Source organism: Klebsiella ornithinolytica NBRC 105727 = ATCC 31898 (assembly GCF_001598295.1).
GTDB classification, from domain to species: Bacteria; Pseudomonadota; Gammaproteobacteria; order Enterobacterales; family Enterobacteriaceae; genus Klebsiella; species Klebsiella ornithinolytica.
In genome coordinates this window covers 1-84,746 of record NZ_BCYR01000017.1, presented here as the reverse complement: position 1 = coordinate 84,746, position 84,746 = coordinate 1, and the positions used below count along the sequence as shown (strand labels likewise).

The window sequence follows — 84,746 nt, the reverse complement described above, 5'->3', positions numbered from 1 at the left end:
TTACGCAGTAAACTGATGTAAAAATCAGTAGTTGTAGAAAAATTCGGTGGAGCGGTAGTTCAGTCGGTTAGAATACCTGCCTGTCACGCAGGGGGTCGCGGGTTCGAGTCCCGTCCGTTCCGCCACTTATTAAAAGTTAAGCCTGCTAAGTTAATTAGCGGGCTTAATAGTAAGAGATTTAGGGGCGTAGCTCAGTTGGTAGAGCACCGGTCTCCAAAACCGGGTGTCGCGAGTTCGAGTCTCTCCGCCCCTGCCATATATAATCCTTTGCTCAGGCAAAGGATTTTTTTTGTCTGTTATTTTCCATCCCCAGAATCTGCCAACATCCTCCGTCCCTGGAGGCGTGCATTATTCCAGTATGTTTGTCTTCAGTATTTCGCGGATCTGTACCTGTTTATCGCTGTTTTGTAGCCAGATAGCGTACAGGGGGCGAGATAGCGTTGTACTGTCCGTCACCGTATGCAGGCCGCTTTTATCCTTCGCCCAGCGTGTCGGCAGCCATGTACAACCATTTAGCGCGGCGAGTTGCTGATAGGCCAGTTCAGCAGAGCTGGTTGTCAGCAGAGGAACATCATCGCTGCCAATCAGTCCGACCTCATTTTGTTGGAAGTCCGGGCCCCATTCAAGGCGCAGATAATTCAATTCATTCTTAGTTTTAAATGGCGAGGTACAGTAGAGTGCCAGCGTAAAATTACCAAGCAACTGGCTGCTTAATTCGTCCATTTTCGGCGATTCTGTCGTGATCAGTAGATCAAGCTGTCGCTCATGTAACTGTTTAACAAGCGATTGTCGCTGCGCAATCCGCGCTTCAAACTGCAGGTTACAGGGCTCTTTGTAGAGCTTCCCCAGCCATCCGTTAAGCATGCATTCCCACAAAGATGCGCTGCCGCCAATTGAGAATTCATTATGTCGGGAAGCATTCGCAACCTCTTTTCGTGCCGCCTGCCAGGTGTTCATCAGGGTTTCGGCATAAGGAAGGAGCTTATCGCCGGCTGACGTCAGGCGGATATTATTGCGATGGCGGGTAAAAAGGTTCACGCCAAGCTGGTTTTCCAGCTGACGAATACGAAAGCTGACGGCCGACTGCGTCAGATAAAGCGCCTCTGCTGCTCGTCCAAAGTGGCGAGTTCTGCTCACCTCAAGGAAAGTTTTGAGCAATTCCGTATCCACACTCTTCTCCGCAAAATTATTTGTCGTAATGATTTAAATCTTTTGTTTTACACTCTGTCAAGCGTAACTAATACTCCGCGCCATAAATAGCTCGGCCAAAGAATCAGGAGCGTGTAGGATGGCGGAAAGCTTTATGACGACTAATCGTTTTTTCGATAATAAACATTATCCGCGCGGGTTCTCCCGTCATGGTGATTTCACCATCAAAGAGGCACAACTGCTGGAACAGCATGGTTATGCTCTTAACGAACTGGAACTGGGTAAACGCGAACCTGTCACCGAAGATGAAAAACAGTTTGTTTCGGTATGTCGTGGTGAACGTGAGCCAGCCACGGAAATGGAACGCGTCTGGATTAAGTATATGGCGCGTATTAAGCGGCCTAAGCGTTTTCATACGCTGTCCGGCGGTAAACCGCAGGTTGAAGGCGCTGAAGATTACACCGAAAGCGATGATTAACAAAAAAGGGCGTAAGCCCTTTTTTTATGCCATGAGTTTTTGCAAATGGTTCAGCATCCTGTCTATCGCTCGATAGCCAAGAGCCTCCTGCAGGTGGTGGCGCTCAATACAGGGCTCCCCTCCTATATCGGCGATGGTCCGGGCGACTTTCAGCAGACGCTGCCAGGCGCGGATAGAAAGCCCCAGCTGCGATAATACCTGTTCCAGCCAGATAGCATCCTCTTTACTGAGCGGACACCAGATTTTCATTTCGTTACTCTCCAGCTGGGCATTGAGTTTCTCCTGCCGGGCCAGCTGTTTGTCTCGGGCGACGAGAACCCGCTTCCTCACGCTGGCGCTATTTTCCACGCCAGAGGCTGCCTGGCTAAGCGCTCCCGGGGGCGGTAGAGGAATTTCCAGCGAGAGATCGAACCGGTCGAGGAACGGTCCGGACAGGCGGCTCAGATAGCGTAGGGTTTGTTCCGGTGATGCGCGATTATGATGGCCCCGGTAATGCCCGGTGGGGCTGGGATTCATGGCCGCAATAAGCTGAAAATGTGCCGGATAGTCAATTTTCGCACGGGTTCGTGAAATATGTATTTTTCCTGACTCTATCGGCTCCCGCAAAGCATCCAATACCCGACGTTCAAACTCCGGTAGTTCATCCAGAAACAGCACCCCATTGTGTGCCAGCGAGATCTCTCCGGGTATCGGGATTGAACCGCCCCCCACCATTGCCGCGAGAGAAGCACTGTGATGTGGACTGCGAAACGGTCGCCGACGCCACTGTTTTGTTGCGCGATAGCGGCTCAACAGACTAAGGATAGCGGCGCTTTCGAGCGCCTCCTGATTGCTTAACGGTGGCAGAAGACCTGGCAGCCGGCTGGCAAGCATGGTTTTTCCTGTTCCGGGAGGGCCAATCAACAGCAGGTTGTGGCCCCCTGCGGCAACGATTTCCAATGCACGTTTTCCTTGCTGCTGGCCAATCACATCACTCAGATCAGGTAGAGAGTCATCAGGATGCTCTTCCTCCGGTATGGAAGGATTGAGCGCATGGCGTCCCTCGAGAAACGCACACACCTCCTGCAGATGCCCGGCGACAAGACACTCGTGGCCCTCAATGAGCCCCACTTCCGCCGCGTTATCCTCAGCGACGATAATTTGTCGCCCGGCTTTTATCGCTTCCATTGCACTGGAGATAGCGCCAGGAACGCCACGTAGCGCCCCTGTGAGCGCGAGCTCGCCGATAAACTCATATTGCTTCAACCTGGACGCATCTAACTGCTCCGACGCGACCAGAAGCGCGAGAGCGATGGGGAGATCGTATCGCCCGCCTTCTTTTGGCAAATCGGCAGGGGCCAGATTGATGGTGATCTTTTTGGCCGGAAACGTATAGCCGCTGTTAATTATCGCGCTGCGTACCCGGTCGCGAGCCTCTCTGACCGTGGTTTCAGGAAGCCCTACCATGGTTAATCCCGGAAGCCCGTTGCTGATATGAATTTCGATCGTAATAAGCGGGGCGCTGATACCAAAAGCAGCCCGTGTGTAGATAATCGCGAGTGACATAATGCCTCCTGAGTACGAGCATTATGTCGGCAGAAAAAGGGGCAGTAATGAGTAAGAAATGCATTATACGCGGCATGTTCCAGCGAATATCGCCGGATATTGTGACATTTCACACATGATGGAAGCGGCATCGCAAACGCTCACCATGGTGAAAGAGCGTATTGGCGGAAACCGCCGCAGCATCATAGAAAAGGGTGATAAATTGAATTTTTTTCATTTTATATTTTTTCTATTAAAAACAATTGTTTTACAAAAAACTGTTAGCGCGATCAGTAAGTGATGTATAAAAAAATCTTGTGTTTATTGTGATGTCTGTGGTAACTCTTTAGGTATTCCTTCGAACAAGAAGCCAGAAAGTACAGAAAATGACAGCCCTTCTACGAGTGATTAGCCTGGTCGTGATTAGCGTGGTGGTGATTATTATCCCACCGTGCGGGGCTGCACTTGGACGAGGAAAGGCTTAGAAATCAAGCCTTAACGAACTAAGACCCCCGCACCGAAAGGTCCGGGGGTTTTTTTATAACTTAAAAACGATAAGCGAGGAGCAGACAATGACGAATAGCATAAAATTCTGTTTCTCCCGATCTATGACGGGGAACTAACTATGAATGGGGCGCAGTGGGTAGTACATGCTTTGCGGGCACAGGGGGTCGACACGGTTTTTGGCTATCCTGGTGGCGCGATTATGCCGGTTTACGATGCATTGTATGACGGCGGCGTGGAACACCTGTTGTGCCGCCACGAGCAAGGAGCGGCCATGGCAGCTATCGGCTATGCTCGCGCCACCGGCAAAACCGGCGTATGCATCGCCACATCAGGTCCAGGTGCGACGAACCTGATCACCGGCCTGGCTGATGCGTTACTGGACTCTATTCCTGTTGTCGCCATCACCGGTCAGGTCGCGGCGCCGTTTATCGGCACCGATGCTTTCCAGGAAGTGGACGTCCTTGGTTTGTCGCTGGCCTGTACGAAACACAGTTTTCTCGTGCAGTCGCTGGAAGAGCTGCCGCGAGTGATCGCTGAAGCTTTCCAGGTCGCAAACTCTGGCCGCCCAGGTCCGGTTCTGGTTGATATCCCTAAAGATATCCAGCTGGCGAAGGGCGAGCTTGAACCGTATTTCTCGACGGTTGATAACGACATTGCCTTCCCCCATGCAGAAGTTGAGCAGGCGCTGCAGATGTTAGCCGCCGCGCAAAAACCGATGCTGTACGTCGGCGGTGGCGTGGGTATGGCGCAGGCGGTTCCTGCGTTACGCGAGTTTATCGCCATTACGCAAATGCCGGTCACCTGCACGCTGAAAGGTCTGGGCGCCGTTGATGCGGCCTATCCGTACTATCTGGGAATGCTGGGGATGCACGGCACCAAAGCGGCCAATCTGGCGGTACAGGAATGTGACCTGTTGATCGCCGTTGGCGCCCGCTTCGATGACCGTGTTACCGGGAAGCTGAACACCTTTGCTCCGCACGCCAAAGTTATCCATCTGGATATCGATCCGGCGGAGCTGAACAAGCTGCGTCAGGCACATGTTGCCCTGACGGGCGATCTGAATACATTGCTGCCAGCGTTGCAGAAGCCGCTGACCATCGACGCCTGGCGCCAGCATAATCAGGCGCTGCGTGATGAGCACGCATGGCGCTACGACCACCCGGGTGAGGGTATTTACGCACCGCTGCTGCTCAAACAGCTCTCCGACCGTAAGCCGGCCGATAGCGTTGTCACAACCGACGTGGGTCAACATCAAATGTGGTCAGCGCAGCATATGACCTATACACGTCCTGAGAGTTTTATTACCTCCAGCGGTTTGGGCACGATGGGTTTTGGCCTGCCGGCGGCGGTTGGCGCTCAAGTTGCACGTCCGAACGATACCGTTATCTGCGTCTCCGGCGATGGCTCGTTCATGATGAACGTGCAGGAGCTGGGTACCGTGAAGCGTAAACAGCTGCCGTTGAAGATCCTGTTACTGGATAACCAGCGTTTAGGCATGGTGCGTCAGTGGCAGCAGCTGTTTTTTGAGGAGCGCTATAGCGAAACTACCCTCACCGATAATCCCGATTTTGTCACGCTGGCCAGCGCCTTCGGCATTCCTGGACAGCACATCACCCGTAAAGACCAGGTTGAAGCGGCTCTCGACACCATGCTTTCGAGCCAGGGGCCATACCTGCTTCATGTCTCAATCGATGAGCTTGAGAACGTCTGGCCGTTGGTACCGCCCGGTGCCAGTAATGCAGAAATGCTGGAGAAATTATCATGATGCAACATCAGGTCGCTTTACAGGCTCGCTTCAACCCGGAAACCTTAGAACGCGTGCTGCGCGTGGTTCGTCACCGCGGCTTTCAGGTTTGTTCCATGAATATGGAAACCGCGGCAGATGCCGGCAACATAAATATCGAATTGACCGTTGCCAGCCAGCGGCCCGTCGAATTACTGTTTAGTCAATTAAGTAAGCTGGTCGACGTCGCCTGCGTCGAGATCCAGCAACCAACATCACAACAAATCCGCGCATAAGCGCAAGGGAAGAAAAATGACGACGAAAAAAGCTGATTACATTTGGTTCAACGGCGAGATGGTTCCGTGGGGAGAGGCGAAGGTTCACGTGATGTCTCACGCGCTTCACTACGGTACTTCCGTGTTTGAAGGCATCCGTTGCTACGACTCGCATAAAGGACCGGTGGTGTTCCGTCATCGCGAACATATGCAGCGTCTGCATGACTCAGCCAAAATCTATCGTTTTCCGGTCTCTCAAAGCATTGATGAGCTGATGGAAGCCTGCCGCGAAGTTATCCGCAAAAATAACCTGACCAGCGCGTACATTCGTCCACTGGTCTTTGTTGGCGACGTCGGCATGGGTGTTAACCCGCCTGCGGGATACAGCACTGACGTGATCATCGCGGCGTTCCCGTGGGGAGCTTATCTTGGCGCTGAAGCGCTGGATCAGGGGATCGATGCGATGGTTTCTTCCTGGAACCGTGTCGCGCCCAACACCATCCCGACCGCTGCAAAAGCCGGTGGTAACTACCTCTCTTCCCTGCTGGTTGGCAGCGAAGCGCGCCGCCATGGTTATCAGGAAGGGATCGCGCTGGACGTTAACGGCTATATCTCCGAGGGCGCGGGTGAGAACCTGTTTGAAGTGAAAGATGGCGTGTTGTTCACGCCGCCATTTACCTCTTCTGCGCTGCCGGGCATTACCCGCGACGCGATCATTAAACTGGCAAAAGATCTGGATATTGAAGTCCGCGAGCAGGTGCTGTCCCGTGAATCTCTGTATCTGGCTGATGAAGTCTTTATGTCTGGTACTGCTGCGGAAATCACCCCGGTGCGCAGCGTGGACGGTATTCAGGTTGGCGAAGGTCGCTGTGGCCCGGTCACCAAGCGTATTCAGCAGGCCTTCTTTGGTCTCTTCACCGGTGAAACCGAGGACAAATGGGGCTGGTTGGATCAGGTTAACCAATAAATATACCCGTCATATTTCAAGCATAAGCATAAAAAAATGGGGTGGCACGCAGCGCCCCATGTCACAGAGACTGGGAGTAACTAAAGCATGCCTAAGTACCGTTCCGCCACCACCACTCACGGCCGTAATATGGCGGGTGCCCGCGCGCTGTGGCGCGCAACCGGGATGACCGATGCTGATTTCGGTAAGCCGATTATCGCCGTTGTTAACTCCTTCACCCAATTCGTACCGGGTCACGTACATCTGCGCGATCTGGGTAAGCTGGTTGCTGAGCAGATTGAAGCCTCAGGCGGCGTTGCCAAAGAATTTAACACCATCGCGGTGGATGATGGGATCGCCATGGGGCATGGGGGTATGCTTTATTCACTGCCATCCCGTGAACTGATCGCCGACTCGGTTGAGTACATGGTTAACGCGCACTGCGCCGATGCCATGGTCTGCATTTCCAACTGCGACAAAATCACCCCGGGGATGCTGATGGCCTCCTTGCGCCTGAATATTCCGGTGATTTTTGTTTCCGGTGGCCCAATGGAAGCCGGGAAAACCAAGCTTTCTGACAAAATCATCAAACTCGACCTTGTCGATGCGATGATTCAGGGGGCGGATCCAAAAGTCTCCGACGAACAGAGTGAGCAGGTCGAGCGTTCCGCCTGTCCGACCTGTGGTTCCTGTTCGGGGATGTTTACCGCCAACTCGATGAACTGCCTGACCGAAGCGCTGGGTCTGTCCCAGCCGGGTAATGGTTCTCTGCTGGCGACTCACGCCGACCGTAAAGAGCTGTTCCTCAACGCAGGTAAACGTATCGTTGAACTGACGAAGCGCTATTACGAGCAGGATGACGAATCTGCGCTGCCACGTTATATCGCCAGCAAAGCGGCGTTCGAAAACGCCATGACGCTGGATATCGCCATGGGGGGGTCGACGAACACCGTTCTGCACCTGCTGGCCGCCGCGCAGGAAGCGGAAATCGACTTCACGATGAGCGATATCGATAAGCTGTCCCGCAAGGTTCCGCAGCTGTGTAAGGTGGCGCCGAGCACGCAGAAGTACCATATGGAAGATGTGCACCGCGCGGGCGGCGTACTGGGTATTCTCGGTGAGCTCGATCGTGCCGGGCTGCTGAACCGCGATGTGAAAAACGTTCTCGGTCTGACTCTGCCACAAACGCTCGATCAATATGATGTCATGCTGACCAAAGATGACGCGGTGAAAAAAATGTTCCGCGCCGGCCCGGCGGGTATTCGGACGACTCAGGCGTTCTCGCAGGACTGCCGCTGGGATACGCTGGATGACGATCGTGCCGAAGGGTGTATCCGTTCGCTGGAGCATGCTTACAGCAAAGACGGCGGTCTGGCGGTGCTGTACGGCAACTTTGCGGAAAACGGCTGTATCGTTAAAACCGCAGGGGTGGATGACAGTATTCTGAAATTCACCGGCCCGGCGAAAGTCTACGAAAGCCAGGACGAAGCCGTTGACGCGATCCTTGGCGGTAAAGTGGTGGCGGGCGACGTCGTGGTTATTCGCTATGAAGGGCCGAAGGGTGGTCCGGGAATGCAGGAAATGCTCTATCCGACGACCTTCCTGAAGTCCATGGGCCTGGGTAAAGCCTGTGCGCTGATCACCGACGGACGTTTCTCTGGCGGTACCTCGGGCCTGTCGATTGGCCATGTCTCGCCGGAAGCAGCCAGCGGCGGCAATATTGCGATCATTGAAGATGGCGATATGATTGCCATTGATATTCCAAACCGGGGTATTCAGCTGCAGCTGAGCGATGCCGAAATTGCCGCGCGTCGTGAAGCACAAGAGGCCCGCGGCGATCGTGCCTGGACGCCGAAAGCGCGTGAACGTCAGGTCTCCTTCGCACTCCGCGCGTATGCCAGCCTGGCAACCAGCGCCGATAAGGGCGCGGTTCGCGATAAATCAAAACTGGGGGGTTAATGATGGCTGAATCACAACCCCTGTCTGCCGCCCCCGAGGGGGCGGAATATCTCAGGGCGGTGCTGCGCGCACCGGTCTATGAAGCGGCGCAAATTACGCCGTTGCAAAAAATGGAAAAAATCTCGTCGCGTCTTGATAACGTGATTCTGGTGAAGCGCGAAGATCGCCAGCCGGTTCATAGCTTCAAGCTGCGTGGGGCCTACGCAATGATGGCAGGCCTGACGGAAGAGCAAAAAGCGCAGGGCGTGATCACCGCTTCTGCGGGCAACCACGCCCAGGGGGTTGCGTTCTCGGCATCGCGTCTTGGCGTGAAGGCGCTGATCGTCATGCCGGTTGCCACGGCGGATATCAAAGTGGATGCCGTGCGTAACTTTGGCGGTGAGGTCCTGCTCCACGGCGCTAATTTCGATGAAGCAAAAGCGAAAGCTATCGAACTGGCGCAACAGCAGAACTTCACCTGGGTCCCGCCGTTTGACCACCCGATGGTGATTGCCGGGCAGGGAACGCTGGCGCTGGAGCTGCTACAGCAGGACGCACATCTGGACCGCGTGTTTGTCCCGGTAGGCGGCGGTGGCCTGGCCGCAGGCGTAGCGGTGCTGATCAAGCAGCTGATGCCGCAGATCAAAGTGATCGCGGTGGAAGCAGAGGACTCCGCCTGTCTGAAAGCCGCGCTGGACGCCGGGCATCCGGTCGATCTGCCGCGCGTCGGGCTGTTTGCCGAAGGCGTGGCGGTGAAACGTATCGGTGACGAGACCTTCCGCCTCTGCCAGGAGTATCTTGACGATATCGTCACCGTCGACAGCGATGCGATTTGCGCGGCGATGAAAGACCTGTTCGAAGATGTCCGCGCCGTGGCTGAACCGTCTGGTGCGCTGGCGCTGGCAGGAATGAAAAAGTATATCGCGCAGCATGACATCCGCGGCGAGCGGTTGGCACATGTGCTTTCCGGGGCCAACGTTAACTTCCACGGCCTGCGCTACGTTTCCGAACGCTGCGAGCTGGGAGAGCAACGTGAAGCGCTGCTGGCGGTGACCATTCCGGAAGAGAAGGGCAGCTTCCTGAAGTTCTGTCAGCTGCTGGGCGGTCGTTCAGTGACCGAGTTCAACTACCGTTTTGCTGATGCCAAAGATGCCTGCATTTTTGTCGGGGTTCGTCTGAGCCGCGGTCTGGAGGAACGCAAAGAGATTTTGAGTCTGCTGCACGAAGGCGGCTATAGCGTTGTCGATCTTTCTGATGACGAAATGGCGAAACTTCATGTGCGCTATATGGTCGGTGGGCGGCCGTCAAAACCGCTGCAGGAGCGACTGTTCAGCTTCGAATTCCCCGAATCACCGGGGGCGCTGCTCAAGTTCCTGCATACGTTAGGGACCCACTGGAACATCTCGTTGTTCCATTACCGCAGCCACGGAACCGATTATGGCCGCGTGCTGGCGGCGTTCGAGCTTGGCGATCATGAGCCGGATTTCGAAACCCGACTCCATGAGCTGGGCTACGACTGCCACGACGAAACCAATAACCCGGCGTTCAGGTTCTTTCTCGCGGGCTAATGCCTGATGGCGCTGCGCTTAGCGGGCCGACAATCAGATCCCCGTCCGGGTAAGGCGTTTCGCCGCCACCCGGCAAAAACGTCAGTGGTTAGGCAGAATCGACCAGAAAGCATCAATAAGCGGCTCATACAGCCGCTTTTTTTGTGCGCATACGCCCAGTTCAAACGGCGTTTTCTCATCGCTGCGCTCTAAAATCATCACGCGATTGCGTACCGGTTCCGGGCTGTTCTCCAGTACTACTTCCGGAATTAAAGCCACGCCGCAGCCGAGCGCGACCATCGACACCATCGCTTCATGGCCGCCCACGGTGGCGTAAATCGAGGGATTGCTGATTTTATGGCGGCGAAACCACAGTTCGATGCGGCGACGCACCGGCCCTTGATCGGCCATGATAAACGGTACGGTTGACCAGTCGGGCTTCTCCTGGCTCACCTGGGTGCGCACCGGACAGGCTAATGCCGGGGCGATCAGCACGACCGCCAGGTTTTCCAGCATCGAAAACGCCACGGAGCCCGGTAGCGTTTCCGGCTTGCCGGCAATCGCGAGATCGGCCTCGCCGGTGACGACCTTCTCCATCGCATCGGCGGCATCGCCGGTGGAAAGCTTGATCTCCACCGAAGGGTGGGCAGCGCGGAAGCGATCGAGAATCGGCGGCAGATGGCTGTAGGCTGCCGTTACCGAGCAGAAGATATGCAGCTCGCCGGAAAGCGAAGGACCTTGCTGATCGATGGCATGACGAAGCTGCTGGTACTGTAGCAGCGTCTGCTGTGCGAACAGGCGCAGCTCTTCGCCCGCTTCGGTCAAGGTGACGGTACGGTTATCGCGAACAAACAGCGGCTGCCCGAGATCTTCTTCCAGGCGCTGGATCTGGCGTGAAAGGGTGGAAGGACTGACGTGCATCGCCCGCGCGCTGCGGCCAAAATGGCGGCTTTCGGCCAGATGCAGGAAGGTTTTCAGATCGCGTAAATCCACACTCCGTACTCCACGGTTTTGCATTGCAGAAATTGCAACGTGACGTTGTGAATATATCAATTTCCGCAATAAATTTCCTGTCATATAGTAAGTTCATTCTCTCTTGCACAGACACGGCAAGCGAACCGAACAATAAGACAGTACAACATCACGAGGTATCACCATGGCTAACTACTTTAATACACTGAATCTGCGCCAGCAGCTGGCGCAGCTGGGTAAATGTCGCTTTATGGGCCGCGACGAATTCGCCGATGGCGCGAGCTACCTTCAGGGTAAAAAAGTGGTCATTGTCGGCTGTGGCGCGCAGGGTCTGAACCAGGGCCTGAACATGCGTGATTCCGGCCTGGATATCTCCTATGCGCTGCGTAAAGAAGCGATTGCTGAAAAGCGCGCATCCTGGCGTAAAGCGACCGAAAACGGCTTCAAAGTGGGTACCTACGAAGAGCTGATCCCGCAGGCTGACCTGGTGGTTAACCTGACGCCGGACAAACAGCACTCCGACGTTGTGCGTTCCGTTCAGCCGCTGATGAAAGATGGCGCGGCGCTGGGCTACTCCCACGGCTTCAACATCGTCGAAGTGGGTGAGCAGATTCGTAAAGACATCACCGTCGTGATGGTGGCGCCGAAGTGCCCGGGTACCGAAGTGCGTGAAGAGTACAAACGTGGTTTCGGCGTACCGACTCTGATCGCGGTTCACCCGGAAAACGACCCGAAAGGCGAAGGCATGGCGATTGCTAAAGCCTGGGCCGCGGCAACCGGTGGTCACCGTGCGGGCGTTCTGGAATCATCCTTTGTTGCGGAAGTGAAATCTGACCTGATGGGCGAGCAGACTATCCTGTGCGGTATGCTGCAGGCCGGTTCTCTGCTGTGCTTCGACAAGCTGGTGCAAGAAGGTACCGATCCGGCATACGCCGAAAAACTGATTCAGTTCGGCTGGGAAACCATCACCGAAGCGCTGAAGCAGGGCGGTATCACCCTGATGATGGATCGCCTGTCTAACCCGGCGAAACTGCGTGCTTATGCGCTGTCCGAACAGCTGAAAGAGATCATGGCGCCACTGTTCCAGAAACATATGGATGACATCATCTCCGGCGAATTCTCCTCCGGCATGATGGCTGACTGGGCCAACGACGATAAGAAACTGCTGACCTGGCGTGAAGAGACCGGTAAAACCGCGTTCGAAACCGCACCGCAGTTTGAAGGCAAAATCGGCGAGCAGGAGTACTTCGATAAAGGCGTTCTGATGATCGCGATGGTGAAAGCGGGCGTTGAGCTGGCGTTCGAAACCATGGTTGATTCCGGTATCATCGAAGAGTCTGCTTACTACGAATCACTGCATGAGCTGCCGCTGATCGCGAACACCATCGCGCGTAAGCGTCTGTACGAAATGAACGTGGTTATCTCCGATACCGCAGAATACGGTAACTACCTGTTCTCTTATGCCTGCGTACCGCTGCTGAAAGAGTTCATGACTACCCTGCAGACCGGCGACCTGGGCAAAGCGATTGCCGAAGGCGCGGTAGACAACGCTCAGCTGCGCGACGTGAATGAAGCCATCCGCAGCCACGCTATTGAGCAGGTGGGTAAGAAACTGCGCGGCTATATGACTGATATGAAGCGTATTGCAGTAGCGGGTTAACCCGATAGTCGGGTGGCGCTCCGCTTACCCGACCTACACAACCGCAAGATGTAGGCCGGGTAAGGCGTAGCCGCCACCCGGCTTTTTATTTGCGGTACAGGACTTTGATAATGTGGTAGCCAAACTGAGTGTGCAGCGGGCCGGTCGGCTCCAGCTCAGGGCAGGAGAAGACGACTTTATCAAATGCCGGAACCATCTGGCCCTGTTTGAACTCGCCTAAATGACCGCCCTTTTTGCCTGACGGGCAAGTGGAGTGCTTTTTCGCCAGCTTCTCGAAATCGGCGCCGTTTTTAATCTGCTCCAGCAGGTCGAGTGCCAGTTTCTCTTCTTTCACCAGGATGTGCATTGCTGCCGCTGTTTTTGCCATGATCGTACCTTGATAATTGACGATGAATCAGAGGGCAATATTAGCATGCGCTAGCGGCGGTAGAGCACCTTAATGATGTGGTAGCCGAACTTCGTTTTTACCGGTCCGTAGGGCTTTAGCAGCGGGCAGGTGAAGACGGCTTTATCAAACGGCCCGACCATCGCCCCCTGCGTAAACTCACCGAGATCGCCGCCGTTGCGTCCGGACGGGCATTTCGAATAGCGTTTTGCCAGGTGATCGAAGCTGACGCCTCGCGCCAGTTTAGCGAGGATCTCCAGGGCCAGTTTCTCTTCTTTTACCAGGATATGCAGGGCTGCTGCGGACTTTGCCATTGTTTTGTTCTCTGGATTATCGGTGTTGCCAACACTTTACCATTAGCCGGTAAATCTCCACCCGGCTTTCTGCTACAATCCCCACCCCGTTCGAAGATTGAGCAAGACTCCCATGCGTTTAAACCCTGGCCAACAACAAGCCGTCGAATTTGTTACCGGACCGTGCCTGGTGCTGGCGGGCGCCGGTTCCGGTAAGACCCGCGTTATCACCAATAAAATCGCTCACCTGATCCGCGGATGCGGCTATCAGGCGCGCCATATTGCGGCGGTAACCTTTACCAACAAAGCGGCACGTGAAATGAAAGAACGTGTCGGGCAAACGCTGGGGCGCAAAGAAGCGCGGGGCCTGATGATTTCCACCTTCCATACCCTGGGGCTGGATATTATTAAGCGCGAATATGCTGCGCTGGGGATGAAATCTAACTTTTCTCTGTTCGATGATACCGACCAGGTTGCGCTGCTTAAAGAGCTGACCGAAGGGCTCATCGACGACGATAAAGTCGTGTTACAGCAGCTGATCTCGACGATCTCCAACTGGAAAAACGATCTGCAAACCCCGGCACAGGCCGCGGCAGGCGCAAAGGGTGAACGGGATCGGATCTTTGCCCACTGCTACGGGCTCTATGATGCCCATATGAAGGCCTGCAATGTGCTGGATTTTGACGATCTGATCCTGTTGCCGACCCTGCTGTTACAGCGCAATGAAGAGGTGCGTGAACGCTGGCAGAACAAGATTCGCTATCTGCTGGTGGATGAATATCAGGATACCAACACCAGTCAGTATGAGATGGTGAAGCTGCTGGTGGGGCAGCGTGCGCGCTTTACCGTCGTCGGCGATGATGACCAGTCGATCTACTCCTGGCGCGGAGCACGGCCGCAGAACCTGGTCCTGCTGAGCCAGGATTTCCCGGCGCTGCAGGTGATTAAGCTGGAACAGAACTACCGTTCTTCCGGGCGCATACTAAAAGCCGCTAACATCCTGATTGCCAACAACCCGCACGTCTTCGAAAAACGCCTGTTTTCCGAGCTGGGATATGGCGCAGAGCTTAAAGTGCTTTCAGCGAACCATGAAGAACATGAAGCGGAGCGGGTGACCGGGGAACTGATCGCCCACCACTTTATCAATAAGACGCAATATAAAGATTACGCCATTCTCTACCGCGGCAACCATCAGTCGCGGGTCTTTGAAAAGATGCTGATGCAAAACCGCATCCCGTACAAAATTTCGGGCGGTACGTCGTTCTTTTCACGGCCCGAGATTAAAGACCTGTTGGCCTATCTGCGCGTGCTGACCAACCCGGATGATGACAGCGCTTTCCTGCGTATCGTTAATACGCCAAAGCGCGAAATCGGCCCGGCCACCTTGCAAAAGCTGGGCGAGTGGGCGATGACCCGTAACAAAAGCTTGTTTACCGCCAGTTTTGATATGGGCCTCAACCAGACGCTAACCGGTCGCGGCTATGATGCGCTCACCGGGTTTACGCAGTGGCTGGCTGACATCCAGCGCCTGGCGGAGCGCGAACCGGTCGCCGCGGTGCGCGATCTGATTCGCGGGGTGGATTATGAATCCTGGCTGTATGAGACCTCTCCGAGCCCGAAGGCCGCAGAAATGCGGATGAAAAACGTCAATCAGCTGTTCAGCTGGATGATGGAGATGCTCGAGGGCAGCGACATAGACGAGCCAATGACCCTGACCCAGGTGGTCACCCGTTTTACTCTGCGCGATATGATGGAGCGCGGCGAGTCCGATGAAGAGTCGGATCAGGTGCAGTTGATGACCCTGCACGCCTCAAAGGGGCTGGAGTTTCCCTACGTCTATCTGGTGGGTATGGAAGAGGGGCTGCTGCCGCATCAGAGTAGCATCGATGAAGACAACGTGGATGAAGAGCGCCGCCTGGCGTATGTCGGGATTACCCGCGCGCAAAAAGAACTGACCTTCACGCTGTGTAAAGAGCGTCGTCAGTACGGAGAGCTGGTGCGCCCTGAGCCCAGCCGTTTTCTGCTGGAGCTACCGCAGGATGACCTGATCTGGGAGCAGGAGCGCAAGGTTATCTCGCCGGAGGAGCGGATGCATAAAGGGCAGGCCAACGTCGCCAATATTCGCGCGATGCTGGCAAAAGCGAAAGGGAAGTAGTACGACCGCGTATCTCCCGGTGGCACGCAGCGGGAGATTTTACTGAGCCCGCTGCTTATCAGGCGAAATTAAGCCACTTCGAGAGCCCAGTGGACATAGCTTTGCCACTGGCACTCCTGCTCCACCATCTCCCGACCCAGCGGATGACTTTCCAGCCACCCCTCCGGCAGCGTCAGCACCAGTTTCTCGCCGTCGACGGCGAGTGAAATGGCCGGCAGCAGATCGTCGCGACGGCGGCTGGCAAACAGGATCGCCAGACGCAGCAGCCGACACAGGTGCTCAGCAACCCGCGGTTTCACCGCATTTTGCTGATGGAGCGAGGAGAGGTCGATGGTATTGGTCTGGTTGAGCAGCAGCGTGGCGAGCAGTTTTTTCTGCGCCGGCGTGAAACCGGGGAGATCGAGGTTGCTCACCAGATAGGCGGCGTGCTGCGGGGCGCGTTTAAAATCGACGCTCAGGCCAATTTCATGCAGCTCGCAGGCGCTGGCGAGCAGCTCGCGGCTGAGCGATTCCAGCTCCCAGGCATCGTCCAGCTGATTCACCAGATGCGCGGCGAGTTGGGTTACACGCTGGGCCTGCTCGGTGTCGATCATGAAGCGGCGTTGAATATTGCGCAGCGTACGGCTACGGATATCCTGATCGACGGACAGATGCAGCATGCCGTAAACCAGGCCTTCACGGAGCGCACCGCCCGCGAGGGTCATACACTGAATATTCAGTTCGCTGAAGATGGCGATAAGTATGGCCAGCCCGCTGGGGAAAACCAGCGCTCGTTCTAAGGTTAAACCTTCGATTTCAAGCTCTTCCAGGCGCCCGCACTGGATCGCACGCTGCTTGAGCTGCTGCAATTTAGCCAGGGTGATACGCTCGTCCATTCCCTGCGCCATCATGATTTCCTGCAGAGCCTGAACGGTACCGGATGCGCCGACGCAAACTTTCCAGCCGTGGTAATTCAGGATGTCAGTAATCGGACGCAGAACTTCCCGAGCCGCATTTTCTGCGAGATCGAAGTTTTCTTTTGTCAGGTTGCGATCGGCGAAGTAGCGTTCCAGCCAGGTGACGCACCCCATCGACAGGCTAAAAAGAGAGGTGGTCTGTGCCCCCGTACCAGTCACCAGTTCGGTACTGGCACCGCCAATATCGACAACCAGGCGCCGGTCTTCGCCGCCGGTCGTATGGGCAACGCCTTGATAAATCAGACGGGCTTCTTCTTCACCGCTGATTACCTGCACCGGACAGCCGAGAATTTCCCGGGCCTTGGCTAAAAACTCGTCGGCATTGACGGCCAGGCGCAGCGTGGCGGTGGCCACAACGCGAATCTGAATGGGGGGGATATCCTGCAGGCGTTCGGCAAACAGACGCAAACACTGCCATCCACGCTCCATCGCTTCCGCGGAGAGCGTGTTATCGCTGTTCAGGCCAGCGGCCAGACGCACTTTGCGCTTGATGCGGCTGAGCGTCTGGATGCTCCCGGCCACCTCGCGTACAACCAACATATGAAAGCTATTAGAACCAAGATCGATAGCTGCATAAAGCGAGGTGGAACTGAGCATAAATGTATTTAACCTGAACGACGACGGTTACGAGGCGGACCGCTGCGACGCGGGCCATTGCCAGTACGCGGGCGCGTCAGGCGCAGCGGCTTAGGCAAATCTGTCATAAGTGCATCTGGGTTGTATTTGCTGACCGGAATAGAGTGACCGGTGTAGGTCTCAATCGCCGGAAGATTCAGCGCGTACTCTTCGCAGGCCAGGCTGATGGAGTGACCGCTGGCGCCCGCACGACCGGTACGGCCGATACGGTGGACGTAATCTTCACAGTCGTCCGGCAGGTCATAGTTAAAGACGTGCGTTACGGCCGGGATATGCAGACCACGTGCAGCAACGTCGGTCGCCACCAGAATGTCGATATCGCCACGGGTGAACTCTTCAAGAATCCGCAGACGTTTTTTCTGTGCGACGTCGCCGGTTAACAAGCCGACGCGATGACCGTCTGCTGCCAGGTGGCCCCAGATATCTTCGCAACGATGTTTAGTGTTCGCGAAAATAATAGCGCGATCCGGCCACTCTTCTTCCAGAAGCGTCTGCAGCAGGCGCATTTTTTCTTCGTTGGAAGGATAGAACAGCTCTTCTTTAATCCGGTGACCCGTTTTCTGTTCCGGCTCGACTTCAACATATTCGGCGTTGTTCATTTGTTCAAACGCCAGTTCGCGGACACGGTAAGAAAGGGTTGCGGAGAACAGCATGTTCAGACGCTGATTGGTCGGCGGCATGCGACGGAACAGCCAGCGGATATCTTTAATAAAGCCGAGATCGTACATGCGATCGGCTTCATCCAGTACGACGACCTGAATCGCACCAAGGTTAATGTGATTCTGTTTAGCGTAATCAATAAGACGACCGGTGGTCCCGATCAGAATATCGACGCCGCTTTCCAGCACTTTCAGCTGCTTATCGTAGCCATCGCCGCCGTACGCCAGACCCAGCTTCAGGCCAGTGGCCGCAGCCAGCGGTTCTGCGTCAGCGTGAATTTGTACCGCCAGCTCACGGGTAGGAGCCATGATCAGCGCACGCGGTTGGTTTACCTGGCGGTCAGCGCTGGCCGGGTGAGAGAGAAGGTAATGAAACGTTGACGTCAGGAACGCCATCGTTTTTCCGGTACCGGTTTGCGCCTGCCCGGCGACATCACGACCTTCCAGCGTTAGCGGAAGAGCGAGTGCCTGAATGGGCGTACAATTATGAAACCCTTTCTTTTCAAGGGCTTCAATCACTGCCGGGTGCAGGGCGAAGTCGGAAAACTTCTGTTCTGTTAAATGTGTTTTGCTCATAGTGTGGTAGAATATCAGCTAACTATTGCATTAAGAAAGCGTATCCGTTGAAATAACGTCAACCTTTCGTTGGCTATACGCGAAATGACTTAAGGTGCATCTACGGCAACCTGATGAATCCTCGAAAGCTTAGACTACTCAGCGAGTCGAGGAGAATTAATCTACCGGGAACGGTTTGAAGGCGGTTTGCTTTGGCTCCTGCAAGACGACATCCATGAGGGATCGGATCGCGCAGTGGCCAGTAATAGAGGCATCCTGAAAAATAACGTGTATAACGTAGCATCGGCACGTCGTTGATGTCTGCGACACCAACACACCAGGCTTATTCCTGTGGAGTTAAATATGAGCGATAAAATTATTCACCTGACTGACGACAGTTTTGACACGGACGTACTCAAGGCTGACGGGCTAACCCTCGTCGATTTCTGGGCAGAGTGGTGCGGTCCGTGCAAAATGATCGCCCCGATTCTGGATGAGATCGCTGAAGAGTATCAGGGCAAACTGACCGTAGCTAAACTGAACATCGATCAGAACCCGGGTACTGCGCCGAAATACGGCATTCGCGGCATCCCGACTCTGCTGCTGTTTAAGAACGGCGAAGTGGCGGCAACTAAGGTTGGCGCACTGTCTAAAGGCCAGCTGAAAGATTTCCTCGACGCCAACCTGGCGTAAGCAGTTTGCCATTCCGGCGTCCGGGTTCCTATTTTTAGCGGAACTCTGGACGCCCGGCCAGAGTCGTGCTAAGTTAACTTCAGACTTCGTTTTAAACATACCTTATTGTTTGAATCTTGTTTTACCCGAAGCGTCCCGCAGAAAATGCGCGAGAGGCTACAAATTCCGGGCTTTTCACTCATTCCGTTTTGTCGTTCCAGCTCTGCGTTCTTTCCTGTGACCAGGCAACGTACAGGCACGAGATGAAGGCCGTTAACAGGCATGGATGTTCCTGCCATACCATTCACAACATTAAGTTCGAGTTCTACCCCGAGTTTAAGAACCCACACCATTATGAATCTTACCGAATTAAAGAATACGCCGGTTTCTGAGCTGATTACTCTCGGCGAAAATATGGGGCTGGAAAACCTGGCCCGTATGCGTAAGCAGGATATTATTTTTGCCATCCTCAAGCAGCATTCGAAGAGTGGCGAAGATATCTTTGGCGATGGCGTACTGGAGATACTGCAGGATGGATTTGGTTTCCTCCGCTCCGCAGACAGCTCCTACCTCGCCGGTCCCGATGACATCTACGTATCCCCAAGCCAAATCCGCCGTTTCAACCTCCGCACTGGTGACACCATTTCCGGTAAGATTCGTCCTCCTAAAGAGGGTGAGCGTTACTTTGCGCTGTTGAAAGTTAACGAAGTTAACTACGACAAGCCGGAAAACGCGCGTAATAAGATCCTGTTCGAGAACTTGACGCCGCTGCATGCGAACTCACGTCTGCGCATGGAACGTGGTAACGGTTCAACCGAAGACTTAACCGCACGTGTGCTGGATCTGGCTTCGCCAATTGGTCGCGGTCAGCGTGGTCTGATTGTTGCACCGCCGAAAGCCGGTAAAACCATGCTGCTGCAGAATATCGCGCAGAGCATCGCGTACAACCATCCTGACTGCGTGCTGATGGTGCTGCTGATCGACGAACGTCCGGAAGAAGTGACCGAGATGCAGCGTCTGGTTAAAGGTGAAGTGGTTGCTTCTACCTTTGACGAACCGGCTTCTCGCCACGTTCAGGTTGCCGAGATGGTTATCGAGAAGGCGAAACGTCTGGTTGAGCACAAGAAAGACGTTATCATTCTGCTCGACTCCATTACTCGTCTGGCACGTGCCTACAACACCGTTGTTCCGGCTTCCGGTAAAGTATTGACCGGTGGTGTGGATGCCAACGCCCTGCATCGTCCGAAGCGTTTCTTCGGTGCAGCGCGTAACGTGGAAGAGGGCGGTAGCCTGACAATCATCGCCACCGCGCTGATTGATACCGGCTCCAAAATGGATGAGGTTATCTACGAAGAGTTTAAAGGCACCGGTAACATGGAGCTGCATCTCTCGCGTAAAATCGCTGAAAAACGCGTCTTCCCGGCTATCGACTACAACCGTTCCGGTACCCGTAAAGAAGAGCTGCTCACCACCCAGGAAGAGCTGCAGAAGATGTGGATCCTGCGTAAAATTATCCATCCGATGGGTGAGATTGACGCGATGGAGTTCCTCATCAACAAACTGGCGATGACCAAAACGAACGATGACTTCTTCGATATGATGAAGCGCTCGTAAGTTAAAAAAAAGCCCAAAAACGCCACGCAATCGCGTGGCGTTTTGTTTTTTGGGTTTGTATGATCCAGGAAGGGAAAAGGAAGCAGGGATTATCGTATGATTAGCGCACCACTCCAGGCAGAGATGATTTTAACAGACTAAAATCTATACAATAAATTTGTAATGTTCTGCTTTACCCCTTCAGGAGTTGAGACATCGTCGTTATACTTCCCGGATTAACCATGCTGAGAGCACATGTGTTGTGAATTTACTCACTGCTATTACTGAATTAATCAGTATTTTCTTATTCACTACCCTTTTTATATTTGTTGCCCGAAAAGCAGCAAAAAAAGTCGGGTTAGTGGATAAACCTAACTATCGAAAACGGCACCAGGGTTTGGTTCCGTTAGTGGGTGGCATCTCAGTTTATGCTGGCATTTGTTTTACTTTTGCCATCGCTGATTATTACATTCCCCATTCATCCTTATATCTGGCCTGTGCCGGCATCCTTGTGCTGGTCGGTGCGCTGGATGACCGGTTTGATATCAGTGTAAAAATTCGCGCGGTGATTCAGGCCGCCATTGCCGTTGTCATGATGACGGCAGGAAATCTGCACCTGAGTAGTCTGGGCTATATTTTTGGTTCGTGGGAGCTGGTCCTCGGCCCCTTTGGTTTCTTCCTCACCCTTTTTGCCGTCTGGGCCGCGATTAACGCCTTTAATATGGTCGATGGTATCGACGGCCTGCTCGGCGGTCTGTCATCGGTCTCCTTTGCGGCAACCGGCATTATTCTGTGGTTTGACGGCCAATACAGCCTGGCAATGTGGTGTTTTGCGATGATAGCCGCCATTCTGCCCTATATTTTACTTAACCTCGGCGCGCTTGGCCGTCGTTATAAAGTTTTTATGGGGGATGCCGGCAGTACCATGATTGGCTTCACCATCATCTGGATTCTGCTGGAAACGACCCAGGGCAAAACGCATCCCATTAGCCCGGTGACCGCCCTGTGGATTATTGCGATTCCGTTGATGGATATGGTGGCGATTATGTATCGTCGCCTGCGTAAAGGCATGAGTCCGTTCTCTCCGGATCGCCAGCATATTCATCATTTGATCATGCGTGCCGGGTTTACTTCCCGACAGGCGTTTGTCCTGATCACGCTGGCGGCCGCGCTGCTGGCGCTGGTGGGCGTGGTGGCGGAATATACCCGTATCGTTCCTGAATGGGTGATGTTAATTCTCTTTTTGTTGGCCTTTTTCCTTTATGGCTACTGCATTAAACGCGCATGGAAAGTGGCGCGACTGGTTAAGCGCATCAGACGCAGAATACGGCGACATAGCGGCAATAATCCAAAATTAACCAAGTAGAACTGGGGACGTGATGACTCAACCATTACCGGGAGCACAAGCAGTGAACGTTGAGAATGAGCTGGATATTCGCGGGCTGTTTCGCGCCTTATGGGCAGGAAAAATCTGGATAGCCGGTATGGCCGTGCTATTTGCGCTGATCGTTCTGGTTTACGCCTTCTTTGCTCGCCAGGAGTGGAGCGCAACGGCGATAACCGATCGGCCAACCGTGAATATGCTGGGCGGTTACTATTCTCAACAGCAGTTCTTACGCAATCTGGATATTAAAGCCAATCTGGTTCCGGTCGACCAGCCGTCGGCGATGGATCAAGCCTACAAAGAGTTCATCATGCAGCAGGGATCCTGGGATACCCGCCGCGATTTTTGGTTGCAAACCGACTATTACAAACAGCGCCAGTCGGGCAATGCCCGCGCGGACGCTGCGCTGCTGGACGATCTGATTAACAATATTCAGTTCATGCCCGGCGACCCGCTAAAAAATGTTAACGACAGCGTGAAGCTGACGGCCGAGACCGCGGCGGATGCCAATAATCTGCTGCGCCAGTACGTGGCCTTCGCCAGCCAGCGTGCGGCAGGGCATCTGAATGACGAGCTGAAAGGTGCCTGGGCGGCCCGCACTGTGCAGATGAAAGCACAGGTGAAGCGCCAGGAAGAGGTGGCGCGCGAAATTTTCAACCGTCGTACTCACAGCGTGGAAGAGGCGTTGAAAGTGGCGCAGCAGCACAACATCTCCCGCAGTGAAACGGATATCCCGGCCGATCAGCTGCCGGATTCCGAGCTGTTCTTGCTCGGCAGGCCAATGCTGCAGGCGCGGCTGGAAAACTTGCAAGCGGTGGGGCCGGAATACGATCTCGACTATGACCAAAGCCGGGCCATGCTGAATACGCTCAACGTCGGACCGACATTAGATCCACGTTTTCAGACTTACCGGTATTTGCGTACGCCGGAAGAACCGGTAAAACGCGATAGCCCGCGGCGCGTATTTCTGATGGTGATGTGGGGTATCGTGGGCGCGCTCATCGGCGCAGGCGTTGCATTATCGCGACGCAGAGTCCAGTGAATGCGGCCTGTGATGAAGCATTAATCAACTTCATCACCTAATCGAAGAGAATCGATGTGAAAGTACTAACGGTATTTGGCACCAGACCCGAAGCCATCAAAATGGCACCTCTGGTTCATGCGCTGGCAAAAGATCCTCACTTTGAGGCGAAAGTTTGCGTCACGGCGCAGCATCGGGAGATGCTCGACCAGGTGTTGAAACTTTTTTCTATTGTGCCGGATTACGACCTCAATATTATGCAGCCAGGTCAGGGCCTGACGGAAATCACCTGCCGTATCCTCGAAGGGTTAAAACCGGTGCTGGAATCGTTCAAACCGGACGTTGTGCTGGTTCACGGCGATACCACGACGACGATGGCTGCAAGTCTGGCCGCGTTCTATCAGCGTATCCCGGTCGGACACGTCGAAGCGGGGTTGCGAACCGGCGATCTGAGCTCGCCGTGGCCGGAAGAGGGGAACCGTACGCTGACCGGACATCTGGCAACCTACCACTTTGCCCCGACAGAAACCTCGCGGCAGAATCTGCTCCGCGAAAATATCACCGATGGCCATATCACGGTCACCGGCAATACGGTCATTGATGCGTTGTTCTGGGTTCGCGACCGGGTGCTGGGCGATGAGGCGCTGCGTAACGTACTGATGCAGCGCTACCCTTTCCTGGCGAACGGCAAGAAGATGATTCTGGTCACCGGCCACCGCCGGGAAAGCTTTGGCCGCGGGTTTGAGCAAATTTGCCACGCGCTGGCAGAAATCGCCGCCAGCAATCCCGATGTCCAGATTGTGTACCCGGTGCACCTGAACCCGAACGTCAGCGAGCCGGTGAACCGTATTCTCGGTCATGTCGATAACGTGATGTTGATTGAACCGCAGGATTATCTGCCGTTTGTCTGGTTGATGGATCGCGCATGGCTGATCCTCACCGACTCCGGCGGTATTCAGGAGGAGGCGCCATCGTTAGGGAAACCGGTACTGGTGATGCGTGAGATGACGGAGCGCCCGGAGGCGATTGCCGCAGGTACCGTGCGTCTGGTCGGGACCGACAGCCAGCGTATCGTCGCTGAAGTCACGCATTTGCTGCAGGATGATGCCGCGTATCAGGCAATGAGCCGGGCGCATAATCCTTACGGCGATGGTCAGGCATGTCGCCGTATTTTGTCCGCACTTAAAAATAATCAGGTAACGCTATGAGTTTTTCTACCATTTCAGTGATTGGCCTTGGATATATTGGCCTGCCAACCGCTGCCGCGTTCGCCTCCCGGCAAAAGCGGGTGGTCGGCGTTGATATCAATCAACATGCCGTGGAGACCATTAACCGTGGCGAGATTCATATTGTAGAGCCGGATCTGGCGAGCGTGGTCAAAACGGCGGTTGAGCAGGGCTATTTATGTGCGACGACCGAGCCGGTTGCGGCAGATGCATACCTGATTGCCGTACCCACCCCGTTCAAAGATCTGCATGAACCGGATATGGTCTTCGTCGAGTCGGCGGCAAAATCCATTGCGCCAGTGCTGAAGAAGGGGGCGCTGGTGATTCTGGAGTCCACTTCTCCGGTTGGTTCGACGGAGCAAATGGCCGCGTGGCTCGCTGAAATGCGCCCGGACCTGAGCTTCCCGCAGCAGGCTGGTGAAGCGGCGGATGTCAATATTGCCTACTGCCCGGAGCGCGTGTTGCCAGGCCAGGTCATGGTCGAGCTGATTAAAAACGACCGCGTTATCGGCGGTATGTCGCCGGTTTGCTCCGCCCGCGCCAGCGAGCTGTATAAAATTTTTCTCGAAGGCGAATGCGTGGTCACCAACTCCCGCACCGCCGAGATGTGTAAGCTGACCGAAAACAGCTTCCGCGACGTTAACATTGCGTTTGCGAACGAGCTGTCGCTGATCTGCGCTGAGCAGGACATTAACGTCTGGGAGCTGATTCGCCTGGCGAACCGTCATCCGCGCGTGAATATTCTGCAGCCGGGACCTGGGGTAGGAGGACACTGCATCGCCGTCGACCCGTGGTTCATCGTGGCGCAAAATCCGCAGCAGGCGCGGCTGATTCGCACCGCCCGTGAAGTTAACGACCATAAACCTGACTGGGTTATCGAGCAGGTCAAAGCCCGGGTCGCCGATTGTCTGGCCGCCAGTAATAAACGCGCCAGCGAGCTGAAGATCGCCTGTTTTGGCCTGGCTTTTAAGCCGAATATCGACGATTTACGCGAAAGCCCGGCGATGTCGATCGCTATGCAAATCGCCCGCTGGCACAGCGGTGAAACGCTGGTCGTGGAACCCAATATTCACCAGCTTCCGGCGAAACTTGACGGTCTGTGTACGCTGGCCTTGCTGGATGACGCATTGGCGAACGCCGATGTGCTGGTGATGCTGGTTGACCATCACGAGTTTAAAGCCATCAGCGGCGATAGTGTGACGCAGGATTATATTGTCGATACCAAAGGGGTGTGGCGGTGAGTACGGTTCTGGTCACCGGTGGGGCCGGGTTTATTGGCTCAGCGGTTGTTCGCGAAATCATTCACGCAACTTCTGACACGGTCGTCGTCGTTGATAAGTTGACCTATGCCGGTAATTTACAATCACTGTCTCCTGTTGCCCAGGATGCCCGATTTGCTTTTGAACAAGTGGATATTTGTGATCGAACTGAACTCGATCGCATTTTTTGCCGCTACCAGCCCGACATCGTGATGCACCTTGCGGCTGAAAGTCATGTCGATCGCTCCATTGACGGTCCGGCGGCGTTTATTGAAACCAATATCGTCGGGACCTATACGCTGCTGGAGGCCGCACGTGCTTACTGGAATGGGGCTGACGATGAGAAAAAATCGGCGTTTCGCTTCCACCATATTTCGACAGACGAGGTATATGGCGATCTTCACGATAGCGGCGCGTTTTTTACCGAAATGACGCCTTATGCGCCTAGTAGTCCTTATTCCGCTTCTAAAGCCAGCAGTGATCATCTGGTGCGCGCATGGCAGCGCACCTATGGCCTGCCAGCGCTGATCACGAATTGTTCAAATAACTATGGACCGTATCATTTCCCAGAGAAGCTGATTCCGCTTACCATCCTCAATGCGCTGGCAGGCAAGCCGCTGTCGGTTTATGGCAATGGCCAGCAAATTCGCGACTGGCTGTACGTTGAAGATCACGCCAGAGCACTGTACCTGGTGGCGACACGCGGTAAGTCGGGCGAAACTTACAATATCGGTGGGCACAACGAGCGTAAGAATATTGAGGTAGTGGAAACCATTTGCGATCTGCTGGAAGAGCTGGCACCGCACAAGCCGAATGGCGTGGCGCACTATCGCGATCTCATCACCTTTGTCGCCGATCGCCCTGGCCACGATCTTCGCTATGCCATCGATGCGTCGAAAATTGAAACTGAACTAGGCTGGACACCGGATGAGACTTTTGCCAGCGGTATGCGCAAAACGGTTCAGTGGTACCTGACAAATGAAACCTGGTGGCAGCAGGTTCTGGACGGTAGCTATCAAGGTGAGCGTCTGGGACTGCAGGCCTGAACGCCCGGGAGAGAACAATGAAAGGTATTATTCTGGCAGGTGGTTCGGGCACCCGTTTGCATCCAATTACCCGCGGAGTGTCAAAGCAGCTGTTGCCTGTCTACGATAAGCCGATGATTTACTATCCGCTTTCGGTGCTGATGCTGGCCGGTATTCGTGAGATTCTGGTGATCACCACGCCTGAGGATCAACGTGATTTTCAGCGCCTGCTCGGCGATGGGGAAGAATTCGGTATTCAGCTGCATTATGCCGTGCAACCAAGCCCGGATGGCCTGGCGCAGGCCTTTATCCTCGGAGAAGAGTTCCTTAATGGTGAACCCTCTTGTCTGGTGCTGGGTGATAATATCTTCTTTGGCCAAAGCTTCAGTCCTAAGCTACGCAGCGTCGCGTCGCGTACTCAAGGTGCGACGGTATTTGGGTATCAGGTCATGGATCCAGAGCGTTTTGGCGTAGTGGAGTTCGACGATAATTTTCGCGCGCTTTCTCTGGAAGAAAAACCGCAGAATCCCAAATCTAACTGGGCGGTAACGGGTCTCTACTTCTATGATGGCAAAGTTGCTGAATATGCGAAGCAGGTGAAACCGTCATCGCGTGGCGAGCTGGAAATTACCAGTATCAACCAGATGTATCTGGAGGATGGTGCGCTGACCGTTGAGCTTCTTGGGCGTGGTTTTGCATGGCTGGACACCGGTACGCACGATAGCCTGATCGAGGCCAGTATGTTCGTTCAAACGGTGGAAAAGCGTCAGGGCTTCAAAATTGCCTGTCTTGAAGAAATTGGCTGGCGCAACGGTTGGTTGGATGATGACGGCGTGAAGCGGGCAGCCAAACGTCTGGAAAAAACCGGCTATGGCCAATACTTACTGGATCTTGTCCGTGTTCGCCCGCGCCAGTATTGAACCCCTGGAGTGGGAAAATCGCTTCTTCGGCATCCAGAGCGCGATTGTGCGCTTTGGCGATGATGCCCCGCCGCTGACGGCTCAGGCGCTGGCCGGCTGGACGCGTTTGCAGGCGAAGATTGCGGCGGATGATGGCGTGCGGCTGGATGCGCTACAGCAGCTGGGTTTCCAGCTCGTAGAAGGCGAAGTCGATCTGGCACTGCCGGTCGGTCGGTCTGCCGATGCGGGCTGTGAAGTGGCTACGGCGGCAGAGATTCCACGACTGCGCGAGCTGGCGGCGCAGGCCTTTGCGCAAAGCCGCTTCCGCGCGCCCTGGTATGCTGCCGATGCCAGCGGCCGTTTCTACGCCCAATGGATTGAAAACGCGGTGCGGGGAACCTTCGATAACCAGTGTCTGATTTTTCGCGCCGCCGATGGCGACATTCGCGCTTTTGTTTCACTGCGTCAGCTCAATGAGACGGATGCCCGAATCGGCCTGCTGGCCGGTCGCGGCGCGGGTGCTGAACTGATACAGGCCGCACGGCATTGGGCCGAACTCCGCGGGCTGTCTACACTGCGGGTGGCAACCCAGATGGGGAACACCGCCGCGCTTAAACGTTATATTCTCAGCGGTGCGAATGTGGAAAACACCGCGTACTGGTTATACAGGTGACATGATGATTCCATTTAACGCACCGCCGGTGGTGGGAACCGAGCTTGATTATATGCAATCCGCGATGGACAGCGGAAAACTGTGCGGCGACGGCGGATTTACCCGCCGCTGCCAGCAGTGGATGGAGCAGCGGTTCGGGACTGCCAAAGCACTGTTGACGCCTTCCTGCACCGCTTCGCTGGAAATGGCCGCGCTGCTGCTGGATATCCAGCCGGGCGATGAAGTGATTATGCCGAGCTATACCTTCGTCTCCACCGCCAACGCCTTTGTATTGCGCGGGGCGAAAATCGTCTTTGTCGATATTCGTCGTGATACGATGAATATCGATGAAACCAAAATTGAAGCGGCAATCACTGAGAAAACCCGCGCTATTGTGCCGGTACACTATGCCGGCGTGGCCTGCGAGATGGACACCATCATGGCCCTTGCCAGCAAGTACAATCTGTTCGTGGTGGAAGATGCCGCGCAGGGCGTCATGTCGACTTACAAAGGGCGAGCGCTGGGCACGATCGGCCATATCGGCTGTTTCAGTTTCCATGAAACCAAAAATTATACTGCCGGTGGTGAAGGTGGCGCGACGCTGGTTAACGATCGTAAGCTGATCGATCGTGCGGAAATTATCCGCGAAAAAGGGACCAACCGTAGCCAGTTCTTCCGCGGGCTGGTGGATAAATACACCTGGCGCGATATCGGCTCCAGCTATCTGATGTCTGACCTGCAGGCGGCATATCTGTGGGCGCAGCTGGAAGCGGCGGAACAGATTAACCAGCAACGTTTAACGCTCTGGCAGCGCTATTATGATGCGCTGCTGCCACTGGCACGGGCCGGTCGCATCGATCTGCCGGTCATTCCGGCCGACTGCGGGCACAACGCGCACATGTTTTATATTAAGCTGCGCGATATTGACGATCGCAGTAACCTGATCGCCTGGCTAAAAGAGGCCGAAATTCTGGCCGTGTTCCACTACATTCCGCTGCATAGCTGCCCGGCGGGGGAGCACTTTGGCGAATTCCGCGGTGACGATCGTCATACCACCCAGGAGAGCGAACGTCTGCTGCGCCTGCCGCTGTTCTATAACCTGTCGTCAGCCAATCAGCGTACGGTGATTAATTCGCTGCTGAGCTATTTCTCCTGATATGTCGCTGGCTAAAGCTTCACTGTGGACCGCCGCGTCCACGCTGGTCAAAATTGGGGCCGGACTGCTGGTGGTTAAACTACTGGCTGTCTCCTTTGGCCCGGCAGGGGTGGGTCAGGCCGGTAACTTTCGCCAGCTGGTGACCGTGCTTGGCGTACTGGCGGGCGCCGGTATTTTCAACGGCGTCACCAAACTGGTCGCGCAGCATCATGACGATCGCCAGCAGCTGAATAAGGTCGTCGGCACCTCCTCAGCGATGGTGCTTGGCTTCTCAACGCTGCTGGCGCTGGTCTTTCTGCTGGCGGCCGCGCCGGTCAGCCAGGGGCTGTTCGGCCACACGCACTATCAGGGGCTGGTGCGGCTGGTGGCGCTGGTGCAGATGGGCATTGCCTGGGCAAACCTGCTGCTGGCCTTGATGAAAGGTTTTCGCGATGCGGCGGGTAATGCCCTGTCGCTGATCGCCGGTAGCCTGATTGGTGTCGTGGCCTATTACGCCTGCTATCGCTTCGCGGGCTATCAGGGGGCGCTGCTCGGGCTGGCGCTGGTGCCGGCGCTGGTGGTGATCCCGGCGGCAATCGTGCTATGGCGGCGCGGGACAATCCCGCTCAGCGCACTGCGTCCGCGTTGGGATAACGGCCTTGCGGGACAGCTTTCCAAATTTACCCTGATGGCGCTGATTACCTCGGTGACGCTGCCGGTGGCTTACGTGATGATGCGTAACCTGCTGGCGGAGCATTATGACTGGGAGGCGGTTGGGATCTGGCAAGGGGTCAGCAGCATTTCCGATGCCTACCTGCAGTTTATCACCGCATCGTTTAGCGTCTACCTGCTGCCTACGCTCTCCCGATTGACGGCCAAATCAGAGATTACCCGTGAGATCGGCAAATCATTAAAATTTGTCCTGCCGGCGGTGGCAGTGGCGAGCTTAACCGTCTGGCTACTGCGCGACTTTGCCATCTGGCTGCTGTTTTCTGACCGCTTTACGGCGATGCGCGACCTGTTTGCCTGGCAACTGGTCGGCGATGTGCTGAAGGTCGGCGCCTATGTTTATGGCTATCTGGTGATTGCGAAAGCGTCGCTGCGTTTTTATATACTCACGGAAATCAGCCAGTTCACGCTGTTGACCGCATTCTCGCACTGGCTGATCCCGGCGCACGGCGCGATTGGCGCAGCGCAGGCGTATATGGCTACGTATATTGTTTATTTCGCCCTCTGTAGTGGCGTATTTTTACTCTGGCGTAAACGGGCATGACAGCACTGATACATGTACTGGGATCGGATATCCCACACCACAACCAGACCGTGTTGCGGTTCTTTAACGACGAGCTGGCCGTCCATGACGAGCAGGCGCGTAGGTTTATGGTCGTCGGTGATGCAACGGGAGTGCGCGAGGCCTGTCCGGCCTTGTCTGTCACCTGTTATCCCGGAAAAAAATCCCTGGCACAGGCGGTGATAGCTCTGGCAAAAGCCGATCGCCAACAGCGCTTTTTCTTCCACGGCCAGTTTAATACCGGGCTGTGGCTGGCGCTGTTGAGCGGGGGGATTCGTCCTGCCCAGTTTAACTGGCATATCTGGGGTGCCGATCTGTATGAAAATTCGTCCAGCCTGAAGTTTCGCCTGTTCTATCCGCTGCGGCGTCTTGCCCAGGGCCGGGTCGGGCGCGTTTTTGCCACCCGGGGCGATCTCAGCTGGTTTGCTCGCCGTCATCCGCGCGTGCCCGGCGAACTGCTCTATTTTCCGACGCGCATGGATCCGGCGCTCAATTCGCTGGCCGATAGCGCACCGCACGCCGAGACGCTGACGATTCTGGTCGGGAACTCGGGTGACCGCAGTAATGAGCATATTGCGGCGCTGCGCGCTATCCATCAGCAATTTGGCGATACGGTAAACGTGATCGTGCCGATGGGGTATCCGGAAAACAATACGGACTATATTAACGAGGTCCGTGAAGCGGGCGCTGCGCTATTTAGCGCCACGCACCTGCAGATTCTCAGTGAGAAGCTGGCGTTTCCTGATTATCTGAATCTGCTGCGCCGCTGCGATCTGGGCTATTTCCTGTTTGCTCGCCAGCAGGGCATCGGCACACTATGTTTATTAATTCAGGCAGGGATACCCTGCGTGCTGAACCGGGAAAACCCGTTCTGGCAGGATATGACGGAGCAGAATATTCCGGTGCTGTTTACCGGCGATGCGCTGGATGTTGCCGTGGTGCGTGAAGCCCAGCGTCAGCTGGCAAGCGTTGATAAGAACCAGATTGCTTTCTTCCGGCCGAACTACCTGGCGGGCTGGCAGCAGGCATTGCAGATTGCCGCGGGGGTCAACGCATGACATTAATGCAATTTTGCGGGCTGCTGGTGGTCTGGCTGCTGTCAACGCTGTTTATCGCCACCGCGACGTATTTTGAGTTTCGCCGCGTGCGCTTTAACTTCAATGTGTTCTTCTCGTTGCTGTTTCTGCTGACTTTCTTCTTTGGTTTCCCGCTGACCAGTATCCTGGTGTTCCGCTTTGATGTCAGCGTTGCTCCGCCGGATGTGCTGTTGCAAACCTTACTGGTGTCGGTCTGTTTCTATGCGGTCTATTACGTGACCTATAAAACGCGTCTGCGTTCGGCCACGCACGACAGCCAGCGGCGGCCGCTCTTTACGATGAACCGCGTGGAAACGCATCTGGCATGGATCATTCTGCTGGGCCTGGCGCTGCTGTGCGTCGGGATTTTCTTTGCCCACAATGGCTTCCTGCTGTTTAAGCTCAACTCCTACAGTCAGATCTTCTCTGCCGAAGTCTCCGGCGTGGCGCTGAAGCGCTTTTTCTATTTCTTTATCCCGGCGATGCTGGTGGTCTATTTCCTGCGCCAGGATTATAAGGCGTGGATATTCTTCCTGCTCAGCACCGTGGCGTTTGGGCTGCTGACCTATGCCATCGTCGGCGGGACCCGCGCGAATATCATTATCGCTTTCGCCATTTTCCTGTTTATCGGCATTATTCGCGGCTGGATCAGCCTGTGGATGCTGGCGGCGGCTGGCGTCCTGGGCATCGTGGGAATGTTCTGGCTGGCGCTTAAGCGCTATGGCATGAACGTCAGCGGCGATGAAGCGTTTTATACCTTCCTCTATTTGACCCGCGATACGTTTTCGCCGTGGGAAAATCTGGCGCTGCTGCTGCAAAACTACGACAAGATTGCCTTCCAGGGGCTGGCGCCGATGATCAGGGATTTCTACGTCTTTATCCCCAGCTGGATGTGGCATAGCCGACCATCGATGGTGCTCAATACCGCTAACTACTTTACCTGGGAAGTGCTGAATAACCACTCCGGCCTGGCAATCTCGCCGACGCTGATCGGCTCGCTGGTGGTGATGGGGGGGATCTGGTTTGTTCCGCTGGGTGCGGTGGCGGTCGGACTGATTATTAAGTGGTTTGACTGGCTGTATGAGCTGGGTAACCGCGAGAGTAACCGTTATAAAGCGGCTATTCTGCACAGTTTCTGTTTTGGCGCTATCTTCAACATGATAGTGCTGGCGCGCGAAGGGCTGGACTCATTTGGCTCCCGCGTGGTGTTTTTCCTCGTGATCTTTGGTATCTGCTTACTGGCGGCGAAATTGCTGTACTGGTTCCTGGATAGCGCGGGACTGATTCACCGGCGGGTTAAACCGCTTTCGCAACCTCAGGTCAGATAAGGATGGACATGACTGAGACTATTTCTGCGCCGTTGTATCTGCTGAGAGGGTTACAACTCATTGGTTGGCGCAATATGCAGCACGCTCTGGACTATCTGTATGCGGACGGCACTATCCGCCAGGGAACGCTGGTGGCAATCAACGCCGAAAAGATGTTGGCAGTCGAGGACGATCCCGAAGTTCGGGCGCTGATTGAAGCGGCTGAGTTTAAATATGCCGACGGCATTAGCGTGGTGCGTTCATTACGTAAAAAATATCCTCAGGCGCAGGTATCGCGCGTGGCGGGCGCTGACCTCTGGGAAGCGCTGATGGAACGGGCGGGCGCACAGGGGACCCCGGTTTTTCTGGTTGGCGGCAAGCCGGAGGTGTTGGCACAGACGGAGGCGCAGCTGCGTGCCCGCTGGAAGGTCAATATTGTCGGCAGTCAGGATGGGTATTTCGCTGCCGATCGGCGCCAGGCGTTGTTCGAGCGTATTCGCGATAGCGGTGCGAAAATCGTGACCGTGGCGATGGGCTCACCGCGTCAGGAGATCCTGATGCGCGACTGCCGGGAGGTCTATCCGCAGGCGCTGTATATGGGGGTTGGCGGCACCTACGATGTGTTCACCGGCCATGTCCACCGGGCGCCAAAATTCTGGCAGAACCTGGGGCTGGAGTGGTTCTATCGTTTGGTCTCTCAGCCGAGCCGGATTAAAAGACAGATTCGCCTGCTGCGATATTTACGTTGGTATTATACCGGTCAGCTCTGATATTCCACTGCAAACTGGCGAGTTTACGTACGTATTGTGTTTACTACAGTAACTCGCCTGATACTTTATTTGCCATTTCCTGAAAATTCATTAACCATTCGCATGCTTAATGCGCGGCGCGCAGCGTGTGCCGTCGTGCAGGCAAGAACATTTCCTTTCATTCATTAATAAAAATAACCGGTATATGGGCAAGACCATTCGCAGGTCGCGCCATGGCAAACCTGTCACTCCCCGGCGGCATGAATCGCTGTGCTACGGGAAGGTGTGAGGCTGGCCATCAGGCGTGCCGTTCGAGGGGCGAGGAACAAAAACCGGAAGCAGGGCAAACACAAGAGGTTATATGACAGAGAAAAAAGCGGAACTCCAGCGCGGACTGGAGGCCAGACACATTGAGCTTATCGCCCTTGGCGGGACGATTGGCGTGGGTTTGTTTATGGGGGCGGCAAGCACGCTGAAGTGGGCCGGTCCTTCGGTCCTGCTGGCGTATATTATCGCCGGTTTATTTGTCTTCTTTATCATGCGCTCAATGGGCGAAATGCTGTTCCTTGAGCCGGTGACCGGTTCATTCGCCGTTTACGCACACCGCTATATGAGCCCGTTTTTCGGCTATCTTACCGCCTGGTCATACTGGTTTATGTGGATGGCGGTCGGGATCTCGGAGATTACGGCTATCGGGGTGTATGTACAGTTCTGGTTCCCGGATATGGCGCAATGGATACCGGCGCTTATTGCCGTCGGGCTGGTGGCGCTGGCAAACCTGGCCGCAGTACGCCTGTACGGTGAGATCGAATTCTGGTTCGCGATGATAAAGGTCACCACCATCATTGTGATGATTGTCGTCGGGCTGGGGGTTATTTTCTTTGGCTTTGGTAATGGTGGGCACTCTATCGGCTTTGGCAACCTGACCGAGCACGGCGGCTTCTTTGCCGGCGGCTGGAAAGGGTTCCTGACGGCGCTGTGTATCGTGGTGGCCTCCTATCAGGGCGTTGAACTTATCGGCATCACCGCCGGTGAGGCGAAGAATCCGCAGGTCACGCTGCGCAGCGCGGTGGGTAAGGTTCTGTGGCGTATCCTGATTTTTTATGTGGGCGCGATTTTCGTGATTGTCACGATTTTCCCGTGGAATCAAATTGGTTCCGGCGGCAGTCCGTTCGTCCTGACCTTTGCGAAAATCGGTATTACTGCGGCGGCGGGTATTATCAACTTTGTGGTGCTGACGGCGGCGCTTTCCGGCTGTAATAGCGGGATGTATAGCTGCGGTCGTATGCTCTACGCGCTGGCGCGCAACCGGCAGCTGCCTGCGGCGATGGCGAAAGTTTCGCGCAATGGCGTACCGGCCGTGGGCGTCGCGCTGTCGATTCTGATTCTGCTGATTGGCTCCTGCCTGAACTATATTATTCCCAATCCGCAGCGGGTCTTCGTCTATGTCTATAGCGCAAGCGTACTGCCGGGCATGGTGCCGTGGTTTGTGATTCTGATTAGTCAGCTGCGTTTTCGCCGTGCGCATCAGAAGGAGATGGCCAGCCACCCGTTCCGTTCGCTGCTGTTCCCGTGGGCGAACTATTTCACGATGGCGTTTCTGGTTTGTGTGCTGATCGGCATGGGCTTTAATGACGACACCCGTATGTCGCTGTTCGTCGGAATACTTTTCCTGGCCCTCGTGACGCTTATTTATAAGGTGTTTGGTCTCGGTCGACATGGAAATGTCGATAAAACGACGGAATAAACGCCAAAGTGCACAAAGCGTGAGCAAACAGAAATTTTATTTAAAAAGGCACTAGACAGCGGGGGGGGAAGTCCGTATTATCCGACCCCGCAACGGCGCTAAGCGCCCGTAGCTCAGCTGGATAGAGCGCTGCCCTCCGGAGGCAGAGGTCTCAGGTTCGAATCCTGTCGGGCGCACCATTTAACCCGGTGCTTGAGCTGCGGTGGACTGTTAATTTAACAGTGCCGCGTGAAAAGATTTGCAGTGGTGGCTATAGCTCAGTTGGTAGAGCCCTGGATTGTGATTCCAGTTGTCGTGGGTTCGAATCCCATTAGCCACCCCATTATTTGATAGAGTTGTGAAATGCGAAGGTGGCGGAATTGGTAGACGCGCTAGCTTCAGGTGTTAGTGTTCTTACGGACGTGGGGGTTCAAGTCCCCCCCCTCGCACCACGACTTTAACGAATTGAACTAAAAATTCAAAAAGCAGTACATCGGCGAGTAGCGCAGCTTGGTAGCGCAACTGGTTTGGGACCAGTGGGTCGGAGGTTCGAATCCTCTCTCGCCGACCAATTTTGAACCCCGCTTCGGCGGGGTTTTTTGTTTTCTGTCGTACCGCAACAATCTTATATCTCCCTGATCTCCCGAATAAAAAACGGCTATCCGTGCGCTATGTGAACGCGTAATTTCTTGGCCGGAATCCTCCCAATTTACCGTTGTGGCTAATGCAATTTCCACGGAACCTGTGCGATAATAAACGGGTAGATGCTCATTCCATCTCTTATGTTCGCCCTCGGGCCTCATAAACTCAGGAATGATGCAGAGCCGTTTACGGTGCTTATCGTCCACTGACAGATGTCGCGTTTATACGCACGTTCTTCACGCTGCTTCGACGCAGCCTGAGAGATACAGCGTATCGTCTCATCAAACACCATGGACATAACGTTGAGTGAAGCACCCAATTTGTTGTCAAACAGACCTGTTTTAACGCCTGCCCTGATTTCAGTGCAGGCGTTTTTTTATGCCCGCGACGGGATGAGCAGAAGAGAGCGAAGAGAAGCGCGCTATCGCCTCTGGAAGAGACGATAGCGAAAGGGCAGGTTAAGGCTGAGGATTGTTCTGTAGCGTTAACAGCAGGCCATCACGGCGCATTAATGCCGCTTCTTCTGGCTGATGCATACGGTCGAGCGTATCGGCCAGCCATGCATAATCAAAGGCATCCGGACGCTGCTTCAGCGCAGCACGGAACGCGATGCTGGCTTCCTGCCACTCGCCGTGGCGCATCAGGGATTGCCCCAGCGTGCTCCACAGTAAAGGCCGATCGCCGACCGATTTAATCTGCTGACGCAGCACTTTTTCCAGCTGCTCCGGATTATTCGTCTTCAGACGCGGAATAAGCATCACCAGGCGGTCATCATACTGCTTCTTCAGTCCGTCGATAATAATCTGCTGCGCGGTATCGTGATCGTCGCTCTCGATGAGCAGACTGGCCATCGCCACCTGCAGGGACACCTGGCCGCGAGTTTTGCGGTTCTGGTTTTTCCACCACTCACGTAACCCATCGCTTCCGCGATCGGCCAGGGTCTGGTCCATCAAGCCAATCCAGGCCTGCTGCTCCAGCGCGGCGCGGTGCTCTTCATCGCTGACGTTGGCTTTTGCCATTGACGGCAGGATATCCAGCAGTGAATTCCACGCGCCGGTGCGGGTATAGGCCTGCTCGGCCAGGCGCAAGACTTCCGGATGCCGTGGGGTAATCTCCAGCAGCTTATCAATGCCGTGGCGGGCCGCATGGTTTTCATTGCGGGCCAGCTGCAGGCGCACGCGCGCAATCTCGACTGGAATCAGATCGTCTCCGGCCAGCTCCGTGGCGCGCTCCAGATGCTGATTCGCCCGGGCTTCATCACCACGCTGCTGGGCCGCTTCCGCCGCCAGCAGATAGTTCACCACCGGTTGTTCGGCATGATCGGCATTCTTCGCCATCAGCTTCTCAACCTGCTGATAGTCGCCTTCCGCCAGCTTCAGCAATGCCTGTTCGGTTTGCTTACGTGCGCGACGGCGTTTGCGACCTACGAACCAGCCGCGGGTATGGGCGCCGGTACGGAAAATACGGCGGAACAGCCACTCAATCGCAAACAGTACCACCATGGTGAGGATCATGATGATCGCCAGTCCGGTTACGCTGGTTTCGATATTGTAGTTATCGGTCTGGATCAGAACGTAGCCCTGGTGCCCGGAGATAATCGGGCCGACAACGATCCCGGCGATCAGCAGTGCGAAGAGTAAGAGAATTTTCAGCATGCGTTACTCTCCTTGTGGCGCAGGTGCAGGTGCAGGTGCAGGTACAGGGGGCGTCGGCGCCGGGGCACTGCTCTGAGTCACGGCAGGCTGCGCCATCAGGTTGCGTACCCGCGTTTGCATCAGCTTCTCGAGAATGGCCTGGCTTTGCAGATTTTCCGGCACATTCATCGTGATGCTTTGCTGACTCAGCTTATCGACATCTTCCAGGAATGCCCTGGTCGTGGCATCTTCCGTGTCGTAATACGCGCGAACCCAGGTGGAAACATTATCCAGCGCTTGTTTGTATGTCTCTTCCTGATGGCGCGGTACCGCTTGTGCCGCAACCAGCAGACGGGAGCGAATATTTTCGCGCAGGTAGATATCCTGGTTTGGCGCCAGCAGCGGGACTGCCGTTTCGTCGCGGCGTCGAATGGTAATAAAGCTGTCCATAAAGCTCTGCCAGCTCTTTTGCAGATTCACGCGCCATTCGCCAATGGAGCTGGAGAGCTCTTCGCTGTCGGAGTCCATCGGGGAGTCGTCATCGTTATTGTCGGCAAGGCGCAGGTTATCAATCTGGTTAGCAAGCTGGTTGACCTTGAGAATGATACCGTCGTAGTCAACCTGGCTGACGGCCGACAGCGACGCGATATCGTCGGTAATGGCGCGGCGGGCGCTAATCAGACTGGGATCGTTCATATCGGCGAGGCTGGCATCGGCGCTTTTTAACAGCGCAGCGGCGGTGGTGACGTCCCGATCGCTCCACAGCTTACGCCCGGCCGATTTGACCAGAAAATCAGCCTGCGCCAGCAGCCAGGTTTTGGCATCGCTGCCGGAAATGACGGCCACTTTTTGCTGCACGTCTTCCAGCTGCTTCGCCAGCGTCTCCTGCTGATGCTTCGCATCGGCTAGCTGGTCCGCCTGCTGCTTGATAATCCCTTCGAGTTCATTTTTTTGGCTTTCTTGCGCTTTTTGCAGTTCCGCCACCCGATCGGCGAGCGCCGTGCTGGTCTCGTTCTGTCGTGATACTTGCTGTTTATTTAAACCAAACAGGCCGACGCCAGCGGCGAGGGCAATGGCGATAGCAACCGCGCTCAGAACGAGGCTGGTTTTATTGCCGCCGTTTTTCTTTCCGGTATTCTCTGGCTGTGGCGCCTTGTCCACGGCCTCCCTGGTCTCTTCAACCACGGCGGATTGGTTTTGTTGTTCCGTCATTATGGCTTCCAATGTTGAGAGTTATTGTAATGCGCGTAGCAGCGCATCGTTGTCGGCGCTATCGGCAACCTGGATATCCTGCCAGCCCAATTCACGGGCCTGCCGGGCCAGGCGTTCACTGACAACTAAAATGCGACAGCGAAGGAGCCACCGTTCGCGATACCATTGGGGTATCAGCGCCCAAAGCTGTTGCAGCATCTCGCCGCTGGTGACGACCAGCGTAGTGACGCCGCGGGACTGCCAGCGCATTGCTTCTTCTGCGCCATCGTAATGCTTTGCACTACGTTGATAGCATTCACAAAAAGTGACGTCGGCGCCGCGCTCGCGGAGCGTTTCGCCTAATAATTCCCGCCCGCCGTTACCGCGAAGAAGAAGGGCTTTCTTCCCGGCAATGTTTTGTAATTCAGGTAATTGTAGCAAGACTTCGCTAATTTCCCGATCTAATGGGTAGCGAATATTCTGCCCACTGACCGTATGCAGGGCCAGCGCCGTAGTGCGGCCAATCGCAAAATAGCCGGGTGCTTTCGGCCAGCGTTGGCCCAGTTGATGCAAGCGAGCATGGGCAAACTCTACCGCATGCTGCGAGAGCGCAAACAAAAGATCGCCTGTGGATAAGGCGGCCAGCTGGCCGCTTAGCGCAGGCAGTTCGCGCCCGGGCGTAAACTCAATGAGTGGAAAACTCCAGGCCACATGTCCCAGCGCGCGCAGGCGGCTGACCAGCTCTTCACTTTGGGGCAACGGACGGGTGACCAGAATACTCATCGAGGCGCTTCTCCTGCATACACGGCGGCGAGAATGTCGCGGGCGCCACTATCCAGCAGCTCTTCCGCCAGCGAGACGCCGAGGCGCTCGGCATCTTCCGGCTGGCCGCGTCGTTCACCGCGCACCACCTGCGAACCGTCCGGCGCACCGACCAGGGCGCGCAGCCACAGCTCACCGTTAATCAGCTCAGCGTAGCTGCCGATCGGAACCTGACAGCCGCCTTCCAGCCGGGTATTCATCGCGCGTTCCGCGCGGACGCGAATGGCGGTTTCCGCATGATTCAGCGGTGCTAACAGCGTTTGCGTCCATTGATCGTCAAGACGACATTCAATACCGACTGCGCCCTGGCCGACCGCGGGCAGCGACTGCTCAGGCGTTAACGGTTGACGAATGCGCGACTCCAGCCCCAGGCGTTTCAGCCCGGCCGCCGCAAGGATAATCGCATCATATTCGCCGCTATCGAGCTTGCCGAGGCGGGTCCCGACGTTACCGCGCAGAGAGCGGATCTCCAGATCGGGACGTTGAGCTGCCAGCTGGCACTGGCGACGTAAACTTGAAGTGCCAACGATGCTGCCGTGCGGCAGTGCATCGATTGACGCATAGTGATTAGAGACGAAGGCGTCGCGCGGATCTTCGCGCTCGCAAATCGTGACCAGCCCCAGTCCCTCGGGAAACTCGACGGGAACATCTTTCATGGAATGCACGGCGATATCCGCGCGCCCTTCCATAATGGCCAGTTCTAATTCTTTGACAAACAAGCCCTTGCCGCCCACTTTTGCCAGCGGAGTATCAAGGAGCACGTCGCCGCGAGTGACCATCGGCACCAGTTCCACCGCCAGCCCAGGATGGCAGGACTCAAGGCGCTCTTTCACATAATGCGCCTGCCATAGCGCAAGTGGGCTTTGCCGTGTGGCAATTCTCAAAACTTTGTCTAACATGCTTGTTACCGTCATTGTCGACCACAAACTATCCTAACATTGTTGCCTTATGGATGTTAGTTTTGTGGGATTAGGGGGGCGGCTCTTTCTTTTTTTGCGTTATTTGCGTTTGGTGCCATTGCGGTTGCCACAACCGTAGTGAGGAATTTACACGCAGTAAACGGTGCTACACTTGTATGTAGCGCATCTTTCTTTACGGTCAATGAGCAAGGTGTTAGATTGATCACGTTTTAAACCATTTGTCCGTCAGCAGCTCATCACAACCACACCGACGACAAATGGTGACGGTTTTTGTTGAAATACTGAAATCCTCCGTACTATTGTACGACGGGTTTTTGAACATCAGGCGATATGTCTTGTACCTCTATATTGAGACACTGAAACAGAGACTGGATGCCATCAACCAACTGCGCGTGGATCGCGCGCTTGCTGCCATGGGACCCGCTTTCCAGCAGGTTTACAGTCTACTGCCGACATTACTACATTATCATCACCCGTTGATGCCGGGTTACCTTGACGGTAACGTTCCCCGCGGCATTTGCCTCTACACGCCTGATGAAACCCAACGCCACTACCTTGACGAGTTAGAACTGCACCGCGGCATGCTGGCGCAGGAGCCGCCGAAAGGCGAACTGCCGATTACCGGCGTCTACTCGATGGGCAGTACCTCCTCCGTAGGCCAAAGCTGCTCTTCCGACCTGGATATCTGGGTTTGTCATCAGGCATGGCTTGATACCGAAGAGCGTCAGCTGCTGCAGCGCAAATGTAGCCTGCTGGAAAGCTGGGCGGCATCACTGGGGGTTGAAGTCAGCTTCTTCCTGATTGACGAAAACCGCTTCCGCCATAACGAAAGCGGCAGCCTTGGCGGCGAAGACTGCGGGTCGACGCAGCATATCCTGCTGCTGGATGAGTTCTACCGCACCGCCGTGCGCCTCGCCGGGAAACGTATTCTGTGGAATATGGTGCCGTGCGACGAAGAGGATCATTACGACGATTACGTGATGGGACTCTACGCGCAAGGCGTACTGACGCCCAATGAGTGGCTCGATCTGGGCGGCCTGAGCTCGCTGTCGGCGGAAGAATATTTCGGCGCCAGCCTGTGGCAGCTCTATAAAAGTATCGATTCACCGTATAAAGCGGTGCTGAAAACGCTGCTGCTGGAAGCCTACTCCTGGGAGTACCCGAACAACCGCCTGCTGGCGAAAGACATTAAACAGCGTCTGCATGACGGAGAAATCGTCTCGTTTGGGCTCGATCCCTACTGCATGATGCTGGAGCGCGTGACCGCCTATCTGCAGGCCATTGAAGACGACACGCGTCTCGATCTGGTGCGCCGCTGTTTCTATCTGAAGGTGTGCGAAAAACTCAGCCGCGAGCGCGCCTGCGTGGGCTGGCGTCGTGAAGTCGTGAGCCACCTGGTGAAAGAGTGGGGCTGGGATGAAAAGCGTCTGATGATGCTGGACAACCGGGCTAACTGGAAGATCGACGAAGTACGCAAAGCGCACAACGAACTGCTGGATGCGATGATGCAAAGCTATCGCAACCTGATCCGCTTTGCGCGGCGTAACAACCTCAGCGTGTCCGCCAGTCCGCAGGATATCGGCGTACTGACCCGTAAGCTGTATGCGGCGTTTGAAGCGCTGCCGGGCAAAGTGACGCTGGTGAACCCGCAAATCTCTCCGGATCTCTCCGAGCCGAATCTGACCTTTATCCACGTGCCTCCTGGCCGCGCCAACCGTACCGGTTGGTATGTGTATAACCGTGCGCCGGATATGGAATCGATCATCAGCCATCAGCCGCTGGAATATAACCGTTATCTTAATAAGCTGGTGGCATGGGCCTGGTTTAACGGCCTGCTGACGTCACGCACTCGCCTGTTTATTAAGGGCAACGGCATCGTCGATCTGGCGAAGCTTCAGGAGATGGTCGCCGACGTTGCGCACCATTTCCCGCTGCGTCTGCCGTCACCAACGCCTAAAGCGCTGTATAGTCCCTGTGAAATCCGCCACCTGGCGATTATCGTCAACCTCGAATATGACCCGACGGCGGCGTTCCGTAATCAGGTCGTGCATTTTGACTTCCGTAAACTGGATGTCTTTAGCTTTGGCGAAGAGCAGAAGTGTTTAATCGGCAGCGTCGATCTGCTGTACCGCAACTCGTGGAACGAAGTGCGAACCCTGCACTTTAACGGCGAGCAGGCGATGATCGAAGCGCTGAAGACCATTCTGGGTAAAATGCATCAGGATGCTGCGCCGCCGGATAGTGTTGAAGTGTTCTGCTACAGTCAGCATCTGCGCGGTCTAATCCGCACCCGCGTGCAGCAGATGGTCTCCGAGTGCATTGAACTGCGCCTTTCCAGTACCCGTCAGGATACCGGGCGCTTTAAGGCGCTGCGCGTTTCCGGGCAGACCTGGGGACTGTTCTTCGAACGTCTTAACGTGTCGGTGCAGAAGCTGGAGAACGCCATTGAATTCTACGGCGCCATCTCGCATAACAAGCTGCATGGTCTGTCGGTTCAGGTGGAAACCAACCATGTTAAGCTGCCGGCGGTAGTGGATGGCTTTGCCAGCGAAGGGATTATTCAGTTCTTCTTTGAAGAGGCGGATAACGAGAGCGGATTTAATATCTATATTCTCGACGAGAGCAACCGCGCCGAGGTTTATCATCACTGTGAAGGCAGTAAAGAGGAGCTGGTGCGTGACGTGAGCCGCTTCTACTCTTCATCCCACGATCGTTTCACCTACGGCTCCAGTTTTATCAACTTCAACCTGCCGCAGTTCTATCAGATTGTCGACGTTGACGGTCGACCTCAGGTGATTCCGTTCCGCAGCCAGGCGATCGGGGCGGCTGCCGCGCCGGTGAGCCCGGATGCCGTGGCGTCGCCCATGCTGCAGCAGCACTATTCCTGATCGACATTCCTGAGTCACTATTTCCCCGGCGACGTTGTGTTTTCGCCGGGGTTTTGCTTTTCCGGTTACGATGAAAGCGCGGGCTTAGCGAAAACTCACGGCTTCGCCAGCCTGCCGGGTCGCCGCCTGCTCCAGCAGATCCCAGAAGGTTTCACCGCTGCGGTCGCACACCCACTCATCACCTTTAAGATCAAAATGGTAGCCGCCTTGCTTGGTCGCCAGCCACACCTGATGCAGCGGCTCCTGACGGTTGATAATAATTTTGCTGCCGTTCTCAAAACTGAGAGTCAGCACGCCGCCGTTGATCTCACAGTCGATATCGCTATCGCCGTCCCGCTCGTCCAGACGCTCTTCGATGGTCATCCACAGGCTATCAGCCAGGCGATGGAATTCACTGTCGTTCATGGTTCTACCCTGCTTTTTTGAAGATGGCGGCAGTATAGCGCGAAACAAAAGCGCGCGCAGTCGGATGCTAAACGCTTGCTTTTACGTCTTCTCCTGCGATGATAGAAAGCAGAAAGAGTGAATCACGGGCAACTATCAATGAAAAACGTTTTTCCAACGCTTGCCGTTTTATTGGCGATCTTCAGCCTGACCGGCTGTGGTCTGAAGGGACCGCTTTATTTCCCTCCGGCAGAAAAGACGGCGGCTCCGCCAACCAAACCGGTCAATAGCGGTATCCAGAGCTCGGCGCCAGATCGTAACGATCGCGGCGATAGCGGCGGCCCGACCCAGGTAAACTATTAACGATAACGTTCTGTTCCGCGCGACTGGAGTAGATGATGCAGTTCTCTAAAATGCATGGCCTTGGCAACGACTTTATGGTCGTTGACGCGGTAACGCAGAATGTTTTTTTCTCACCGGAGCTGATTCGCCGCCTGGCGGATCGGCATCTGGGCGTCGGTTTCGATCAGCTGCTGGTTGTTGAGCCGCCTTACGATCCGGATCTGGATTTCCATTATCGTATCTTCAACGCCGACGGCAGCGAAGTGTCGCAGTGCGGTAACGGCGCGCGCTGCTTTGCCCGATTTGTCCGTCTGAAAGGCCTGACCAATAAACGTGACATCCGCGTGAGCACGGCGAACGGTCGTATGGTATTAAGCGTAACGGAAGACGATCTGGTGCGCGTCAACATGGGGGAGCCGAACTTCGAGCCCTCTCAGGTACCCTTCCGCGCCAACAAAGCGGAAAAGACCTATATTATGCGCGCCGCCGAGCAGACAGTATTGTGCGGCGTGGTCTCGATGGGGAACCCGCACTGCGTCATTCAGGTCGATAATGTGGAAACCGCCGCGGTGGAAACTCTCGGTCCGGTGATGGAAAGCCACGAACGCTTCCCGGAGCGCGCCAACATCGGTTTTATGCAGGTGGTCGAGCGCGATCGCATTCGTCTGCGTGTTTATGAGCGCGGCGCAGGCGAAACTCAGGCCTGCGGCAGCGGGGCCTGTGCGGCGGTAGCGGTTGGTATCCAACAGGGACTGCTGGCCGAAGAAGTACGCGTGGAATTGCCAGGCGGGCGTCTTGATATCGCCTGGAAAGGCCCGGGCCAACCGTTGTTTATGACTGGCCCGGCGGCACATGTCTACGACGGATTTATTCACTTATGAAACAAGTCGGGGAAGAACAGCAGGAAATCACCGGCGCGCTGAATGACCGCGCGGTGGTGGACTATCTGTTGCAACATCCTGAATTTTTTATTCGTAATGCTGCGCTGGTCGAGCACATGCGCGTTCCGCATCCGGTACGCGGCTCGATCTCGCTGGTGGAATGGCACATGGTGCGGGCACGTAACCATATCAACGTGCTGGAAGAGAACATGATGCTGCTGATGGAGCAGGCAACGGCGAATGAGAGCCTGTTCCAGCGTCTGCTGCATCTGCAGACGCGGCTGGCGGCGGCGGAAAGCCTTGATGAGATGCTGAACCGTTTTCATCGCTGGGCGCGCGAGATAGGGCTGGCGGGCGCGACGGTGCGTTTGTTTCCCGATAGCTGGCGGCTGGGCGCACCGTCAAAATTCACCCATCTGGCGCTAAGCCGGCAGGCATTTGAGCCGATCCGCATTCAGCGTCTTGGGCAGGCTCGTCATTATCTCGGGCCGCTGCACGGACCTGAACTGCTGGTGGTGCTGCCGGAAGCGAAAGCTATCGGCTCGGTGGCGATGTCGCTGCTGGGCGGCGATGACGCCCCTGGCGTGATGCTTTTCAGCAGTCGCGATGCCCAGCATTATCAACAAGGCCAGGGAACGCAGCTGCTGCAGGAAATTGCGTTAATGCTGCCGGGTCTGTTGGAGCGCTGGGTTGAACGCGCATGACCGACTCTCCCTTATTCACCGCCGTTGACCGCTTTCTACGCTACCTGGGCGTGGAGCGTCAGCTGAGCCCGATCACGCTACTGAACTACCGGCGTCAGCTTGATGCGCTGATGGCGCTCGCTGAACAGGCGGGGCTCAAAAGCTGGCAGCAGTGCGATGCCGCTCAGGTTCGTGGCCTGGCGGTCCGTAGCCGTAAACAGGGCCTGGGGCCGGCAAGTCTTGCGCTGCGGCTTTCCGCGTTGCGCAGTTTCTTTGACTGGCTGGTGGCGCAGGGCGAGCTGGCGGCGAACCCGGCGAAAGGTATCTCCGCCCCGAAAATTCCCCGTCACTTACCTAAAAATATTGATGTCGATGACGTCAACCGGCTGCTGGATATCGATCTTAACGATCCGCTGGCGGTACGCGATCGGGCGATGCTGGAGGTCATGTACGGCGCGGGTCTGCGTCTCTCCGAGCTGGTCAATCTTGATATTAAACACCTCGATCTGGAATCCGGGGAGGTGTGGGTGATGGGCAAAGGAAGCAAAGAACGCCGTCTGCCGATTGGGCGCAGCGCGGTGGCGTGGATCGAACACTGGCTCGATTTACGCGGTCTGTTTGGCACGGATGACGATGCGCTGTTTTTATCTAAACTCGGGAAACGTATTTCCGCGCGTAATGTGCAGAAGCGCTTTGCCGAGTGGGGCATTAAGCAGGGGCTGAATAGCCACGTGCATCCGCATAAACTGCGCCACTCCTTTGCCACCCATATGCTGGAGTCGAGCGGCGATCTGCGCGGCGTACAGGAGCTGCTGGGTCATGCCAATCTCTCGACGACTCAAATCTATACCCATCTTGATTTTCAACACCTTGCCTCGGTGTATGATGCGGCGCATCCGCGCGCCAAACGGGGGAAATAATGCGTTTTTACCGACCGCTGGGCCAAATTTCTGCACTGACGTTTGACCTGGACGACACCCTTTACGACAACCGCCCGGTCATCGACCGGACGCTGCACGAGTCGCTGGCCTTTGTGCGCAGCTACCATCCGTCACTGAGCCGGTTTGATGCGAACGAGCTGCAACAGCTGCGTCAGACGCTGCTCGAGACAGAACCGGAGATTTACCACGACGTGACCGAGTGGCGGCGACGCGCGCTGGTGCTGGGGATGACCAATGCCGGGCTCTCTCCCGGGCAGGCTGCCGCGGGCGCGGATGCGGCAATGGCGAATTTTGCCCACTGGCGGAGTCTGATCGATGTGCCGCAGGAAACTCACGATACGCTGGCTGCGCTGGCGGAGAAATGGCCGCTGGTGGCGGTGACCAACGGCAACGCGCAACCTGAACTCTTTGGTTTGAGCGACTATTTCCGTTTTGTTCTGCGTGCTGGTCCGGACGGGCGATCGAAACCCTTTGCCGATATGTATCATCTGGCGGCGGAGCGTCTTGATTTGCCGCTGGATCGGATACTTCACGTGGGGGATGATCTGACCACCGATGTGGCGGGCGCTATTCGCTGCGGCATGCAGGCCTGCTGGATCAAACCGCAGGGGGCCGATCTGATGCGTGCGACCGACAGCCGCCTGCTGCCGCACATTGAAATTTCACGGTTGGCATCTCTGACCTCGCTGATATAATCACCACTAGTTCTGTATATATTAACAGTATGCCCGGTAGACGATGCGTGGCCGGGCAGCTCATTTCCGGCGGTGCCAATGGACGTTTCTTACCTGCTCGACAGCCTCAATGATAAACAGCGTGAAGCCGTAGCCGCTTCACGCACCAATATGCTGGTTCTGGCGGGAGCGGGCAGCGGTAAGACGCGGGTTCTGGTACACCGTATTGCCTGGCTGCTGAGCGTGGAAAACTGCTCACCGTATTCGATTATGGCGGTGACCTTTACCAACAAAGCGGCAGCGGAGATGCGCCATCGTATTGGCCAGCTGATGGGGACAACCCAGGGCGGCATGTGGGTCGGGACATTCCACGGGCTGGCGCATCGCCTGCTGCGGGCCCACCATCTGGACGCTAACCTGCCGCAAGATTTTCAGATCCTCGATAGCGAAGACCAGCTGCGTCTGCTGAAGCGTCTGATTAAGGCGATGAACCTCGACGAGAAGCAGTGGCCGCCGCGTCAGGCGATGTGGTACATCAATAGCCAGAAAGATGAAGGGCTGCGCCCGCATCATATTCAGAGCTACGGCAACCCGGTGGAACAGACCTGGCAGAAAGTTTATCAGGCCTATCAGGAAGCCTGCGATCGCGCCGGTCTGGTGGACTTTGCTGAACTGCTGCTGCGCGCGCACGAGCTGTGGCTCAATAAACCGCATATTCTCCAGCACTATCGCGAACGCTTCACCAACATCCTCGTGGATGAGTTTCAGGATACCAACAACATCCAGTATGCCTGGATTCGCCTGCTGGCGGGCGATAGCGGCAAGGTGATGATTGTGGGGGATGATGACCAGTCGATCTACGGCTGGCGCGGCGCCCAGGTGGAGAATATTCAGCGCTTTCTCACCGATTTCCCCGGCGCGCAGACCATCCGCCTGGAGCAGAACTACCGCTCGACCAGCAATATCCTGAGCGCCGCTAACGCCCTGATTGAAAACAACAGCGGGCGTCTGGGCAAAAAGCTGTGGACCGACGGGGCCGACGGTGAGCCTATCTCCCTCTATTGCGCGTTTAACGATCTTGATGAAGCGCGCTTTGTCGTCAACCGCATCAAAACCTGGCAGGAGAACGGCGGGGCGCTTGAGCAGTGCGCCATTCTCTACCGCAGTAACGCCCAGTCGCGCGTGCTGGAAGAGGCGCTGCTGCAGGCCAGCATGCCGTACCGTATCTATGGCGGCATGCGCTTCTTCGAACGCCAGGAGATCAAAGATGCGCTCTCCTATCTGCGTCTGATCGCCAACCGTAACGACGATGCGGCGTTTGAGCGGGTGGTGAATACGCCCACTCGCGGTATCGGCGACCGCACGCTGGACGTGGTGCGCCAGACCTCGCGCGACCGTCAGCTCACGCTGTGGCAGGCTTGCCGCGAGCTGTTAAAAGATAAAGTCCTCGCCGGGCGCGCCGCCAGCGCGCTGCAACGCTTTATGGAGCTGATTGACGCCCTGGCGCAGGAGACGGCGGATATGCCGCTGCATGTGCAGACCGACCGGGTGATTAACGACTCCGGCCTGCGGACGATGTACGAGCAGGAAAAGGGCGAAAAAGGCCAGACGCGGATAGAAAACTTAGAAGAGCTGGTGACGGCAACGCGCCAGTTCAGCTACAACGATGAAGATGAGGATTTAATGCCGCTGCAGGCCTTCCTTTCTCACGCCGCGCTGGAAGCGGGTGAAGGGCAGGCGGATACCTGGCAGGATGCGGTGCAGCTGATGACGCTGCACTCGGCGAAAGGTCTGGAGTTCCCGCAGGTGTTTATCGTCGGCGTGGAAGAGGGGATGTTCCCGAGCCAGATGGCGCTGGATGAAGGTGGCCGACTGGAAGAGGAGCGTCGTCTGGCTTACGTCGGCGTGACGCGCGCGATGCAGAAACTGACTCTCACCTATGCGGAAACCCGCCGTCTGTACGGCAAAGAGGTTTACCATCGCCCGTCGCGCTTTATCGGCGAGCTGCCGGAGGCCTGTGTGGAAGAGGTACGCCTGCGCGCGACGGTGAGCCGTCCGGTCAGCCATCAGCGGATGGGGACGCCGATGGCGGAAAACGATACTGGCTACAAACTGGGACAGCGCGTACGCCATCCGAAGTTTGGCGAAGGCACCATCGTGAATCTGGAAGGCAGCGGCGAGCATAGCCGTTTGCAGGTCGCCTTCCAGGGGCAAGGTATTAAATGGTTAGTGGCGGCCTATGCCCGGCTGGAAACAGTGTAACAGTAAGAAAAATATCGTTTTTTTGTAATAATCTGCTAGCCTTATATGCTAAAGGGCAGGATTTGCTCTTTAGCGTTCCGTTGCGTGTTGACGCCGTTTTTGTGCTGGCGTAACATGCGCGCACGATTACGCTAAGAGGACATTCGCCTTGGACACACCCAGTAGATGCTGGCTCAACTTCCTGTCCGTCAGGAACAACTCCTAAGGCTATCCTCTTATGCTGATAGCCTTAGCGGTTGTCAGCGACCCGTCATACCCGTCGCTCTGAGTCAGGCTTAATGGTCTGAAACCCAAATTGTTTCTGTGTGCCCACCGAACTGTCCGATAATTTTTTTGCATTGGGAGTCCCGGTCATGCTGAGCGCATTTCAACTGGAAAATAATCGTTTAACACGCCTGGAAGCTGATGAGATCAAGCATCTCGCCAGTTCGGTGTGGGTCGATCTGGTCGAGCCCGACGACGAAGAACGAAGCCGCGTGCAGACGGAATTGGGTCAGAACCTGGCAACGCGCCCGGAACTGGAAGATATCGAAGCATCGGCGCGTTTCTTCGAAGATGAAGACGGTTTACACATTCACTCTTTTTTCTTTTTTGAAGATGCAGAGGATCACGCCGGTAACTCCACCGTGGCATTTACGATTCGTGAAGGGCGCCTGTTTACCCTGCGCGAACGTGAATTACCGGCATTTCGCCTCTATCGCATGCGCGTTCGCAACCAGCTAATGGTTGATGGCAACGCCTATGAACTGCTGCTGGATCTGTTCGAAACCAAAATCGAACAGCTGGCGGATGAAATCGAAAATATCTATAGCGACCTGGAAAAACTCAGCCGCGTGATCATGGAAGGTCGTCAGGGCGATGAGTACGATGACGCGCTCTCAACGCTTGCCGAGCAGGAAGATATCGGCTGGAAGGTCCGTCTGTGTCTGATGGATACCCAGCGCGCTCTGAACTTCCTGGTGCGCAAGGCGCGTTTACCTGCGGGGCAGCTGGAGCAGGCGCGCGAAATCCTGCGAGATATCGAATCCCTGCTGCCGCACAACGAATCGCTGTTCCAGAAGGTCAACTTCCTGATGCAAGCGGCGATGGGCTTTATCAACATCGAGCAGAACCGCATCATCAAGATCTTCTCGGTGGTTTCCGTGGTCTTCCTGCCGCCTACGCTGGTGGCTTCCAGCTACGGGATGAACTTCGAGTTTATGCCGGAGCTGCACTGGAGCTTTGGCTATCCCGGCGCGATTGTTTTTATGATGCTTGCCGGTCTGGCGCCGTATCTCTACTTCAAGCGTAAAAACTGGCTTTAAAACAATAAATTATATCAAAGCCGGCTCCCTTCTGGGGGGGCCGGCTTTTTTTTGCCTTTATGGCTGCCATCGCGGTGGCCACCGGAAATATGCTTTTATTATCGCCGCCGCTTAATTTTCTGCGCACCAGAAGTGTGGGCCGTGTATCACAAAAAGGGGGTGGGATAATTGTTACCATCGCAATATTCCCGGTAAAAAAAGGCGAAATTTTACAATGAAAAGTATCTTTACATTAACATTTCTGGCTCTTGCCTGCCTCTCTGTCAATGCACAAGCTGTTGAAAAACTTGCAGGTAATGAAATTCTCGCGGTTCAAAAAGGCGGCGTTGCGGATAAAGTCTATGCCGAGAATTATCCTCAGCTGAAGATTGCGACCTATAACATCGGCAAGAATGAAGCTTCCGATAACGTTGCGGATTTTACTTCACTCAATTTAGCGATTAAGAACATTGGCGCCGATATTATTGCGGTTCCGGAAGTCGATAATAAAACCGCCAGAAGCCAAAAAATCGATCAGCTCAAAACCATCGCGGACGCTAACGGCTACCACTATGCCTTCGGCAAAGCGCTGGAGTTCGACGGCGGAGAGTACGGTGTCGGTATTCTGTCTAAATATAAAATTGAGCACACTCAGGTTATTAAACTGCCGTCAGGGGATGCCGAGCAGCGAATAGCGCTATTGGCGCAAATCGCCGTTCCCGGCTTTGATAGCCCGGTGCTGGTGATGGTGACCCATCTCGACTGGCAAAAAGATCCGACGATGCGCATTGAGCAGGTCCGCCATCTTCTGGACGTGAGCATCGGCGATGCCCCATCGGACTTCAAAGATATCGCCTCATCAATCAAAATTCTCGCGGGTGATTTTAACTCCACGCACGATGAGCAGCCGCTAAAAGAGGTCGGTTATTTCTTTAACCCCGTGGCGAAGCAGGGGACGGATTACCGCACCTGGCCTGCGGTTAACCCGGCAATAGATATTGACCATATTTTCACCTTCAAAGGGCAAAAATGGAATGTGAAAAACATCGAGGTGCCGCACAACTCACCGGCCTTTAACTGGTCATCCGCCAGCGATCATTTACCCCTGATTGCCGAACTGGAGCTCACCGAGCAGTAAAATAACGCACCTGCCTCTACGCACGAGAGGCAGGTGCGTGATGTGGAGGTAGTGGCGTTATGCCCGACGCAGCCGGCGCTGGGTATACAGCGCATCGACGATAAACACCGCCAGCGCTACCCAGATAAAGGCGAAGGTCACCATCTTATCTGCCCCCGGCACTTCCCCGTAAAATACGACCGCCAGCAGGAACATCAGCGTCGGACCAATATACTGGAAGAATCCCAGCGTGGAGAGACGCAGGCGGGTGGCGGCCCCGGTAAAGCACAGCAGAGGAATCGTGGTGACAACGCCCGCCGCCATCAGCAGCAGGTTCAGCGACCACGGGTTCTCTCCCATATGGCTGGTTGGGCTGTCGGCGATGGCAAACAGGTATACGGCGGCGACCGGCAGGAGCCACAGGGTTTCAACTAACATTCCGGTTTGCGCATCCACGGCGATCTTTTTACGCAGCAGCCCGTAAAAGGCAAAGCTGAAGGCCAGCCCAAGGCCGATAACCGGCAGCGAACCAAAGGTCCACAGCTGTACCAGCACACCGCACACGGCCAGCAGCACCGCCAGCCACTGCATGCGGCGAAAACGCTCGCCGAGGAAAATCATCCCCAGCACAATATTCACCAGCGGGTTAATGAAGTAGCCGAGACTGGCCTCCAGCATGTGGTGGTTATTCACCGCCCAGATGAAGAGCAGCCAGTTACCGCCAATCAGCACCGCCGACAGCGCCAGCAGGAAAATCTTGCGCGGCATATGCAGCAGTTTTTTCACCTGCGGCCACTGGTGGCTGAGGCTGATTAACGCCAGCATAAAAAAGAATGACCAGATCACGCGATGCGTCAGGATTTCATCGGCGGGAACATAGTAGATAAGTTTGAAGTAGGCAGGTGCGATGCCCCAGATAAAATAGGCGGCAAGAGCCAGCATCACCCCCAGCCGCGTTTGTTTTGCATCCATCGGTAAAATCCGTTACGCCAAAACAACGATGTTACTTTATTTACCGCGATCAACCCACCATATACGTCGCCGTGGCACTGGCGATATAGACCCGATCTTCGTTATGCAACTCCACGCGGGCGACCGCGACCTTATTCCCGGCGCGCAACAGGCTGCTGGTGGCGGTAAAGTGCTCGCCGCGCCCAGGGCGCAGATAATCAACGCGCAGATCGATGGTCCCCATCCGCGACAGCCGCTGGCGTAACTCTTCTTCATTAATGGTGTCATGCCGGGTCAGCGTACTGCCCACGCACACCAGCCCTGCGGCCACATCCAGCGCGGAGGCGATGACCCCGCCATGCAGAATACTTTGCGCCCAGTTGCCAACCATCATAGGCTGGTTTTTAAAGCTGAGCTGAGCAAACTCTTTTTCGTAACGCTCCAGCTTCAGCCCTAAGGCGCGATTAAAAGGCATGTGGTAGACAAAGATTTCTCCCACCAGCTTAAGGGCGGCTTCGGCTGTGAGTTCAGACATGACGATTGTATCCATTCGTTAATGAAATGTTGATTTTATGCTTCTAAAACGGTGATTTCCACTTTCAGAACGGATAACCGGGCGGGGAGCCCGTAAACAGGTAGAATGATGCCGGGTAAAACAGAAATAATAATCACTCATTCAGGAGAACAGTAATGCGTATCTCTTTGGCCTGGCTGTTAGCGCTGAGCGCGCTTCCGGCTGGCGTTTTGGCGCAGGATGCGCCGGTTAGTCATCCTGTTCATGATACCCCTGCGGTACGCGGTAGCATTATCGCTAACCTGTTGCAGGACCATGATAATCCTTTCTTGCTGTATCCCTACGAGAGCAACTACCTGCTCTATACGTGGAGTAGCGATATCAACAAGGAAGCGATCTCCAGCTATGACTGGGCGGAAAATGCCCGCAAGGACGAAGTGAAATTCCAGCTCAGTCTGGCGTTTCCGCTGTGGCGAGGGATCCTCGGCGAGAACTCGCTGCTCGGGGCTTCCTATACGCAGAAGTCCTGGTGGCAGCTCTCCAACAGCAAAGAGTCCGCGCCGTTTCGTGAAACCAACTATGAACCGCAGCTGTTCCTGGGTTTTGCGACGGATTACCAGCTTGCCGGCTGGACGTTGCGTGATGTCGAAATGGGTTACAACCACGATTCTAACGGCCGCTCGGATCCCACTTCCCGCAGCTGGAACCGCCTGTATGCCCGCCTGATGGCGCAAAATGGCAACTGGCTGGTGGAGGTGAAGCCCTGGTACGTTGTCGGGAGCACCAACGATAATCCGGATATCACGAAATATATGGGCTATTACCGCCTGAAGGTTGGTTATCAACTCGGTGACGCTATCCTGAGCGCCCAGGGGCAATATAACTGGAACAGCGGTTATGGCGGCGCAGAGCTCGGCGTCAGCTATCCGATCACCCGCCACGTGCGTTTCTACACCCAGGTCTACAGCGGTTATGGCGAGTCGCTCATTGATTATAACTTTAACCAGACCCGGGTTGGCGTCGGTGTGACGCTCAACGATCTGTTTTAATCGTTGCACTCTGGCTCACTGGCGCTGAAAATAGCGCCTGTTTTCTTTTCAGGCAGACGGGGTCAACGTGGCGCAGGCGGAAGTATTGAATCAAACATTGCTGGCAAAGCAGGTTTTACAGGAAACCTTCGGCTACCAGCAGTTTCGCCCAGGCCAGGAAACCATTATCGATACGGCGCTGGGCGGGCGTGACTGCCTGGTCGTAATGCCCACCGGCGGCGGCAAATCGCTGTGCTATCAGGTGCCCGCGCTGGTGCTGGGCGGCCTGACGGTGGTGGTATCGCCGCTGATCTCGCTGATGAAAGATCAGGTCGACCAGCTGCTGGCGAACGGCGTGGCCGCTGCCTGTCTTAACTCGACCCAGAGCCGCGAACAGCAGCAGGAAGTCATGGCCGGCTGTCGCAGTGGGCAGATTCGCCTGCTGTATATCGCCCCCGAACGCTTGATGCTGGATAACTTCCTTGAGCATCTCAGCCACTGGAACCTGGCAATGGTGGCGGTGGATGAAGCGCACTGTATTTCCCAGTGGGGACATGATTTCCGGCCGGAATATGCTGCCCTGGGCCAGCTGCGCCAGCGCGTGCCGCAGATCCCGTTTATGGCGCTCACCGCCACCGCCGATGACACCACCCGCCGCGATATCGTTCGCCTGCTGGGGTTGAATGACCCGCTGATTCAGGTCAGCAGCTTCGACCGCCCGAACATCCGCTACATGCTGATGGAGAAGTTTAAACCGCTCGATCAGCTGATGCGCTACGTGCAGGACCAGCGCGGCAAATCGGGCATTATCTACTGCAACAGCCGTTCGAAAGTGGAAGATACCGCCGCTCGACTGCAAAGCCGTGGAATCAGCGCGGCCGCCTACCATGCCGGGCTGGAGAACGACGTTCGTGCGGATGTGCAGGAGAAATTTCAGCGCGACGATCTGCAAATCGTGGTGGCCACGGTAGCTTTCGGCATGGGGATCAATAAACCCAACGTCCGCTTCGTGGTGCATTTCGACATTCCCCGTAATATTGAATCCTACTATCAGGAAACCGGTCGCGCCGGTCGCGATGGCCTGCCGGCGGAAGCGATGCTGTTTTACGATCCGGCCGATATGGCGTGGTTGCGTCGCTGTCTGGAGGAGAAACCCGCCGGGCCGCTGCAGGATATTGAACGCCATAAGCTGAACGCGATGGGCGCTTTTGCCGAAGCGCAAACCTGCCGCCGTCTGGTACTGCTGAACTATTTTGGCGAAGGGCGCCAGGAAGCATGCGGCAACTGTGATATCTGCCTCGATCCGCCGAAGCAGTACGACGGATTAATGGATGCGCGTAAGGCGCTCTCGACCATTTACCGCGTGAATCAGCGCTTTGGCATGGGCTATGTGGTGGAGGTGCTGCGTGGGGCGAATAATCAGCGTATCCGCGAAATGGCGCATGACAAGCTGCCGGTATACGGCATCGGTCGCGAACAGAGCCATGAACACTGGGTGAGCGTGATTCGTCAGCTGATTCATCTTGGCCTGGTCACGCAAAACATCGCCCAGCATTCGGCGCTGCAGCTGACCGAAGCCGCGCGTCCCGTGCTGCGTGGCGAGGTTCCGCTGCAGCTCGCCGTTCCGCGTATCGTGGCGCTGAAGCCGAAGGCGATGCAAAAATCCTTCGGCGGCAATTACGACCGCAAGCTGTTCGCCAAGCTGCGCAAGCTGCGTAAAGCGATTGCCGATGAAGAAAATATCCCGCCGTACGTTGTATTTAACGATGCGACGCTGATCGAAATGGCGGAGCAGTCGCCGATAACCGCCGGCGAGATGCTGAGCGTGAACGGCGTGGGAACGCGAAAACTGGAGCGTTTCGGGAAAGAGTTTATGGCGCTGATCCGCGCGCACATTGATGGTGAAGATGAGTAGTCAGCCGGACGAAAAAGTGTCAGGATAGTTTCGGTCTTCACTATATTCCTGCGATCCAAATTGCCGATAGATTAGGGTTCAATCATGCTGATGCTTTTCCTCACCGTCGCGCTGGTGCATATCATTGCGCTGATGAGTCCAGGTCCGGACTTTTTCTTTGTTTCTCAGACCGCCGTTAGCCGTTCTCGTAAAGAGGCATTGATGGGCGTGCTGGGGATTACCTGTGGCGTCATGGTCTGGGCGGGCGTCGCGCTGCTTGGCCTGCACCTGATTATCGAAAAAATGGCCTGGCTGCACACCATTATTATGGTCGGCGGCGGCTTATACCTGTGCTGGATGGGCTATCAGATGCTGCGCGGTGCGCTGAAGAAAAGCGATGCGCCGGCGCCGGAGCCGCAGGTCGAGCTGGCCCGCAGTGGCCGTAGCTTCCTGAAAGGGCTGCTGACCAACCTCGCTAACCCGAAGGCGATTATCTATTTTGGTTCCGTCTTCTCACTCTTTGTCGGCGATAACGTCGGCACGGGCGAGCGCTGGGGGATTTTCCTGCTGATCGTTCTGGAAACGCTGGCCTGGTTTACCGTCGTGGCCAGCCTGTTTGCCTTACCGGCTATGCGTCGTGGTTACCAGCGGATGGCAAAATGGATCGACGGCATTGCCGGAACGCTGTTCGCCGGTTTCGGTATTCATCTGATCATTTCGCGCTAAGCGCTGGTTTTCCCGGTTTGCTGAAGGCAAACCGGGGCTCTCGCCTCAGGCATGGCGTGCGGAAGCCAACAGCGCGCCCACCAGCATAAACAACGATCCGAAGACTTTGTTCAACGCCTTCATCTGTTTCGGTCCTTTAATCCATGCCGCAATACGCTGCGCCAGCGTCGCGTAGCCAATCATCACGATGATATCCACCGCAATCGTGGTAACGCCGAGAACCAGATACTGCATGACCTGCGGCTGATGCGGCACGATAAACTGCGGGAACAGGGCCGCCAGAAAGACAATGCTTTTCGGGTTGGTCAGGTTGACGAAAACCGCGCGCTGGAACAGTTTTCCACGCGTTTGCGCCTTTGCCAGGGTATTGAGATTGAGCGATCCCGCCGCGCGCCATTGCTGAATACCCAGCCAGATAAGATAGGCCGCCCCGGCCCACTTCAGCACCTCGAAGGCCAGCACCGAGCGGGAAAACAGCGTTCCCAGGCCGATACCAACAAGGACGATATGAATCGCCAGTCCGGTTTGTAATCCGGCAATCGAGGCGGCCGCGCCGCGGTAGCCGTGGTTGATCGAGGTCGTCATGGTATTAATGGCCCCGGAACCTGGCGACAGGCTGAGGATAATGGATGTCAGCAGATAGGCGAACCACCACTCGAACGTCATGAGAAACTCCCTGGTTGTCTGTTTTTATGCCACAATACGCTATTGCGTAAGCATTGTGTGATGCGCGCTAAAAAAACGATTTTCAGTGGTTAACAGGGGTGTAAGCCCGATGTTTCGGCAGCAAAAGGATTGGGATACACGAGAAAACGCGTTTGCGGCTTTTACGATGGGGCCACTTACCGATTTCTGGCATCAGCGGGAAGAGGCGGAATTCAGGGGCGTTGATGATGTCCCGGTCCGTTTTGTTCGCTTTTGCGCCAAAGAAAACGATCGGGTCGTGGTCATCTGTCCGGGGCGTATTGAAAGCTACGTGAAATACGCCGAGCTGGCTTACGATCTGTTCCACAGCGGTTTCGACGTGATGATTATCGACCATCGCGGCCAGGGGCGTTCCGGGCGAATATTGACCGACAGCCATCGCGGCCACGTGGTGCGCTTTAGCGATTATGTTGACGATCTGGCTGCGCTCTGGCAGCAGGAAGTTGCCCCCGGCCACTGGCGAAAAAGGTTTATCCTCGCCCATTCGATGGGGGGCGCCATTGCGACGCTGTTTTTGCAGCGTCACCAGCAGCATTGCGACGCTATTGCGCTGTGCGCGCCTATGTTCGGTATCGTCATGCGTTTCCCGGACTGGATGGTACGCCATATTCTCGATTGGGCTGAGGGCCATCAGCGCATTCGTGAAGAGTATGCGCTGGGTACCGGTCGCTGGCGGGCGCTGCCCTTTTCGGTCAACGTGCTGACGCACAGTCGCCAACGCTATCGTCGTAATCTGCGCTTCTATGCCGATGAACCACAGCTGCGCGTCGGCGGGCCAACCTACCACTGGGTGCGTGAGGGGATCCTCGCAGGTGAAGAGGCGCTGGCGGGCGTAGAGAAAGACACCACTCCCACATTGTTATTGCAGGCAGAAGAAGAACGCGTAGTCGATAACCGCATGCACGAACGCTACTGCGAACTCCGTGCCGCGGCAGGTCGGCCCTGCGAAGGTAATAAGCCGCTTGTTATAGAAGGGGCATACCATGAGATCCTTTTTGAAAAGGACGCCATGCGCTCAGTCGCGCTGAATGCCATCGTCGATTTTTTCAGTCGACACAATGAATCCGACGAAAACGCTCGTCGCCCTGCTTAGAGGTTAAAATTTTTATGTACCAGGTTGTTGCGTCTGACTTAGATGGCACGCTGCTTTCTCCCGATCACTACTTAACTCCCTACGCAAAAGAGACGCTGCAGCTGCTGACCGCGCGCGGGATCGATTTTGTCTTTGCCACCGGTCGTCATTACATCGATGTCGGTCAGATTCGCGATAATCTCGGCATCCGGTCCTACATGATCACCTCCAACGGCGCGCGCGTGCACGACGGCGAGGGGAAACAGATCTTTGCCCATAACCTTGACCGCGACATTGCGGCCGATCTGTTTGAAATGATGCGCAATGACCCGAAAGTGGTGACCAACGTCTACCGCGAAGATGAGTGGTATATGAACCGCCACCGCCCGGAAGAGATGCGTTTTTTCAAAGAGGCCGTCTTCAACTATAAGCTCTACGAAGCGGGCGAGCTTGATCCGCAGGGGATCAGCAAAGTGTTTTTCACCTGCGAGGATCATGAGCATCTGCTGCCGCTGGAGCAGGCGATCAACGCCCGCTGGGGCGATCGCGTGAACGTCAGCTTCTCCACGCTGACCTGTCTGGAAGTGATGGCCGGTGGCGTGTCGAAGGGGCATGCGCTGGAAGCGGTCGCCAAAATGCTGGGCTATCGCCTGAAAGACTGCATCGCTTTTGGTGATGGCATGAACGACGCAGAAATGCTGTCGATGGCGGGAAAAGGCTGCATTATGCAGAATGCTCACCAGCGGCTGAAAGACCTGCATCCGGATCTGGAAGTGATCGGCAGCAACGCTGACGATGCGGTGCCGCACTATCTGCGTAAGCTCTATCTCGCCTGATAAAGATTGACGACTGTTTGTTTATTGCCCAGTCGTCAACCTGACTCTCCGCTACAATGAGTGCTCTTCTTCCTGAGAGACATTCATTGTGGCGCTACTGATTATTACCACTATCCTGTGGGCTTTTTCCTTTAGCCTGATAGGCGAATACCTGGCTGGCAGCGTCGATAGCTACTTTTCCGTGCTAATGCGCGTGGGGCTGGCGGCACTGGTGTTTCTGCCGTTTCTGCGTACCCGCGGGCAATCGCCGCGTACTATCGTGCTCTACATGCTGGTCGGCGCCATGCAGCTTGGCATCATGTACCTGCTGGCATTCCGCGCCTATGTGTACCTGACGGTGTCTGAATTCCTGCTGTTTACCGTCTTTACGCCGCTTTATATCACGCTGATTTACGATCTGCTCAGCGGACGCAAGCTCCGCTGGGGATATCTGCTGAGCGCGGGGCTGGCGGTGCTGGGCGCGGCCATTATTCGCTATGACAAAGTGAGCGATCATTTCTGGACGGGGCTGCTGCTGGTTCAGCTGTCGAACCTTAGCTTTGCTATCGGAATGGTGGGCTATAAGCGGCTGATGGAGCTACGTCCTATGCCGCAGCACAACGCGTTTGCGTGGTTCTATATGGGGGCTTTCCTGGTGGCAGTGGCGGCCTGGTTTATGCTGGGCAATCCGCAGAGGCTGCCAACCACAACCCTACAGTGGGGTGTCCTGGTCTGGCTGGGCGTGGCAGCGTCGGGGCTGGGGTACTTTATGTGGAACTACGGGGCTACGCAGGTGGATGCCGGAACGCTGGGCATTATGAATAACGTGCATGTCCCCGCCGGGCTGCTGGTTAACCTTGCCATCTGGCAAGAACAGCCCCACTGGCCGAGCTTTATTACAGGAGCTCTGGTGATCCTGGCCTCACTGTGGGTCCATCGCCGTTGGGTCGCTCCGCACTCCGGACAAACGGCAAATGATCGCAAGCGTGATTCCGCGCTGAGCGAATAAACGCTTCGGTGACCGGCTGGCGCTGCTCGCCGTCGCGTACCGCGGCGTACAGTCGGCTCCACAGTCCTTCGCCCAGGGTTTTGGTGACGACCAGACCCTGGCGCTCAAAACTTTCCACCACCCAGTGCGGCAGGGCGGCGATGCCCATCCGCGCGGCGACCATCTGGATTAACAGCAGGGTATTGTCGACGCTTTTGAGCTGCGGGCTGATGCCGGCCGGCTGCAGGAAGTGGCGCCAGATATCCAGGCGACCGCGCTGAACCGGATAAATCAGCAGCAGTTCCGATGCCAGATCTTCCGGCGAGATGCGCGTTTTCGCTGCCAGCGGATGCTCCGGCGCCAGCACCAGGCGAACTTCAAAATCGAACATAGGCGAATAGTGCAGGCCGCTACGCGGCAGGATATCGGAGGTCATGACCAGGTCCAGCTCGCTTTGCTGCAGAGCTGGCTGCGGGTCAAAGGTTACGCCGGACTGAAAATCCACTTCGACATGCGGCCAGCGGGCGCGGAAACTCTCCAGCGCCGGGGTCAACCACTGTATACAGCTATGACACTCGATAGCGATGCGCAGACGGGTTTGCTGCGGCTCGTGGCAGTCCTGCAGCGCGCGGCTGATTTGCGGCAGAACCTGGTTTGCCAGCTGGAGCAGGATCTCCCCCTGTGGGGTGAAGCGCAGAGGCTGACTTTTACGCACAAACAAGCGGAAGCCAAGGCGTTGTTCCAGATCGCTGAACTGGTGAGACAGGGCGGACTGAGTTTGATGCAGAGCTGCCGCAGCGCCTGCCAGCGACCCGCTATTCCGCAACGCCTGTAGCGTTTTCAGGTGTTTTATTTCGATCATGAAAGTCCTTCACTTCGGCATGAATAATTTGCGCTTGAGGAATATACAGTAACCGCCAATTATGGATGTGTAAACATCTGGACGTCTAAATCCTTTATCTTTCGAATTTATGGTGCGTTGGCCGCACTTCCTCACCCCGGTCACTTACTTCAGTAAGCTCCTGGGAATGAGCAAGTTTGCCGCCTTCCCTGAATCCGAAATCTTTCGGATTGCAATCATGAGGCTCAAAAAATGACAATTATTAATCACACCCTCGGTTTCCCTCGCGTTGGTCTACGTCGCGAGCTGAAAAAAGCGCAAGAGAGCTACTGGGCGGGTAACTCAACCCGCGAAGAACTGCTGGCGGTGGGCCGCGAGCTGCGCGCCCGTCACTGGGAGCAGCAGAAGCAGGCGGGCGTTGACCTGCTGCCGGTGGGTGATTTCGCCTGGTACGACCATGTTCTGACTACCAGCCTGCTACTGGGTAACGTGCCGGCTCGTCATCAGAACAAAGATGGCTCGGTTGATATCGATACCCTGTTCCGCATTGGCCGCGGCCGTGCGCCGACCGGCGAACCGGCGGCAGCGGCAGAAATGACCAAATGGTTTAACACCAACTATCACTACATGGTGCCAGAGTTTGTAAAAGGGCAGTCGTTCAAACTGACCTGGACCCAGCTGCTGGATGAAGTGGACGAAGCGCTGGCGCTTGGTCATAAGGTTAAACCCGTCCTGTTGGGGCCGGTCACTTATCTGTGGCTGGGCAAAGTCAAAGGCGAACAGTTTGACCGTTTGAGCCTGCTGAAGGATATCCTGCCGGTTTACCAGCAGGTGCTGGCAGAGCTGGCAAAACGCGGCATCGAGTGGGTACAGATTGACGAGCCGGCTCTGGTACTGGAACTGCCGCAGGCGTGGCTGGAGGCGTTCAAACCGGCGTATGACGCGCTCGCAGGTCAGGTTAAGCTGCTGCTGACCACCTACTTTGAAGGCATCACCGCCAACCTCGACACCATCACCGCGCTGCCGGTGCAGGGTCTGCACGTTGACCTGGTTCACGGTAAAGATGATGCGGCCGATCTGCACCGGCGTCTGCCAGCCGACTGGCTGCTCTCTGCGGGCCTGATCAACGGCCGTAACGTCTGGCGCGCCGATCTGACGGAGAAGTATGCGCAAATTAAAGACATCGTCGGCCAGCGTGCGCTGTGGATCGCGACCTCATGCTCCCTGCTGCACAGCCCGATCGACCTGAGCGTGGAAACCCGTCTCGATGCGGAAGTGAAAAGCTGGTTCGCTTTTGCCCTGCAGAAATGTACCGAGCTGGCCCTGCTGCGCGATGCGCTGAATAGCGGCGAGACCGCAAAACTGGTTGAATGGAGCGCGCCGATTCAGGCTCGCCGTCACTCTACCCGCGTACATAATGCGGCGGTAGAAAAACGTCTGGCGGCCATTACCGCTCAGGACAGCCAGCGCAACAGCCCATATGCTGAACGCGCCAGGGCGCAGCGTACGCGCTTCAATCTACCGGCGTGGCCGACCACGACCATCGGCTCTTTTCCACAGACTACCGAGATCCGTGGCCTGCGTCTGGACTTCAAAAAAGGCAATCTCGATGCCAACCACTATCGCACCGGTATTGCGGAGCATATCAAGCAGGCGATTGTTGAGCAGGAACGTTTAGGGCTAGATGTTCTGGTTCACGGCGAAGCCGAGCGTAACGACATGGTGGAGTACTTCGGTGAGCATCTCGACGGGTTCATCTTCACGCAAAACGGTTGGGTACAGAGCTACGGCTCCCGCTGCGTGAAGCCGCCGGTGGTCATCGGGGATGTCAGTCGCCCGGAAGCAATCACCGTTGAGTGGGCGAAGTTTGCCCAGTCGCTGACCGACAAGCCGGTGAAAGGCATGCTGACCGGTCCGGTGACGATTCTTTGCTGGTCATTCCCGCGTGAAGACGTCAGTCGCGAAACCATCGCCAAACAGATTGCGCTGGCGCTGCGTGACGAAGTGGCGGATCTGGAGGCGGCCGGTATCGGTATCATCCAGATTGATGAGCCGGCGCTGCGTGAAGGACTGCCGCTCAAGCGTAGCGACTGGGATGCTTATCTGCAGTGGGGCGTGGAAGCCTTCCGGATCAATGCCGCGGTGGCGCGGGATGATACCCAGATCCACACCCATATGTGCTACTGCGAGTTCAACGACATCATGGATTCGATTGCCGCGCTGGATGCGGACGTGATCACCATTGAAACCTCGCGTTCTGACATGGAGCTGCTGGAGTCGTTTGAAGAGTTCGAATACCCGAACGAAATCGGACCGGGCGTGTATGACATCCATTCGCCGAACGTTCCGAGCGTGGAGTGGATTGAAGCACTGCTGGAGAAAGCGGCGCAGCGTATCCCGGCAGAGCGTCTGTGGGTCAACCCGGACTGTGGCCTGAAAACTCGCGGCTGGCCGGAAACCCGCGCCGCGCTGGCTAACATGGTGAAAGCCGCGCAGAATCTGCGTCAGGCATAACTCCGTTAACCCTCGTCCCGGAGGAGGCCCAGGCCTCCTCTTCTTTTCTCTTTTTCTTTTCTCTTTCGTGCTGGCAAATGTCCCGTCTAACCTGCGGAGTGCCTGCGGCTGGGCTACGCTTAGCTGCACTGAGCAAGCACAGACATTTCCGGGGGAGAATGATGACCAGGCTCGACGATCCGCAGCGGTCCTTATGTTTTGCTATTAATCTGGGGAACCCGGTTCTCGCCACGTTATTGCCGGATAATACCCCGGGTGGCATCACCGCCGAGTTAGCCAAAAAACTGGCCGCTGAATGCGGTTGCGAGGCGCGATTTGTGACCTGGCCGACGGCCGGGAAAGTGGTTGATGTAGCTTTGCTGGACCAGTGGGATATTGCTTTCCTGGCGATTGATCCCGCTCGTGAAGACAAACTGTGCTTCACCCCGCCGTATGTCACGATTGAAAGTTCAGTGCTGGTCAGAAACGACAGCGATATTCACTCCGTACAAGCGATGGATCGCCCGGGAGTAACGATTAACGTCGGGAGAGGGGCGGCCTATGAACTGTATCTGATTCGAACGCTACGCCATGCGGCGATGCAGCAGTACGCTACCTCCCAGGAGGCGATCCGCGCGTTTATCGCCGGGGAAGGGGAGATGGTTGCCGGGATCCGTCAGCCGCTTGCCAGCGTGGCGCGGGAACATCCCCAGTATCGCCTCCTGCCTGATAGTTTCAGCCAGATACAGCAAGCGATTTGCGTTCCCCGAAACCGGCTACAGCACTATGAATTTGTCTGTGGTTGTCTGGCGGCATGGAAGAGTGACGGAACGATCGCCGATATGATTAACCGCCATATCGGCAACCGATAGCGGCTTACGCGCGCTTCCCGCCATACTGCGCAAACCATGCCAGCATACGCTGCCAGCCGTCTTTGGCCGATTCTTCATGATAGCTGGCGCGATAATCGGCGTTAAAGGCGTGATCGGCTTCCGGGTAGACGATGATCTCCGCTTTGGCGTTGGCCGCGCGAAGCGCGTGACGCATGGTTTCCACCGTATCCTGTGGAATGCTGGCGTCTTTGCCACCGTACAACCCCAGCACCGGCGCGTTGAGATCAACGGCGATATCCACCGGATATTTCGCTGAGTTCAGGGTTTTCTGCCCGACCAGCTTTCCGTACCAGGCGACGGCGGCTTTTAGCTGCGGGTTATGGGCGGCATAAAGCCAGGTAATGCGTCCACCCCAGCAGAAGCCGGTGATCAGCAGACGATGAGCATCGCCTCCGTGGCGTGCGGCCCAGCTGGCGACATGGTCGAGGTCGGCCAGCACCTGCGCATCCGGCACTTTGCTGACCAGCTCCTGGAACAGGGTGGGGATATCGGTATAGTCATTCGGATCGCCCTGGCGGAAGTAGAGCTCTGGCGCGATAGCCAGATATCCCTCCTGCGCCAGACGGCGGCAAATGTCGCGGATATGTTCATGGACGCCGAAAATTTCCTGAACAACGATAACGACCGGCAGCAGGCCATCGGCGTTCTTCGGACGAGCATGATAGGCCGGCATGTTCTCTCCCTGAGTGGGGATCGACGTTTCGCCTGTGATAATGCTCTCCTCCGAGGTATGAACGGCGGTAGAAGCGTGCGGCGTGGCTGCAGGCGCAAAGCCAGGTTGCTTGGTTGTGGTCATGGTATTCTCCGTACCCTTATTTATTAGCGCATCGATAACTATAGACGCTATCGACCGGACGTTAACAAAGCACAGTGCCTGAAACAGGCTATCTTTTGTTCAGACACGATGAATATAACTTGTTAATGTGATGTTTATCACTTTTTGATGGAAAATCATTGCAATGATTTTTGTTCATGGTGATTTTTGTCACAAAACTAAGCGGGTAGCTTCTGTAAAGTACCGTTTTGCTTCTGCTGATAATTCGACCCACAGAGGAGTTTTTTATGTCTAAGTCTGATGTTTTTCATCTCGGCCTCACCAAAAACGATTTACAAGGGGCTACGCTGGCTATCGTCCCTGGCGATCCGGAGCGTGTGGAAAAGATCGCCGCGCTGATGGATAAGCCGGTCAAGCTGGCATCTCACCGCGAATTTACCTCCTGGCGTGCCGAACTGGATGGCAAGTCGGTCATTGTCTGCTCTACCGGTATCGGCGGCCCGTCAACGTCCATCGCCGTTGAAGAACTGGCGCAGCTGGGGATTCGTACCTTCCTGCGTATCGGCACCACCGGCGCTATCCAGCCACACATTAACGTCGGTGACGTGCTGGTTACCACCGCATCCGTACGTCTTGATGGCGCGAGTCTGCATTTTGCGCCGATGGAATACCCGGCCGTGGCTGACTTTGCCTGCACCACTGCGCTGGTTGAAGCGGCCAAATCGATCGGCGCGACCACCCATATCGGCGTGACCGCATCATCTGACACCTTCTACCCGGGCCAGGAGCGCTACGACACCTTCTCCGGTCGCGTGGTCAGCCGTTTTAAAGGTTCTATGGAAGAGTGGCAGTCAATGGGGGTCATGAACTACGAGATGGAGTCTGCGACTCTGCTGACCATGTGTGCCAGCCAGGGGCTGCGTGCCGGGATGGTTGCCGGGGTTATCGTCAACCGTACCCAGCAGGAAATTCCGAACGCGGAAACCATGAAGCAAACCGAAAGCCACGCGGTAAAAATCGTCGTCGAAGCGGCTCGCCGTCTGCTGTAATTCCTCGCCTCTCCACCCAGGGCCGGATCTTCCGGCCTTTCTTTTTTGCGCTGCGCCTCGCAGGAAATCTCTTTTAAACTGGACGTTTGTACAGCACAATTCTATTTTTGTGCCGTAAGTTGTTGCCGCAGGGGGCGTTGTGGATATCTCGATTGTGATAAGTGCCATCGTGGCGCTGGCCGTAGGGCTGGTCGCAGGGTGGCTGGCGACCAAAGCCAAAGCTGACCAAATTCGCGCCGACCTTATCGAGGAGCGCCGTGAACTGGATATCGAGCTCAGCGCCGCGCGCCAGCAGCTGGTGCAGGAGGCCCACTGGCGCGATGAATGTGAGTTGCTGAATAACGAACTGCGCAGCCTGCGTGATATCAATAGCTCTCTGGAGGCCGATCTCCGCGAAGTCACCACCCGCCTTGAATCTACCCGGATCCACGCCGAGGATAAAATCCGCCAGATGGTGAACAGCGAACAGCGTCTGAGCGAGCAGTTTGAAAACCTGGCAAACCGCATTTTCGAACACAGCAACCGGCGCGTCGATGAGCAGAACCGGCAGAGTTTACATGGCCTGCTGACGCCGCTGCGTGAACAGCTGGACGGTTTCCGCCGCCAGGTGCAGGACAGTTTTGGCCAGGAGGCGCGTGAGCGGCATACGCTGGCCCATGAGATCCGCAATCTGCAGCAGCTGAACGCGCAGATGGCGCAGGAGGCGTTGAACCTGACCCGGGCGTTGAAAGGGGATAACAAAACGCAGGGTAACTGGGGAGAGGTGGTGCTAACCCGCGTGCTGGAAGCTTCCGGGCTACGCGAAGGGTATGAATACCAGACCCAGGTCAGCATCGAAACAGAAGGTCGTTCGCGCATGCAGCCCGATGTCATCGTTCGCCTGCCGCAGGGGAAAGACGTGGTCATTGATGCCAAAATGACGCTGGTGGCCTACGAACGCTATTTCAATGCCGAAGATGACTACACCCGCGAGGCGGCGCTGCAGGAGCATATCGCCTCGGTGCGTAACCATATTCGCCTGCTCGGACGTAAAGATTATCAACAGCTGCCGGGCCTGCGCTCGCTCGACTATGTGCTGATGTTTATTCCCGTGGAGCCGGCTTTCCTGCTGGCTATCGACCGCCAGCCTGAACTTATCAGCGAAGCGCTGAAGAACAACATTATGCTGGTCAGTCCGACGACGCTGCTGGTGGCGCTGCGGACGATTGCCAATCTCTGGCGTTATGAACATCAAAGCCGCAATGCGCAGAAAATCGCTGAGCGCGCAGGTCGTCTGTACGACAAAATGCGACTGTTCGTTGATGATATGTCCGCCATCGGGCAGAGCCTGGATAAAGCCCAGGATAACTATCGCCAGGCGATGAAAAAGCTTGCTTCCGGGCGCGGAAATCTGCTGGTGCAGGCAGAAGCGTTCCGCGGTCTTGGCGTTGAAGTGAAGCGCGGGATTAATCCTGATTTAGTCGATCAGGCAACGGCTCAGGATGACGAATATCGTTCTGAAGAAGACGAAAAAGCGCTTGAAGATAACGAATTTACCTCCGATCCGGCCGATGAGACGATGTCCGGCGAGTCCTCTATGCCGCGTTGAACCGTATGGGAAATGCGCTGAATCTGTTACACTCGGCGAACATTTTCTTGATAAGCAGGCATTGAGATGGTTGAGGATTCACAAGAAACGACGCACTTTGGTTTTCAGACGGTAGCCAAAGAGCAGAAGGCGGACATGGTGGCACATGTATTCCATTCTGTGGCCGCAAAATATGATGTTATGAATGATCTGATGTCGTTCGGTATTCATCGTTTGTGGAAGCGTTTCACCATCGATTGCAGCGGCGTACGCCGTGGACAGACCGTTCTGGACCTGGCCGGCGGTACCGGCGACCTGACGGCGAAGTTCTCTCGCCTGGTGGGTGAAACGGGGCGCGTCATGCTGGCAGATATCAACGACTCTATGCTGAAAATGGGGCGCGAAAAGCTGCGCAACATCGGCATCGTCGGCAACGTTGAATACGTTCAGGCTAACGCAGAAGCGCTGCCGTTTGCCGACAACACTTTTGACTGCATCACGATTTCATTTGGCCTGCGTAACGTCACCGATAAAGAAAAGGCGCTGCGTTCAATGTATCGCGTCCTGAAGCCGGGCGGTCGTCTGCTGGTGCTCGAGTTCTCGAAACCGATTATTGAGCCGCTCAGCAAAGCCTATGATGCCTACTCCTTCCACGTGCTGCCGCGCGTAGGGGAACTGGTTGCCAAAGACGGTGAAAGCTATCGCTACCTGGCGGAATCTATTCGTATGCACCCGAATCAGGACACCCTGAAAGCCATGATGCAGGACGCCGGTTTCGAAAACGTCGACTACTACAACCTGACGGCTGGTATCGTTGCGTTGCACCGCGGTTATAAGTTCTGACAGGAGGGATCGCATGCCTTTCAAACCACTGGTTACCGCTGGCATTGAAACCGCCCTCAATACCTTTCTCTGGCGCGACAAAGCGTTAAAACCTGCTCGCCAGCGTCTGCTGGGGAAGGTGCTGCGCGTTGAGCTGAAGGAGCTGTCGACGCCGGTTGTGCTGGTCTTCAGCGAGCGTCAGGTGGATGTGCTGGGGACCTGGGAAGGCGATGCCGACTGTACCGTCATTACTCGTCTCAGCGTGCTGCCACAGCTGCGCAACCGTCAACAGCTCACGGCGCTTATTCGCAGCGGTGATCTGGAAGTGCAGGGCGACCTGCAGGTGGTGCAGAACACGGTGGCGCTATGTGACCTGGCGGAATTCGATCCGGCTGAGCTGCTGGCGCCTTACACCGGCGATATCGTTGCGGAAGGGGTCAGTAAGGTCTTTCGCTCCGGAGCTCGTTTTCTGCTGCACGGCGCTCAGCGTCAGCAGCGGTATGTCGCTGAAGCGCTGACCGAAGAGTGGCGTATGGCGCCTGGGCCGCTGGAAATGGCCTGGTTTGGCGAAGAGACCGCGGCTGTGGAACGCGCGCTTTCCGCACTGGAAAAACGGCTGGAAACGCTGGAGGGCAAATGACGCCAGGAGAATTACGGCGCCTGTATCTTATTATCCGCACCTTTTTGAGCTATGGGCTTGATGAGCTCATTCCCAAAATGCGTATCACGCTGCCGCTGCGTATCGGGCGGCGGATGCTGTTCTGGATGCCGAATCGTCATAAAAACCAACCTCTCGGCGAACGTCTGCGCCTTGCGCTGCAGGAGCTGGGGCCGGTGTGGATCAAGTTCGGCCAGATGCTCTCCACCCGCCGCGATCTGTTCCCGCCGCAAATCGCCGATCAGCTCGCGCTGCTGCAGGATCGCGTAGCGCCCTTCGATGGCCGGTTGGCAAAACAGCAGATCGAACAGGCGATGGGCGGTCTTCCCGTAGAGGCCTGGTTTGACGATTTCTCGATTGAACCGCTGGCATCGGCCTCTATTGCGCAGGTCCATACCGCACGGCTGAAAGAAAACGGTAAAGAGGTCGTTATCAAAGTGATCCGCCCGGATATCGTGCCGGTGATTAAAGCGGACATGAAGCTTATCTATCGTCTCGCGCGCTGGGTGCCGCGTTTACTGCCCGACGGTCGCCGCCTGCGCCCGCAGGAAGTGGTTCGCGAATACGAAAAAACGCTGCTGGATGAACTTAACCTGCTGCGTGAATCGGCGAACGCCATTCAGCTGCGGCGCAACTTTGAAGACAGCCCGATGCTATATGTACCGGAGGTCTACTCCGATTACTGTAGCGAAAACATGATGGTCATGGAGCGGATTTACGGGATCCCGGTTTCCGACGTGGAGGCGCTGGAAGCGCAGGGCACGAACATGAAGCTGCTGGCGGAACGCGGCGTGCAGGTCTTTTTCACCCAGGTGTTCCGCGACAGTTTCTTCCACGCAGACATGCATCCAGGCAATATTTTTGTTAGCTACGACCATCCGGAGAACCCCCAGTACATCGGGATCGACTGCGGTATCGTGGGGTCGCTGAACAAAGAAGATAAGCGCTACCTGGCGGAAAACTTCATTGCGTTCTTCAACCGCGATTATCGTAAAGTCGCCGAGCTGCACGTAGATTCAGGCTGGGTTCCTGCGGATACCAATGTTGAAGAGTTCGAGTTTGCTATTCGCACCGTCTGCGAGCCGATCTTCGAGAAGCCGCTGGCTGAGATCTCGTTTGGTCATGTGCTGCTGAACCTGTTTAACACCGCCCGGCGCTTCAATATGGAAGTGCAGCCGCAGCTGGTATTACTGCAGAAGACATTACTTTACGTAGAAGGGGTAGGCCGCCAGCTCTATCCTCAGTTAGACTTGTGGAAAACGGCGAAACCTTTCCTTGAGTCGTGGATTAAAGATCAGGTCGGCATTCCGGCGCTGGTGCGTGCGTTTAAAGAAAAAGCGCCGTTCTGGATCGAAAGAATGCCGGAAATACCTGAGCTGGTGTACCAGACTTTGCAGCAAAGCAAACAGCTGCAGACCAGCGTGGATACCATCGTGCGCGACTTCCAGGTGCGACATGTTCGTCAGGGGCAGTCCCGTTATCTGTTTGGTATAGGCGCGGTTCTGTTACTGAGTGGTACGCTGTTATTTATCCACCGCCCGGAATGGGGCATGATGCCAGGCTGGCTGATGGCCGCTGGCGCGGTGTCCTGGCTGATTGGCTGGCGGAAAACGCACTGATGGGAAGTGCCTTTATCACCGCGCATTCGTTGTTGCGCGAAGTCATACGAGCGGCCTGACAAAGAGGCGGCTTGTGGGATGACGTGTATAATGCGTCCTAATAATTCATCATCTGTCATAGAGGAACGTGTATGGGTGGTATCAGTATTTGGCAGTTATTAATTGTTGTCGTCATTGTGGTTCTGCTTTTCGGGACGAAAAAGCTGAGCTCGCTGGGGTCGGATTTGGGTGCATCGATTAAAGGCTTTAAAAAGGCCATGAGCGATGATGAAAAACCTGAAAAGTCTGCTCCGGATGCAGATTTCACGGCGAAATCGATCGCCGATAAGCCGGATGATGCGAAAAAAGACGAGACAAAACGCCACGACAAAGAGCAGGTGTAATTCGTGTTCGATATCGGTTTTAGTGAACTACTGCTGGTGTTCGTTATTGGCCTCATTGTTCTGGGGCCACAGCGATTGCCTGTAGCGGTAAAAACGGTGGCCAGCTGGATTCGTACGCTACGATCGCTGGCGGCCACCGTACAAAATGAGATCACTCAGGAACTAAAACTGCAGGAGTTCCAGGAAAGCCTGAAGAAAGTGGAAAAGGCGAGCCTGGATAACCTGACGCCGGAGCTGAAAGCGTCGATGGATGAGCTGCGTGAAGCCGCTGAATCTATGAAACGTTCTTATACCGCCCACGATCCTGAGAAAGCGAGCGACGAAGCGAACACGATTCATAACCCGGTAGTGAAGGGCAGTGAAGCGCAGCGCCAGGACATTACGCCGGCGACGGCTGAACATCAGGCCAGCGCGCCCGTTCACGCTCCAGCCGCAGAAGAGAGCGTGGCGTCAGAGCAGCCGGCTGCGCAGCCTGACCCTCTCCCGGTCGCCAAAGAAAAAGTTGCCGTGACAGCTTCCGATTCCTCCCCTGCATCGAGTGATAAACCGTAAAAATGGGCGTAGAAGATACTCAACCGCTAATTTCGCATTTGATTGAGCTGCGCAAGCGCCTGATCAATAGCATCATCGCGATACTGGTCATTTTTCTGGCGTTAGTGTACTTCGCCAACGACATCTATCAGCTGGTTTCCGCACCGCTTATCCGGCAGATGCCGGTGGGTGCAACGATGATCGCCACCGACGTGGCTTCCCCTTTCTTTACGCCGATCAAACTGACCTTCATGGTTTCGGTGATTCTGTCGGTGCCGGTTATTCTTTACCAGGTCTGGGCGTTTGTTGCCCCGGCGCTGTATAAACATGAGCGTCGGCTGGTTATGCCGCTGCTGGTTTCCAGTACGCTGCTGTTCTATATCGGTATGGCGTTTGCCTACTTTGTCGTTTTCCCGCTGGCGTTTGGTTTCCTGACCCACGCGGCGCCGGAGGGCGTGCAGGTCTCGACGGATATTCGCAGCTATCTCGATTTCGTCATGGCGCTGTTTATCGCCTTTGGCGTTTCGTTTGAAGTGCCGGTTGCGATCGTGCTGCTGTGCTGGATGGGCGTCACGACCCCGGAAGATTTGCGTAAGAAGCGGCCGTACGTGCTGGTGGGAGCATTCGTCGTCGGCATGCTGCTGACGCCGCCGGATGTCTTCTCGCAAACGCTGCTGGCGATTCCGATGTACTGCTTGTTTGAGATCGGGGTTTTCTTTGCGCGTTTCTATACCGGAAAACGTCTGACGCGTGACGAGGATGCCGCCGCTGAAGAAGCGGGGAGCAAAGAAGAGTAACCAGCCGCCCGTCAGGGCGGTTGTCATATTGGAGAAGCGATGTTTGATATCGGCGTCAATCTGACCAGTCCACAGTTTTCCCGCGATCGCGATGAGGTCGTGGCCCGCGCTCAGGCGGCGGGCGTGACCGGCATGCTGTTCACCGGGACTAACCTGCATGAAAGCGAGCAGGCCCGGCAGCTGGCACATCGCTATACCCGCTGCTGGTCAACCGCCGGCGTGCATCCGCATGACAGCAGCAGCTGGACGGCAGCGGTGGCCGACTCCATCTTTCAGCTGGCGCGCCAGCCGGAGGTCGTCGCTATCGGCGAATGTGGGCTGGACTTCAACCGCAACTTTTCTACCCCTCAGGAGCAAGAGGCCGCCTTCAGCGCACAGCTGGCGCTGGCAGCCGAGCTGTCTATGCCGGTTTTTTTGCACTGCCGCGATGCCCATGAACGTTTTCTGACGCTCCTGACGCCCTGGCTGGATAAACTGCCTGGTGCGGTGCTGCACTGCTTTACCGGAACCCGCGAAGAAATGCGTGCCTGTGTGAACCACGGTTTGTATATTGGCATTACAGGCTGGGTCTGCGACGAGCGACGCGGACTGGAGCTGCGCGCGCTGTTGCCGGATATCCCGGCAGAACGCCTGTTGATTGAAACGGATGCCCCGTATCTGCTGCCCCGCGACCTTAGCCCGAAGCCCGCTTCCCGGCGCAATGAACCGGTATATCTGCCGCATATTCTGGCCAGTATTGCGGGATGGCGCGGGGAGGAGGCTCAGCGGCTGGAAGAGATCGCTGACACGAATGTCAGAACGCTCTTTGGCATCCGTTTTTAAGCGTACCGTCAGATTTTATGAAAGTCGGTATTTTTGATGCTTTGCAGTACCTGTTTGTTAAGCAGATTCAGCAGCAGCATGGAGCGCGCTTCACCATCCGGTTCGCTAAAGATAGCCTGCAGGCCTTCAAACGCGCCGTCGGTAATCAAGACGAAGTCACCTTCGTGCGGCGTTTCCGGGTCGGTGATGCCTTCCGGCTTATAGATAGAGAGCTGGTGAATGACCGCGGACGGTACCGTGGCTGGCTGGGCGCCAAAGCGCACGAAGTTATTCACACCTCGCGTGGCGCTGATAGTTGTAGTGTGGATAATTTCCGGATCGAATTCGACAAACAGGTAATTGGGGAACAAAGGTTCACTGACCGTAGTGCGTTTGCCGCGGATGATTTTTTCCAGTGCGATCGTCGGCATCAGGCAATTCACTGCCTGTCGTTCGAGGTGTTCCTGGGCGCGCTGAAGCTGCCCACGTTTGCAATACAGTAAATACCAGGCTTGCATAATAACTCTTTCCACTCTATTAGCTGCAAGCATAACAAAAGCCTGGGGCGATCGCGAAAGCCAATATAAGTGAAATCAAAAATTCTATGTTCTTTCACTCTAATTTAACAAAAGTACAGCATGACGCTGGCGAACACCGTATAATCAGCCGCCTGTATAGAGGTTAATAATAACTCCATGAAATACCACGATCTACGCGACTTTCTGACATTACTGGAGCAGCAGGGCGAACTGAAAAGAATATCCCTGCCGGTCGATCCGCACCTTGAGATCACCGAAATTGCCGATCGCACTTTACGTGCCGGCGGCCCGGCCCTGCTTTTTGAAAACCCCAAAGGCTACACCATGCCCGTGTTGTGCAATCTGTTTGGCACTCCGCGCCGCGTCGCCATGGGAATGGGGCAGGAGGATGTCAGCTCGTTGCGTGAAGTGGGTAAGCTGCTGGCTTTTCTGAAAGAGCCGGAACCGCCGAAAGGCTTTCGCGATCTGTTCGATAAGCTGCCGCAGTTCAGGCAGGTCTTGAATATGCCGACAAAGCGCCTGCGCGGAGCACCCTGCCAGCAAAAGATCATTGAAGGCGACAACGTTGATTTGACGCGTATCCCGATCATGACCTGCTGGCCAGAAGATGCTGCCCCGCTGATTACCTGGGGACTGACGGTTACTCGCGGTCCGCATAAGGAACGGCAGAACCTGGGCATCTATCGCCAGCAGCTCATTGGTAAGAACAAGCTGATCATGCGCTGGCTCTCCCATCGCGGCGGCGCGCTGGATTTTCAGGAGTGGTGTGCGGCTCATCCGGGCGAACGTTTTCCGGTTTCCGTGGCGCTGGGCGCTGACCCGGCGACCATCCTTGGGGCCGTCACTCCGGTTCCCGATACGCTGTCAGAGTATGCGTTTGCCGGCCTGCTACGCGGCACCAAAACGGAAGTGGTCAAGTGCATTTCCAACGATCTTGAAGTACCGGCCAGCGCGGAAATTGTGCTGGAAGGGTATATTGAGCCAGGTGAAATGGCGCCGGAAGGGCCGTACGGCGATCATACCGGCTACTACAATGAAGTGGATAATTTCCCGGTATTTACGGTTACGCATATCACTCAGCGTGAAGATGCGATTTATCATTCAACGTATACCGGACGCCCGCCGGATGAACCTGCGGTCCTGGGCGTCGCGCTGAACGAAGTCTTCGTGCCGATTCTGCAAAAGCAGTTCCCTGAAATTGTTGATTTCTACCTGCCGCCGGAAGGTTGCTCTTATCGTCTGGCCGTGGTCACGATGAAGAAACAGTACGCCGGACATGCCAAGCGCGTCATGATGGGCGTGTGGTCATTCCTGCGCCAGTTTATGTACACCAAGTTCGTGATCGTCTGCGATGATGACGTTAATGCACGCGACTGGAACGACGTGATCTGGGCGATTACTACCCGAATGGACCCGGCTCGTGATACGGTACTGGTAGAAAATACGCCGATCGATTATCTGGATTTTGCCTCGCCGGTTTCCGGCCTGGGTTCAAAAATGGGGCTGGATGCCACAAATAAATGGCCAGGCGAAACCCAGCGTGAATGGGGTCGTCCTATTAAGAAGGATCCTGAGGTGACGGCGCGCGTTGACGCCATCTGGGATGAGCTGGCTATCTTTAAATAACAGTAAGCGGGGCTAACGCCGCTGTTTTGCTCTATAGACCCGACAGAGGGGACGCATGACAACCTTAAGCTGTAAAGTGACCTCGGTGGAGGCAATTACCGATACCGTGTATCGCGTTCGATTAGTGCCGGAAGCGGCGTTTTCTTTCCGCGCTGGTCAATATTTGATGGTGGTAATGGACGAGCGTGACAAGCGTCCGTTCTCCATGGCTTCCACTCCGGCGGAGCAGGAATGTATTGAACTGCATATCGGCGCCTCTGAGCTCAACCTGTATGCGATGGCGGTGATGGATCGCATTCTGAAAGAGCGCGAGATCGAGGTTGATATTCCGCATGGTGAGGCCTGGCTGCGTGAGGACGAAGATCGTCCGCTCATTCTCATCGCCGGAGGAACCGGGTTCTCCTATGTGCGTTCCATTCTGCTCACGGCGCTGGCTCGTAACCCGAACCGCGATATCGCAGTGTACTGGGGCGGTCGCGAAGCGAAACATCTCTACGATCTGGCAGAGCTGGAAGCGCTGAGCGTGGAGCACCCGGGTCTGCGTGTTGAGCCGGTGGTGGAACAGCCGGAAGAAGAGTGGCGTGGGCGCTCTGGCACCGTGTTGACCGCGGTTCTGCAGGACTATGGCACTCTGGCAGAGCATGATATTTATATTGCCGGCCGCTTCGAAATGGCAAAAATTGCCCGTGAGCTGTTCTGCAATGAGCGCAATGCCCGCGAAGATCGCCTGTTTGGCGATGCGTTTGCCTTTATCTGATTCTCATGCCCTCTTTTTCAGGGAGAGGGAAGAGAACGGCAGAAATAAAAAACCCGCCCCTGACAGGCGGGAAAAACGGCAACTAAACCCCCTCTCTTCGCCATGGTCACCATAACTGCGTTGGCTGCGCTTATTCACCCGAATCACTGACGGTGGGTAAGTTCATCGGGATGAATAAGGGACATCCGCGTCCCTCACCAAAGGCAGCCTTCGGCTGTTCAAATTCGTTCCTGACGAATTGGCCATTCGCTTGCCGCCTTGTTCTGGCACCCATGGTTTTGAGATAACTCTTTAATCAAACACGCTCGAATACCGTCGCAATGCCCTGACCTAAACCAATACACATGGTAGCCAGACCGAACTGTGCGTCTTTACGCTCCATCTGGTTAATCAAGGTTGTACTGATACGTGCGCCGGAGCAGCCGAGCGGGTGACCCAGGGCAATCGCGCCGCCGTTGAGATTGATCTTCTCGTCGATCTGCTCCATCAGGCCAAGATCTTTAATGCACGGCAGGATCTGCGCGGCAAAGGCCTCATTCATTTCAAAAACGTCGATATCGCTGGTAGCCAGTCCGGCCTTTTTCAGCGCCAGCTTTGATGCCGGTACCGGACCATAACCCATAATCGATGGGTCACAGCCGACCACCGCCATGGAGCGCACGCGAGCGCGCGGTTTCAGCCCCAGTTCGCGGGCACGGCTTTCGCTCATTAATAACATGGCGGCTGCGCCGTCGGAGAGCGCGGATGAAGTTCCTGCCGTGACGGTGCCGGTCACCGGGTCGAATGCGGGTCTTAATGCAGCCAGCGCTTCCACGGTCGTTTCCGGGCGGATCACTTCGTCATAGTTAAATGACTTCAGCACGCCGTCGGCATCATGGCCGCCTGTCGGAATGATTTCCGCTTTAAATGCGCCGGACTGCGTTGCCGCCCATGCGCGAGCGTGGGAACGCGCGGCGAACTGGTCCTGCATTTCCCGGCTGATGCCGTGCAGACGCGCCAGCATTTCGGCGGTCAACCCCATCATACCGGCCGCTTTTGCCACGTTACGACTCAGACCCGGGTGAAAATCCACGCCATGGCTCATCGGGACGTGGCCCATATGCTCCACGCCGCCAATCAGGCAGACGCTGGCGTCGCCGGTCATGATCATGCGCGCCGCATCGTGCAGCGCCTGCATCGATGAACCGCACAGGCGGTTGACCGTCGTGGCCGGTACCGAATGCGGAATCTCGGCCAGCAGCGCGGCGTTACGCGCAATGTTGAAACCTTGCTCCAGCGTTTGCTGTACGCAGCCCCAGTAAATATCGTCAATCGCGGCCGGATCAAGCGACGGGTTACGCGACAGCAGGCTACGCATCAGGTGCGCAGAGAGGTCTTCCGCGCGCACGTGGCGAAAGGCGCCGCCCTTCGAACGGCCCATCGGGGTGCGAACTGCATCAACAATGACAACCTGTTCCATTGTGACTCCTTAAGCCGTTTTCAGAACGCCCGCCGGGCGGGCTGGTTCTACCGGGGGATAATAGGGTTCGTTATGGCGTGCTTTATTACGCAGTCCTTCCGGCACTTCATACAGCGGACCGAGGTGCTGGTACTGCTGCGCCATATCGAGATATTTTGCGCTGCCCAGGGTATCCAGCCAGCGGAATGCGCCGCCGTGGAACGGAGGGAAGCCGAGACCATAAACCAGCGCCATATCCGCTTCCGCCGGGCTGGCGATAATGCCTTCCTCCAGGCAGCGGACCACTTCGTTGACCATCGGAATCATCATCCGGGCGATAATCTCATCGTCGCTGAAGTCATGTTTTGGCTGACTGACTTCCGCCAGCAGGGCGTCGACGGCCGGGTCTTCTTCTTTCTTCGGTTTGCCTTTACTGTCTTCTTTATACCGCCAGAAGCCGAGACCGTTTTTCTGGCCGAAACGGCTGGCGTCGAACAGCGCGTCGATCGCGTCGCGATAATCTTTCTGCATGCGCAGCGGGAAGCCGGCGGCCATCACCGCCTGCGCGTGGTGTGCGGTATCGATGCCGACCACGTCGAGCAGGTATGCCGGGCCCATTGGCCAGCCGAACAGTTTCTCCATCACCTTATCGACTTTGCGGAAGTCCGCGCCGTCGCGAAGCAGTTGGCTGAATCCCGCAAAGTAGGGGAACAGCACGCGGTTGACGAAGAAGCCGGGGCAATCGTTAACCACGATCGGCGTTTTGCCCATTTTGCTCGCCCAGGCCACGACTTTTGCGATGGTGTCATCTGAGGTTTTTTCCCCGCGAATCACTTCTACCAGCGGCATGCGATGCACCGGGTTAAAGAAGTGCATACCGCAGAAGTTTTCCGGACGTTTCAGGGCGCTGGCCAGCTCACCGATTGGAATCGTTGAAGTGTTAGAAGCCAGAACCGTATCCGGGCGGACTTTCTCTTCGGTTTCCGCCAGCACGGCCTTTTTCACTTTCGGATTCTCGACGACGGCTTCGACCACGACATCTACGCGCTCAAAACCAGCATAATCGAGGGTCGGGTGAATCGTGCCAATAACGCCGGCCAGCTTCAGCCCATCGATTTTGCCGCGCTCAAGCTGCTTGTTGAGCAGCTTAGCGGCTTCGTTCATGCCGAGCGTCAGCGATTTGTCGTTAATGTCCTTCATGATCACCGGCACGCCTTTCCAGGCGGACTGATACGCGATACCGCCACCCATGATTCCGGCCCCCAGCACGGCGGCCTGTTTCGGCGTCTCAACGTTTTTGGTCAGCTTCTTCGCTTTGGCTTTGACATACTGATCGTTAAGGAAGATACCGACCAGTGCGCGGGCCTCTTTGGTGTGCGCCAGCGGGACAAAACTTTGGTTTTCCAGATTCAGCGCCTCTTCGCGGCCGAAACGAGCGGCCGCTTCGATGGTTTTTACCGCTGTTATCGGCGCCGGATAGTGTTTCCCGGCGGTCTGCGCCACCATGCCTTTGGCGATAGTGAAGCTCATGGCCGCTTCAATTTTACTGAGCTTCAATGGCTCCAGCTTCGGCTGGCGCTTCGCTTTCCAGTCCAGGTCGCCATTAATGGCCTGACGCAGAATGGCGAGTGTGCCATCGCGCAGTTTCTCTGGTTTAACGATACCGTCGACGAGGCCGATTTTCAGCGCCTGATCGGCACTGACATCTTTCCCGGCGGCAATAATTTCCAGCGCGCTATCGGCGCCGAGCAGACGCGGCATTCGTACTGAGCCGCCAAAGCCCGGCATGATACCCAGTTTGGTTTCCGGCAGGCCGATACGCAGATCCGGCGTAGCCAGACGGTAGTCCGTCGCCAGCACGCACTCGCAGCCGCCGCCCAGCGCATAGCCGTTCACCGCAGAAATAGTCGGTACCGGTAAATCTTCCAGGCGGTTAAAGACGCTGTTGGCAAAATGGAGCCACTGGCTCAACTGCTCCTGTGGTACCAGGAACAGGGACAAAAATTCGGTGATGTCAGCGCCGACAATGAAGGCCGCTTTCCCGGAGCGCAGCAACAGCCCCTTAAGATCGTGTTGTTTTTCGAGTACGTCCAGCGCCTCACCGAGGCTGGCTACGGTTGCGGTATCGAGCTTGTTCACCGAGCCGGGAGCATCGAACACCAGTTCGGCAATGCCATCTTCCAGCCAGTCGAGGTACAGGTTGTCGCCTTTGTAGAGCATGTCAGTCTCCTGAATCCAGCAATGTGATCTGGTCGTACCAGATGCAACGGAGTGTGGGATTTATGTTAAAGAATTGCAAATGAGTCTTTAAATAAATGCTGGTCTGATCACACCTGGCGGAAATCACCCTGCCCGGGGCCGATGTGCTAAGATGCGGGGAATTACGATCGAATAAAAGCAAAGGATGAAAGATGGAATCACTAGCCGCGCTCTATAAAAATCATATCGTTACCCTACAAGAACGTACCCGTGATGCTTTAGCTCGTTTTAACCTTGATGCGTTGCTGATTCACTCCGGTGAGCTGGTCAATGTCTTCCTGGACGATCATCCGTACCCGTTTAAGGTCAACCCGCAATTTAAATCCTGGGTCCCGGTGACGCAGGTACCCAACTGCTGGCTGCTGGTTGATGGCGTCAACAAACCGAAACTGTGGTTCTACTTGCCGGTTGATTACTGGCATAACGTTGAACCGCTGCCGACCTCGTTCTGGACGGAAGAGGTTGAAGTGATTGCCCTGCCGAAAGCCGACGGTATTGGCAGCCAGCTGCCTGCGGCGCGCGGCAATATCGCCTATATCGGGCCGGTGCCGGAGCGTGCGCTTGGTCTGGAGATCGCTGCCAGCCATATCAACCCGAAAGGGGTGATTGATTTCCTGCACTACTATCGTTCCTTTAAGACCGATTATGAGTTGGCCTGCATGCGCGAAGCGCAGAAGTCGGCGGTTAACGGGCATCGCGCGGCCCATGAAGCATTCCTCTCAGGAATGAGCGAATTCGATATCAACCAGGCGTATCTGACGGCTACCGGTCATCGCGACACCGATGTGCCTTACAGCAATATCGTGGCGCTTAACGAACATGCCTCTGTACTGCATTACACCAAACTGGATCATCGTGCTCCGGCAGAAGCGCGCAGCTTCTTACTGGATGCCGGAGCGGAATATAACGGCTATGCGGCAGACCTGACGCGTACCTGGGCGGCACACGGCGATAATGACTTTGCCCATTTGATTAAAGACGTTAACGATGAGCAGCTGGCTCTGATTAGCACGATGAAGGCTGGAAAAAGCTATGTGGATTACCACATCCAGTTCCACCAACGCATTGCTAAACTGTTGCGTAAGCACCAGATCGTGACCGACATGAGCGAAGAGGCCATGGTTGAAAACGATCTGACCGGACCGTTTATGCCGCACGGTATTGGCCATCCGCTGGGCCTGCAGGTCCATGATGTGGCCGGTTTCATGCAGGATGATACCGGTACCCATCTGGCGGCGCCGTCGAAGTATCCCTATCTGCGCTGCACGCGTATTTTGCAGCCGCGTATGGTGCTGACCATCGAGCCGGGCATCTACTTTATTGAATCTCTGCTGGCGCCGTGGCGTGAAGGGCAGTTTAGCAAACACTTCAACTGGCAAAAAATTGAAGCATTGAAGCCGTTTGGCGGCATCCGTATTGAAGATAACGTCGTCATCCACGAAAACAGTGTTGAAAATATGACGCGTGACCTGAAACTGGCGTAATGGAAAGCTGGTTGATACCGGCCGCGCCGGTGACCTTTGTCGAAGAGATCAAAAAAAGTCGTTTTATCACGCTGTTGGCACATACTGACGGCGTGGTAGCGGCAAAGGCGTTTGTTGAGTCCGTCAGGGCGGAGCACCCTGACGCCCGTCATCATTGTGTGGCGTGGGTGGCCGGGCCACCCAATGACTCTCAACAGCTGGGTTTTTCTGACGATGGCGAACCGGCAGGCACCGCGGGTAAACCTATGCTGGCGCAGCTGATGGGCAGCGGCGTCGGCGAAATAACGGCCGTCGTGGTACGCTACTACGGCGGTATTTTACTTGGTACCGGCGGTCTGGTTAAAGCGTATGGCGGCGGCGTCCATCAGGCGCTTGCCGGGCTGACAACGCAGCGCAAGACGCCGTTGACCGCATATACTTTGCAGTGTGAGTACGGGCAGTTAGCCGGAGTTGAAACGCTGTTGGCTCAGTTCTCAGGACAAATTGTCGCCAGTGACTATCAGGCCTCCGTCCAGCTTCGTGTGGCGCTTCCGCAAGCTGAAGTGGCGTCTTTTTCGACAAAACTGGCTGATTTTAGTCGTGGTTCGTTGCAATTACTGAAGATTGACGAATAATCCCCACCTGATTTTTTGCATACCAAAGGAAGCGCCAGAGATGCATTTTCGCGCCATAACCCGAATCGTTGGACTGTTGGTCATTTTGTTTTCGGGGACGATGATCCTTCCGGGATTAGTGGCCCTGATATACCGCGATGGCGCGGGGCGGGCGTTTACCCAGACCTTTTTTGTCGCGCTGGCGATAGGCTCTTTATTATGGTGGCCGAACCGCCGTGAAAAGGGCGAACTGAAATCCCGCGAGGGTTTTCTGATTGTCGTCCTCTTCTGGACCGTGCTGGGCAGCGTCGGTGCGCTACCGTTTATTTTCGCCGAACAACCGAATCTGACGATAACAGATGCGTTTTTTGAGTCATTCTCAGGCCTGACTACGACCGGCGCCACCACGCTGGTGGGGTTGGACTCTTTACCACATGCCATCCTCTTCTATCGACAGATGCTGCAGTGGTTTGGCGGTATGGGGATCATTGTGTTGGCAGTAGCAATACTGCCGATACTGGGCGTCGGTGGGATGCAGTTGTATCGGGCGGAAATGCCGGGGCCACTGAAGGACAATAAGATGCGCCCGCGTATCGCCGAGACGGCCAAAACGCTGTGGCTTATCTACGTGCTGTTGACGGTCGCCTGTGCGCTTGCGCTCTGGTTCGCGGGTATGCCGGCATTTGATGCTATCGGTCACAGCTTTTCGACTATCGCGATTGGCGGCTTTTCTACGCATGACGCCAGCGTAGGGTATTTTAACAGTCCAACCATTAACACGATTATTGCGGTTTTCCTGCTGATCTCAGGCTGTAACTATGGCCTCCATTTTTCATTGCTCAGCGGGCGCAGTCTGAAGGTGTACTGGCGCGATCCTGAATTCCGCATGTTTATTGGTGTCCAACTGACGCTGGTGGTGATTTGTACGCTGGTGTTGTGGTTGCATGATGTGTATAGCTCGGCGCTGACGACGCTGAATCAGGCCTTCTTCCAGGTCGTCTCAATGGCGACGACCGCGGGCTTTACCACCGACAGTATCGCGCGCTGGCCGTTATTCCTGCCGGTGCTGCTATTGTGCTCGGCATTTATTGGCGGTTGTGCCGGGTCGACGGGCGGCGGGCTGAAGGTTATCCGTATACTGCTGTTGTTCAAACAGGGGAACCGGGAACTCAAGCGTCTGGTGCATCCGAATGCGGTATACAGTATTAAGTTAGGTAACCGTGCGCTGCCGGAACGTATTCTGGAGGCGGTGTGGGGATTCTTTTCTGCCTATGCGCTGGTGTTCATTATTAGCATGCTGGCGATCATCGCGACCGGAGTGGATGACTTTTCTGCTTTCGCCTCGGTTGTGGCAACGTTAAACAACCTCGGGCCAGGACTTGGCGTAGTGGCGGACAACTTCGCGACAATGAACCCGGTCGCGAAATGGATCTTGATTGCTAATATGCTGTTTGGTCGTCTGGAAGTGTTCACCTTACTGGTGCTCTTTACCCCCACTTTCTGGCGCGAATAACAGGAGTGCTTGTGAAAACGTTGATATTATTCTCTACCCGCGACGGGCAGACGCGTGAAATTGCCTCCTTCCTGGCCTCTGAGCTGAAAGAGCTGGGTATCGATGCGGATACGGTTAATCTCAACCGTACTGAAGAGGTTGAATGGCGCCACTACGATCGCGTGGTGATTGGTGCATCGATTCGTTACGGACACTTTCATCCGGCGCTGGACCGTTTCGTGAAGAAACACCTGCAGTCGTTGAATGCGCTGCCGGGGGCGTTTTTCTCGGTGAACCTCGTGGCGCGTAAGCCGGAGAAGCGCACGCCGCAGACAAATAGCTATACGCGTAAGTTTCTGCTCAATTCACCATGGCAACCGCAGCGCAGCGCGGTGTTTGCCGGCGCGCTGCGCTACCCGCGCTATAGTTGGTACGATCGCGTCATGATTCGTCTGATAATGAAGATGACCGGCGGTGAAACGGATACCAGTAAAGAAGTTGTCTATACCGACTGGAAGCAGGTTGCCAATTTTGCGCGGGAAGTCGCACAAATGACGAGCAAATAGCCCATAAAATGGGCGTGATGGCGGGAATTTGAG

79 protein-coding genes and 6 tRNA genes are annotated in these 84,746 nt (G+C 55.8%); 65 read left to right on the top strand and 20 right to left on the bottom strand.

The annotated features are described in order from the left end of the window. Window positions 1–48 precede the first annotated feature (48 nt). Window positions 49–125 (top strand) — tRNA-Asp (locus tag ROR01S_RS23295). 55 nt (window positions 126–180) lie between these two features. Then, window positions 181–256, top strand: a tRNA-Trp gene (locus ROR01S_RS23290). 92 nt (window positions 257–348) lie between these two features. Here the strand turns inward: ROR01S_RS23290 and hdfR are convergent. Beyond that, window positions 349–1,170 carry an HTH-type transcriptional regulator HdfR gene (hdfR, locus tag ROR01S_RS23285; protein WP_044351294.1) on the bottom strand — a complete coding sequence of 274 codons (822 nt, stop codon included), beginning with the start codon at window positions 1,168–1,170 and terminating at the stop codon, window positions 349–351. Window positions 1,171–1,288: 118 nt separating this feature from the next. Between hdfR and ROR01S_RS23280 the strand changes: the two genes are divergently transcribed. After that, window positions 1,289–1,627, top strand: a complete 339-nt coding sequence (locus tag ROR01S_RS23280; protein WP_004869479.1) for a MaoP family protein — start codon at window positions 1,289–1,291, stop codon at window positions 1,625–1,627. Between the two features lie 24 nt (window positions 1,628–1,651). Here ROR01S_RS23280 and ROR01S_RS23275 read toward each other — a convergent pair whose 3' ends face one another. Then, a complete protein-coding gene (locus tag ROR01S_RS23275) occupies window positions 1,652–3,172 on the bottom strand; it encodes a YifB family Mg chelatase-like AAA ATPase (protein ID WP_015585420.1) in 1,521 nt (506 codons plus the stop codon). A gap of 58 nt (window positions 3,173–3,230) precedes the next feature. Between ROR01S_RS23275 and ROR01S_RS27175 the strand changes: the two genes are divergently transcribed. The 8 genes from ROR01S_RS27175 to ilvA all read left to right on the top strand — a co-directional run bounded on the left by ROR01S_RS27175 (window position 3,231) and on the right by ilvA (window position 10,108). Beyond that, a complete protein-coding gene (locus tag ROR01S_RS27175) occupies window positions 3,231–3,452 on the top strand; it encodes a hypothetical protein (protein WP_069476335.1) in 222 nt (73 codons plus the stop codon). An 85-nt stretch (window positions 3,453–3,537) separates the two neighbouring features. Next, a complete protein-coding gene (gene ilvL, locus ROR01S_RS26610) occupies window positions 3,538–3,636 on the top strand; it encodes an ilv operon leader peptide (RefSeq protein WP_001311244.1) in 99 nt (32 codons plus the stop codon). Window positions 3,637–3,723: 87 nt separating this feature from the next. Continuing rightward, the gene (gene ilvX / locus ROR01S_RS27725) at window positions 3,724–3,774 is read left to right on the top strand and encodes a peptide IlvX (RefSeq protein ID WP_202403780.1); all 51 of its coding nucleotides are present in this window, start codon (window positions 3,724–3,726) and stop codon (window positions 3,772–3,774) included. A 2-nt stretch (window positions 3,775–3,776) separates the two neighbouring features. After that, window positions 3,777–5,423, top strand: a complete 1,647-nt coding sequence (gene ilvG / locus ROR01S_RS23270; RefSeq protein ID WP_064359917.1) for an acetolactate synthase 2 catalytic subunit — start codon at window positions 3,777–3,779, stop codon at window positions 5,421–5,423. Next, on the top strand, window positions 5,420–5,677 hold the full coding sequence (ilvM, locus tag ROR01S_RS23265; protein ID WP_004869489.1) for an acetolactate synthase 2 small subunit: 258 nt from the start codon (window positions 5,420–5,422) through the stop codon (window positions 5,675–5,677). The genes ilvG and ilvM overlap by 4 nt, the downstream gene beginning before the upstream one ends. Before the next feature lie 16 nt (window positions 5,678–5,693). Then, entirely contained in the window at window positions 5,694–6,623 is a 930-nt protein-coding gene (gene ilvE / locus ROR01S_RS23260) for a branched-chain-amino-acid transaminase (RefSeq protein WP_004869492.1), read from the top strand. 87 nt (window positions 6,624–6,710) lie between these two features. Beyond that, window positions 6,711–8,561: a dihydroxy-acid dehydratase gene (gene ilvD / locus ROR01S_RS23255; RefSeq protein ID WP_004869495.1), complete on the top strand. Its 1,851-nt coding sequence runs from the start codon at window positions 6,711–6,713 to the stop codon at window positions 8,559–8,561. 2 nt (window positions 8,562–8,563) lie between these two features. After that, a complete protein-coding gene (gene ilvA, locus ROR01S_RS23250; protein WP_015585418.1) occupies window positions 8,564–10,108 on the top strand; it encodes a threonine ammonia-lyase, biosynthetic in 1,545 nt (514 codons plus the stop codon). An 81-nt stretch (window positions 10,109–10,189) separates the two neighbouring features. Here ilvA and ilvY read toward each other — a convergent pair whose 3' ends face one another. Next, window positions 10,190–11,080, bottom strand: a complete 891-nt coding sequence (ilvY, locus tag ROR01S_RS23245; RefSeq protein ID WP_004869503.1) for an HTH-type transcriptional activator IlvY — start codon at window positions 11,078–11,080, stop codon at window positions 10,190–10,192. 163 nt (window positions 11,081–11,243) lie between these two features. Here ilvY and ilvC point away from each other — a divergent pair, with 163 nt between their 5' ends. Then, the gene (gene ilvC, locus ROR01S_RS23240; protein WP_015585417.1) at window positions 11,244–12,719 is read left to right on the top strand and encodes a ketol-acid reductoisomerase; all 1,476 of its coding nucleotides are present in this window, start codon (window positions 11,244–11,246) and stop codon (window positions 12,717–12,719) included. Between the two features lie 85 nt (window positions 12,720–12,804). Here ilvC and ppiC (ROR01S_RS23235) read toward each other — a convergent pair whose 3' ends face one another. Together ppiC (ROR01S_RS23235) and ppiC (ROR01S_RS23230) are read right to left on the bottom strand one after the other, a co-directional pair. Continuing rightward, window positions 12,805–13,086 carry a peptidylprolyl isomerase PpiC gene (gene ppiC / locus ROR01S_RS23235; RefSeq protein WP_004869510.1) on the bottom strand — a complete coding sequence of 94 codons (282 nt, stop codon included), beginning with the start codon at window positions 13,084–13,086 and terminating at the stop codon, window positions 12,805–12,807. A 50-nt stretch (window positions 13,087–13,136) separates the two neighbouring features. After that, a complete protein-coding gene (gene ppiC / locus ROR01S_RS23230) occupies window positions 13,137–13,418 on the bottom strand; it encodes a peptidylprolyl isomerase PpiC (RefSeq protein WP_004869513.1) in 282 nt (93 codons plus the stop codon). Window positions 13,419–13,530: 112 nt separating this feature from the next. On the opposite strand from ppiC (ROR01S_RS23230), the gene rep reads away from it, so the two are divergent. After that, window positions 13,531–15,552 (top strand): DNA helicase Rep, encoded by a 2,022-nt coding sequence (gene rep / locus ROR01S_RS23225; RefSeq protein WP_064359916.1) that lies wholly within the window; start codon window positions 13,531–13,533, stop codon window positions 15,550–15,552. Between the two features lie 68 nt (window positions 15,553–15,620). On the opposite strand, the gene gppA is transcribed toward rep, so the two are convergent. Then, window positions 15,621–17,105, bottom strand: coding sequence for a guanosine-5'-triphosphate,3'-diphosphate diphosphatase (gene gppA / locus ROR01S_RS23220; RefSeq protein WP_015585415.1), 1,485 nt, complete (start codon window positions 17,103–17,105; stop codon window positions 15,621–15,623). Between the two features lie 8 nt (window positions 17,106–17,113). Beyond that, entirely contained in the window at window positions 17,114–18,379 is a 1,266-nt protein-coding gene (gene rhlB / locus ROR01S_RS23215; RefSeq protein ID WP_004869522.1) for an ATP-dependent RNA helicase RhlB, read from the bottom strand. 342 nt (window positions 18,380–18,721) lie between these two features. Between rhlB and trxA the strand changes: the two genes are divergently transcribed. From trxA to ROR01S_RS23120, 19 genes are all read left to right on the top strand, one after another. Next, entirely contained in the window at window positions 18,722–19,051 is a 330-nt protein-coding gene (gene trxA, locus ROR01S_RS23210) for a thioredoxin TrxA (protein WP_004869525.1), read from the top strand. 333 nt (window positions 19,052–19,384) lie between these two features. Then, a complete protein-coding gene (gene rho / locus ROR01S_RS23205) occupies window positions 19,385–20,644 on the top strand; it encodes a transcription termination factor Rho (RefSeq protein ID WP_002883293.1) in 1,260 nt (419 codons plus the stop codon). 241 nt (window positions 20,645–20,885) lie between these two features. After that, entirely contained in the window at window positions 20,886–21,989 is a 1,104-nt protein-coding gene (gene wecA / locus ROR01S_RS23200; RefSeq protein WP_004869531.1) for a UDP-N-acetylglucosamine--undecaprenyl-phosphate N-acetylglucosaminephosphotransferase, read from the top strand. A 13-nt stretch (window positions 21,990–22,002) separates the two neighbouring features. Further along, window positions 22,003–23,049 carry an ECA polysaccharide chain length modulation protein gene (wzzE, locus tag ROR01S_RS23195; RefSeq protein WP_015585414.1) on the top strand — a complete coding sequence of 349 codons (1,047 nt, stop codon included), beginning with the start codon at window positions 22,003–22,005 and terminating at the stop codon, window positions 23,047–23,049. Between the two features lie 56 nt (window positions 23,050–23,105). Beyond that, window positions 23,106–24,236 carry a non-hydrolyzing UDP-N-acetylglucosamine 2-epimerase gene (gene wecB, locus ROR01S_RS23190; RefSeq protein ID WP_004869538.1) on the top strand — a complete coding sequence of 377 codons (1,131 nt, stop codon included), beginning with the start codon at window positions 23,106–23,108 and terminating at the stop codon, window positions 24,234–24,236. After that, window positions 24,233–25,495: a UDP-N-acetyl-D-mannosamine dehydrogenase gene (gene wecC, locus ROR01S_RS23185; protein WP_004869543.1), complete on the top strand. Its 1,263-nt coding sequence runs from the start codon at window positions 24,233–24,235 to the stop codon at window positions 25,493–25,495. Before wecB ends, wecC begins: the two co-directional genes overlap by 4 nt. After that, window positions 25,492–26,559, top strand: a complete 1,068-nt coding sequence (gene rffG, locus ROR01S_RS23180; RefSeq protein WP_004869547.1) for a dTDP-glucose 4,6-dehydratase — start codon at window positions 25,492–25,494, stop codon at window positions 26,557–26,559. Before wecC ends, rffG begins: the two co-directional genes overlap by 4 nt. 17 nt (window positions 26,560–26,576) lie before the next feature. Continuing rightward, entirely contained in the window at window positions 26,577–27,458 is an 882-nt protein-coding gene (rfbA, locus tag ROR01S_RS23175) for a glucose-1-phosphate thymidylyltransferase RfbA (RefSeq protein ID WP_004869550.1), read from the top strand. After that, window positions 27,436–28,110, top strand: a complete 675-nt coding sequence (gene rffC, locus ROR01S_RS23170; RefSeq protein ID WP_032724310.1) for a dTDP-4-amino-4,6-dideoxy-D-galactose acyltransferase — start codon at window positions 27,436–27,438, stop codon at window positions 28,108–28,110. The genes rfbA and rffC overlap by 23 nt, the downstream gene beginning before the upstream one ends. A 4-nt stretch (window positions 28,111–28,114) precedes the next feature. Continuing rightward, window positions 28,115–29,245, top strand: coding sequence for a dTDP-4-amino-4,6-dideoxygalactose transaminase (gene rffA / locus ROR01S_RS23165; RefSeq protein WP_004869556.1), 1,131 nt, complete (start codon window positions 28,115–28,117; stop codon window positions 29,243–29,245). A gap of 1 nt (window position 29,246) precedes the next feature. Beyond that, entirely contained in the window at window positions 29,247–30,497 is a 1,251-nt protein-coding gene (gene wzxE, locus ROR01S_RS23160; protein ID WP_064359915.1) for a lipid III flippase WzxE, read from the top strand. After that, window positions 30,494–31,573, top strand: a complete 1,080-nt coding sequence (locus ROR01S_RS23155) for a TDP-N-acetylfucosamine:lipid II N-acetylfucosaminyltransferase (RefSeq protein ID WP_032718474.1) — start codon at window positions 30,494–30,496, stop codon at window positions 31,571–31,573. Before wzxE ends, ROR01S_RS23155 begins: the two co-directional genes overlap by 4 nt. Beyond that, window positions 31,570–32,919: an ECA oligosaccharide polymerase gene (gene wzyE / locus ROR01S_RS23150; RefSeq protein WP_015585409.1), complete on the top strand. Its 1,350-nt coding sequence runs from the start codon at window positions 31,570–31,572 to the stop codon at window positions 32,917–32,919. Before ROR01S_RS23155 ends, wzyE begins: the two co-directional genes overlap by 4 nt. A gap of 8 nt (window positions 32,920–32,927) precedes the next feature. Beyond that, entirely contained in the window at window positions 32,928–33,668 is a 741-nt protein-coding gene (gene wecG / locus ROR01S_RS23145) for a lipopolysaccharide N-acetylmannosaminouronosyltransferase (protein ID WP_015585408.1), read from the top strand. A gap of 340 nt (window positions 33,669–34,008) precedes the next feature. Continuing rightward, the gene (gene thrP, locus ROR01S_RS23140; RefSeq protein WP_004869573.1) at window positions 34,009–35,394 is read left to right on the top strand and encodes a bifunctional threonine/serine APC transporter ThrP; all 1,386 of its coding nucleotides are present in this window, start codon (window positions 34,009–34,011) and stop codon (window positions 35,392–35,394) included. A gap of 102 nt (window positions 35,395–35,496) precedes the next feature. Continuing rightward, window positions 35,497–35,573: transfer RNA gene (locus tag ROR01S_RS23135), tRNA-Arg, on the top strand. 67 nt (window positions 35,574–35,640) lie between these two features. After that, a tRNA-His gene (locus ROR01S_RS23130) sits at window positions 35,641–35,716 on the top strand. A 22-nt stretch (window positions 35,717–35,738) separates the two neighbouring features. After that, a tRNA-Leu gene (locus ROR01S_RS23125) sits at window positions 35,739–35,825 on the top strand. A gap of 42 nt (window positions 35,826–35,867) precedes the next feature. After that, window positions 35,868–35,944 (top strand) — tRNA-Pro (locus ROR01S_RS23120). Window positions 35,945–36,473: 529 nt separating this feature from the next. On the opposite strand, the gene hemY is transcribed toward ROR01S_RS23120, so the two are convergent. The 4 genes from hemY to hemC are packed head-to-tail and all read right to left on the bottom strand — an operon-like array spanning window position 36,474 to window position 40,561. Next, window positions 36,474–37,670 (bottom strand): protoheme IX biogenesis protein HemY, encoded by a 1,197-nt coding sequence (gene hemY, locus ROR01S_RS23115; RefSeq protein WP_004869575.1) that lies wholly within the window; start codon window positions 37,668–37,670, stop codon window positions 36,474–36,476. Between the two features lie 3 nt (window positions 37,671–37,673). Further along, window positions 37,674–38,861, bottom strand: coding sequence for a uroporphyrinogen-III C-methyltransferase (hemX, locus tag ROR01S_RS23110; RefSeq protein WP_032718476.1), 1,188 nt, complete (start codon window positions 38,859–38,861; stop codon window positions 37,674–37,676). A 21-nt stretch (window positions 38,862–38,882) separates the two neighbouring features. Next, window positions 38,883–39,623 carry a uroporphyrinogen-III synthase gene (gene hemD, locus ROR01S_RS23105; protein WP_015585406.1) on the bottom strand — a complete coding sequence of 247 codons (741 nt, stop codon included), beginning with the start codon at window positions 39,621–39,623 and terminating at the stop codon, window positions 38,883–38,885. Continuing rightward, entirely contained in the window at window positions 39,620–40,561 is a 942-nt protein-coding gene (hemC, locus tag ROR01S_RS23100) for a hydroxymethylbilane synthase (protein WP_032724311.1), read from the bottom strand. Before hemC ends, hemD begins: the two co-directional genes overlap by 4 nt. Before the next feature lie 356 nt (window positions 40,562–40,917). On the opposite strand from hemC, the gene cyaA reads away from it, so the two are divergent. After that, a complete protein-coding gene (cyaA, locus tag ROR01S_RS23095; protein ID WP_015585404.1) occupies window positions 40,918–43,470 on the top strand; it encodes a class I adenylate cyclase in 2,553 nt (850 codons plus the stop codon). An 84-nt stretch (window positions 43,471–43,554) separates the two neighbouring features. Here the strand turns inward: cyaA and cyaY are convergent, their stop codons facing one another. After that, window positions 43,555–43,875 carry an iron donor protein CyaY gene (gene cyaY, locus ROR01S_RS23090; RefSeq protein WP_004869588.1) on the bottom strand — a complete coding sequence of 107 codons (321 nt, stop codon included), beginning with the start codon at window positions 43,873–43,875 and terminating at the stop codon, window positions 43,555–43,557. A gap of 138 nt (window positions 43,876–44,013) precedes the next feature. Between cyaY and lptM the strand changes: the two genes are divergently transcribed. The 9 genes from lptM (at window position 44,014) to ROR01S_RS23050 (ending at window position 52,058) form a co-directional block, all read left to right on the top strand. Beyond that, window positions 44,014–44,217, top strand: a complete 204-nt coding sequence (gene lptM, locus ROR01S_RS23085; RefSeq protein WP_015585402.1) for an LPS translocon maturation chaperone LptM — start codon at window positions 44,014–44,016, stop codon at window positions 44,215–44,217. Window positions 44,218–44,252: 35 nt separating this feature from the next. Continuing rightward, window positions 44,253–45,077: a diaminopimelate epimerase gene (gene dapF, locus ROR01S_RS23080; protein ID WP_004869591.1), complete on the top strand. Its 825-nt coding sequence runs from the start codon at window positions 44,253–44,255 to the stop codon at window positions 45,075–45,077. Further along, a complete protein-coding gene (locus ROR01S_RS23075) occupies window positions 45,074–45,781 on the top strand; it encodes a DUF484 domain-containing protein (RefSeq protein WP_004869595.1) in 708 nt (235 codons plus the stop codon). The genes dapF and ROR01S_RS23075 overlap by 4 nt, the downstream gene beginning before the upstream one ends. Continuing rightward, window positions 45,778–46,680, top strand: coding sequence for a tyrosine recombinase XerC (gene xerC / locus ROR01S_RS23070; protein ID WP_004869598.1), 903 nt, complete (start codon window positions 45,778–45,780; stop codon window positions 46,678–46,680). Before ROR01S_RS23075 ends, xerC begins: the two co-directional genes overlap by 4 nt. Next, a complete protein-coding gene (gene yigB, locus ROR01S_RS23065; RefSeq protein ID WP_004869603.1) occupies window positions 46,680–47,396 on the top strand; it encodes a 5-amino-6-(5-phospho-D-ribitylamino)uracil phosphatase YigB in 717 nt (238 codons plus the stop codon). The genes xerC and yigB overlap by 1 nt, the downstream gene beginning before the upstream one ends. 78 nt (window positions 47,397–47,474) lie before the next feature. Next, window positions 47,475–49,637, top strand: coding sequence for a DNA helicase II (uvrD, locus tag ROR01S_RS23060; protein WP_004869607.1), 2,163 nt, complete (start codon window positions 47,475–47,477; stop codon window positions 49,635–49,637). A gap of 148 nt (window positions 49,638–49,785) precedes the next feature. Further along, window positions 49,786–49,842, top strand: coding sequence for a YsgD/CorL family protein (gene ysgD / locus ROR01S_RS27720; RefSeq protein WP_350028775.1), 57 nt, complete (start codon window positions 49,786–49,788; stop codon window positions 49,840–49,842). Window positions 49,843–49,990: 148 nt separating this feature from the next. After that, window positions 49,991–50,941: a magnesium/cobalt transporter CorA gene (gene corA, locus ROR01S_RS23055; protein ID WP_004869610.1), complete on the top strand. Its 951-nt coding sequence runs from the start codon at window positions 49,991–49,993 to the stop codon at window positions 50,939–50,941. A gap of 214 nt (window positions 50,942–51,155) precedes the next feature. Next, on the top strand, window positions 51,156–52,058 hold the full coding sequence (locus ROR01S_RS23050) for an endonuclease/exonuclease/phosphatase family protein (RefSeq protein WP_004869612.1): 903 nt from the start codon (window positions 51,156–51,158) through the stop codon (window positions 52,056–52,058). A gap of 57 nt (window positions 52,059–52,115) precedes the next feature. On the opposite strand, the gene rarD is transcribed toward ROR01S_RS23050, so the two are convergent. Both rarD and yigI read right to left on the bottom strand, forming a co-directional pair. Further along, window positions 52,116–53,009, bottom strand: a complete 894-nt coding sequence (gene rarD / locus ROR01S_RS23045) for an EamA family transporter RarD (RefSeq protein ID WP_004869614.1) — start codon at window positions 53,007–53,009, stop codon at window positions 52,116–52,118. Window positions 53,010–53,058: 49 nt separating this feature from the next. Continuing rightward, window positions 53,059–53,523, bottom strand: a complete 465-nt coding sequence (gene yigI / locus ROR01S_RS23040; RefSeq protein ID WP_004869617.1) for an acyl-CoA thioesterase YigI — start codon at window positions 53,521–53,523, stop codon at window positions 53,059–53,061. Window positions 53,524–53,678: 155 nt separating this feature from the next. Here yigI and pldA point away from each other — a divergent pair, with 155 nt between their 5' ends. From pldA to rhtC, 3 genes are all read left to right on the top strand, one after another. Next, a complete protein-coding gene (gene pldA, locus ROR01S_RS23035; protein ID WP_004869621.1) occupies window positions 53,679–54,551 on the top strand; it encodes a phospholipase A in 873 nt (290 codons plus the stop codon). Between the two features lie 67 nt (window positions 54,552–54,618). Beyond that, the gene (gene recQ, locus ROR01S_RS23030; protein WP_004869624.1) at window positions 54,619–56,445 is read left to right on the top strand and encodes an ATP-dependent DNA helicase RecQ; all 1,827 of its coding nucleotides are present in this window, start codon (window positions 54,619–54,621) and stop codon (window positions 56,443–56,445) included. 84 nt (window positions 56,446–56,529) lie between these two features. After that, window positions 56,530–57,150 carry a threonine export protein RhtC gene (rhtC, locus tag ROR01S_RS23025; protein ID WP_015585398.1) on the top strand — a complete coding sequence of 207 codons (621 nt, stop codon included), beginning with the start codon at window positions 56,530–56,532 and terminating at the stop codon, window positions 57,148–57,150. A 45-nt stretch (window positions 57,151–57,195) separates the two neighbouring features. Here rhtC and rhtB read toward each other — a convergent pair whose 3' ends face one another. Continuing rightward, a complete protein-coding gene (gene rhtB, locus ROR01S_RS23020) occupies window positions 57,196–57,816 on the bottom strand; it encodes a homoserine/homoserine lactone efflux protein (protein WP_004869632.1) in 621 nt (206 codons plus the stop codon). 109 nt (window positions 57,817–57,925) lie between these two features. Between rhtB and pldB the strand changes: the two genes are divergently transcribed. The 3 genes from pldB to ROR01S_RS23005 all read left to right on the top strand — a co-directional run bounded on the left by pldB (window position 57,926) and on the right by ROR01S_RS23005 (window position 60,751). Continuing rightward, on the top strand, window positions 57,926–58,948 hold the full coding sequence (gene pldB, locus ROR01S_RS23015) for a lysophospholipase L2 (protein ID WP_004869634.1): 1,023 nt from the start codon (window positions 57,926–57,928) through the stop codon (window positions 58,946–58,948). Window positions 58,949–58,962: 14 nt separating this feature from the next. Continuing rightward, a complete protein-coding gene (yigL, locus tag ROR01S_RS23010) occupies window positions 58,963–59,763 on the top strand; it encodes a sugar/pyridoxal phosphate phosphatase YigL (RefSeq protein WP_015585397.1) in 801 nt (266 codons plus the stop codon). 88 nt (window positions 59,764–59,851) lie between these two features. Next, window positions 59,852–60,751 (top strand): carboxylate/amino acid/amine transporter, encoded by a 900-nt coding sequence (locus tag ROR01S_RS23005; RefSeq protein WP_004869640.1) that lies wholly within the window; start codon window positions 59,852–59,854, stop codon window positions 60,749–60,751. Here ROR01S_RS23005 and metR read toward each other — a convergent pair. Further along, the gene (metR, locus tag ROR01S_RS26600) at window positions 60,639–61,592 is read right to left on the bottom strand and encodes an HTH-type transcriptional regulator MetR (protein WP_004869643.1); all 954 of its coding nucleotides are present in this window, start codon (window positions 61,590–61,592) and stop codon (window positions 60,639–60,641) included. The two genes, ROR01S_RS23005 and metR, sit on opposite strands and share 113 nt — an antisense overlap. 231 nt (window positions 61,593–61,823) lie before the next feature. Between metR and metE the strand changes: the two genes are divergently transcribed. Both metE and ROR01S_RS22985 read left to right on the top strand, forming a co-directional pair. Beyond that, window positions 61,824–64,085, top strand: coding sequence for a 5-methyltetrahydropteroyltriglutamate--homocysteine S-methyltransferase (gene metE / locus ROR01S_RS22990; protein ID WP_048024900.1), 2,262 nt, complete (start codon window positions 61,824–61,826; stop codon window positions 64,083–64,085). Window positions 64,086–64,246: 161 nt separating this feature from the next. Then, complete coding sequence (locus tag ROR01S_RS22985; RefSeq protein WP_004869649.1) at window positions 64,247–64,936, top strand: transporter substrate-binding domain-containing protein; 690 nt, start codon at window positions 64,247–64,249, stop codon at window positions 64,934–64,936. 4 nt (window positions 64,937–64,940) lie between these two features. On the opposite strand, the gene ROR01S_RS22980 is transcribed toward ROR01S_RS22985, so the two are convergent. Beyond that, window positions 64,941–65,753: a dienelactone hydrolase family protein gene (locus ROR01S_RS22980; RefSeq protein WP_004869653.1), complete on the bottom strand. Its 813-nt coding sequence runs from the start codon at window positions 65,751–65,753 to the stop codon at window positions 64,941–64,943. Window positions 65,754–66,019: 266 nt separating this feature from the next. Here ROR01S_RS22980 and udp point away from each other — a divergent pair, with 266 nt between their 5' ends. From udp to tatD, 9 genes are all read left to right on the top strand, one after another. Then, window positions 66,020–66,781, top strand: a complete 762-nt coding sequence (gene udp, locus ROR01S_RS22975) for a uridine phosphorylase (protein WP_004869655.1) — start codon at window positions 66,020–66,022, stop codon at window positions 66,779–66,781. Between the two features lie 139 nt (window positions 66,782–66,920). Next, the gene (gene rmuC / locus ROR01S_RS22970; RefSeq protein WP_004869657.1) at window positions 66,921–68,369 is read left to right on the top strand and encodes a DNA recombination protein RmuC; all 1,449 of its coding nucleotides are present in this window, start codon (window positions 66,921–66,923) and stop codon (window positions 68,367–68,369) included. 66 nt (window positions 68,370–68,435) lie between these two features. Beyond that, on the top strand, window positions 68,436–69,191 hold the full coding sequence (gene ubiE / locus ROR01S_RS22965) for a bifunctional demethylmenaquinone methyltransferase/2-methoxy-6-polyprenyl-1,4-benzoquinol methylase UbiE (protein ID WP_004869660.1): 756 nt from the start codon (window positions 68,436–68,438) through the stop codon (window positions 69,189–69,191). A 13-nt stretch (window positions 69,192–69,204) separates the two neighbouring features. After that, window positions 69,205–69,810, top strand: coding sequence for a ubiquinone biosynthesis protein UbiJ (gene ubiJ / locus ROR01S_RS22960; protein WP_004869663.1), 606 nt, complete (start codon window positions 69,205–69,207; stop codon window positions 69,808–69,810). Next, window positions 69,807–71,447 carry a ubiquinone biosynthesis regulatory protein kinase UbiB gene (gene ubiB, locus ROR01S_RS22955; RefSeq protein WP_004869667.1) on the top strand — a complete coding sequence of 547 codons (1,641 nt, stop codon included), beginning with the start codon at window positions 69,807–69,809 and terminating at the stop codon, window positions 71,445–71,447. The genes ubiJ and ubiB overlap by 4 nt, the downstream gene beginning before the upstream one ends. A 131-nt stretch (window positions 71,448–71,578) precedes the next feature. Continuing rightward, window positions 71,579–71,830 (top strand): Sec-independent protein translocase subunit TatA, encoded by a 252-nt coding sequence (gene tatA / locus ROR01S_RS22950; RefSeq protein WP_004869668.1) that lies wholly within the window; start codon window positions 71,579–71,581, stop codon window positions 71,828–71,830. Window positions 71,831–71,833: 3 nt separating this feature from the next. Continuing rightward, window positions 71,834–72,382: a Sec-independent protein translocase protein TatB gene (tatB, locus tag ROR01S_RS22945; RefSeq protein ID WP_004869670.1), complete on the top strand. Its 549-nt coding sequence runs from the start codon at window positions 71,834–71,836 to the stop codon at window positions 72,380–72,382. Window positions 72,383–72,384: 2 nt separating this feature from the next. Continuing rightward, window positions 72,385–73,158: a Sec-independent protein translocase subunit TatC gene (gene tatC, locus ROR01S_RS22940; RefSeq protein ID WP_004869672.1), complete on the top strand. Its 774-nt coding sequence runs from the start codon at window positions 72,385–72,387 to the stop codon at window positions 73,156–73,158. A 27-nt stretch (window positions 73,159–73,185) separates the two neighbouring features. Next, window positions 73,186–73,980 carry a 3'-5' ssDNA/RNA exonuclease TatD gene (gene tatD, locus ROR01S_RS22935; RefSeq protein WP_162268847.1) on the top strand — a complete coding sequence of 265 codons (795 nt, stop codon included), beginning with the start codon at window positions 73,186–73,188 and terminating at the stop codon, window positions 73,978–73,980. An 8-nt stretch (window positions 73,981–73,988) separates the two neighbouring features. Here the strand turns inward: tatD and rfaH are convergent, their stop codons facing one another. Further along, window positions 73,989–74,477 (bottom strand): transcription/translation regulatory transformer protein RfaH, encoded by a 489-nt coding sequence (gene rfaH / locus ROR01S_RS22930; protein WP_004869678.1) that lies wholly within the window; start codon window positions 74,475–74,477, stop codon window positions 73,989–73,991. Window positions 74,478–74,654: 177 nt separating this feature from the next. Here rfaH and ubiD point away from each other — a divergent pair, with 177 nt between their 5' ends. Further along, a complete protein-coding gene (ubiD, locus tag ROR01S_RS22925; protein WP_015585392.1) occupies window positions 74,655–76,124 on the top strand; it encodes a 4-hydroxy-3-polyprenylbenzoate decarboxylase in 1,470 nt (489 codons plus the stop codon). 55 nt (window positions 76,125–76,179) lie between these two features. Next, window positions 76,180–76,881 carry an NAD(P)H-flavin reductase gene (fre, locus tag ROR01S_RS22920; protein WP_004869682.1) on the top strand — a complete coding sequence of 234 codons (702 nt, stop codon included), beginning with the start codon at window positions 76,180–76,182 and terminating at the stop codon, window positions 76,879–76,881. A gap of 295 nt (window positions 76,882–77,176) precedes the next feature. Here the strand turns inward: fre and fadA are convergent, their stop codons facing one another. Together fadA and fadB are read right to left on the bottom strand one after the other, a co-directional pair. Continuing rightward, window positions 77,177–78,340, bottom strand: a complete 1,164-nt coding sequence (gene fadA, locus ROR01S_RS22915) for an acetyl-CoA C-acyltransferase FadA (protein WP_004869684.1) — start codon at window positions 78,338–78,340, stop codon at window positions 77,177–77,179. 9 nt (window positions 78,341–78,349) lie between these two features. Then, complete coding sequence (gene fadB / locus ROR01S_RS22910) at window positions 78,350–80,539, bottom strand: fatty acid oxidation complex subunit alpha FadB (RefSeq protein WP_064359914.1); 2,190 nt, start codon at window positions 80,537–80,539, stop codon at window positions 78,350–78,352. 191 nt (window positions 80,540–80,730) lie between these two features. Here fadB and pepQ point away from each other — a divergent pair, with 191 nt between their 5' ends. Genes pepQ through hemG form a run of 4 tightly spaced genes read left to right on the top strand, consistent with a single transcriptional unit; the run spans window position 80,731 to window position 84,713 of the window. Beyond that, the gene (gene pepQ / locus ROR01S_RS22905) at window positions 80,731–82,062 is read left to right on the top strand and encodes a Xaa-Pro dipeptidase (protein ID WP_004869689.1); all 1,332 of its coding nucleotides are present in this window, start codon (window positions 80,731–80,733) and stop codon (window positions 82,060–82,062) included. Further along, a complete protein-coding gene (locus tag ROR01S_RS22900) occupies window positions 82,062–82,676 on the top strand; it encodes an IMPACT family protein (RefSeq protein WP_015585390.1) in 615 nt (204 codons plus the stop codon). Before pepQ ends, ROR01S_RS22900 begins: the two co-directional genes overlap by 1 nt. 40 nt (window positions 82,677–82,716) lie before the next feature. Then, window positions 82,717–84,168, top strand: coding sequence for a Trk system potassium transporter TrkH (trkH, locus tag ROR01S_RS22895; protein WP_004119068.1), 1,452 nt, complete (start codon window positions 82,717–82,719; stop codon window positions 84,166–84,168). Between the two features lie 11 nt (window positions 84,169–84,179). After that, window positions 84,180–84,713: a menaquinone-dependent protoporphyrinogen IX dehydrogenase gene (gene hemG, locus ROR01S_RS22890; RefSeq protein WP_032718488.1), complete on the top strand. Its 534-nt coding sequence runs from the start codon at window positions 84,180–84,182 to the stop codon at window positions 84,711–84,713. Window positions 84,714–84,746: the final 33 nt, after the last annotated feature.

Excerpts from the sequence above, each read along its gene's own strand:
- ROR01S_RS23280 (WP_004869479.1), top strand. The coding sequence starts at position 1,289 with ATGGCGGAAAGCTTTATGACGACTAATCGTTTTTTCGATAATAAACAT.
- ROR01S_RS23275 (WP_015585420.1), bottom strand. The coding sequence starts at position 3,172 with ATGTCACTCGCGATTATCTACACACGGGCTGCTTTTGGTATCAGCGCC.
- ROR01S_RS27175 (WP_069476335.1), top strand. The coding sequence starts at position 3,231 with ATGCATTATACGCGGCATGTTCCAGCGAATATCGCCGGATATTGTGAC.
- ilvL (WP_001311244.1), top strand. The coding sequence starts at position 3,538 with ATGACAGCCCTTCTACGAGTGATTAGCCTGGTCGTGATTAGCGTGGTG.
- ilvG (WP_064359917.1), top strand. The coding sequence starts at position 3,777 with ATGAATGGGGCGCAGTGGGTAGTACATGCTTTGCGGGCACAGGGGGTC.
- ilvM (WP_004869489.1), top strand. The coding sequence starts at position 5,420 with ATGATGCAACATCAGGTCGCTTTACAGGCTCGCTTCAACCCGGAAACC.
- ilvE (WP_004869492.1), top strand. The coding sequence starts at position 5,694 with ATGACGACGAAAAAAGCTGATTACATTTGGTTCAACGGCGAGATGGTT.
- ilvD (WP_004869495.1), top strand. The coding sequence starts at position 6,711 with ATGCCTAAGTACCGTTCCGCCACCACCACTCACGGCCGTAATATGGCG.
- ilvA (WP_015585418.1), top strand. The coding sequence starts at position 8,564 with ATGGCTGAATCACAACCCCTGTCTGCCGCCCCCGAGGGGGCGGAATAT.
- ilvC (WP_015585417.1), top strand. The coding sequence starts at position 11,244 with ATGGCTAACTACTTTAATACACTGAATCTGCGCCAGCAGCTGGCGCAG.
- ppiC (WP_004869510.1), bottom strand. The coding sequence starts at position 13,086 with ATGGCAAAAACAGCGGCAGCAATGCACATCCTGGTGAAAGAAGAGAAA.
- ppiC (WP_004869513.1), bottom strand. The coding sequence starts at position 13,418 with ATGGCAAAGTCCGCAGCAGCCCTGCATATCCTGGTAAAAGAAGAGAAA.
- rep (WP_064359916.1), top strand. The coding sequence starts at position 13,531 with ATGCGTTTAAACCCTGGCCAACAACAAGCCGTCGAATTTGTTACCGGA.
- gppA (WP_015585415.1), bottom strand. The coding sequence starts at position 17,105 with ATGCTCAGTTCCACCTCGCTTTATGCAGCTATCGATCTTGGTTCTAAT.
- rhlB (WP_004869522.1), bottom strand. The coding sequence starts at position 18,379 with ATGAGCAAAACACATTTAACAGAACAGAAGTTTTCCGACTTCGCCCTG.
- trxA (WP_004869525.1), top strand. The coding sequence starts at position 18,722 with ATGAGCGATAAAATTATTCACCTGACTGACGACAGTTTTGACACGGAC.
- rho (WP_002883293.1), top strand. The coding sequence starts at position 19,385 with ATGAATCTTACCGAATTAAAGAATACGCCGGTTTCTGAGCTGATTACT.
- wzzE (WP_015585414.1), top strand. The coding sequence starts at position 22,003 with ATGACTCAACCATTACCGGGAGCACAAGCAGTGAACGTTGAGAATGAG.
- wecC (WP_004869543.1), top strand. The coding sequence starts at position 24,233 with ATGAGTTTTTCTACCATTTCAGTGATTGGCCTTGGATATATTGGCCTG.
- rfbA (WP_004869550.1), top strand. The coding sequence starts at position 26,577 with ATGAAAGGTATTATTCTGGCAGGTGGTTCGGGCACCCGTTTGCATCCA.
- rffA (WP_004869556.1), top strand. The coding sequence starts at position 28,115 with ATGATTCCATTTAACGCACCGCCGGTGGTGGGAACCGAGCTTGATTAT.
- wzxE (WP_064359915.1), top strand. The coding sequence starts at position 29,247 with ATGTCGCTGGCTAAAGCTTCACTGTGGACCGCCGCGTCCACGCTGGTC.
- ROR01S_RS23155 (WP_032718474.1), top strand. The coding sequence starts at position 30,494 with ATGACAGCACTGATACATGTACTGGGATCGGATATCCCACACCACAAC.
- wzyE (WP_015585409.1), top strand. The coding sequence starts at position 31,570 with ATGACATTAATGCAATTTTGCGGGCTGCTGGTGGTCTGGCTGCTGTCA.
- wecG (WP_015585408.1), top strand. The coding sequence starts at position 32,928 with ATGACTGAGACTATTTCTGCGCCGTTGTATCTGCTGAGAGGGTTACAA.
- thrP (WP_004869573.1), top strand. The coding sequence starts at position 34,009 with ATGACAGAGAAAAAAGCGGAACTCCAGCGCGGACTGGAGGCCAGACAC.
- hemY (WP_004869575.1), bottom strand. The coding sequence starts at position 37,670 with ATGCTGAAAATTCTCTTACTCTTCGCACTGCTGATCGCCGGGATCGTT.
- hemX (WP_032718476.1), bottom strand. The coding sequence starts at position 38,861 with ATGACGGAACAACAAAACCAATCCGCCGTGGTTGAAGAGACCAGGGAG.
- hemD (WP_015585406.1), bottom strand. The coding sequence starts at position 39,623 with ATGAGTATTCTGGTCACCCGTCCGTTGCCCCAAAGTGAAGAGCTGGTC.
- hemC (WP_032724311.1), bottom strand. The coding sequence starts at position 40,561 with ATGTTAGACAAAGTTTTGAGAATTGCCACACGGCAAAGCCCACTTGCG.
- cyaY (WP_004869588.1), bottom strand. The coding sequence starts at position 43,875 with ATGAACGACAGTGAATTCCATCGCCTGGCTGATAGCCTGTGGATGACC.
- lptM (WP_015585402.1), top strand. The coding sequence starts at position 44,014 with ATGAAAAACGTTTTTCCAACGCTTGCCGTTTTATTGGCGATCTTCAGC.
- dapF (WP_004869591.1), top strand. The coding sequence starts at position 44,253 with ATGCAGTTCTCTAAAATGCATGGCCTTGGCAACGACTTTATGGTCGTT.
- ROR01S_RS23075 (WP_004869595.1), top strand. The coding sequence starts at position 45,074 with ATGAAACAAGTCGGGGAAGAACAGCAGGAAATCACCGGCGCGCTGAAT.
- xerC (WP_004869598.1), top strand. The coding sequence starts at position 45,778 with ATGACCGACTCTCCCTTATTCACCGCCGTTGACCGCTTTCTACGCTAC.
- yigB (WP_004869603.1), top strand. The coding sequence starts at position 46,680 with ATGCGTTTTTACCGACCGCTGGGCCAAATTTCTGCACTGACGTTTGAC.
- uvrD (WP_004869607.1), top strand. The coding sequence starts at position 47,475 with ATGGACGTTTCTTACCTGCTCGACAGCCTCAATGATAAACAGCGTGAA.
- corA (WP_004869610.1), top strand. The coding sequence starts at position 49,991 with ATGCTGAGCGCATTTCAACTGGAAAATAATCGTTTAACACGCCTGGAA.
- ROR01S_RS23050 (WP_004869612.1), top strand. The coding sequence starts at position 51,156 with ATGAAAAGTATCTTTACATTAACATTTCTGGCTCTTGCCTGCCTCTCT.
- rarD (WP_004869614.1), bottom strand. The coding sequence starts at position 53,009 with ATGGATGCAAAACAAACGCGGCTGGGGGTGATGCTGGCTCTTGCCGCC.
- yigI (WP_004869617.1), bottom strand. The coding sequence starts at position 53,523 with ATGTCTGAACTCACAGCCGAAGCCGCCCTTAAGCTGGTGGGAGAAATC.
- pldA (WP_004869621.1), top strand. The coding sequence starts at position 53,679 with ATGCGTATCTCTTTGGCCTGGCTGTTAGCGCTGAGCGCGCTTCCGGCT.
- rhtC (WP_015585398.1), top strand. The coding sequence starts at position 56,530 with ATGCTGATGCTTTTCCTCACCGTCGCGCTGGTGCATATCATTGCGCTG.
- rhtB (WP_004869632.1), bottom strand. The coding sequence starts at position 57,816 with ATGACGTTCGAGTGGTGGTTCGCCTATCTGCTGACATCCATTATCCTC.
- pldB (WP_004869634.1), top strand. The coding sequence starts at position 57,926 with ATGTTTCGGCAGCAAAAGGATTGGGATACACGAGAAAACGCGTTTGCG.
- yigL (WP_015585397.1), top strand. The coding sequence starts at position 58,963 with ATGTACCAGGTTGTTGCGTCTGACTTAGATGGCACGCTGCTTTCTCCC.
- metR (WP_004869643.1), bottom strand. The coding sequence starts at position 61,592 with ATGATCGAAATAAAACACCTGAAAACGCTACAGGCGTTGCGGAATAGC.
- metE (WP_048024900.1), top strand. The coding sequence starts at position 61,824 with ATGACAATTATTAATCACACCCTCGGTTTCCCTCGCGTTGGTCTACGT.
- ROR01S_RS22985 (WP_004869649.1), top strand. The coding sequence starts at position 64,247 with ATGACCAGGCTCGACGATCCGCAGCGGTCCTTATGTTTTGCTATTAAT.
- ROR01S_RS22980 (WP_004869653.1), bottom strand. The coding sequence starts at position 65,753 with ATGACCACAACCAAGCAACCTGGCTTTGCGCCTGCAGCCACGCCGCAC.
- udp (WP_004869655.1), top strand. The coding sequence starts at position 66,020 with ATGTCTAAGTCTGATGTTTTTCATCTCGGCCTCACCAAAAACGATTTA.
- ubiE (WP_004869660.1), top strand. The coding sequence starts at position 68,436 with ATGGTTGAGGATTCACAAGAAACGACGCACTTTGGTTTTCAGACGGTA.
- ubiJ (WP_004869663.1), top strand. The coding sequence starts at position 69,205 with ATGCCTTTCAAACCACTGGTTACCGCTGGCATTGAAACCGCCCTCAAT.
- ubiB (WP_004869667.1), top strand. The coding sequence starts at position 69,807 with ATGACGCCAGGAGAATTACGGCGCCTGTATCTTATTATCCGCACCTTT.
- tatA (WP_004869668.1), top strand. The coding sequence starts at position 71,579 with ATGGGTGGTATCAGTATTTGGCAGTTATTAATTGTTGTCGTCATTGTG.
- tatC (WP_004869672.1), top strand. The coding sequence starts at position 72,385 with ATGGGCGTAGAAGATACTCAACCGCTAATTTCGCATTTGATTGAGCTG.
- rfaH (WP_004869678.1), bottom strand. The coding sequence starts at position 74,477 with ATGCAAGCCTGGTATTTACTGTATTGCAAACGTGGGCAGCTTCAGCGC.
- ubiD (WP_015585392.1), top strand. The coding sequence starts at position 74,655 with ATGAAATACCACGATCTACGCGACTTTCTGACATTACTGGAGCAGCAG.
- fre (WP_004869682.1), top strand. The coding sequence starts at position 76,180 with ATGACAACCTTAAGCTGTAAAGTGACCTCGGTGGAGGCAATTACCGAT.
- fadA (WP_004869684.1), bottom strand. The coding sequence starts at position 78,340 with ATGGAACAGGTTGTCATTGTTGATGCAGTTCGCACCCCGATGGGCCGT.
- fadB (WP_064359914.1), bottom strand. The coding sequence starts at position 80,539 with ATGCTCTACAAAGGCGACAACCTGTACCTCGACTGGCTGGAAGATGGC.
- pepQ (WP_004869689.1), top strand. The coding sequence starts at position 80,731 with ATGGAATCACTAGCCGCGCTCTATAAAAATCATATCGTTACCCTACAA.
- ROR01S_RS22900 (WP_015585390.1), top strand. The coding sequence starts at position 82,062 with ATGGAAAGCTGGTTGATACCGGCCGCGCCGGTGACCTTTGTCGAAGAG.
- trkH (WP_004119068.1), top strand. The coding sequence starts at position 82,717 with ATGCATTTTCGCGCCATAACCCGAATCGTTGGACTGTTGGTCATTTTG.